The following is a 115343-nucleotide window of genomic DNA, read 5'->3' on the forward strand; positions in this document are numbered from 1 at the left end:
GCGATTCTATATCCCTATCATAACCTCACGCTCAAAATGGAAAACTTTCATATTGGCGTGGAAAAGTCATTGGGTGGCGATGAAGTTATTCGTCCTTATGGGGTGTTTGGTCTTGGTCTCACGAGCTATGCGCCGCAGGAGCAGGGTTATGAGACACGAGTGTTTTTTTCGATGGGACTTGGAGCTGGAGTGAAAATTTTTCCAACAGAGAAAATAGGTTTTAAAATGCAAGCTAGAATGTTTATGCCTTTGTTATTCGATGGAGTGGGCATCTATTGTGCTTCGGGTTCTGGTTGTGGTGGTGGTTCATCGTTTGCAGTGCCTATTGTGCATGGGGAGTTTAGTGGAGGAGTCATTTTTAGGTTAGAGAAGTAATCAGAGGAACTGTGTGAGTAGGAGGGTCATTTTTTGGAGATTGGTGGTTTTCTCTTGCTGTTTATGGAGCATGACTCCCGCTTATGCTCAAATTATAAAATCATCAGCTAGAGATGACGTAGACTCTGTAAAGATCAAAGCTGATCGCTTTTTGTTCATGGGGGATGAGGTGTTTTATATCCGTCGTGATACAATAATTCCGATTTGGGATACTACAGATTATTATATTCGAAAAAAAGATCTTGACCGTTCCAAGGTTTTCTATGATTCTATAGAGACTAAGATGTCACGATCTAAGATGTCTAGTATGGTTTATGACGCTCTTTTTGTCAACCCTAAGGATGGCAAAAGCGGACAATACGATGACGGAATGAGTGAATTTCGCTTCTTAGCCTATGAGGATAAGGTTATTTCACCTCTTAAATTCAAGCACATCAATATCTTCGGGTCGAGTTTTAACGATACCACGAGGAATAGAGTTGACAAGTACACTAATCTCATCAACAAAACACATATCCATACCCAAAAATGGGTGATTCGGAGTATGTTGACTTTTAAGGAAGGGGGTTATATCAATGCACAGGCATTGGTGGATTCGGAGCGTTTGCTTCGTTCTAGGCGTTTTATTAGAGCCTCTCGTATCATGTTGAACCCTGTCTATGGAGAGGATAGTGTGGAGGTACATGTTGTCACGCGAGATGTATTCCCATTTGCTCTGGCGATACGTCCTAACAATGGCAATGGGGCTTTGGTGGGGCTGAGCAATGTCAACATCGCTGGCTTAGGGCATAAGCTGGAGTATAATTATATATCTGATGGAGGGAGTGAAATCTACTATGATATCAACAACCTCTTTGCGACGTATATTGATATAGGCCTTGATTGGTCGTATCATTTTAGAAAGCAGGGATTTGGTGTTACGGGCTATCGAGGTTTCTTGACGCAGAACATTAGATATGCAGGAGGTATGGAGCTTAGTAAATTCATTTATGGTGATTATAGGTATGACCCTATAGCTGATTTTACCGAGACTTTTCACTTTGGTGTTAACCGTGCGATGCTGTGGCTTGGACATGCTATACCTGTAGATTTTAGATTAGGAGGGTTAGGGTTTTCTAATAGTACGAACTTTGTCGTGTCTGCTGGCTTGGATATGCAGGACTATTATGACAAGCCTTTTGTAAGTGCGGATAGCAATTATATTTTTCAAGATCGCTATAATTATCTGATGCAGGTGGGCTTGTCCTCACGGAACTACTACAAGGATAAATATGTAATTAACTACGGTCGTACGGAAGATATTCCGTCCGGAGCGGCTGTTAGTTTGGTGGTAGGGTTTCAGCGTAGAGAGTTTGTAGATAGATTTTTTGTAGGCGGTAATTACAGTCGAGGGGGTTATATTCATGGGTTTGGGTATCTGAATAGCAAGTTCTCCTTAGGAGCATTTTTGGATGGTAACCATATTGAAGACGGGGCTTTCAATGCGAACTTTGATTATTTCACTTCTCTACAGCGGGTGGGCTCGTTTCGTCTACGGCAGTTTGTGGATATTGCTTATTCACAAGCGATTAATCCCTCAGAGGATATTTATATCCGGGGACAAAATGAGTTGGGGATTAGAAACGTCTCAGGGTTTTATCTGAAAGGTACGAGTAAGTTAAATGTCAAATATGAAGCGTTGATGTTCACCCCTTTTAATGTTCTCAGTTTTCGTATAGCTGCTTTGATTTATGGAGAAGCGACCATGGTAGGCAATTCGGTCAATGATTTTTTTGATACTGACGTATATGCCGGTGTGGGTGTAGGGTTGACTTTTAGCAATGACAACCTGGCGATTTCTACAATCACTATGCGTTTGGGGTATTACCCTAATCTCCCCCTCAATGCGAATTCTAGCTGGTATGAACTCTCAACTAGCAATAGGTTGAGTTTTAGGGATTTTGATTTGGAGGGGCCAGAATTAATAGAGTTTAGGTAATGTTTGTGGTGAAGTTCAGGTTTCAACCCGTGATTGAAACCTGAACTAATTATTTAGTTATGCGAGGTAAAATTTTATTTTTTCCTTTCGTCTACTTCTACATTTTCATCTATTTTCTCCACTTTAATATCTAGACTTTCTTCTGTTGCAGGATTTCCTAATGAATACGTAATAGGCAAAATCATTCTTACGTTGACTGCTTTTCCTCTTTGCATCCCTGGTTTCCACTGGGGGCTGTTTCGAATAACTCTCAGCGCTTCTGTATCACAGCCACTTCCAATACCTTTCACAACTTTGGCTTCAGTTACATTTCCTTCAGTATCAATAACGAACTGGACGAATACTATGCCTTCTACTCCTGCTTCTCTAGCTGCGATAGGGTATTTCAGATTTATGCCGATGTATTCGTAGAATGCTTTCATTCCTCCTGATGGGGTTGGCTGGTCTTCTACGATATCGAATACATCATCAGCTACTTTTTTGTGCTCTACCAATTGTGCAAAATCATCATTGGCGACTAGTATTAGTCCTACTTTGTTTTCATTTTTATTGACATCCATCCATTGTACGGTGTTGGGGTCAATTCCTATTTGATCCATATCTATACTTTTTGAAGGCGCGTCGACTTGGATGTAATTAAATTTTTGATCTGGATATTCAGCTCTGAGTCTGTCCAGTTCCATTTGCGCGTTTTCTGGAATATCAGCGACCATTTCGGCAGAATCTACTACGTTTATTAAGTCGTCGTTACAGGCAACCATCAGACTTAGTAGCGTAAAACCTGCGATGGCAGTACTGGTTTTTAACCAATGGGTCTTTTTTAGTTTTTCATTCATCATGTTTATTCGTTTTATAGTTTGACTCTTTGCGAAGTAGTTACCACTAGCATATATGGTTCGAATGGTCATCTGAGCCAATAGTTGTTGGTAGCTTGATTTGTCTTCACGTTTTATTATTTCTTGATCCACGAGATATTCGTGGGTTTCTTGCTGGGAATTTTTGTACAGCCATATGATTGGGTTGAACCAAAACACACCTCTAGTCAGATAGAGTATCATCATGTCGAGGCTGTGCCATTGTTGGCTATGTACTTTTTCGTGCGCTATGATTTGGTGTTTGTCATTTGAATCTTCTACTTCACTTTTGTTTATGAATATCAACCGAAAGAATGAAAAGGACGGATGCAATTCGATCATGAAAACTGCTGAATTGGGGTATTCGTTTAGCCGTTTGGCATGGAATGAAAGTTGAATGATTTTAAGCAATTGATAAAGAAATGCTCCTAGCGTAATACAACTAACGATAACATAGAGTGAAAGTCCTACATCGATTGAGCTTATTGAATTTACTATGTGTTGTGATTCTCCAATCTGTATAGGAGGCAGGTGCAGAATAGGTACTGTATCAGCTAGTGTGGGTTCTGTATTATTGTCGTAGTTGAGCCGAACGAATGGTAAGCCCCATGCAGCTAAGGTGCTCATAAGAATGTATACTCGTTTCAGCTGAAAACTGTGTTCCTTGTGAAGGAAGACATAGTATATGATACCTGTGGTAATCAGTATGAAATTGGCCTCAAGCAGATAGTTAATCAGTGCTATTTTCATCTTTTGCTATGTTTTGTTTCACGTGTGTCATGAGTGCATCTAGATCATCGATATCCATGTTTTCTTCTTTGGCAAAGAATGAAACTAGGTTTTTGAAAGAACCGCCAAAGTACCCGCCTATGAAGGTCTGTAGAAATTGTTTGCTGTAATCAGTTTTTGAAATTTTGGGATAGTACTCATGTGTTTTGCCGTGAGCTGTGAAACCCACAAAATCTTTTTTGACCAAAATTCTTACAATAGTGGAGATTGTGTTGTAAGCGGGTTTTGGCTCGGGTATTTTCTCGATGATGTCGTGTACAAATCCTTGGTCTAAATCCCAAAGTATTTGCATGACCTGTTGTTCGGCCTTAGTAAGTTCTTTCATAACTAATTGTTTAGTTATATAGGGTTTAAAAAATGCCGATGTGTCTCAACGGCAGAATGAAGGTAAAACTAAAAGATTAGTTATACAACTATATAGACACAAAAAAACCTCAGCCATCCGACTGAGGTTCTGTAATCATGCTTATCTTTTGTACTTACAGTACGATACCGATAAAGGATTTGAAGGCGATACCCATGAGACCTGTGAGGATCATGGTGATCCCGAGACCTTTCAGTCCGTTTGGTACGTTGCTGTACTTCAGTTTTTCTCTAATAGCTGCTAGCGCAATGATCGCTAAGAACCACCCGAACCCAGAGCCAGAGCCATAAGCTGTAGCCTCGACAATTGTATAGTCTCTCTGAACCATAAAGAGTGATGCTCCGAGGATCGCACAGTTCACCGCGATCAGGGGCAAGAAGATACCCAGTGATCCATACAATGAAGGAGATACTTTTTCGATAATCATCTCAACCAACTGTACCATCGCAGCGATAATCGCGATGAACATGATGAAAGTCAAGAAACTCAGATCTATCGTCTCGAAGCTACTACCTAGCCAAGCTAGTGCACCTTCTTTCAATACATACTCTTGTAGTAGCCAGTTGATCGGCACGGTGATTGTCAATACGAAAATCACGGCTGCACCTAGACCCAGTGCGGTAGATACTTTCTTTGACACAGCGAGGAACGAACACATACCTAAGAAGTATGCGAAGACCATGTTGTCAATAAATGCGCTTTTTATGAATATATTAATTGCTTCCATGTCTCTTAATGTTCTACGTATCCGTTTTTAGTTCTTTGTATCCAAATGATGATACCCAACACCATAAATGCGCCGATCGAATCGACCATCAATCCATTGGTAGGGATGGCGAAACCAGTGAGGTTTTCGATGGTTCCGTATACTGGAAAGTCAAACACTGACCCTGACCCGAATAGTTCTCTAAAGAACGCTACCGTCAAGATAATCCACGCATAACCAAAACCACTACCTAGCCCGTCTAGTACAGAGTCGTAGGCTTTGTTGGCCATGGCGAATGCTTCTAGACGTCCCATGACGATACAGTTGGTAATGATCAGTCCTACGAAAGCACCCAGTACCTTGTACATATCAAAGAGATAGGCTTTGAGGAATTCACTTACCAGTGTCACGAGCGTAGCAACGATCGCTAACTGTACGATGATCCTGATTCGACCTGGAATGATGTTTCTCATCATCGAAATGATGAGGTTAGAAAATACGATTACGAACACAACCGCGATGGACATGACGAGTGTTGGCTGCATCTTGACCGTGACGGCCAGTGCAGAACAGATCCCCAATACCTGTATGGTGATCGGGTTGTCATCGTTCAGCGGGTCAGTAATGAATTTCTTTCTTCTTTTGGAAAGTAAAGGTTCCGATGGCTCCTTGACGATCGGTTGTTCCAAAGTTTCTGTACTCATTTCTTTATCTATTTTGATGGGTTAGACCCAAGTAAATATCAATTAAATATTTTGCTCTTCAGTGACTGCTGCCTCTTCTATCGGTGCTGCTACTGCCTGAGCTTTGTCTCCTGACTGCACCTTTTCGATGTAGGCAGCGTAGAAGGTCAAGTATTGTTTCAGCATGGCGTTGACACCTTTTCCTGTCAATGTCGCTCCAGACATACCGTCTACGTGGTGATCATCTAGTGGCTCACCTTTTTCACCTTTGACCATAGAGACAGAAGCGATGTTGCCCTGCTCATCAAAGATCTTCTTGCCGACATATCTGCTTTGAATGACAGATGTTGTGATTCTAGCACCTAGACCAGGTGTTTCGGACTTGTGGTCAAAAGCTACCCCTCTGACTGTGTTAAGATCACTATCCAAAGCTACAAAACCTGAAATCCAGTCCCAAAGACCTGCGCCAAACATGGGTAAAATGTAAGAATCTACCTCTTCTGTTCCTTCTTTCATGAACATGAATACAGGATATGGTCTCGTTTGAGGATCTTTTTTGTGATTCTTACCGAAATCGATTTTCTCCGCAACCAATGGATTGCCTTTGGCATCTTTTTCCATTGGTTCGCCATTGATATCAACGACGGTCGAAGTAACTCTTTCCTTGTATAGTGCTAAGATTTCTTTCGAATCCTTGATGTCAGAAATGTCCATCACGGCTCCCAAAATCTTTTTCTTTGTATCTAGTTCTACTTGCTTGTCCTGAAGTGGCTTCAAGACGACTGATGTTCCAGATAGCAAACCTCCGAGTATGATTGTCAATACTGCAGAGAAAATGATGATGTATAAATTAGACCGTTGCACGTTTCAACCTCCTTTTCTTGTTAGCTGCTACCACGTAATAATCGATTAGTGGAGCAAATACGTTCATTAATAATATAGCCAGCATAATTCCCTCTGGGTAAGCTGGGTTAAATACTCGGATGATTACTGTTAGTATCCCGATGAGGAAACCATATATCCATTTGCCTGTTTCGGTCTGTGTAGCAGTCACAGGGTCAGAAGCCATAAAGACCGCTCCGAATGCCAGACCACCAATTACGAGGTGGTACTGTGCAGGGAGTAGCATGTATTCATTAGCTCCGACTAGGTTACATACAGTTCCCATGACAAAGGCTCCTGCAAATACACTGAAGATGATTTTCCAGCTACCTACACCTGTACCGATCAATATCGCTGCACCGATCAAGCACATCAAAGTAGAGGTCTCTCCGATAGATCCTGGCATGATACCGAGGAACATATTCCAGAAATCAAATAAGCCGGTAGACCAACTATTGTTGAGCATTTCGACCATCGGTGTAGTACCTTCTACTGCCGCTGCACCTACTGCTAGTGGTGTAGCTCCCGAAAAACCTGCTACTGCAGTACCGTCTCCGATGTATGACCATACATCACCAGATATCTGTGATGGATATGCAAAGTACAAAAAGGCTCTTGCTGTCAATGCTACGTTGAGGATGTTCATCCCAGTACCGCCGAATACTTCTTTGCCAATTATCACGGCAAATGCTGTAGCCAACCCTACTTGCCATAATGGAATAGAAGCTGGCATGACCAATGGAATCAACATCCCTGTCACCAAAAAGCCTTCATTCACATCGTGTCTGTTGATCGTAGCGAAGGTAAATTCTATGCCTAGCCCTACTGCATAAGATACTGCGATGATAGGCACGACGAGTATCGCTCCTGTCAACAGCTTATCCCCTAGTGCTGCTACTTCTCCTACCGCTAGGTAGTGCTGATGACCTGCATTCCAGATACCAAAAAGTAAACAAGGTATCATGGCGATGATCACGGTCATCATCATTCTCTTCATATCGATCGCATCACGTACCTGTACCCCAGTCGCACCAGTTGTGCTATTCGGGACTAAAAACAGGGTCTCGTGTGCTTCGTATATATAGTAAAACTTCTCCCATTTGCCTCCTTTTTCGAAGTTAGGGCGAACTTTTGCAAAAATGTCTTCTATAAATTTCATCTATGCTCTTAACTATTTTTTACTAAATCTATTCCTTCTCTCAAGATCGACTGGATGTCATTCTTAGATACATCGATGAATTCACAAAGAGCCAAATCCTCTTCGATCACTTCGTATATCCCTAGGCCTTCCATGTCGTCATAGTCTTCTGCTAGTACCGCTTTGATCAGGTGTGTCGGTAAAATGTCCATTGGGAGCACTTTTTCGAAAGCACCTGTCTGTACAAAGGCTCTGTGTTGTCCTTTGGTATTGGTGTCGAGTACATATTCTTTGTTTTTTCCTCCTAGGAACGACAGAAGTCCAAAGGCTCTGTGAAAACTTAACTTCTTAGTGGTCGGTGTGATCCAACCAAAGAACTCGTAGTGGTCTCCTTCTGGTATTACCGTGACTTGATTGTCATAGAACCCGATGTACCCTGTAGAGTTGATTTGTTTTCCTGTCAGTACGTTACCAGAGATGTATCTGATGTGACCTTCTTTGGTTGTGCCATCGACTAGCTTGTTGATGGCGGCACCTGTGTAGGTTTTGTAGTACTGTGGAGCTTTTACTTCCGACCCAGTCAATGCGATGATTTTAGATGCGTCGTATTTTCCTTCGAGGAAGAGTTTTCCGATCTGTGCTACACCGTATGGCGATACGGTCCAGGCTACTTCGCCTTTGTTGATCGCATCAATGTGGTGAATCTGAACACCGACGTTTCCTGCTGGGTGTGGACCGTCAACAGTATTGATTTGCGCTTTTCCGCTTTTGAAGAAGTCCGCATTGTCTTTATTGACGTTGATGTGAACTTTTCCTTCTGTGAGCTTTGACAAGATCGCTACACCAGCCTCATAGTATTTGGCATCTTCCTGAAGTGTAAAGTTCAGGTCTGGTGCCAAGGGGTGCGTGTCAAATGCAGAGATGAAAATAGCCTTTGGTTTATCCTCCGTATTGGCTACTACGCCGTACGGTCTTTGGATAATGTTGGGCCATACGCCTCCTTTTTTCATTTGATCAATGGCAGCTTCTCGTGAGATACCGCTGACATCTGTGTGCTTTTCGAAAGATTCGAAGGCCACTTCCTTATCTGCAAGGATTCGGACTTCCAAAATTTTTCTTTTCGCTCCTCTAACGATCTCTGCTATTTCTCCGCTGACAGGCGAACAGTACATGACGTCCTCCACGAGTTTGTCGATCATGATCGGTGACCCTGCCTTGACAGTATCTCCTTCCTTGATGAGCAATTTAGCTCGGCTCATCCCAACAAAGTCTACGGGTTTGATAGCAAAAGTCTCTGGCTGAGAGAGCTCCGCGATTTTCTTTTCAGCTTTTCCAGCAAGGTTGATGTCAAAACCTTTCTTAAGCTTGATATTCTGAGACATATTTTAGTGCAATAAATCTTGTTTTGAAAACTTTGCAAAAGTAACAAAAAATTGATCAAATGCGGGAATACGTAGAATTATAGATAAAAGTAATTCACAGGGCTGGAATCGAATGGTAAAGGCTCTGATTTGAAATCAATTTTTCCTCCCTAAATTGTGCTTAAAAGTGTTGAAAATGAGGCCAAAAATATTGATCCTAGTACTTGCTTTAGTTTCTGTCATGCCTGCTTTTGGGCAGGGGGTGTCTATGTCTTTTATCATCCCTAAAGATGGATATTTTTCTGCTCCTGTTAGTCCGCTTTCGGTGCGGGGTTTGGGATACAAATGGGGAATGATTGGTTTCGCAACGGGAGCCTCACTCTATAATATGCCTGGACTACCGATGTCTGGTCTTCCCTTCGAGTCTGATAAGCCACTGGCAGGGCCATTTTGGTCGGTGCTCGTGCCACTGCAGCTCACACTGGGCATAGAGGGTGATCGTATGTCGTTTCAGTTGCTGGCAGGAGGGTTTGGCATATGGCACATCAGTCCGCGCCTCAACTATGGCAATCTGGATAGGGCGATTGCGGACTATGAGGGCTGGGATGTCGCCAATGCTAATGTGGACATGAAGAGTAAACTCGGCGCTGGATGGATGGCTGGTGTAGAACTAGCCTTTCATGTCAATCGAAAATTTTCTATCACCACAGAAGTAGAGTATCTATCTGGCCAATCTGGAATGACTCTGAAAGGTGACTATAGTGGAGGCAGCTATGGGGGCATGATAGAAACCCGCCCCGTGGACTATGCAGATGCTAATCTGATGCTGGAGGGGTTGGAGATATCTATAGGAGTGGTGATGAATGGGAGGTAGTTATTATATAGCTGCAGCACTGAATTGTGCTTCAATATAATTTTTTACCCGTTCCATGAGCCACATGGGCGTAGAGGTCGCGCCGCAGATACCGACTGAGTCTTCTGCTTTGATCCAGTCTAGGTCTAGTTCTTCTTCGCTTCCGATGAAATAACTCCTTTCGTTGAAATTTTTGCAAACACCATAAAGTGCTCGTCCGTTAGAACTTTTCTTACCACTGACGAAAATGATGACATCATGCTTTTGTGAGAACTTCTCCATGCTTGGTTCGCGATTGGAGACCTGACGGCAGATGCTGTCATTGGCTTTGAAATCGGTGACTTCTAGGCTGGTGTTTTCTATTCCTTTGGTTGCAGCGATGCGTTCTTCTATCATCGCTTTGAGGCGATAGAAGCCTTTGGTGCTTTTAGTTGTCTGACTATATAAGGTGATGGGACGAGAAAAATCAATCTGCTCCAAGTCTTCATCTTCCATCACAATGATGGCTTTTTCTTTGGTCTGGCCTGTGAGACCGATGACCTCTGCATGGCCAGGCTTGCCATAGATAACGATCTGACCTGCTACTTCTTCCATTTGGTCGAAAGATCCTTTAACTCGGTTTTGGAGTTTCAGTACGACTGGACAGGATGCGTCGATGAGCTCAATGTTGTTTTGGATGGCTAGCTTATAGGTTTCTGGTGGCTCGCCATGGGCACGGATGAGGACTTTACAATCGTGGAGATTTTTCATATCCTCTTGATCAATGATTTTGAGTCCTTTGGCGGCTAGGCGTTCGACCTCCATGTGATTGTGTACGATATCACCGAGGCAGTAGAGGGTGCCGTTCTCATTGAGCTCGTCCTCGGCCATCTCGATGGCGTACTCCACGCCAAAACAATATCCTGAATTACTATCGATTTCTATTTTCATGGTGCGACTACCTAGTGCTATTGCAAAATTAAAACAAATTTTTTTGGTGGATAATGTGAGTATTGTGATTGTCTTGTAATAACCAAAGTGATGATCAAATTCTAACTAGCATTTTCTGCATTTATTTTGATGTGGTTAAGCACGCGGGTGTGTATTTTATGGATTATCCAATCACTCCAAATTTTCCAGTATGTACTGGGTTTAATGTTGTGCCTGTACCAAGTAGTTCCTGTTAGTTCTGTTTGACCGTTCGGAAGTTTTGTGAGTTTGAACTCTCCACGCTCAGATACAAAATAATCATGCAAATGAGGTGCATTTATATCCCATAAGCTGTATTCTATCATCGGCTCTGGCTGTTCTAATACGTCAAATCGCAACCTTTTTGGCTTTGACCACTCCGTAATGGGCTCTACAAAACTACCTGTATTGAAATTACAATAACGAATAGCATTAGTTCCCTTTCCTTTAATTTCGGAATTAATGGGGTAAGAAATCCCAGTTTTGAAAATAAACTCAGAGGGTTCTTCCATTTTAGGAAATTCAATTACGTTGTGCCAAACGGATTCAATACTTGCGTTGATGATTAAACTGGTTGATACAGTATGTAGTCTGTTACTAGTATTCTCTTTTTCAGAAAATGCTGTGATAGGAATGCTGATTGTTGATATGAGAATAATAGTAAGTGAGTGATCTGGCCTTTTGTTTACAAGAGATTTTCCCGTTAGGCCACCAATCAATGTGAAAATGGCAGCTATTGGACTGGCCATACCAATGCATATTAATCCCTCAATAGCAAATAGAATTAAACCACCAGTAAACACTCCTAGAGTAATGAAGCTAATTTGTAAGGCTTCTTTGGTACTGACTGTTCGGTTGTGACCTAAGAGAATCGTAGAAACTAAACCTATGAGGAGTGGGGTAAGGATAAATAAAGCAATTCCATATTCACCAATCGCATATATTCCCCAAATCGTAAGAGGGGACGCTATAAAAATGGTTGCTAGCACAGCGACCATCTTTCGTGTTTTTATGTTTGTTGGCAAAAATTTACTTAGCAAATTCATTATTGTCTAATAATTTATCTAGTCAAACTTCACAACTTCTTAATAGCTCTACTATCTGCTAGTTGCACGATGCGGTCTACTTGCTCTTCGAAGAACATGTGTGTGGTGTCGATTTCTACGCTGTCTTCGGGACGGGTCAGTGGACTCTCGGCTCGTGTGGTATCAATGGTGTCTCTTTGTTTGAGATTGGCCTTGACGTCATCGAGATCTACCAGTTGGTCTTTGTCGAAGAGTTCTTTTTGTCTGCGCTCTGCCCGTACATCAAAGTCTGCTGTCATGAATATCTTGAGCTCTGCCTCTGGGAACACGACACTGCCGATATCTCTGCCGTCCATGACTAGACCTTTGGATCGTCCCATTTTTTGTTGTTGCTTGACTAGGTCTATTCGGACTGCTTTGATAGCACTGACTTCACTGACGTTTTGGGAGATTTCCATCTCACGAATTCTTTTTTCGACATTGAGTCCATTGAGATAGGTCTCGCTTTGACCTGTATGCTCGTTGTGGTGGAAGGTGATTTCTATTTTGTCCAGTGCCTTTTCGACTGATTTGGGATTGGTCTTGTCTATATAGTTTTCCATGAAATACAGCGTGACCGCCCGGTACATCGCCCCAGTATCTACATATCTATAGTTGAGTTTTGATGCGACTTGTTTGGCAGTGGAGCTTTTGCCGCAGGCTGAGTAGCCATCTATGGCAATGATGATTTTTTTCATGAGTGGGATTGTTTGTGTGATTTAGGCGTATCAACAGTCTTTGACTGGGCAAGGGATTGGTTTGCCTTTCTTGATTTTTCGAGCTTTTCGTTCTTGAGGGTATTGTGAGGATTTGCATGAGTTAAAGCTCAAAATAGCCAGCATCGCAACCAGTGTAAATAGACGTCCTGTAACTTTCAAATCAGTGTTTTTTTAAATGGATAAAACAAATATAGGGATTAAACGAATGTCATAAAGTTTGAGTTGGTCGAGCTTATGATTAGCTTACTATACTTGGCTATGTAATATATTGATTGTCAAATCATTTGATGTGCCATTTATTTTGAAAAAAACTAACCAATTTAAGTAGCCTTTCTAAAACAGAATTAAGCCCTTTCAACTAGCATTTTAAATAAAACTTGAAATATTTCAAGAGGTAGAAAATCTATGTAGCTACAGATAGTCGTACATAGGACAAGAGATTAATAAAAAAACTAAAACATGGAACAAACTAATCAAGTAAAGTGGCCTGAGATTTTGAGCTTGGCTGCTTTGAACGTCGCGCTGGTGATCAGCTGGATAGCCTATCACGAGTATCAACCTGTCGTATTAGAGAATTTTAATTTTACGGAACTATCCTCATTTCTTGTAGTGGCCAAGGCTTTCGTTCTGGTCATTATTCCTCCGTTGGCAGGGTTAACGGCTGATTATTTCTTGAAGAAAAACGGAAAATTCTTTGTCGTTTTTACAGTCGGTATTGGAGCTACTGCGATGATTTTTATGATCGTGGCATCTATCATCGGTGCTGGTCCAGCCAACGAGATGCGGGTGTTTCTGCCTTATATGATTTTACTCTGGTTGATATCTATGAATCTGTTTATCAGTCCTGCATATTCTATGATCGAGGCATTTGCGCCAGCTAAACAACTCCCAGTAGTAGTGGGATTCTTGTTCTTGGTGACGGAGCTGATCTATGCGCTAGAGCCTGTGGTAGTGGCGTTGGTTAGATTCTTTGGGGATACGCTGACTTTTATAGTAGGGGGTGTGCTGATCTCAGTGAGTGGTTATTTCTTCCACAAAATCTGTTCGTCCAAAGTCATCAATTACAGAAAGGATGCTGTATCCAATGTCCAAAAGCCAGTAGGCATCTCTACCTATGTAGCGATTATCGGTGTAGGTTTTATTCTTGGTGCTGGTAAGGCGGTGTTGGTAGAGTACTACCCAGAATACATCGCGCTCAACTTCCCAGATCATGAGGGCTTAGGAGCATATTTTTCATTGGGACTATTGGCTTTCGCTGCGATTATGGCATTTGCACTGAGTAAGAAAGTAGTCCAGATGGGGCTTCAGCGTGTGATTGTAATTAGTTTCGTATTGCTCGCTGTGGGGTCTATTTGTATTATGGCTACTTCTAACCTATACTTCACGTTGTTTGCAGGAGTAATCGTGGCAAGTGGTTTTGCGTTAATCAATCTTGTGGGTATTCCTTTTGCGATCGCGAATTTATCCGCCAAACATATTACTTATGGTGTGGGTATTTTTATCGGTGCGTCAGAGTTGTTAGCAGGGATATTCGAGGTGGCTTTGCATTAATTAACTAAAGGCAATAAAACCAAAAAGAGGAAATGCATCATGCATTTCCTCTTTTTGGTTTTAGCACATTCATTTTTATTTTTTTTTGGCTCCCAAAAAAGTAAGGAACATTCCTGCTACATTATTATATCAGAAGATTAACCATTAACTTTTCGTTTTTAATCTCAGAGAGATAGCCTGTTGGGTTATGTTTGTCGATTAGAAAACTAATACCTCTTATGGGCTTGTCCCGAGGATGATATTTTGTGTAAAATTGAACCACTCGAATTAATTCAGACCTGTTAACCTATGCGAAACCTTGCAATCCTACTGATAGGCATTTTGCTTTTCACTGCCTGCGCAGACCATGCCAAAAAAGAGAATGAACCTAGTTTTGATAGTCCTAAAAGTCTATTCGTAGACTATATCTCGGAGTACAGCTCAGAGGTGATTAGCACCTCTTCTCCCATCAAAATCAAACTGTCCAAAGCACTCGATAGTATCAAAGCAGGAGATGTAGGATCAGCGGGCTTATTTCAGTTCAATCCAGCCATAGAAGGAACCGTGCTCTGGGAGGATAATCGTACCGTTGTGTTTGAGCCAGAGGGTAGGCTCGAATCAGGCCAGACTTACCAAGTGTCATTCAAAATAGGAGATCTCCTAGATACACCAGCAGACAAAGAAGTTTTCCAATTTAGCTTTGTAACGCTGGTTCAGAACTATGAAGTAGAACTCAAAGAGCTCGTGCCTTATGATGTAGAAGACTTGACGCGTGTCCAGCTAAAAGGTGTGATACAGACGGCAGATATCGCCGAGAGCCAATCGGTGGAGAAAATCCTGAGCGCATCCCAAGCTGGGAAGTCTTTGGAAATCCAATGGAATCATGATGCTGCCAAGCGACACTACAGTTTTACCATACAGGATATTCGACGTGCCAATGAGGAATCTAAGGTGCAGATACTGTGGAAAGGAGAACCGATAGGTGTGGATCGTGAGGGAGACGAAGACTATACGATCCCAGCACTTAATGATTTTAAGGTGACCAATGTGTTTTTGAACCGTGGTGGAGACAAATATATCTCGGTGGTCTTTAGTGACCCACTGATGGCCAAGCAGAATTTGGATGGATTCATCACGATAGATAACAATGAGCCCCGTCATGTGATTGACAAAAATGTCCTCAAGGTTTACCCTACGGCAGAACTGTCAGGCAAGGTAGAGTTGAAGATATTTAGGAAAGTGAAAAATGTAGCAGGTTTTAGTCTCAAAGAGGATTATACTACTACATTCATTCTCACACAATCCAAGCCAGATGTCAAGATCGTAGCAAACTCAGGTGTGATCATTCCCGATTCGAAAAACCTGATACTGCCCTTTGAGGCGGTGGGCTTGAGTGCTGTAGATGTGACAGTCGTGCAGATTTTTCAAGACAACATTTTCCAGTATTTACAGGTCAATGACCTAGGGTCGAGTGGTCAAATGAATCGTGTCGGTCGGCCCGTTATCAAAAAGACGATCAATCTCAGAGGCCAAGGTGTCACGGATCTCAATGCTTGGAACCGCTATACTCTAGATCTAGCCGAGATTTTTCAGATCGATCCAGGAGCCATGTATGATGTACGCATCGGTTTTAGACCGCAGCACTCGATTTATTTTTGTGCCAATGCAGATGAGCAGAACAATCAAGTAGTCATAGAAGAAGAAACTTGGGAAGAACTCGAAGAGGGCAGCAACTGGGATTCGTATCAGAATTTTTATAGCAATGACTATGACTGGCGAAAGCGAGAAAACCCTTGTCATGTCTCCTATTATATGTACAGAGATGAGGCGAGCAAGCTTGTTTTTTCTTCGAATATAGGACTGATTGCCAAGCGTGCAGATCAGGGCGAGCTCTACGTCTATGCCAACAATATCTTAGATACTAAAGCCATGGCAGAGGTTAATTTTGCGGTGTATGATTTTCAACAGCAGCTCGTGGGGTCAGGAATCTCCAATAGCAAAGGAGAGGCGAAGATCAAACTAACAGGAAAGCCTTTTGTCCTGATGGCCAAAAAAGGAAAGCAGTACGCTTATCTCAAACTCAACGATGCATCCTCCTTATCTCTGAGTAATTTCAACGTGACGGGGCAGGACATTCGCAAAGGGATCAAAGGCTACATCTATGGCGAACGTGGAGTCTGGAGACCAGGGGATGATATTCATCTTTCATTCATCCTAGAAGATGGCCAAAAGCAATTGCCAGAGGGATACCCTGTGGTGATGGAGCTACGAAACCCACAAGGGCAGTTAGTCAAAAAACAGGTCAAAACGGAATCAGCAGAGGGTATGTTCGACTTCACCGTGAGGACGCACCCTGATGCACCCACTGGGAGGTGGAGTGCCACGGTCACGGCTAGTGGCGTGAAGTTCACCAAGGACATTCGTATCGAGACGGTCAAACCCAACCGCTTAAAAATTGATCTAGATTTTCATCAGGAAAGGCTTACAGCACTCGACGAAAATATAGCCGGTGACTTGACGGTAAAATGGCTGCATGGTGCAGTAGCCAAAGGGCTCAAGGCTGAGTTTGACATGACAGTCTATCCTATCACGACGAGCTTTGACAAATTCCCCAACTACAGTTTTGATGATCAGTCCAAGCAGTTTTATTCAGGAACCGAAGAAGTCTTTTCTGGTAACCTTAACGGTGAAGGGTATGCTCAGGTCAATGTCACCATGGGTGAGCAAGAGGATGCGCCAGGTGCGCTATTGGCTGTTTTTACTGGCAAGGTCTACGAAGAAGGTGGCAACTTTAGTATCGATAAGGTATCTATTCCTTACTACCCTTACGCTTCTTTCGTCGGGGTGAAAGCACCTGAAGGGGACAAGCGTGGCATGCTACTGACAGATGAGGATCACATCATACAAATCGCAACTGTAGATGCAGAGGGCAGGCCTGTCAGCCGTGATGATTTGGAAGTAGAACTGTACAAGCTAGAGTGGAAATGGTGGTGGGATCAGTCCGCGAACCAGGTTAGCAACTATATAGGGTCGTCCTACGAGCGACCGATCAAGTCAGCCAAAGTGGATAGTGAAAACGGACGTGCCGAGTGGAAGTTGAGAATTAATCATCCGAGCTGGGGTAGATACTATGTAAGAGTGACAGATCCAGTATCGGGTCACAGTGGCGGTAAGATTGTCTATGTAGACTGGCCCGGGTGGGCTGGAAAAGCCAAAGGTGGTGATCGAGGCGGAGCGAATATGCTCAGTTTTGATTTGGAAAAAGAAGAATATAAAGTCGGAGAGCAAGTCAAAATCAACATCCCAAGCAGCAAAGGTTCGCGGATTTTGGTGAGTCTGGAAACGGGCGACCGCATCATCCAATCGTTTTGGGTAGATAGCGAGGAGGAGTCTACGACATTGGCGTTCGAAGCGACCGCTGATATGGCGCCTAATGTCTATGCGAACGTGACTTTGATCCAGCCACATGCCCAAAGTGCCAACGACCTACCGATTAGACTCTATGGGCTCCAATCCATCAAGGTGACAGATCCTGCGACGGTTTTGCATCCAGAAATCAAAATGCCCGAAAAGCTAAGACCCGAGCAAGAGTTCACTGTCGAAGTAAAGGAAAGTAAAGGCCGAAAAATGGCCTACACCATTGCTATGGTAGAGGATGGTTTGTTGGATTTGACGAAATTTAAAACACCATCGCCATGGTCTAGTTTCTATGCCAAGGAGTCTCTTGGGATCAAAACGTGGGATGTGTATGATGAGGTGATTGGCGCTTATGGAGGCAAAATCGAAAGGTTACTTGCCGTAGGAGGAGGTGGAGGTCTGGATGATGCAGCCAAGAAAAACCTCACCGCCAACCGATTCAAACCTGTCGTAAAATACCTCGGGCCATTCGTCCTCGAAGCTGGCAAGACGGCGCAGCACAAAATCAAAATGCCGCAGTATGTGGGCAGCGTTCGGACGATGGTAGTGGCGGCCTATGACGGTGCCTATGGATCGACTGATGTGACGACTCCCGTCAAGCAGCCAGTCATGGTACTAGCGACACTGCCGAGAGTAGTCGGTCCTGATGAGGAGATCAGTATTCCAGTGACTTTGTTTGTCAACGACGCTTCGGTCAAATCGGTCAATGTTAGTTTAGAAAGCAAGCAAGGTCTACGCATGATCGGTAGCAGCAGCCAAAAGGTAACTTTTTCAGAGAATGGAGAGAAAGTCGTGTATTTCAAAGCCCAAGCGACGAGGGATTTTGGGATAGCCAAATTAGGTGTCACTGCCAAAGCAGGAAAGCATGTCGCACAGTATGACGTGGAGATGAACCTACGCGCACCGAATCCTCCGATGACAGATGTCAGTGACAAGTTCCTCAACGCGGGTGAAAAATGGCAAATGGCTTATGACCCCCTGGGTATGTTGGGTACGAATGAAGCGACCTTAGAAATCAGTACCTTGCCCCCGCTCAACTTGGAGCAGCGCATGCAGTATTTGATCCAGTATCCTCATGGCTGTATCGAGCAGACGGTATCATCCGTATTTGCACAGTTATATCTGGGAGAGCTAACGGCGATCACCGCTGAGAGTCGTACTGCGATCGAGCGAAATATCAATGCAGCTATTCAGAGATTGAGGACTTTCCAAACCACCAATGGCGGCTTTGCTTACTGGCCAGGTCAGGTACAAGAGAACGACTGGGGCACCAACTATGCCGGACACTTTATGCTGGAAGCAAAGAAAGCCGGTTATGCCGTGCCAGAGAACATGCTGACCAGTTGGGTCAAGTATCAGAAGCGACAGGCGAACCAGTGGTCATCTGGGGGTAGACGTAGGAGTGATTTGGTGCAGTCCTATCGACTCTATGGTTTAGCACTTGCCGGCGAGAAGGTCGTCGGATCAATGAACAGACTGAAGCAGACGGACCAATTGTCTACCGTATCTAAATGGAGACTAGCACTGACTTACGCAGTAGCTGGATTTCCTGATGTCGCCAATGAGTTGATCAAAGGTCTTACGACAGAGGTAGAGGACTATAGAGAGATGTCCTATACCTATGGATCTGGGATCAGGGATCGTGCGATGATTTTGGAGACGTTGGCATATCTAGGGCGCAAGGAAGAAGCTTTTCCTATCCTCGAAAAAATAGCGGAGAAAATGTCTAATAAGAATCAGTGGATGAGTACTCAGACCACTGCTTTTAGTCTGATAGGTATCCAAAGCTATACCAAAGATATGGATGCGAGTTATGTGAGTTTCGAGGTGAAAGAAGATGGAGCCAATGTGAAGTTTAACCCAGGCACCTATGTCACGACTGTGGAGCTAAAGAATGTAGACAAGCAGCAACCGCTCTATGTCAACAACAAGGGCGGTTCGCCTATCTATGTGCGCTTGATCAGAAAAGGCGTGCCACTAGAAGGCGATGAAGAAGCCAAGCAGCGAAATATTGCGTTTGATATCCAATATGTGAGCAAGGAAGGAACGCCTGTCAAAGTAAAAGATATCGCGCAGAATACTGATTTCTCAGCGATCATTTCAGTTCAGAATACGGGTCTGAGTGGGGACTATGAAGAGATCGCATTGACACAGATTTTCCCCTCAGGATGGGAAATCTTAAATGAACGTCTAAACGGTGAGTTGATCAATACTGGTTATGATTCACCAGAGTATGCGGACATTCGTGATGATAGAGTAATGCTGTATTTTGACCTGAAAGAAAAAGAAAAAAAGACCTTTGAGATCAAGCTGAACTCTGCTTACAAAGGCAAGTACTACATGCCAGCTGTCGTAGTAGAAGCGATGTACGATGACAATATCTACGCCAATACGGCTGGTGGTTGGGTCAATGTGGAATAAAATCATTCTCCATATCAGTCAGTGGAAGCGCTACCAAAAGGCACTCGCATTGTGCTTTTTGGTAGCGTTGTTTTTCTTTTGGGTCGTCCCTCTCTCTGATCCGGTCTTCGAAGATCACTATGCTACGACGCTGGAGACACGTGATGGACAGTTACTAGCAGCCATTATAGCGGATGATGGACAGTGGAGGTTTCCGCAGCGGGATACAGTACCTGATCGTTTTGCTCAGTGTATTCGGCTGTTCGAGGATGAGTATTTTGATTATCATCCAGGAATCAACCCTGTATCGATATTTCATGCGCTACTTTCGAACATACGTGCAGGCAGTATCCGCCGTGGAGGTAGTACACTGAGTATGCAGGTGATACGAATGTCTCGTCACAATCCTGCTCGGACGTTTGGGGAGAAGATTCTGGAGAGCTTCATGGCGCTGAAACTGGAGTTGCTTTATTCTAAAGAACAGATACTGGTGATGTACAGTGCACATGCTCCATTCGGTGGCAATGTCGTGGGACTGGATGCTGCGGCATGGCGCTACTACGGTCGATCGGCGGATCAGTTGTCATGGGGAGAGGCTGCCGCGCTGGCGGTGTTACCGAATAGTCCCGCCTTGATTTTCCCAGGACGAAATGATGAGTTGCTGGAAAACAAAAGAGCCTTCTTGTTGGCTAAGCTTTTAGACCGTGGGATCATTGATTCTTTGACCTACCGATTGTCTCTCGTGGAGGAGTTGCCTGGGAGACCAAAGCCTCTTCCGCAGTTGGCTCCTCACCTTCTTACTCGTGCGATCAAGGATGGGAAACTCGGCCAGCGGATTGTGGTGACGTTAGACACGAGGCTACAGCGCTATGTCTACCAAAAGACACATGAGCACATGGAGGCACTGGTAGAAAACCACATTCACAATGCTGCGGTACTAGTTGTGGAGATCGCAACGGGAGAGGCCAAAGCCTATCTTGGCAATACGGATGCGGGGCATTTACATGGAGAACATGTAGATGTGATCACGGCACAGCGTAGTACGGGTAGCTTGCTAAAACCATTTCTATATGCGGCGGCTATCGATGATGGTCAGATTGCGCCCCGCCAACTCACCAAAGATTACCCATTGATTCACAAAGGTTTTTCTCCCAAGAATTTTGACAAGAAGTATCGCGGGGCAGTGTCTGCAGATGAGGCTTTGAGGAGATCGCTCAATTTGCCTTTTGTCAACCTACTCATCGACTATGGGTATGAGCGGTTTCACCACAAGCTTCAGGAACTGGGTATGTCTAGTCTGAGATTCGGTCCAGACCACTATGGGTTGTCCATCATATTAGGTGGCTCAGAGTCTAGTCTCTGGGAGTTGACCAATATGTACACCAATATGTACAGAGTATATGATGGAGGAAAAACACGACCTGTCACACGCACCTATGATAGTCGTGACTATGGTCTTTTGAGCTACGATACAGAGGTAGATCAGAATCGCTATATGGATGTTCGTACGTCACCTTTGAGTGTCGGAGGTATCTGGTCGGCACTCACAGCAATGACTGACCTGAACCGCCCCGAGGATTTCGAAAACTGGGAGCGGTTGAATGGATCATCTGATGTGGCATGGAAGACTGGGACGAGCTATGGTTTTCGAGATGCATGGTCGATAGGGATCAATGGCCAATATGTGGTAGGCGTATGGGTAGGCAATGCTGATGGGGAAGGCCGATCTGGTTTGGTGGGTGTGCGGGCTGCTGCTCCTTTGATGTTTGATGTATTCGAAGCGTTGGACGGGACGTTGGATCTTTCTGCACCGACCCATGAGACGATCGCTGCAGAAATCTGTATTTTGAGTGGTCATCGTGCGGGGGACTATTGTGAGTCGACACGCGCTGAGAGTGTACCCTTATCAGTTGGACAATCTGAGATATGCCCTTACCATGAACAACTGCATCTAGATAGTACTGAGAGGTATCAAGTCAATAGCGCTTGCTATTCGGTACAGAATATGGTACAAAGCAATTGGTTTATTTTGCCACCAGTGCAGGCGTGGTATTATCGTAGGTATCACTCAGACTATCGGGCAGTACCTGAGTTTATGCCTGCGTGTCAAGAGACCGACGACCGAAAGCACATGTCATTTATCTATCCGAAAGACCAGTCCAAAATTTATATCCCCAATGAAATCGACGGGAAGAAAGGTCAGGCCATTTTTGAGATCGCGCATCAGGATATCCATCAGCAGGTCTATTGGCATATGGATGGAGACTATCTAGGACAGACAACTGTACCCCACCAGATGGGTATTGTCGCAGAGGCTGGAGACCATACCCTCTATGTACTCGATGAGGAAGGGCAAAGTTTAGCCTTAAAATTTGAGGTGATTAACTAATAGCGTTACAGAAAAGACAGATTATATCTACCTTCGATTCAACGTGAAAAAATCTGTAAAAGTCATATCGATAATTTTAGTCATTCTCGTCGGTGTAGTGGTTCTACAAGATTGGGTGGTTAACGTTATTTTTCACGATAGAATACTCACAGAAATAGAGTTGCTACTCAATGAGAATATCGAGTCTCAGGTTAGCTTTAAAGATGCGAGGCTTTCTACGCTTAGGAATTTTCCTACGGCGACCATCACCGTGGACTCTTTGGTGATCAGCGAGGGTAGTCATCGTATATTGAGTGCTAGTGAAATCGCCTTACAGTTGAATCTATTCGATCTTTTGGAAGAGCATTATATTTTTAATCGTGTCGAGTTGGACGGGGCGGAGTTTAATGTCTTTATAGACTCTCTCGGAGGTAAGCACATGATCAAAGGGACGGCTCATCCCGATAAGGCGAGCAGAGCGTTTATGCTCCATATACCAGAGATCAGCATTGTAAATGCTAGCATTATCGTAACGAATGCGTTCAAAAAGAACCATATGAGAATCTCTATCGATGAGGGGTTGTTCAACATGAGATCGAGTAGTGATTTGATCTCTTTTGAAGGGGATGCATTAGGCACCTTAGACACGCTCGTTAACAAGGGGAAACTGATGGTCACGGATGTGAAAGTAGCAGCAGAGAACTCGGCGTTTAGGATCGGGCAAGTAGATAGACGAAATTTCTTCGACGGGGTACTCAAGCTGGGCGAAGCACATGTAAAAGTCGACGGGGTGCTCAAGCCAGTCTCTAATGGCAACATCATGGACGTCACTCTAGAAGGTGCTGAAGCTGATCTGAACAACTATCTGGCGTTGATTCCGAACATGAAATCTTTCCATTTTAAACAGACTAATCCAGACGCGAGGCTTACATTTAGATTAAAGGTGACGGGTTATGTGGATCCTGTGTCTTATCCTAGTATGGATATGGATTTTAAACTCAACTATGCCAATTTCGCCAAAGTGGGCAGCCCCTATGTCATCCGAGATGTCTATATCAATGGAGCTTACTCTAATGGGGAGGAAAAAGGGCCTAAGACGAGTTATCTAGTGATCAAAAACGGTGAAGCGCGCATAGAAGAAAGCTTTGTGCAGTTGTTTGGGAGCTTGGTGAATTTTGAGGATCCGATGATCGACCTTGATTTGCAGACCGAACTGAACCTAAAGGAACTGAATGAAATATTTACACTACCTAAGGTAGCTCATCTGGAGGGGTTGGTTCGTGTCAAGATGGATTTGGAAGGGAAGCTATCGGATAGAGAAAATTTCACCGACATGAGTACGCGTCATTTTAATGGGCTGATTGAGTTCATTAATGTGAATGGTGCGGCAGATTCGTTGACTTTTGTGATGAATGATTTGAATGGTAAGGTCGAAGTGCTAAACGAGAACATTCGTTTCGATCACATCCGCGGAAAACTTAACGGTTCAACTTTTGGTCTGAATGGGCTGGTAGACAATTTTTTTCCGTTGATCAATGATTCGTCAGCGAATATATCGCAGGCAGATTTAGTGATTGACTTGGATGAGTTTGATATCCCTAAGACATTCAAAGAACCTGATCAAATACCAGATACGTTGGGCTTTGATTATTCTTTCTTCCCGAAAAACCTAAACCTAGGATTGAAACTGAGCTCTAAGCGAATAGGCTTTGGAGATATTAATATCGAGCGCGTCACGATGGGCGTGAAGATGAACGCTGACTCAGTGTTGCTGCGGAGGTTCCATTTTTGGTTTCGCAATGGTGAGATTCGTATGAGAGGCGCTGGACATTTCAAGAATGGCATCAATGTGAGAAACGAAGTGTCCTTTGATGCAGACTTTCGCTATCTCAATATCGACACGCTCATGACTCAGGCACTGCCCAAGTCTGCCAAGCCCAAAGAAGGATTTTCTATTCCAGAGAATCTCTATTTACTGGCTAATATCGATGTGGACAAACTCATTTACCATGGGAAAGTTTTTAATCATATTGATCTCATGGCAACCTATAAACGACATAACTTAAACATAGATCATATCAATGTGGGCTTTGATTTTGGGAGACTATCATCGGCTTGGAAGATCAGTGAGCTTGATACTAAACCGGTTTTGGACGGTCATGCTCGGCTGACACTTGACACAGTGGATATTATCACGATGAGAGCATACTATGCCGACCTGATTCCTAAGAAGGATAGCGCGAAAGAAAAAAAAGCGCGAAAATTTGAGATTAAGGATGTTGACATCCATGTGAGTTCGCCGATGATTAGACACAAAAAGATAGCTGTGACAGATTTTGTTACAGACCTAGTGTTATACAATGAAAACATGAAACTGACCCAGGCGAATTTTGGATTGTTTGGTGGTGAGTTTACGCTAACTGGCTTGCTCGAACATAGTGACACCGTACATGTCATGAGTACTGCTCGACTATCTGCGAAGAACATCCATGCGAGTCAAGTGGTGGCATCACTACCTAATACCGAAAACATGATAAGTGCAGATCATGTCAAAGGCATACTGGAGGTAGATGGTTTGCTGATTTTGAGCTATGATGAGAATCTAGTACATCAGCAAAAGGATATGATAGGTCGTATAAAACTGAAGTTAGATGATGGCGAGTTGATTGATTTTAAACCAATTACCCATTCGCTGAAATTTCTCAAAAAATCTACGCTGGATACCATTTTCATGGCGAACCAAGAGATAGATGTGCTTTTTCACAATGATGAAATCCTTGTGCCGAGCACTGTATTCTCATCTAATGTCACCAATATCGAGTTCATGGGCTATCATAACAATGAAGTCAACCTAGGGTTTAACCTGCGTGTAAGTGTCAGTGATTTGCTCAAGTCTGAGAAAAAGAAGAAAGCCAAAGTAGGTGCTCGTGCTGCAGTGAAGGGAATCAACTATTACCTCAGTGCACGTACCATAGACGATGAGCTAAAGGTAGACCCGTTGAAGCGCAAGGAGTATTTTTGGCATCAAAAATTGCTCGATACCCGATACAAACAAATCGATGTAATCCTCAATTACAAACTAGAAACCTACCGTGCCCAAGGAATTACTCTTCCTTAGGCACTTGCGAGACATCTAGCTTTTTGCCATTGGCTTCTACTGCTGAGACGCTAAAAAAACCGAGTGCTTCTTCAGTTGAGCTTTCGTCTGTATTTTGAATATTACCGTAGGTATTGCTGAGTGGCCCAGCGAATAGTGCGCCGAAACCTCCTGGGATATTGGTGTTTGAGATCAGAATCTGCAGGTATTCAAAGGCTTCATTGGAGATAGAATAGATTTCTACATACAAAGAATCCCCATCTGCATAGGGAGATTCGAATTCAGCATCGTCATCACCGAAGGAGTTGACGGCCTGCCTGATCGGCTGGATGAAAGGCGTTCCGTCTCCATTTCCTGAGCCGAACGCAGCATCATACGCAAGGTTGATTTCGGATGGTTGGCTAAGAAACTCCGTGTTTTTATAGGCTTTGATCCAATACGTGTCTCCCTCTCCTACGGGATCGGTGGACCAGAATTCGCCGAGATAAAACTCCTCTTCCTCCCCAAATCCACTGAAGGTATCATACGTGAATGTCACACTATCGATGACTGGGACACGGTTCATGCGAGAGGTCGCAGTGAAAGTCTCTCCCTCTCCGCTCACCGTGAGTACAAAATCATCACCTACCTGCCCAAAACCTGCGGGATAGGTGTAGACGCCATCTTCTGTATGAGTAAAAGTGACGGTTGTCGCAGGGCTACCATAGGACACTTGCACGATCGCATCATCTACCCCCACGATTCTGGTCTCATCAAAATAGGGTTGTGTTTTAGATATCGTGATCTGTTGCTCCGACGATTTGTTGTCTATGAAGGCATCTATGACTAGTATCGGATCTTTGTCTTCCAGTGTCGGGTAGATCTGATCATCACAGGATACCCAAGTTAAAGTGAGGAGTACGAGGCTATATTTGATTGTATGATTCATCGGGATTAAAATCTAAAGTTGTAAGAAATAGATGGGACAAAGCTGCCTACGATAGAGACCTGTCTAGCCTGCGTCTCTGCCAATGATCCGGCTTGAGGTTTAGTATCACTTTGGGTAAAGTAGATAGAGAACGGATTTCTGCGGCTATAGACGTTGTAGACTGAGATGACGAGTTCGCTATGAAATTTCTTCTGCTTGACTAGTTTTCCGAGTTCTATCGTCGCGCCCAAATCCAGTCTGTGATAATTCGGTATACGGACATTATTTCGTTCGTCGTTGTTGTTGTGTGGTACGACATAGGACCCTTGGATCACGTATTTGGAGTTCGGGTAGGTTGTCGGTGTACCTGATAGGAAAGTGAAATTGGCAGAAACTGTCACACGGCGGGTGACGTCATAGAATGCTGCTATTTTGAAATTGTGCAGTTGGTCGTAGCGTGTTGCGTACCATTCGCCACGGTTGATTCCATCCACTTGTAGCTCTGTCCTTGCTAGTGTGTAGCTAACCCATCCAGAGAGTCTGCCAGTATTCTTTTTGAGCATCAGCTCTAGTCCATAGGCACGGCCGTCACCATTCAGTAGGTCTCCTTCGATTTCTTCGTTGATGAGCAATTCTGCACCATCGATGTAGTCGATTTGATTCTTGGTTTTTCGGTAGTAACTCTCGATGGACAGTTCATAGTTGTTTTCTGGACCGAGATTTCTAAACCAGCCTATCGCTACCTGATGACCGATCTGTGGTTTGATGTTGTTGCTGCTAGGCGTCCAAACGTCGAGCGGGTTCGAGGCAGTTGTGTTTGAGATCAGATGGATGTACTGCGTGGTTTTGTTGTAGCTGGCTTTGATACTGTTTTGCGAGTTGATCAGGTATTTGGCAGAGAGCCTTGGTTCGAAGTTGTCATAGTTTTGGATGATTTCCCCTCTGTTATATTCTTTTACTTCCTCTAGTGGTTTTCGCTTGCCTGCGAGGGTGTCACCATAGAAGTACGCTTGACCTGGACCGACTAGCGAGTAGTTAGAGTACCGGATACCATATTCGACCTGGAGTGACTTTCCTATTTTTTGGTTGTTCGATAAGTAAAGTGCTGTTTCGACGGCATACTTGGGGTCTAAACTAATGTTTTGTGATTGCCCTTCGCTTACGATGGTAGCGTTTGCTGGATCGAACTGCTGTACAGCGATTTCTCCACCAAATGCCAGCTCGTTGTTGGGATTCAAGAAAAAACTGAATTCGGGCTTGAAGTCGTAAGTCCTGATTCTAGAGTTCCAGTCGAACTGATCGTCTGCATCCTCACCAAAAGACAAGAGGTAGTCATAGTCACTGAAGAAGGCGGTGAAATTGGCAAATAATCGGTCACCAAAGATATGGTTCCACCTAATGGTCGCGGTTTTATTCCCCCAGTTGAAACCCTGTTGCTCATCAAATTTGAAATTGTCTCGCCCGAGGTATCCTGAGACAAAGACACGATTGTTGTCATTGATGTTGTAGTTGGCCTTGGCAGTGAGGTCGTAGAAGTTGAGCGCGGCACCCCCATCGAACACATCGGTGAACGGCCTAGCAAGCACATCGATATAGGAGCGACGGCCTGCTATGACGAAGGAGGCTTTGTCCTTGACGATGGGGCCTTCTAGTGCCAGTCGGCTAAAAATGGTTCCGATTCCACCCTGTCCATGAAATTCTTTGTTGTTTCCCTCCTTCATCCTAATGTCCAATACCGAGGCGATACGTCCTCCGTACCTTGCAGGAATCCCCCCTTTGATCAGGTTCACGTCTTTGACTGCATCTGGATTGAACACCGAGAAGAACCCCAAAAGGTGAGAGGAATTATACACTGGAGCTTCATCTAGCAAAACCATGTTTTGACCAACACTACCCCCACGAACATTGAACCCAGAAGCACCCTCACCGACCGTACTGACACCCGGGACGAGTTGCAAACTGCGTATCACATCTGCTTCGCCTAAGAAGGAAGGGATTTTGGTGATGGTTTCTATGTCTAGCTTGTTGCTACTCATCTGCATGTCCGTGACATTGGCATCTGCAGCATCTGCGCTGACGACTACTTCTTCTAGCTCTTGACCACCACTGGATAGTTCTACGTCGATACGCTGATTGCCTTGGGTCAGGTCTACCATTTGCGTCGTGTTGTCATAGCCGATGTAGCGGACTTCCATCTGGTAGGTATCCGCTGGGAGAGTGAGCGAATAGAATCCGTAGACGTTGGTCACGACTCCTTTGGAGGTGCCTTGGATTAGGACTGTTGCTCCGATGAGCGTTTCGCCATTGCTGGCGTCTTTGATATATCCACTGATGGAATAATCTTGAGCATGGCTAACTAGCGCCCACAGCGTTAGCACGTGAGTCAATAGAAGTCTTTTCATTCTGAGATCAGATTAATGAATAGGTTATGAAATGCGAATTTAGATAGTCTTTTCAGAATCAAAGTGTAAAGACACGGAACTTTGATTCCCTATTAAGATGTAAAAAGAGAAAGAAAGGTTGCGTTACTAGAGGTTAAATTCTTGTTATTTTTTTTGACTCTGTTTAGAGAACTGGATATAGTCAGCCATGGGGAGTGCCGCGATGGCCTGGCCGACTACCTCTAGCGGGAGATTTTCTAGTTTTTTGAAACGCACACAGCACTTGCCCATGTCTAGTTTTTTATCCGTAGCGAGGTAGTCTTTCTCAAAACGTTCTTTTAATGTTTTGTCACAGTAGATACCGTTTAGGTAGACTGCCATGTGGTTTTTTTGAGAAGCTAGTGCGGCATAAAGCAGGGGCTTTTTGTTGTAGGTGTCAGGGTAGACAGAGAGCGGCACTTCGTAGGAGATCATGCCCCAGTTCATGGTTTCGATATAGCCGGCAGGTAGGTTTTCTAAGATCGTCTCTCGCACGGCACTTATTTGTTCCCTTCGATCGTCTGGTAGTTCTTCTAAGTATTCTGTGACGGTTTTTGCTTTGCTTTGCATGGATCGGTGTATCAGTGTTTCCTGCTAGTAATTTATCAGTTTATCACGTGATTTTATTTTAAAATAGCCTTAGATTGTTAGGATGTAGGTATAAGTCAACCACTTTGGGTTAATTTTACCTATCGGATAATATTGACCAGAAAAGCAAAGAATGGCAAAGGAACTAGAACATGCGGAGATGCTCTCCATGGAAGAATTTGGAATATTGTGTTTCACCAATTCTTTCTATCTGGATGACGAGCTAAACAACAAAATAGAAGTTGTGATGACTTCTAAACCAACTTATTTTTGGATCCCTGTGCTCTCTCACCTTATTAGATCTACAGACCTGTCCAATGAAGACATCAAGGTGTTTATCGAGCTGTCTCTCAATTCATTGATGACCAAAAACGAAGTGCGATGGAACAACCGAGCACTAGGGATAGAGGGGATGCTCGCAACGCTGGAGTCTGTGCTATTCTACACCTCTCGTATCAAGTTCAATAATCCAGTACTGGAGCATCAGAGTTTGGTGGGATCGTTCATCGATGAGATTTTAGAAAGACTGGAGTCTCATGGGCTGATCGAGGATCATAATATCGAAATGCTGAACGGGTCTCCTAGTGTGATGATGGGGTTGATGCCACTGGGATTCACCAAAAGGACACGTCTAGGAGAAGAAATCTATCTCAAGCTCGTCAGTAAGTTTAGGAAAATGGAGCTGCAAAATGAGATAACAGGTGCTCCTCTAGAAAATCACTATCGCCTCAACCTACTTTGGGAAATCTTCAAAAAGAGCCTCTTTACCATGGAAGAGACCTATGGTCCGACTAAGAAAAAGTCTAAAAAGTAATGAGCGCTTGTGTGACAGGAAAAAACTGCTACCATTCTCAGGCCGAGGGTGAGCAAGCCTTGATCGAAAACAGAATTCGCTACCATCATAGTGATGATGCAGGCCCGCAAAATATCTACCTATGCGATGACTGTGGTTCTTATCATTTTACTTCTCGTGGACCGATGAACGAGGTGCTCCGAGATCAACTCGATTACATCAAAAAGCAACGGGTGGCGAGAGATTGGGAGTCCCGATTGCGATAATTGCTCTCCCCTAAAACCATTATTTTTTCTGTGTAACGGAAGTTTGTCTAGCGTAAGTCCCTAAAAATTAATATTTTTAGTAATGAACGAGTTCTTGGACAAGCATGGGTACCGGATATTCGAAGGGGATTCCTTTTTTATGATTAGACATAAGTCGGGAACAGCAGGCTGTGTTCATCTCATTTTTGGGTCGATTATTTTTGCCTTAATTCTCATCTCTTTTTTCTTGTTCTATTTTATGAACATTATGGCAGTTGGCATCTTTACGGTTCTAGCTTTGATCCTTTATTTACTAGAATTAGGGCGTAGGCAGCGAGATGTCCGAAAACTGCTTATAGATATGGATAAGCGGAGATTTCAGCTTAGGCATGGCAAGAAGGAATCCAATTATAGTTTCGAGGGGGTATTTAGTGTAGTGAGTACGACCGAGCATATCGGTGGGTATGCCTCTTCGGATCGAGATACGACTGAGGAGTACAAGCGTGAAATTAATGTCTTGTTCAAAGATGGGTTTGTTTTGACGGTGTTTTCGTATATCTCAGACTACAAGTCGGACGAGTTAGAGGCCAAAGATTTGATTGATTGGTTGGAGAACCTGGTAGAGACCTGATCTATTTGTTAACCGTATGATAATACTGAAGCGCTAACTCTAGTATTGATATTACCGTTATTACATCCAGAAAACAATGGCAAGTCCATTGTCAAAGTCACAGCGGCTGTGGCCAAGTATAATGCAGACAGTCGCGAACAGGGTTTTACCAATAAGACGCCCTAAGGAAGCTGGTTTTTATACCGGCTATTTTTTTGTCCATACTTCGTTATTTTAAAACCTATCTTTGCCATTCACAAACAACAGTACAGTGGCTACATTTTTAGAATTAGGCGTATCTAAGGATCTCGTGAAGGGATTGAAAGAACTAGACATCATTACTCCATCCGAAATCCAAGAGGCAACTATTCCAGCCTTGATCTCAGCACCCATGGACTTCATTGGTCAGGCACAGACCGGTACAGGCAAGACCGCTGCTTTTGGTCTTCCCCTCCTGTCCAACATTGACCCCAAAAACGATAAGGTACAGGCACTCATCCTGTCCCCTACGCGTGAACTATGTCAGCAGATCGCCAAACAGCTGTTCAAATTCACTAAGTACACCGACAAGGTATTCATAGAATCGGTCTATGGCGGAGCTAAGATCGACGAGCAGATCAGTCGTCTACGTCGGCCGACACAGATCGTCGTAGCGACCCCTGGCCGATTGGTTGATTTGATCGGGAAAGGCGCGATCAATCTGAGTCAAGTTCAAACTGTCGTACTGGATGAGGCAGATGAGATGCTTAGTATGGGGTTCAAAAAAGAATTAAATCAGATCTTAGACGTAACTGCTGGTGAGCGAAACATTTGGTTATTTTCGGCGACCATGTCTCCTGATGTGAAAAAAATTATCTCCACCTATTTATCTCAAAAAGCGATGAAAGTGGAGTTCAAAAAGAAAAGCCTCGTCAACGAGAGCATCGAACATAACTATGTGGTCACCGAAGTACCACAGAAGCTTCAGGTTTTGCTATCCTTCCTCAACTCACAGCAGGCCAACCGTGGGCTGATATTTTGTAATACCAAAGCTGTCGCACAGACTTTGTCCAAGCAGCTACTTGCTAAGAACATTCAGACAGCGGCACTAGAAGGCGACATGAAGCAAAAAGAGAGAGACAAAGTGCTTCGTGCTTTCAAAAATGAGGCAGTGCAAGTACTGGTCGCGACGGATGTAGCGGCCCGTGGCATAGATGTCAAGGATTTGGCCTATGTGGTGCACTATCAGGTGCCACAGGATTTGGAGTATTTCATACACCGAGCGGGTCGAACAGGTCGTGCAGGTAAGAAGGGACTCTCGCTTTGTATCATTGAGGAGAAAGAGCAGAAGACCATTCGTTTCCTCGAAAAGGAACTCAAAATCAAAATGCAACGCATCAAAGATTAAATTCTTAAGCTGAGGTTTTCAACTATTTATAACAAAGACTCTCCATTGAGATCAGTGGTGAGTATCTCACTCATGTAGTCAAAGAAAGGGCGCATGTGCGTGAATTGTTCGACGATCAGTTGGTCAAAATCTGTACGCATGGCTTCTTCATCGGTAAACCTATGTTGGATAAGAAACTGTTTGTAACGTAGTAGTTCGATGGCATCATCCTCTGGGTCAAACCCTCTTGGAGAGGTCTTGAGTTGTGTGCCGAGCAGCTCACCGAACTGGCTCTGAAATGCATTGGAATTTAGTATGTCTCGGAGCGGTTCAGGGTCTTGTTGGATTTGTTTGCGGATTTGTAGTAGGTCCGCAGCACTTGGGCTCCAGAAACCGCCAATTACGAAAGTATTACCAGGTTCGAGATGGTAGTAGTATCCGCCCCGACGTTCTGCCGACGCTCTTTTGAAACTCCCACCGAAGTGTGTACTGTAGGGTGTTTTGTCCTTGGAGAACCTTACATCGCGGTAGATTCTGTGTAGACTTTTTTTACCTGTTGGAGTTTCTAGGTCGTCATGTATGGTCAGGCCTTCGAGTACTCGATCAGCCAGCTTGATGACCTGCTGATGCACCGCGAGGTATTGGTCCTTGTGGGCATTGAACCAGTCACGGTCATTGTGTTGTCGGAGTTGGGATAGAAAACCGAAGGGAGCGAGTAGTAAAGGTTCTGTCATGAATGGAAAGTTTGTATAGGGTTTGAGATTACTTATACTGTGTTTGGATCAAATGGTTTTTCATTTTCCCTCAACGAAGCTTTATCTGCAAGATGTAACTAATTGGGATTCAAAGCGTATATTTGTTGCAACAATGATGGTATGAAGATAAGCGACGAGATAAAAACAAACTTCAAGGACAACAGCCACATGGCGATTGTCAATGTGATGTACACGGCCAATTGGCTGAGAGATTTGAACAAAGAAATCTTGAAGGAGGACAAATTACTGCCTCAGCACTATAACGTCCTGCGTATCGTCAATGGTAGACATCCCGAACCTACTTGCCCCGGAGACATCAAGAAAGTCATGCTCGACAAAGGGCCAGATATCACACGACTCATCGACAAGCTGGTCAATATGGGGCTACTCGACCGATGTCTCAATGCCGAAAACCGCCGAAGTATGGATATTACTATCAGCGAACACGGGCAGACCATCCTCAAAAAATTAACCATAAAAATGGACAAAGTGCGCCAAAAGCATTTTGGTCTGACGGAGGATGAATCCCTCCAACTCAGTGAGCTACTCGACAAGGCCAGACGATAGTCAGGTAATCTGGTTATCCTAGTTCGCCTTTCTTTTAAACCCATCATAAACCGCTAGTTTTGCCACATGATAGATCACAAAAAATTGGGTAACTGGCCATTTAACCCTAACAAATGGCCATTCTATTATGGATGGATGATCATCTTCGCTGGGACGCTCGGGATTACGATGAGTATCCCAGGTCAGACGATGGGTGTATCGACATTCACCGATAGCCTGATCGATGTGATGGGTATGAGTCGCACCCAACTCAGTTTTGCCTATATGTGTGGCACGGTGCTCAGTGCATCTATGCTGACTTGGGTAGGTAGAAAATACGACAAATACGGTGCGCGACGAGTTGCACTGATCTCAACGCTTGGGCTAGGTATCGTACTGATCTATCTCAGTCAGGTAGACAATATCCAATCTTACCTAGGAGGTAATACTTCCACAGTTGTGATGAACTTTGCGATCATGGCTTTTGGTTTTTTTACCCTGCGGTTTTCAGGGCAGGGCGCGTTGACTTTGGTTTCCCGAAACATGATGATGAAATGGTTCGAAAAGCGCCGAGGGTTTGCGATGGGCTTTAGCAATGTTGCGACCTCATTGACTTTTGCCTCCGCACCAGTGTTTTTCGAGATTCTGATACAGCGATATGACTGGGATGGGGCTTGGATGATACTGGCGGTGATCACGGGAGTGGTCTTTCCATTTTTTGTGTTGGCCTTCTTTAGAGACAGCCCTGAAAACAGTGGATTAAAACCCGATGGCCATTATATTGAAAGTGCCAAAAGCAAAGCCAATCGGTTTCCAGTGGTTAAGGAATATAGCCTCCCTGAGGCGCAGCGGACAATTGCGTTTTGGGTCTTTTCGATGATGCTGGCTATGCAGGCTTTGTATTGGACGGGTGTGACTTTTAATATCGTGTCCTTGTTTGAGCACGCGAGTTATGACCGTGAGACGGCTGTGTCTATTTTTTTACCATCCTCGGTTATCGCCATCGTCGTGACCCTGTCCGTGAGTAGTTTGAGTGATTTTATCAAACTGAAATATTTATTGTACATCATGGGAACTAGTGCTTGCATTGCACTGGTCGGAATGATCTATTTGGGTCAGTGGCATGTAGACATCTGGTTACTGGGCACTATCGATGTTTCGTTGAGTACGATGATACTGGGCAATGGCATCATGATGGGTTTGTACAGCGTCATCTTGTCTGTGACCTGGCCTAGATTCTATGGTCGGACGCACTTGGGAGCGATCTCTGGACGCTCGATTACTTTTGTGGTATTGGGTAGTGCGATAGGACCGATATTGTTTAGCGAATCCTTGGCATACTTCGGCAACTATGAGGGAGCTGGATGGGTGTGTTTGGCACTGTTCTTTGGACTGACGATAGCCGCTATCTGGGCCAACAATCCACAGGAAAAATACAGAAAGGGTTAGGTATCAGTTCGCTTCGTGATGTACAACGCACGACATACGTGATAAATGATTTGGGGGTGACAGCCTAGCTGGTTGTCACCTAGGTGATTGACCAAACTAATCTATTGACTATCAAATAGACAAATACCCAAGTCATGAAAATAAAATTCGTTTTAGCCATAGGGATATTAGTTATCCTGACCTCATTTGATGGAGCAGTGAAACTATCGGTGACTGAGAAAGTCAAAGCGGTTTTTAAATCGACCCAAGAGATACGTAGTATGTCTTATGATTTCGTGAGACACGAGCGTATCAACGGCAAGATGTACGAGAATACAGCGTTCATCAAAATGCAGAAGAAGCCAACTAGGATCTATTACCGAGAGGCCTCTCCCAACAAGGGGCTAGAAGTGTTATATCCTCACCCAGAAGATGCTAGCCAAGCTTTGGTCAATCCTAACGGCTTTCCCTATGTGAATATGAAACTGGACCCTAGAGGTGATTTGATGACCAAAAATCAGCATTATTCTATTTTGGATGCGGGCTATGATGGTGTGATTTCAGTGGTGGAGTATTTGTTCTATAAATACAAGAATGAGCTCGATGAGTTAGTCGAGTACAAAGGGCTCACGCTCTATGATGGTAGAACGTGCGACCTAGTCGTGATGAAAAATCCGTCGTTTCAGTATATCAATTACCCTGTCTCGCGTGGTGAGACTGTCGCGAGCATTGCCAAAAAATACCGTCTCAGTGAGTATATGATCAAAGAGAAAAACAGAGACATGTATATGGATGAACTCCAAGAAGGCAGTGTGATCAAACTACCGACCGACTATGCTTCTAAGATGGCACTCTACATAGACGTAGATAGACGCATCCCTCTCCGTATCGATATCTACGATGAAGTAGGTCTTTTCGAGAAATACGAGTTCAAAAACGTGACGCTCAACCCTGGATTTAAAGAGGTAGAGTTTCTAGATACTTTTGAGGGGTATAGTTTTAACTAAACGGCTGCCAATTGGCGATCTGCTGCACAAACTCCATCAATACCGACGGGCGGATGAGCACACTAAAGATCAGACCGAAGACTGCCCCGAACAAGTGGGCGTTATGATTGACGTTGTCTGACATGTTTTTCCCTTTCATGTACGAATATATTAGGTACAGTGCGCCGAGTATAAACCCCGGGATACAGACGAAACCATAGAGGCAGATCGGGTTGATCGGGAAGAATAGAATACTGCTAAAGACCATGGCCGATACGCCACCAGATGCGCCGAGAGAGTTGTAGTTGATATTGCCTCGGTGCTTGATTAGTGAAGGAATATCAGAAACAATGATGGCGAGTATGTAGAATCCGATGAAGTAAAGACTCCCCGCCGAACCCTTGATGGAGACAAAAATCTGCTCCACAAACCGCCCAAAGAAGTAGAAAGTAAACATGTTGAAACCGAGGTGTACCCAGTTCGAATGGACAAAACCTGAACTAATCAGTCTATACCACTGCTTGTTCTGTTCGATGTGTACAGGGTTGAACATGAGGCGGTATTGTAGCGAAGGGTTCTGGAATCCAAAATAGCTGATACCTACCGTGATGACTATGAGAATAAGAGTGATCGACATGAATGTTTATATTTTGGTCCCCTTTACGAGAAAGGTAGATTGTATGGATGCTTCTTTGAGATGGATGTATTGTAGACGGCTATCGTCGCGGAGGTATTCGTCCAGTTTTTCTTGACTATCGAAGGATAGAAAGTGAATTTCGTAAGGTTGATTTTCCTCTCCAGAGACAAAACTCTCTACAGTGGGTCTGATACGCTGAATTATTTTGCCTGTGTATTTTTCCATCAATGGGATGACATGATTTTCAAATTCTTGCTCCTTGCCTGCTTTGATGTAGATGAGTTGCGTGATGTATATCATAGGACTAGTGATCTCTTGCGATCAGTGCTTGTGTAAAAGCCTTGAGCGGATCTAAGTTCAAGGTATCGGCATCTAGCTCGTCGAGTTGTTTAAATCCTAATTCAAAGTAATGATTCATTTTGGTCTCAGCGATCGCGTGGATGTCGAGTTGTGCATAGATTTCTTTGATGGCAGTGACTTTTTCTTGTGCATCAAAATCTTCTAGTGCTAGCCAGTACTTCAATTTTTCGGCAGTTTCTCCGTCTGCTTTTTCGATGGCCTTTAGGAGCAGAAAGGTTTTTTTATTGGCGATGATATCGCCCCCGACCTGCTTGCCAAACTTGTCTGCATCACCATAGACGTCTAGGATGTCATCCTTGAGCTGAAAGCCTATACCTATGTTGACCCCAAAGTCTCTGAGATGGATCGCTTCTTCTTTGGTCATCCCAGCGAGTAGTCCGCCTAGTTCTAGCGAATATCCGAGGAGTACAGCAGTTTTGAGCCTGATCATCTTGATATAGGCTGCCTCGGTCACTGTCGTTAATGCTTCGAAATCCATGTCAAACTGTTGTCCTTCGCAGACCTCTATCGCACACTTGTTGAAGAGACGGACGATGTATTTGAAATCCTCGTGCTCCGCCTCCAGTAGGAGGTCATACGCCATGATCATGAGCGCATCGCCGGACAGAATAGCAACATCCTTGTTCCACTTTTTGTAGACCGTTTCGCGACCTCTTCGAAGTGGCGCTTCGTCCATGATGTCATCATGGATGAGAGTAAAATTGTGAAATAACTCGATCGATAGAGCTGGCACTATGATCTTTTCCCAATCCGATTTTTTGATCAAATAGGCCATGATCGCTAGGATGGGGCGCATCCTTTTGCCTCCCAAATCTAGCGTGTAGGCAAGTGGCGCATATAGCGCTGTGGGTTGCTTATCAAAATCAATCTGGGCAATGGCCTCATTCAATTTCTTTTGATAAGCTTTTATTTCTTCAGTCATCTAATTCAACAAACTCTAAGTCAATCGTACGGCGATTTATATCTGTGGCAACTACCATTACCGTCACTTTATCGCCCAAAGTAAATACTCTTTTATTGCGTTTGCCAATCATGCAATAGTTCTTTTCGTCGAACTCGTAGAAGTCGTCCGTCATGCTGGCAGCACGTACCATGCCCTCGCACTTGGTCTCGGTGATCTCCACGAATATGCCGAACTCCGTCACGCCAGAGATTACCCCTTCGAATGGTTTGTTTTCGACAGATTGCATGAACTCTACTTGCTTGAATTTGATCGAAGCGCGCTCTGCGTCAGAGGCACGTTTTTCTCGTTCGGAGGTGTGTCTACAGATTTCTTTGTATTCCTCAGCTTTAGGAGATTTTTTCTTGGATAGATAGTGCTGAAGTAGCCGGTGAACCATCACGTCAGGGTATCTCCGTATCGGAGAGGTAAAGTGCGTATAGTGGTCGAAAGCCAGTCCGAAGTGGCCTTTGGGGTCTGTGATATAGACCGCCTTGGACATGGAGCGAATCGCGAGAGACTCTAGTACATTCTGCTCTGGTTTGCCTTGGATGTCGTCCATCAGCTTGTTGAGTGCGGAGGATACATCATGATTGATGCCTGTAACCTTATGACCGAATTTCACGGCGAATTTGGTAAAGCTTTCCAACTTGTCGGGGTTAGGGTTGTCGTGCGTTCTGTAGACGAACGTGTCCTTGCCGCCATTGAGATTGAAAACATACTCTGCTACGTGTTTGTTGGCGAGTAACATAAACTCTTCCACAAGCTTGTGTGCATCTTTTCTTTCCTTCGGGATGATGCCAAGCGGTTTGCCATTTTCATCGAGTTTGAATTTGACCTCTACCGTTTCGAAGTTGATAGCGCCTTTGTCAAAGCGTTTCTTTTTGAATTTTTTAGCTAGTCCGTTGAGGAGGTTGATTTCTTCATGGAAGTCTCCTTCGCCACTTTCTATTCGCTCTTGGGCTTCTTCGTAGGTGAACCTGCGATCAGAGTATGTGACGGTGCGTCCAAACCATTTTTTCTTGATATTGGCGTTATCATCGATTTCGAATACAGCGGAGAATGTGAGTTTCTCCTCATATGGTCTCAGTGAGCAGACGCCGTTGGATAGCTTTTCTGGGAGCATGGGTATCGTACGATCTACGAGGTAGACGGACGTGGCACGGTTGACGGCCTCCTCATCGAGAGTGCTGCCTGGCTGTACATAGTGGGAGACATCTGCGATGTGCACACCGATTTCATGGTTGCCATTTTTTAGTTTTTGGATGGAAATCGCATCATCAAAATCTTTGGCATCATCTGGATCTATCGTAAAGGTCGTAATGTCTCTAAAATCCTTTCTCTTTTGGATTTCCTCCTTGGTGATCTCTGTATCGATGGCTTCAGCAGCTTTTTCGACGTTTTTAGGAAATTCGAAAGGCAGTTCGAACTCTGCCATGATGGAGTGAATTTCTGCTTCGTTCTCTCCCGCTTTGCCCAGAACTTTGGTCACTAGGCCGACGGGATTTTTGGCTTTTCCCCCGTGCCATTCTTTGATTTTGACAAGTACTTTGTCATCAGTTTTGGCCTTACCTATTTTCTCTGGGTAGACGAATATGTCGACATAGATTTTTCTATTGTCTGGGACGACAAAGGCGTATTTGGGCAGTACTTCTATTTTTCCGACGAACTCATTTCGAGCACGTTCGATGATTTTGATGACTTTTCCTTCTGGTTTAGAACCTCTACTGGCTCCTCTTTTGAATTTGATCTCTACACGATCACCATCGATGGCGTTCATGAGGTCTTCACTTTTGACCCAGACATCATCGATTTCTTCATCGGTATCATTGTCCAGTACCACGTATGCGAAGCGTTTGTTGACATGATCTATTCTACCGACTAGGCCGCTGCTTGCTGCTGCACTAGCTGGATCGGTATTCACGAAATGTCCGTTTCGCAGTTGTTTGAGTAGGCCTTCATGCTCGAGTTCGAGGAGGAAGGTCATGGTTTCTCTTCTACTGTTCTTATCGCGGATACCCGCTTTTGCAAAGATCTGTTTGACCGAGAGACTGTTGTCTCCTTGTGCTTCAAATAGTTCTTGGATAGTTCTTCTGATTGCCGGTACGTTGGGATTTCTTCCATTAGGGGAAGATTTTCGTAGGCTTTTTTTCTTTTTTGCCATAAGGGCTGTTGTATATAATTATAGGTAAATCTAATCAGCTTGCCACACAATGCTTTAATATTTCAAGGGAATGTGGATTCCACCAAATCTTTCTATTTTTGGGCTCAAATTCCAACTATTATGAAATCACTGATCTTGACCTTCTTCTTATCATTGAGTTTGCATTTAGGTGTTCATGCACAATACATGGAGATGGAAGACCCCGAAAAGCAACATGCCGTAAGAAAAGTGGAACAATATAGTAAACTGAAACGAACGGGATTTACAATGTTGGGTGGTGGTGTATTAGCCAGTCTAATAGGTGCAGGGCTGATCGCCAGCTCAGATTGGGAAAAAGATCCCTATACTGGACAATACTATACGGATAGTTCGAACGCAGGTTACGGCATTATTGCTATAGTTTATGCTGGGATTCCTTTGATAGCAGGAGGCACGACGCTGGCCATCATTGGTAACTATAAGGAAAAGTCCTATATGCGTAAACTGGATAATCTCAGTGCTTCTTATTTCAACAAGCAAGGAGCACATGGGATGCGGTTGACTTATGCCTTTTAGGTCACTTCAGTAATCTTCTCTTCTGGAATAATTTCTAGCCCTTTCATTTTTAGAAAAACCTGAACGGTAGCGATCACATCACGGTTGCAGTAGTGTCCGATACGTTTTAGGTCATGATCTTCGTAGTAGACTCTATTGACATCACTACCGTCTATGTCGCCTTTTGGAGAGGGGATATCAAAAACTTTGGTGAGTAAATCTAGGGAAGTGTAGCTTTTCCAGTCCCCAAACTTCCACATCTGTAGTGTATCCAGATGCTGTACCTCCCAAGGTTTTTTTCCTGATAGTTCTAGATAAAGTGGCAGTTGTAACTGATGGATGAGCATGCGTCGGGAGAGATAAGGGAAGTCAAATTCTTTTCCGTTATGCGCACAGAGTTGGATTTTGCTCTGGTCCATGGATGAAAATAGTTCTATGAAAGTCTCTAATAGTTCATGTTCGTTTTCGGAGGTTAATGCCTTCACACGGAAGTTGAGTTGACCCTCTTTGTCGTGGTAGAGCATACCTACCGAGATACAAATGATTTTGCCAAACTCGGCATAGATGCCTGCACGTTCGAAGTAGAAAGCTTCCAGGTCGTAATCCTGGTTACGGTTGAGCTGATCAGCTTTCCGAACCCACAGTTCTTGGAATTTCTCGTCCAAGTTGCCAAAATTATCAGCAGCGGAGGCGGTTTCTATATCTAGGAAGATGATGTTTTGGTGGTTGGTTAGTTTCTGCATGGGTTTAGGCTTGTTGTGATTTTTTGGTCCAATATCTAACTAGTCCTGAGACACTCATCCAAGTAGGGTTAGCCGCTTCATATTGGTCGATTTCTACCTGAGAGAGACCAGCAGCTTTGAGCTGGTTAGTCGTGTAGGTCTGAAATAGAGGAATGATTTGTTCGTTGGTCAGACCTTCTTTCCATTTGTCGTGAATGAACTCCGACCAGCTCATGAGTACTTTGTGTAGGGTTCCCAGATGCTCTTCGGGATTCTCTATGTAGGAGAAGTGTGTCAGATAGAGCCGTTTGGGTTTCTGTCGACTGATAATAGCAATAGAATCGATCCAGTCCTCGATGTTGATATCTGGTGGAGGACAGGGAGGCTGTACGGGACCGTCACCGATTTTGACGCCCGCGACATCTCCTGTGAATATATTATCTCCTAGTTGCCACGCGATGTGGTGTTTGGCATGCCCAGGTGTGTGCAGGCTTTTGATTTGTGTATCTCCGAATTGAAGCATTTCGTCATGGTCTACTTCTACCAATTGTGATTTAGCGATGGGTTTCATCTCTCCCCAAAGGCTGTCCATCTGATCCTGATAGATTTGGCGTGCTGATGCCATGAGACGATTGGGATCTTCTATGTTTCTAGCGCCAAATGGATGAACATAGATTTTGGCTCCTGTTTCAGCAAATGCCCATGCTGCACCCGCATGGTCTAAATGAATATGGGTGAGTAGGACGTGTTTGATGTCTTCTAGTCGAAAGCCTTTTGCCTCAATGGCTTGTTTCAAAACAGGAAAAGTAGAATGTGGCCCAGTCTCGATTAGTATTGGCCCATCCGTGGTAGGGATTAGATAGGCTGCTATGGCGTGATCTAGATTTTTGAACTGGAGGTCTATGATGTCTATTGGGATCATTGAGATACTTGTTTATGTTAATATACAGATATGGATCAAGCCTGAAAAGGGACTGCCTAAATTTCCATTTAAGAGAAGTAGGTTTTTGGTTTTTTTTGTAACTTATAGTCACACGATTACCTACGCGTATGGCACTAGTGAAGTTTATGAATCTCTCTTTAGAAGACAAGATTCAACATTTGTATGAGAATGCTAGTTTTGTAACTGATATTCGATACTATCAGTACAAGATCAATTTGTTTTTACTAGAAGGGGTATATTATGAGGTATTTGTGTTTCACAAGGATGTTCAAATCAAAAAAATCACACCTCTGAACTACCAGAGCAGTACGATAGGTTTTTATCTCGATCAGATCAAATTACCACAATGGGTTTAGGCTCTGATATCCAACCGTCTTGCCAAGTCTTGAATTGCATTTTCTTCCTCTTCTGAGATGCCATCTGCAATGTTTGCAAAGAGATACATAGTCTCTAGTACAAACTCTTGATCTAATGGACTCTCTTTAATACTATGATGTAGAGCGTTGAGGAATTTTTTCTTCCATTTGTCTACATTATCTAGAAGATACCGAATCTCTGTGCGAAAGGATAATGCTATCATGTCCCGGTCGTCATTCGGGGATTTTACGAATTCAGCGGCAAGTCCTCTAGTTGCCATGATGATGCCGTCCCACTCTTCTCTATCTAGCACTCCATCGCTCATGCAGACGAGTAGTGCTGGGTAGAGTTTGGTAAGGTAGACGAACTGATCTTTGGGGATATTGATTCTACGATTGTGAATGTACTCTTTGTAGAGTTGGTGAATTTGCTCGTCCATGTAACTGTTGATTTGAGCATAAATTAATTAAAATCACCATTATTACGTTTGTATAGCGGGTTTATTCGACGGATGCGGTCAGGCTGTCTACCAGTGGCACCATTTGCAAGTAGCGGTCGTACCGGTAGAGAATGTCTTCTACGTATTCGACAGGCTCACTACCTCGGCAGTACCCAAAGGTGACGACTGGATCTTCGAAGTATTTTTTCTTTGATTTGAGTTTTAAATACTTCGCTACATTTCCATCCCAAAGGAGGGTGTCAGCACCATATTTTCTAGCTAGTTTGACAGCATCTCGGACATGTCCATCTCCTACGTTGAAGGAGCCTAGGACAAATTTGACACGTTCGTCAGGGTTTGGAATCTTGTACCACTTTTCCTCTAGCCATAATAGGTGATCCGTGCCTGCTTTGAGGTTTTGGTTCGGATCAAACAAATTAGATACACCGTAAGCGGCTCCAGTTCGAGGCATGATCTGTAATAGGCCGCGGGCACCTATCCATGATTTGGCACTTGGATCGAAGCGTGATTCTTTAGAAATCTGTGCTGCTAATAGTCTCCAGTCCCAGTTGATTTTATCGGCGTAGTGCTTAATCAGGCTATCGTAAGGAGATAGATTATCACTATCTGTAGAGTAGTAGGCGCTGTTGACGATGACTTTATTGACAGAGTAGTTTTTATAGTACTTGTCATAGAGTGCATAGTAGTCATTGGTTCTTTTCATTTTGACTAGCCAGTCGTTGATACTTTTTAGGAGTTCGGGAGAAGTTTTTCTCACACCCCATGCTATTTCTTGTGGGAAACTCACAGCGGTCTCCACATCGAGTATAGAATGATATCTGGCACTGACTTGGGCAATATCTTCGTCTGCTACTGTATAGGCGATTTCTCCGTTTGCTACCATCTCGATGATGGATTCTGTTTCCAAATCTTCTGTTTCTATGACGATTTTGATATCTCCTCCGATTTCATTCGATAGGTTTTTTAATCTAGGGATGTATGAAGAATTTGGCCTAACGTGTATGGTCTTGTCTTTGAGTTCAACAGGGTTTCTAATCAGCGTTTTTTCAATTTCATGTAGTTTCATGTCTCGCCAGTTGGCAGGCTTGCGCTGTACGAGCATTTGTCTAACGAGGTGCAGTGGTTCGGTGAAATCGATGTGTTTTTTTCGTCCTGAGGTGATGGTTAGGTTACGAGCGATGACGTCTCCTTCCCCTTTGTTTAGTTTTTGAAAACTTTCTGCTATGTCTCTTGTGATGTTGAATTTGAGCTCTACGCCTATGGAACTAGCGAACAATGACATGAGGTCATATTCATACCCCATGGGTTCGCCTCGGTATAGGAACATTCCGCTAGAGCTGTTCTCTACGATGGCTGTGAGATAGCCTCGCTCCTTGATTGCAGCTAGATCGAATGCTATAGCCCCATCGGGATCTATCTCTTGGATTTCCAAATCGGTGGACTGATTGTTAGGACTTTGGCAGCCCAAAAAGAACAGGAAGAATAGAGGTAGAAGGGGTATAAAGTTAAATTTCATATATCAGTGAAAGGTTGAAGTTTATGGGACAATAAACTTACAGGTAGCCTAAAGGTACTGATTTATAAAGGATTTGATAAAGTCTATACTCTCAATTTTATTTTCAAGGAATCCGTTGTGGCCAGCTTTGGGTAAAATAATGGAATCTCCTTGCGGGATCAGATCTATCATTTGTTGGGATGTTTCTAACCGTACTGCCATATCTCGTTCTCCTGCTATGACAAATACAGGCGTGTCCGATGTGGCTAGAATAGAGGTGCGGTCAGGCCGGTGTTTCATAGCCATCGCATAACCAATGACACTTTTGGCGGGAGTCTTGCAGGCTGCTTGTTTGATCTCTTCGATTTCATTGGCTAGCCGTTGGCGATTTTCAGGCGCGAATAGACCGTCCACGAATGAGTTCATAAAGCTTTCTACACCATGATCGAGAATATATTCTTTGACTTTGTCTCGGACTTTCTTTTTTTCTTCATCGTCGGCATAAGTAGAGGATGAAAACAAGCCGAACCCTAAGATGCTGTCAGCATAATTGTCTGCTAAGGATAATGCTACATATCCTCCGAGTGAGTGACCGATGACGAAGTATTCGTCGATCCCATTCATAGAGAGTTCTTCATGTACGAGATCTGCAATGTCGTCAATACTAAAATCTTCTATGGTTAGTGGGGAAGAACCATGACCTGGGAGGTCTACTAAAGCTATTTCATAGTGTTCGGATAGTGCTTCGGCATAGTCTTTCCAGATTGCATGCGTTTCACAATACCCATGAAGGAAAACGATACTCGTTCCAGAACCAGATATTTTGATATTCATGGTTTAAGCAGGGACGGTGTCTAACATTTTTTTGGCAGATAGGTAAAGCCCTTCTGGATCAAATCCGCAATCGCGCTGTAGTTCGAGTTGCGTACCGTGCTCAATGATTTCATCGGGTATTCCGAGTCTCACGACTTTGGATTGATAGCCATGGTCTACCATGAACTCTAAGATCGCCGAGCCAAATCCACCTTGCAAAGACCCATCTTCTACGGTGATGACATGGCTGTGCTTTTGGAATATTTCGTGGAGGAGTTTTTCGTCCAAAGGTTTGACGAATCGCATATCATAGTGCGCTGCAGCAATATCTTCTTGGGAGAGACGCTGAGTAGCTTCTATGGCGTAGTTGCCCACATGTCCGAAAGTTAGATAAGCTAGTTCGTCACCATCTTTTATTTTTTGACCTTTGCCGATTTCTATCTTTTCGAAAGCAGACTTCCATACTGGCATCACACCATTGCCCCTCGGGTATCTGATCGAGATAGGTCTAGCATTCTCTGGCAACTGAGAACTATACATCATGTTGCGGAGTTCTTTTTCATTCATGGGAGCGCAGATGACCATGTTAGGAATGCATCTAAAATAGGCAATATCATAGCATCCGTGGTGGGTAGGTCCGTCAGCGCCTGCAAACCCTGCTCTGTCGAGACAGAAGACCACGTGTAGGTTTTGGATGGCTACATCATGAATGACCTGATCATAGGCGCGCTGCATAAAGGTCGAGTAGATGTTACAGAATGGAACTAAACCTTGTGTTGCAAGGCCTGCAGAGAAGGTCACGGCATGTTGTTCTGCAATACCTACGTCAAAGGCACGTTCTGGCATAGCCTTCATCATGATATTGAGTGATGACCCAGAAGGCATGGCTGGAGTCACTCCCATGATTTTGTCATTGGTCTCCGCCAACTCCACGAGCGTATGCCCAAAAACCTCTTGGTATTTGGGTGGCTGTGGTGTCTCGTACACTTTTTTGTATATCTCACCAGTGAGTTTGTCGAAGGTGCCAGGTGCATGCCACTTGGTTTGGTCTTTTTCGGCGAGTGAGTAGCCTTTTCCTTTTTTGGTGAGGACATGTAGGATTTTGGGTCCTTTGATGTCTTTCAGGTCTTTTAGGACGCTGACCATGTGGTTGACATCATGACCATCGACCGGTCCAAAATATCTTAGATTGAGAGATTCAAAGAGGTTACTTTGTTTGAGTAAAAACGATTTGATACTGCTTTCAAAGTTCGCAGCGATCTCTCTGGCATTTGGGCCGAACTTACTGATTTTACCAAGGACTTTCCACGCTTCGTCCCGTAGTTTGTTGTAAGTGTGAGAGGTAGTGATGTCTGTCAGGTAGTCTCTAAGTGCACCGACATTAGGATCGATAGACATGCAGTTATCATTGAGTATGATGAGCAGGTTGGAGTTAGAAACTCCAGCGTGGTTCATCGCTTCGAATGCCATTCCTCCTGTCATTGCACCATCGCCTATGACGGCTATGTGATGCTTGTCTGTCTCGTTTTTGTAGAATGAAGCTTCGGCCATACCTAGTGCTGCTGAGATAGAGGTAGAAGAGTGCCCTACGCCAAAGGCATCATATTCGCTTTCTTTTCTTTTTGGGAATCCCGACAGACCGCCATATACGCGGTTGGTATGAAAATTTTCTTTTCGCCCTGTCAGTATTTTATGTCCATAGGCCTGATGCCCAACATCCCAGATGAGCTGATCCACCGGCGTGTTAAATACGTGGTGCAGTGCGACGGTGAGTTCTACCACGCCCAAACTTGCCCCAAAATGTCCGCCATAAACCGAAACCGTATCGATGATATACTGGCGCAATTCTGACGATAACTGCACCAATTGGACAGCATCTAGGTCTTTCATGTCGTCAGGTGTATCGATTCCTGCTAACAACTTTCCCGGCTCTACTTGCATGACTTTAAATCTAAGATGATAAAACCAAAGCGCCAAAAATGTACCTTATATTGGAGCATTTGGTTTTGGGGGAGCAAAAATAAACAGAATAAGTTATTTAATTTACAACTTCAAATTTTCAAATTATGATATACAGAATATTGTTTCTCATTATGCTTCAATTGGTTGGCTCTGTGACAATGGCACAGCAGAGTGGGACAGACAGTTTGTCCAACGAGACTGCTGTGAGTTTAGATGTGATGATTGGCCAAATGATCATGACAGGAATAGGTGATCAATCTTATTTAGAATCTGATGCTCTTATTTTGGATGAAATCAAAGAAGGAAAAGTAGGAGGGGTGATTTTCTTTGAAAAAAATATCAATAGTAAAAGTCCTGCTCGCCAGCTCAAACGTGCTATCACGATGTTGAAGGAGGAAGCAGACATCCCTCTATTCGTGAGTATCGATGAAGAAGGAGGAAGGGTCAACCGACTGAAACCCAAATATGGTTTTCCAGAAACTAAGACGGCAGAATGCCTTGGTAAGCTTGACAACCTAGATAGTACTAGGTTCTATGCTAACGCGACAGCATATACGCTGCATGAGTTAGGGTTTAACCTGAATTATGCACCAGATGTAGATGTAAACGTGAACCCAGAAAACCCCGTGATTGGTGAAATTGGTCGAAGTTATTCGGCTGACCCCTATCAGGTAGCTCGACATGCGAGTGCGGTAGTAGGCACTCACAGAGAGAATCAGGTTTTGACTGTACTCAAACACTTTCCGGGTCATGGTAGTTCGCATGCAGATTCACATTTGGGGGTAGCAGACGTGACAAAGTATTGGGAGATGAGCGAACTAATGCCGTACAAATACATGTTGGATTCGGGCATGGTGGATGCCATCATGAGCGCACATATTGTTAATAGGCACTTTGACCCGAGTGGTTATCCTGCTACGTTATCTCCAGTGATTATTCAGCAAGTATTACGCGGTTTGTTGGCTTATGACGGAGTGGTGTTTTCGGATGATATGCAGATGCATGCTATCTCGAAGAATTATGGTATAGCTGAGTCAGTTCGTTTGGCGATCGACGCAGGGGTGGATGTCGTCATGTTCGCGGGTAATGTCCCTGACAATGAAAAGAAGTCTGCAACAGACATACATGCTATCATAAAGGACTATGTCGAGCGTGGTGAAATATCTGAGGAGCGAATCAAAAAATCCTATGAGAGAATCATGCGCATGAAAAGCAATTTGTGATTTACCTTTGAACTCTAAAATTCACCAACTATTACATCATGAAATCGATAAACAAATTATTGCTCGTTCTACTGGTTCCTTTTACATTGTCTTGTGGAGATGATGATGATCATACGGCTCAAGCAGGTCTTTGGCTGGCCAAGGAAGACGGAGTGGTTAGATCTGGTTGCGACTTAGAGTCCAACGATGGCCCTGTGAGCTGTCCTCGCACAAGTAGTACAACAGCATGTGTTACCTTAAATTTGCGTCAGACAGATGTATACACGTTGAATGTGAGTTTAGACGGAGGGGCTACCATAGCAGAGGCTGGAGAGTACGAAATCTCAAGTGGAAAGATCAAACTATGTCCTTACGAACTAGAGAGTGATTGCTATGATGTACCTGTTGTTGATTCAGATTTTGATAGTATGACTATAGAACTCAATACTGAGTCTAATAGTTGCAAAGTACGTGTAGAAATGGAGAAGGTGTAATTTACCTTCTCTTTGTTCACTTAGGATTCGAGTCCTTTCTCTTTCATTTTGACAAACTCACCATAGCGTCGAGTGATCGCGATGATGAACCCAATCACCATTACGAGGGTGCCTATCCAGAGTACATTGATCATTGGTTTTTCGACCGCTTCGAGTATCACCCAGTCTTTTTGTGTTTTGTTTACCCCGATTTTGAAACTGTTGCTTTTTGGGTCGATTTCCGTGATGGTGAGCTTGACGCCTAGGTCATGGATGATATCAGAGAGCAGACCTGCTTGGTTGTTTTTGATGATGTAATAAGGCTCTGCGAGGTAGTCTCGATCACCGCCCTTCACTCGGATGTCTGCTTTGATGGCGACATCTCCTTCTCCTAGTGTCAGCCCGTCCAGTTCGGTCACCCGTTGTACCTTTTCGAGTGTGGCTACAAAATCATTGACAAAGAAGGGTTCGTCGAGTTGAGTCGTGATGATTTCTGTTTCGCTCCAGTCTGTCTCTTGATCTGGGTCTGGGAAGGTTCTCACATGCGTGTAAAGGTCAAACCCTAGTTTGCGCTTGATGTCAGGAGAAAAGACCGTCATGTTCATCTTTTCATTGATCTGCACCGTCGGGTAGAGGTCGAATGATGTTTCTCCCTTGGTATAAGCGATTTCGAAGTAGCTCGTCTCAGGTGTGATCAGGGTGAGAGTATCCCCCTGATGGAAAACAACTTCTTCATCTGAAGATAAGTCAACTGCAGCGATGGCTTGTGTTTCGTTGATTTGATTGATGTCATGGATGTTGACATAGCCAGGGAATCCCTCGATGCGTTTGCGTGTGCCTTTGTAGTTGAGAGAGTACTCTCCCATCTGGCGGTCTTCGTTCTGGAAGAGCAATAGATTCTTTTGGTTCACTTCGTCTGGAAATTCTTTGCTCCATACCAGTCCTGTTTGGTTGAGCGAGACGATTTTGGAGTAGCCTGAGGAGAACAATACTCCCAAGAGCATCATGGCGATACCGATATGACTGATGGCTCCACCTGACAAATTGATATTGGTTTTCCATCGATCCAATAAAATCTTGGCATTGGCGATGATGGAGTAGGTTCCTGCTGTCAGTATGAGGATGTAGGTGATGTTCTGGACTTTGAAAAGGATGATGATCGCTGCAGTGATGGCCAATGTGAGCACAATGGGTAGCAGTAGTGCATCTTTGAGTTTGGTTTTGTCCATTTTGTTCCACCAAAAAAACTGCCCCGTACCTGATAGAAGAGCGATCAATACGCCTCCCCAAAGCTGATACTGCGTGTAATATTCCACTTGATCTACAGGAGGAGCCATGTTGGAGTCAATCCCGACGAGCCCCACGAGGGCGTTCCACACAGGGATGGATGTAGGAATGATAACTTGGAATCCCATCAGACAGAGTACAGTTGCCCCCATGAATATCCAAAACTCACGAGAGTAGGTCGAGACTTCTTGTTCGTCGCTTTCGAGTTTTTTCCATGATCTAATGATCAAAAAGAGCGTCCCAAGGACAAAGGCCAGAAGATAAACGAGCAATTGTCCGGAGAGCCCCAAGTCTGTAAAGGAGTGAACAGACGAATCGCCCAAGATGCCGCTTCGGGTTAAGAATGTAGAATATACAATCAGCAAGAAAGCCGATACCGCAAGGATGATGGCTGATTTGAGTGCAGTGGTACTTTTCTTGAAGGCGATCATGGTGTGGATCGCTGCGATGAGAACGAGCCAAGGTACGTAGACTGCATTTTCTACAGGATCCCAGTTCCAGTAGCCGCCGAAATTGAGCGTTTCGTAAGCCCAGTAGCCGCCCATCAAGATCCCCACGCCTAGGACGACTGCTGAGAATAGCGACCAAGGCAAGGCGGGCCTGATCCATTCTTTGAATTTGCCCAACCATAGCCCAGCGATACAGTATGCAAAGGGAATCAGAGTCGTCGCAAAACCCAAGAACAAGGTCGGTGGGTGGATGACCATCCAGTAGTTTTGGAGTAGCGGGTTTAGTCCAGAGCCATCCTCTGGGATGAAGTCGGGGCTGGTTTTGAATATCGGTGCATCCATCGCATCACGTAGGAGGATGAATGGAGAACTGCCGATTTTGAGATTGAAAAGAACCACACCGAGGATCATCGATAGCAAAAATCCCTGTACGATAGCGAAGATGGCCATTACGGGGGCTTCCCAAAATTTGTTGGTACGGATGAGGACGAACCCTAGGATGACATTCCAGAAGATCCAAAGGAGGAAAGACCCCTCCTGCCCTTCCCAAAAGGCGGAGATTTGGTAGTAGACGGGGAGGACAGTCGAACTGTGGCTGTAAGCATAGTGGTACTCAAAGTAACCCCTGTTGATGATCGTGAAGAGCGTCGCGACGACCCCAAGAGCCGAGCCGCCATGTACCCAAAAAGCTATCCGGGCGAAACGCATCCAAGAGTCTTTGTCTGTAATCTCAGTAGATTGTACAGAACGAAAATAGCCGTAGGCCGACACCAAAGCACTGACGAATGCAGCGATGATCAAAAAGTGACCCAGAGAGCCAATGAAATAATGCATAGGGGAAAATTAAACGTCGTTCACTTCGATGGTTTCTTCCTGATATTTGGAAGGGCACTTCATCAATATTTTGGATGCGAGAAAATGGTCGTTTTGGAAGTTGCCAACTACCACGACCTGCTCTGATCGTAGAAAGTCCGCTGGCATGGGTTCATTGAAATACACGCGTTGCTCTTCGTTGTTGTTGTCCACGAGGACAAAAGAGAAGGCCAGTTTGTTGGGAGAATCTTGGATGCCGACGATCTCACCGTGCGCATCTTTTTTGAGCTGACCTACCACGTGGATTTTCTTGCTGTCACCATCCTCTGCCATGGCACGTGCATCGTCAAATCCGACATAAGTACTGGCGTCTCCAGCGGTAGAGATGATCACCATGATGGCTGCTGCGATCACTACGATTCCAAAAATATGAGACTTCTTCATATCAATCCTGCTTTGCTTCTGTCAATTCGTCTTCGAGTTTGGTGACTTTTTTGTCCAGGCGGACGAGGTAAATCACCATGCCTGCAAAGATGGTCATTACCACCGCAACTACTACGTAAATCTTACCGCTTTGTCGCATGATATCCGCCATTTCCACCCGTTGATTGGTGTAGTCGTCTTCGGTGACTTGGTATTTTTCATCTTGGGCTGTCGCCTGTAGGCTCAGCGTGAGGAGGAGTACAAAAAGTAATTTTTTCATGTGATCATCAAAGGTCTTGTGTGAGGCGAATGTCTTGGATACGAATCTTGATCGAGGCAAACCATACGCCCATGAGTGTCCAGCCGACGATGGCTGGGTAAAATATCATTCTTAGTTTTCCATCCAGGTCAAAATAGTTGAAACCAGGGTTGCCACCGTTGCCTGGATGCATGGAGTCGGTCAGGCGTGGTAGAATGAACAGCAGCGGGATCATCGCGAAGTACGCGAAGATGTTGTAGACCGCAGAGATTCTGCTGCGTTGTTGGGCATCTTCGAAAGAACTGCGGAGGATGAAATAGGCAAAGTAGATCAGCAGTGCGATCGCAGAAGCGTTTTGCTTTGGGTCTCCACTCCAGAACTCTCCCCAGGTGTATCGAGCCCAGACCATGCCAGTCACGATACCGAGCACGCCGAATAGACAACCTGCTTTGGCATACGCTTCGGCCCGGATGTCGAAGTACTCATTTTTGCTCGATAGGTATCGGAGCGAATAGACTAGGGATCCTGTCAGCAGGATGATCATCCCAAACCACATGGTGACGTGGTAGTACAGGTTTCGGATGGTCTCGTTGAGGATGGCGAGACGGGGAACCTCCATCAGTAACCCGCCCAAGAGTGCATAGGCGGTGAGCAGCACACCCAAGATTTTCCACCAAGATTTTTTAATTGAAAACATATTAGCTTCTCCATAGGTAGGGAAACAGCAGATAGGCCAGCGTCCCTACGATCATATCAATTGCGAGCAAAGTTAGTAACTCATCGAGACTTTCGGAGCGTGCAATCCCATCTATTGCATTTCGCGAAAGCTTGATGATCATTAATAGGATAGGTATGATGACTGGGAAGGAAAGAATGGCCATGAGCATGCCGTTGTTGTCTGCCTTGGAGGCGATTCCAGACATCAGCGAGAGTGTCGTGGCGAACCCAACCGTGCCTGCTAGAATAATAAGGAGAAAGAAACCGGGGTCTTGCACACGATTACCGAGCACGAGGCTAAACACACCGAAGGCCAAGATGGAGAGTAGGATGAGCAAGCCAGAGTTGTAGATGATTTTGGATAGGATGATGCTTTGTGGGCGAACTAGGTTGAAGTAGTAGAGCTGCCGACCTTCCTTTTCTTGGATGAAGCTTTTGGCGACTGTGCTGATGGAGGTGAACAGGATGATGATCCAGTAGAGCGCATTCCAGCTAAACTGATCGACTCTGGCATGTAGCACCTCGAAGGATAGGTAACAGATGAAGATTGTAGAAAAAGTATACAGCAGTATGCCGTTGAGGGCATATTTGTGCCTCCATTCGAGTACGATATCTTTCCACAGCAGTGCTTTGATCTCTTTGAGCATAACAGGACGCAAATTTAGAGCAAGATTTGCTATAACTTTTCACTTTGATAATTTAAAGCTTTGGATTGCGGGTCAATCCCCTTAGCATTGTATTTATTTAGTATTATAGAAAATTTAAATGGAAACTATACTCGTAACTGGCAATGCCGGATTTATCGGTTACCACCTTTCGAAACGATTGCTTGATGATGGTTACAAAGTCATCGGTATAGACAATATGAATGACTACTATGATGTCAATCTAAAAAAGGCAAGGCTTGCTCAATTAGAAGCGTACGATCAGTTTTCTTTTTATCAAATCGGTCTAGAAGACAAAACTGGTTTGGAGCAAGTTTTCACTGAAAACACAGTGGACTATGTCGTTAATTTAGCTGCTCAAGCTGGGGTTCGGTATTCGATTGAGAATCCAGCAGCCTATGTCAATGCTAACTTGGTCGGCTTTGCCAATATTATTGAAATTAGCAAGAATCATAAAGTAAAGCAGTTTCTGTTTGCCTCTTCGAGTTCGGTATATGGAGCCAATGAGAACATGCCTTTTTCGGTACGAGACAATGTGGATCATCCGATGTCTCTATATGCGGCAACAAAAAAATCCAACGAGTTGATCGCGCATTCCTATGCGTCTTTGTTTGACCTGCCAGTGACGGGACTGAGATTCTTCACAGTATATGGCCCATGGGGTCGACCAGATATGGCTCTGTTTTTATTCACCAAAGCGATATTGGCAGGAAAAGAAATCAATGTTTTCAACGAGGGAAAAATGAAAAGAGATTTCACTTATGTTGGAGATATTGTCGAGGGGGTTTATCGATTATTAAAAAAACCAGCTAAGAAGAATAGAGATTGGGATGGATCTCACCCTGACCCTTCGTCCAGTTATGCTCCATACAAAGTATATAATATTGGCAACAACGAGCCGGTAGAGTTGATGGATTTCATCAAAGCGATTGAAGCGAAACTGGGTATCAAAGCCAAAATGAATTTGATGCCGCTGCAACCTGGAGATGTACCTGATACCTACGCCAATGTGGACGCTCTTATGAAAGATGTTGGGTATAAACCTAATACCACGATCGAAGAAGGAATAGGAGCTTTCATTGATTGGTACAAAGAATATTATAAGGCCTAAAACCTAACGCTAACTATGAAAGGAATTATCCTAGCGGGGGGCTCAGGAACTAGATTACACCCTTTGACCTATTCGGTTAGCAAGCAAATACTGCCTGTATATGATAAACCAATGATTTATTATCCCTTGTCTACTTTGATGTTGGCGGGGATTCGAGAGATTCTCATCATATCTACACCACGAGACCTCCCTTTATTTAGGGACTTGCTAGGAGACGGAAAGAATTTGGGGTGTAGGTTTGAATATGCGGTGCAAGAAAAGCCTGAAGGTTTAGCACAGGCATTTATCATTGGCAAAGATTTTATTGGACAGGACAAGGTGGCTTTGGTATTAGGAGATAATATTTTTTATGCATCAGGTCTTTCTAAAAAATTACAAGCTGCAAGTGACATTACTGGTGGGCTTGTCTTTGCCTACCATGTCAATGACCCTGAGCGCTACGGAGTGGTGGAATTTGATGACAAAAAGAAGGCGATATCGATAGTCGAAAAACCAGAGCGACCTAAGTCTAATTATGCAGTACCAGGACTCTACTTCTATGATAATCAAGTCGTAGAGATCAGCCAGTCCATTAAACCAAGTTCAAGAGGAGAATTAGAGATCACATCGGTCAATAATGAATATCTGAAACAAAATCAGCTGAGTGTAGAGATACTAGACAGAGGGACGGCATGGTTGGATACAGGTACTTTTGCATCGCTGATGCAGGCGGGCTCCTTTGTACAGGTGATAGAAGAGAGACAAGGCCTGAAAATTGGATGCATAGAGGAGGTTGCATATAAAATGGGTTTTATTGATGTTCATCAGCTAGAGAAACTGGCAACTCCATTGGTCAAAAGTGGTTATGGAGAGTATTTGATGAATTTATTAAAGAGATAGAATGGAGATTAAGCCTTTACATTTACAGGGAGCGTATTCTCTACAACCGAAACTGTTTAATGACAACCGGGGATATTTCTTCGAATGGTTCAATGCTCGTAACTTTGAAAAGTTAACAGGCGTTGACTTTAAGCCTATCCAGTTTAACAGTTCTAGATCTGTGAGGGGAGTGCTAAGGGGGCTTCATTTTCAAGAAATGCCTTCTAGCCAAGCTAAACTAGTCGGCGTGACTCAGGGAGAGATTCAAGATGTGATTGTAGACTTGAGAGAAGGCTCTCCGACCTATGGTCAATATTATTCGGAGGTGATTAGTCAAGAGAAAAAGAATCAACTATTTGTGCCAAAGGGTTTTGCTCACGGTTTTTTGGTGTTATCTGAGACAGCAGAGATATTTTATGCAATTGATGACTACTATTCGCCAGAGCACGAGTGTGGGGTTATGTACAACGACGCTTCTATCGGTATCGAATGGCAGTTGCCAGAAAATGAAATTATCCTTTCGGAAAAGGATAAACTATACGAACCACTAACTAAAAGAACATTTAATTTTCAATACAATGGCTAAGAAAAGAGTACTTATTACAGGAGGAGCGGGATTCCTTGGTTCACATCTTTGTGATCGTTTTTTGAAGGAAGGGTGTCACGTGATTGCCATGGATAATCTGATTACAGGTTCTTTGGACAATATTCAACATTTGTTTCACAGAGAGGATTTCGAGTTTTACAATCACGATGTGTCGAAGTTTGTCCATGTGCCTGGAGACTTGGACTACATCATGCATTTTGCATCGCCAGCTAGTCCGATCGATTATTTGAAGATGCCTATTCAGACTTTGAAAGTAGGTTCTTTGGGTACGCATAATTTGTTAGGGTTAGCTAAGGCTAAAGGAGCAAGAATGCTCATTGCTTCTACTTCAGAGGTATATGGTGACCCTTTGGTTCACCCACAGACGGAAGATTATTGGGGTAATGTAAACCCTGTCGGGCCAAGAGGAGTATACGACGAGGCGAAGCGTTTCCAAGAGGCCATGACAATGGGGTATCATACTTTCCATGGTGTCGAGACTCGTATCGTGAGAATATTTAATACCTATGGTCCAAGAATGCGATTGGACGATGGTCGTGTATTGCCAGCATTCATCGGGCAGGCATTGAGAGGCGAAGATTTGACCGCATTTGGTGATGGTTCGCAGACGAGATCATTCTGCTACGTTGATGACTTGGTAGAGGGGATTTATCGATTGCTGTTAAGTGATTGTGCTGACCCTGTCAATATTGGCAACCCAGATGAAATCACGATCAATCAGTTTGCGGAAGAAATTTTGAAATTGACGGGTAGCAAGTCTAAGATTATCTATAAACCATTGCCTATGGATGACCCAAAGCAGCGTCAACCGAACATCACCAAAGCAAAGGAGCTTTTGGGTTGGTCACCGCAATTTTCAAGAAGTGAAGGTTTGAAGCCTACTTTGGAGTATTTTAAGGATAAAGTGAAATAAAATGGATATAAAAGTTGGCGTTATTGGCTTAGGCTATGTTGGCTTGCCGCTAGCAGTCGCAGCAGCAGAACAGTACGAGGTGATTGGTTTTGATATCAATCAAAAGCGTATCGATGAATTGGTGGCAGGTCATGATCGAACTGGTGAGGTGAGTCAGCAAGGCTTGTCTTCATCTTCAGTACGTTTTAGTGCGGAAGCACAGGATTTGGCATCTGCCAACTTTTATATAGTGACCGTTCCTACACCTATAGATGAAAACAACAATCCAGACCTTTCGTTGGTGGAGAAAGCTTCTGTTTTGGTAGGCAAGTATCTCAAAAAGGGAGATATAGTAGTCTATGAGTCCACAGTGTTTCCAGGATGTACAGATGAGATTTGTAAACCGATATTGGAGAGAGAATCTGGTTTAGTTTTCAACCAAGATTTTTATCTAGGGTATTCTCCAGAGCGCATCAATCCAGGAGACAAAGAGCGAGGTGTCAAAGAAATTTTGAAAGTCACAAGTGGCAGTACGGAGGAAATTGCCGCTCGTATCGATGCGTTTTATGCCTCTTTTATTACGGCAGGGACCTATCGAGCGTCTTCCATCAAGGTCGCTGAAGCGGCTAAGGTTATTGAAAATTCTCAGCGAGATATCAACATTGCCTTTGTCAACGAACTCGCATTAATTTTTAACCGACTGGATATCGATACTGCTGAGGTACTAGAAGCCGCAGGTACCAAGTGGAATTTCCTGCCATTCAAACCAGGGTTAGTCGGTGGGCATTGTATCGGAGTGGATCCTTACTATTTGACACACAAAGCAGAGAGTGTAGGTTATTTGCCTGAAGTGATCTTGGCAGGTCGCCGCATCAATAGCAACATGGGCAAGTTTGTCGCACAGGAGGTCATCAAGCTGATGACAAAGAATCGTGTGGAGTTGGTGGATGCTCGTGTGCTGGTATATGGCATTACCTTCAAAGAAAACTGTCCTGATGTACGCAATACTAGAGTCATTGATATCATTGAAGAGCTACAGGAGTACAACATCCAAGTAGAGGTTTTTGATCCGCTAGCCGATGCTGCAGAAGTGAAAGAAGAGTATGGAATAGCGTTGGTTTCTGATGCTTCAGGAAAATATAGTGCTCAGATATTGGCTGTAGCTCACCAAGAATTTACGGAAATAGATTGGGAGAAGCAGTCTGAAAATAGCCTTATATATGACGTGAAGGGGATATTGCCACGAGGATTGGTTTCCGGGTTTTTGTAGGAAGGGAATAGATTTTAAGAATATAATTATTGTTGCTAGCTTTGCGGCGCATTTAACCCTGCAAACACGACTATTTTGAAGAACAATTGCATTTATAAGTACCATGAGTCTACAACACTCTGTTGTTGATAACCTATTCATGCGCAATTCTTAAAATTCAATTTAATTCACAATAATATCATACGAATAATGGACAGTAGGGTCAGGCACATTGCCAAAAGTATAACATGGAGAGTCATTGCATCAACAACGACTTTTACATTGACGCTGATTTTTTTTGGTAAGGCTGAAATTGCCATGGCGTCATGGTTGACTGCAGCAGAAACCTCCATCAAAATTGCCATCTATTATGTACATGAGCGAATATGGTTCAAGTTAAGTACAAAGCTTAACAACAAAATGAGGCATATTGCTAAGGCTATTACATGGAGGGTAATCGCATCGGGAACTACATTTGCCCTTGCATTATTGCTTTTTGAAGGGCATGATGATGCCGTGGAAAAAGCGACTTATATAGCACTCATAGAATCAGCTCTTAAATTGTTGTTTTATTATGGCCATGAAGAAGCATGGTATCGCATCAATTTGGGGCTAGACAATAGAGAAAAAAACAAGGTATCATCATGACCGAAAATATTATTCCTCATAGTCATTCGATTACCCAGATGGATCGCATCAAAAAATTAGGCTACAAGCCTTTTTTGATTTGGTTTGTGGGGATGTCTGGGTCGGGAAAATCGACGCTTGCAAGCGCTCTCGAAGAAAAACTATTTGCGGATGGACGAAACACCTATATATTGGATGGGGACAATATTCGTAGTGGTCTAAACAAGGATTTGGATTTTTCGGACGAAAGCCGAAAAGAGAACATCAGAAGAATCGCCGAAGTGTCTAAATTGTTTGTCGATGCGGGGACGGTGGTTTTGACGGCATTCATCACTCCTTTTGCCGAAGAGCGAGAGAAAATCAAGCAATTGGTAGGTTCAGACAATTATTTGGAGGTGTTTGTGGATTGTCCGCTCGAAGAATGTGAAAAACGAGACGTCAAGGGACTTTATGCCAAAGCGAGAAGAGGAGAAATTAAGAACTTCACGGGCATAGATTCTCCATTCGAAAAGCCGATCAACGCTGATGTCGTGGTGGAATCGCACAAGGTATCTATTGCCGAGGGCGTAGAGGCTATTTATAAAATTGTAAAAGAAAAAATCAACATACATGAGTAACTACAATCTTACGCATATCAAAGAGCTTGAAGCGGAAGCGATTTATATATTAAGAGAAGTTTTCGCACAGTTTGAAAATCCAGCGATCCTGTTTTCAGGAGGGAAAGACTCGATCTGTGTCGCTCACTTAGCACGCAAGGCATTCTTCCCTGCCAAAATTCCTTTCCCATTTGTACATGTGGACACTGGGCACAACTTCCCAGAAACGATGGAATTTAGAAACCAGTATGTTGAGGAACTTGGTGTGAAGCTGATTGTAGGATCGGTACAAAAGTCCATCGATGACGGTGCTGCTACTGAGGAAAAAGGCAAGAATGCCAGCAGAAATGCCATTCAAACGGTCACACTACTAGATACGATCGAAGAACATCAGTTTGATGCTTGTATTGGCGGTGCACGTAGGGATGAAGAAAAGGCCCGAGCGAAAGAGCGATTCTTCTCCCACCGAGACGAATTTGGTCAGTGGGACCCTAAAAACCAGAGACCAGAGCTATGGAACATCTTCAACGGCAGATGCCATCAAGGAGAAAACTTCCGAGTTTTCCCATTGAGCAACTGGACAGAAATGGATGTATGGCAGTACATTTTGTCGGAAAACATCGCCTTGCCATCGCTTTACTTCGCGCACGAGCGACAAGTCATCCGCAGAAGCAACACGTGGTTGCCGGTATCTGACTTTATCACGATAGCGGATGACGAGGAAGTAGTTACTAAGAAAATTCGATTCAGAACCTTGGGAGATATTACCATCACCGGAGGAGATGAATCAGATGCCGATACATTGGAGAAAATCGTAGACGAGGTAGCTTCTGCCAGACAAACCGAAAGAGGTAACAGAGAGGATGACAAACGCTCAGAAACCTCCATGGAGGACAGAAAGAAGCAGGGGTATTTTTAACCAACGCTAACTTTTAACCACTAACTAACCTGAATTTAGGATGAGAGATTATTCGCAATATCAAGTCTGGAATGAAGCTGTAGACTTTGCTGTTTCAGTGTATCAAAACACCCAAAAATTTCCGTCAGAAGAAAAATTCGGATTGGTGTCACAGATGAGGAGGGCAGCTATATCAATTCCTTCAAACATTACCGAAGGGTCAAGTAGATCTTCAGAAAAAGAATTCTCTAGGTTCTTAGAATTTTCACTAGGATCCTCTTTTGAATTGAAAACACAAATGATAATTGCCAACAAATTAGACCTTCTTGAAAAAGAAGCTTTCAGTAACAGCATTTTAGCACTAGACTCGATTGGCAAACAATTAAATGGTTTAAGAAATTCCTTGAAATAATAGTTAAAGTTAACAGTCAATAGTTAACGGTGAATAGAATATTATGACACAAGAAAAAACAACACCTCACGATAACAAAGGTTACCTCAACATGGAACTTCTCCGATTCACTACTGCAGGTAGTGTCGATGACGGAAAGAGTACCCTGATTGGTAGATTGCTATATGATTCAAAATCGATATTTGCTGATCAACTAGAGCAAGTAGCCAAATCAAGTGAGCGAAAAGGGCTCGATCATACAGATTTAGCCCTTTTGACAGATGGGTTGAAAGACGAAAGAGAGCAAGGCATCACCATTGATGTGGCCTATAGATACTTCGCTACACCGAAAAGAAAATTTATCATTGCTGATACCCCGGGTCATATTCAGTACACTCGGAATATGGTGACAGGAGCTTCTACTGCCAACTGTGCACTGCTATTGGTAGATGCCCGAAAAGGAGTAATTGAGCAAACCAGAAGGCATTCTATCATTGCTTCTTTATTGAAAATACCGCACGTCATCGTGTGTGTCAACAAAATGGATTTGGTCGACTACAGTGAAGAAGTATTCGAAAAAATAAAAGAGGATTACGAAGCATTCGCATCGAAACTTGAGGTGAAAGACGTTCGTTTCATTCCGATCTCTGCGCTCAACGGCGACAATGTAGTGAATCGCAGTGAAGAAATGACTTGGTATGAAGGGTCTACGTTGCTATACACCTTAGAAAACATTCACATTGGTAGTGATCACAACCACATCGATTGTCGCTTTCCGGTGCAGAATGTCATCCGACCAAAAACCGACAAATACCACGACTATAGAGGCTATGCTGGACGTATCGCTAGTGGTGTGTTCAAAGCTGGGGATGAAGTCACAGTGATGCCTTCTGGTTTTAGTTCCAAGATCAAATCCATCGATACTTATGATGGAGCAATTGATGAAGCATTTGCTCCTATGTCAGTAACGATACAGTTGGAAGACGAGATCGATATTGGACGTGGCGACATGATCGTTCGTACCAACAACAAACCAGAGGCAATACAAGACATCGAAGTGATGGTTTGCTGGCTCAATGGTAAAGGGCCGAAACCTCGTGCAAAGTATATCCTGAGACATACGACTTCAGAGGTGAAAGCGATGATCAAGGACATCACCTACAAATTGGATATCAGTACACTCCATAGAAATGAGGAGGACAAAGAAATCGGTGCAAACGACATTTGTAAAATGCAGTTGAGAACCACCAAGCCTTTGTTGGCAGATTCTTATTCCAAAAACAGAATTACGGGGAGTTTAATTCTAGTAGACGAAGGGACGAATGAGACTGTCGCTGCAGGGATGATTGTTTAATCGAATTGAAAATACTTAACGAACCATTGACTACTTGAGTCAATGGTTTTTCTATTCTTATGGATTTGAACCAACTTTTAGAAGTCGCCAAAGTAGCTGCCAAAGATGCCGCTGTTGAGATTTTAAAAATATACGAAACAGGGGACTTCTCCGTAGAAGCTAAGTCTGACGACTCTCCTTTGACGAAAGCAGACAAAGCCTCACACCTTGCCATCGTAGCACATCTGGAGAAGACCGGTTTGCCAATCTTAAGCGAGGAAGGCAGAGCCATTCCATACAGTGAACGAAAGGACTGGGATTATTTCTGGATGATCGATCCATTGGATGGAACCAAGGAATTTATCAAGCGCAATGGGGAGTTCACAGTTAACATTGCTTTAATTCACCAAGGACAATCTATTCTTGGCGTAGTACAAGTGCCTGTAAAGGGCGAATTGTATTTTGCAATTCAAGGTAAAGGGGCTTTCAAAGAACTAAACAATGAAACAACCGAACTGCAAGTAAATAGAATCAACTTGCAGGACCCAGGCTTGAAAGTAGTTGCTTCGCGTTCGCATCTTTCGGACGAGACACAGGTCTTTATGGATGGACTAAACAATCCAGAGATCGTGAGTATGGGGAGCTCTCTCAAGTTACTGGCTGTGGCAGAAGGAGCAGCCGACCTATACCCACGATTCGCCCCTACCATGGAGTGGGACACTGCCGCAGCACAGGCCATTGTTGAAGAGGCAGGAGGTGTAGTGACTATTAAGTCAATCTCACAATCAGTTCTTTACAATAAAGAAGATTTGCTGAACCCACACTTCTTGGTTTCTTGTACAATAAAAAGGTGATGTAAGAGCTGAGGCGGTAGAGAGGAGCTTTAACATTAATTTCAAATTAAAAGACGAATCCCTTCGATAGAATTTTTTACCTTGCGCAAAATTTAAATTAACTATGAGGCATCTTGTGTGCATGCTGTTGATTGCGACAGTGTTTTTTTTAAGTAATGATACGCTAGCTCAGAGTCCTAGTTTACAAAACATTAGTAGTGTCAATGTAGATGATTTATCAGATGAACAAATAAAGCAGTTCATAGGGAAGGCAGAGTCCAGTGGATATTCTGAGGATCAACTGATGATGATGGCCAAGACTCGTGGTATGAGTGAGTTACAAATACAGAAACTCAGAAAAAGAGTAAGCGATTTGAAGTCAGGGTCAAATAATTCTCAAACTGCAAATATTGATCGCTTGAGAGATACAAACCAAAGTCAAGGATCTCAAGAAAATGGAGGAGCATTTGATCCTTTTGATGCAGTTAAAGATGAAAAACCAGATTCTATCGATGGCTTGAGCATTTTTGGTCAAAGTTTTTTTGAAAACAGCTCTTTATCTTTTGAAACGGGACTCAATATGCCAACTCCTGCTAACTATGTAATAGGACCAGGAGATGAGGTGATTATTGATATATGGGGAGCGTCAGAAAAAACCTATCAAATTGTCGTTTCGCCCGAAGGAGCGATTCGCATACCTAATTTAGGTCCTATTTATATTACGGGCTTAACCATGGATAAGGCGAAGGCCAAGATTGTTTCCAGACTGAAAAGGATATATAGTACAATAGGAAGAAGTTCCAATGCTGATGTGACTTTAGGACAAACGCGCTCTATCAATGTACATGTCATTGGTCAAGTTAAAAAGCCAGGGACATTCACCTTATCCTCTTTTGGGACAGCATTTAATGCATTGTACAGTGCAGGTGGCCCCTCTAAAGATGGCTCTTTGCGTCAGGTTGAAGTTTATCGAGCAAAGGAACTTATCTCAACGTTGGATGCATATGAATTTATGATTCGTGGTACAGGAGAGAACATTACTTTACAAGATCAGGATGTAATAATAGTAAGACCTTATATCAGCCGTGTAAAATTTACTGGTGAAGTCAAGAACCCAGCGGTTTATGAATTAACGAAAGGAGAAACATTTGAGGATTTATTGTTTTATTCTGGAGGCTTGACCAATATGGCATATCAGGGTGTAGTTAGTTTGCGCAGAATTGATAAAAATTTTAAAACAGTGCGTTCTCTTGAAATTGATAAAGCAGGAGAATTCGAATTGTACAATGGGGATGAAATAGAAGTTGGTAAAATCACGAATGAGTTTATCAATAGGGTCACAATAGAAGGGCCTGTAATGAACCCAGGTGAATATCAGTTAGAAGAAGGGATGACTTTGCTTACACTGATTGAGTTAGCGGACGGTGTTCGTGGTGATACTTTTATGGAGAGGGGGGTAATTATCCGTCAAAACGAGGACTTTTCATTAGCTAATATTTCATTTAATCCTAGAAAGTTATTGAGGGGAGAAGAGAGTGTGGTTCTACAAAGTAATGATGTGATAAAGTTACAGTCCATTTATGATTTGCGAGAACGATATAATTTGATTATTGAGGGAGAAGTACAAAAGCCAGGAGAGTTTGCATATATAGATGGGATGAAGGTTAAAGATTTAATCTTTCTTGCAGGAGGATTCAAAGAATCTGCCGCCAAGTCTTTTGTGGAAGTAGCCAGAAGGATAAACCCAGACAGTACAACAGATAAAAACAGCTCGGCTGAAATTTTCAATTTCCCAATAAGTGAAAATCTAGATATTTCCGAAAAGGATTCTAAGTTTGAGTTAGAGCCGTTTGATCTGGTTGTTATTCGTAAGAGTCCTTTTTATATCAAACAGGAAACTGTTGAGATAGAAGGAGAAGTTGAGTTTCCAGGTAAGTATGTGATCGAGAGAAAGGATGAACGAATATCCTCTATTTTAAAAAGAGCAGGTGGAGTATCTGATTACTCCTATGTTAAAGGAGCTACGCTTATTCGAAAGTCAGAATATTATAAGAAAAATGCTAGTGATCTAGGCTATGCTAATGATGCGATACGTGTGAGAAAGCAGGATTTGATAGAAATATTTAAAAGAGATACCCTGTTTTCAAATGAATCAGCAGTATTTAAACAAGAAGAAGCAATTGGAATAGAGCTTGATAAGATTATGTCTAATCCAGGTTCTAAATATGATTTGATTTTGAAGAAAGGTGATATCATTAGTATACCGAGACAACTTCAGACTGTACGAGTTCGGGGTAGTGTTTTGTACCCTTCAAATATTCGATATAATAAAGGTTCAGGGTTTAAAAAATATGTTGGTGCCGCTGGTGGATTTGACCAACAAGCCAAAAAATCTAAATCCTACGTGATCTATGCAAACGGATCAGCGGATCGAACTAGTAGTTTCCTTTGGATCAAGAATTACCCCAAGGTAGAACCAGGTTCGGAGATAGTCATCCCGCAAAAGCCAGAGAAACACCCCTTGTCAGCTCAAGCTTGGGTGGCACTGGCTTCTAGTGTGGCGACTTTAGCATTGGTAGTCACCCAAATTATTAAATAGATGTCTGAAGAAAAGAGGATGGTTCAGGATGACGAAATCGACTTGGTAGAATTGGCCAAAGCGATTTGGGTAGGACGTAAGTTTATTGCCAAAGTAACGGGTGTATTCATCGTATTGGGCTTGGTGATTGCCTTTACCAGTCCAGTAGAGTACGAAGCATCGACCAAGCTGTTGCCTGAGGCAACCGAAGGAGCCGCTCCTAGTCTAGGTGGCTTGGGAGGCTTGGCAGGGTTGGCTGGGATTGATATCAGCAGCATGTCCGGAGGTGGAGGGGTTTTGTCTCCTCAGTTGTACCCGGAGATTGTCAACAGCTTACCCTTCATTCTCGATGTGATGAACGATACGATCTATTTTGAAAGTTTAGACCTAAGAACTACTTCATTTGACTACTTTGAGAATGTAGCCAAACCTTCCATGTTGGGCTATTTGATGAAGTACACCATTGGCTTGCCTGGTTTGATCAAGTCTCTTTTTACAGAAGAAGAAATACTTAAAACAGATGTCAACCAGGGGTTTTACAGATTGACCAAGAGGCAATGGAAGTTGGTGGACAAATTTAAAGAGAGAATATCTTTGAGTATAGATGACGAAACAGGTCTAATATCAATTAAAGTAGAAATGCCTGATGCTTATGCAGGAGCTCAGATCACTAAAAAAATAGAAACTGAGGTAACAAAAGCAGTCATTAAATATAAGACGGATAAGGCAAAAGATAATTTAGCTTTTGTCGTTGAGACTTTTGAAGAAGCGAAAAAGGAATTTGAATCCGTGCAAGTAACATTGGCAAGAGCAACTGATAGGAACATGAATGTTTCATCTGCAACTGCTCAGATTGAGTTACGGAGAATAGAGAATGAGTATAATGTAGCCTTTGAAGTTTATAAGGGCTTAGCTTCTCAGGTGGAACAGGCAAAGATAAAATTGAAGGAAGAGACTCCAGTTTTTACTGTGCTAGAACCAGTAAGGATTCCAGAAGAAAAGAGTAAACCAAAAAGGGGAGTTATAATGATTTTGTTTACTTTCATTGGTTTATTTATTGGTGTTTCAACTGTATTTTTTAGAGAATTACTGAATAATGGATAAGATTAAATTTGCAATAATTGGCTGTGGGAGAATAGGATCACGTCATGCGGAACACATTGTTAATCAGGGAAGTATTGATTCAATTTGTGATATAGATCAAATGAAAGTTTTAGAATTTTCAGAGAGATATTCGTGCAATGGCTTCATAAGTATTGAAGAGATGCTGAGTAATACTAATGCTGATGTTGTTAGTATATGCACGCCTAATGGTTTGCACTTTGAACATACTATTGCTGCTTTAAGGGCGGGTAAACATGTTTTGTGTGAGAAGCCAATGGCTTTGAGTGTGGATGATTGTGGTAAAATGATAAGCGAATCTTTAAAAGCTAACAAAAGATTGTTTATTGTAAAGCAGAACAGATATAATCCCCCAGTAGCAGCTGTTAAGGATGCAATTGATAAGGGAAAACTTGGAAAGATCCTAAGTGTTCAATTGAATTGCTTTTGGAATAGAAATGAACAGTATTATGAAAATTCTTGGAAAGGCACTAAAAAACTTGATGGTGGTTCGCTGTTTACCCAGTTTAGCCACTTTGTGGATTTACTTTTTTGGATTGTTGGTGACGTAAAGGCTGTTCGTGGGTTTAATGGTAATTACATTCATGAAGGAATCGTTGAATTCGAAGATCATGGCGTAGCAATATTAGAATTTTATAATGGAGCACTTGGTACCATAAATTATACCACCAATAGTCATGGCGGTAACATGGAGGGCTCATTAACCATTTTTGGAGAAAAAGGCTCTGTAAAAATTGGTGGACAATACTTAAATGAGTTGGATTATCAAAATATTGAAGACTTTACAATTGAAGGTTTACCTCCTGGGAATCCTCCGAATAACTATGGTCAATATCAGGGTTCTATGTCTAATCATGGTGAGGTTTATCAAAATGTCGTTAGTGTATTGTCTGGTGAAGGGGAGATAGCAACTAATGGGTTTGAGGGTATGAAAACGGTTGAAATCATTGATAAAATATATTCGGCATCCAAATGGAAGGAGTTAAGCAAATAGAAATAGGCATTAAGGATGTAGATTTTGGTCAAAATGTTATTTTAGTCAAACCTGTTAATATCTATGGATGCAAAATTGGTTCAAATTCATTTGTTGGACCATTTGTGGAAATTCAGAAAGAGGTAATTATTGGAGATGGAACCAAAATACAATCCCATACTTTTATTTGTGAATTGGTTACGATTGGAGATAATTGTTTTATAGGACATGGAGTAATGTTTATTAATGACCTGTTTCAGGAAGGTGGCCCGGCTAGAGGAGACAAAACTAAATGGAAATCAACCAGTGTAGGTAATATGGTTTCTATTGGCTCGAATGCAACTATACTTCCTGTCTCCATATGCGATAATGTAGTAATAGGCGCAGGGGCAGTTGTGACCAAGGATATTGAAGAACAAGGGGTTTATGTAGGAAACCCTGCAAGAAAAATTAAATAATATGAAAGTTCCTTTTGTCGATTTACACGCGCAGTATTTATCTATCAAAGATGATATTGATAGCGCAATAGCCAATGTAATTTCAGAAACCGCATTTATTGGAGGCGAGCCTGTCAAGTCATTTGAGAAAAACTATGCTGAATTATATGGAGTGAAGCACTGTATTGGTGTAGCGAATGGCACAGATTCTTTATACATCGCCATGAAGATGCTAGGAATTGGTACCGGAGACGAAGTGATTACAGTTGCTAATAGCTGGATATCAACTTCGGAAACGATAGGACAAACTGGAGCCAAGCCAGTTTTTGTAGATATTGAACTCAATTATTTCACCATTGATGTAAATAAGATAGAGGAAAAAATCACGTCAAAAACCAAAGCCATAATTCCTGTTCATCTATATGGTCATCCAGCGGACATGGATCCTATTTTAGCGCTTTGCAAAAAACATAATTTAAAGTTAATAGAAGATTGTGCTCAAGCCCATTTTGCTGAATACAAAGGAAAGCGTGTGGGTCTTTTTGGAGATATTGCATCGTTTAGTTTTTATCCTGGGAAAAACTTAGGTGCTTATGGTGATGCGGGTTGTTTAATTACGAATAATGATGAGTTAGCGTTGAAATGTAGAAGGTATGCCAATCATGGTGCTCTTGTCAAGCATGAACACGACATTGAAGGGGTGAATAGCAGACTGGATGGTTTGCAAGCGGCTATCTTAAATGCGAAGTTGCCTTTTATCCTTAAATGGACTGATGCCAGACGTGGGCTTGCAAATAGATACTACGACATATTATCTGACATAGCTGGAATAGAATTGCCTTCAGAAGCCAGTTATGCCAAGCATGTATATCATCTTTTTGTAATTCGGTGCTCATCCCGTGATAAAGTACAGAAGTATTTAAGTGAAGCTGGTATTGGTACGGCTATTCATTATCCGACACCTTTACCTCTCATGAAAGCATATACTCATTTGGGATATAACGCTAGTACAATAAATATAACAGACAAGTATAGTAGAGAAATATTATCGATCCCCATGTACCCAGAATTGACTGAGGATATGCAGCTACACGTAAAGAATACGTTAGAATTGATATCAAAGTATTAGTCATTTGAAAGTCGAGATAAATAGACTTATCAATAAGTACTTTCGATCAGAGTTTTCTAAAAATGTACTGACGTTAGTAACTGGGACATCTGTGGCTCAGTTGATACCGTTACTTGTAGCACCCATATTGTCAAGGATATATACTCCAGATGATTTCGGTTTATTAGCACTTTACCTTTCGCTTGCTCAAATTTTAGGAGCAATTGCCAATGGAAGATATGAATTGGCTATAATTCTGCCTAAAAAAGACGAAGATGGCGTACGACTCACAGTATTGGCTATTCTTATTAGTGTATGTCTATCTATAGTCGTATTAATTGGTGTCTTTTTTGCAGGGGACTATGTAGCTCAATTATTAGGGGACGATCGATTGACCTCTTGGCTTTATTTTTTGCCTGTAAGTGTTTTGATGATTGGTTTGTTTAATGCACTATCGTATTATCATATCAGAACCAAGAAGTTTGGAAGTGTGGCAATGTCCAATGCATATAAGTCGTTAGGTGGTTCTGGAGTACAATTGCTTTTGGGTCTATTTCAGATTCTTAAATCAGGTGGATTAATAATAGGACAAGTAGGATCACATTTATTTGGGAATTTTAAACTGGTTAAAAAATTGTGGGAGAAAAGCAATGTGATACAAACAACAACAATAGATCAATTGCTGGCTTTGGGAAAGCGATACAAAGATTTTCCTAAATTTTCAGTGCTTGGAATTTTGGTCAATACTGTTTCACAGAACGTATCAAATATTTTTATTGCTAGGGTATTTGCTTTGTCCGATGTGGGATTTTATTCTCATGCTTACAAATATTTGGGGTTACCCCTTAATTTGATAGGAAATTCCATTTCGCAGGTTTTTATGCAGAAGTTAACTGAAAACAAAAACAGTATAAAAGAATCTAGACGGATATATTTAACTACTCTTAAAAGGTTATTTATTATTGGGGTAATCATTTTCATACCTGCCTATTTTTTATTAGAGCAATTGTATGTAGTGATATTTGGTGAAGATTGGAAAATGGCTGGTACATATGCAAAAATTCTTTTGCCAGTCTTTTTTTTGAGATTTTTGACTAATCCATTGAGTTATACTACCACGGCATTTGAAAGACAAAAAACGGCTTTGGCAATTCACTTTTTCTTGTTAATTGTTGTTATTCTAGTATTCGCTCTAACGTTTTTGTTGAGTTTGCCAATAATTTTATTTCTAAAAGCATTAAGTTTTTCATTAATAACCGTATACGCGCTGGCATTATTTATATACTATAAATTAATTGCACTATAATGATTTATAAAAATTTATTTAAAACAGTAAAAATATTAGGTGTTACAAGACTATTGCAGTATTTCTTTTTTCAAAAAATATTGAGAATAAATGGTTCAGTGCCTTGGCCAGTTCATTGGTCATCTATCGTAGTAGACCATAATAACATTCATATGAAATATTGGAGACCATTGTTGGGTTTTATGCCAGGCCAATATATTCAGGCTAAAAATGGAATTACGATAGGAGAAAATGTTAGGATTGGACCAGGGGTTAAAATTATCTCTGCAAGTCATGATATATATGATTATGATAAGCACGATAGTTCGGACCCAATAATCATTGGAAATCATTGTTGGTTGGCTGCAAACTGCGTTATTTTACCAGGAGTTAAAATAGCTGAACATACGATTGTGGCTGCGGGAGCTGTAGTAACAAAGAGTTTCTTAGAAGGAAATTGTGTATTGGGCGGAGTTCCTGCGAAAATCGTAAAAGTATTACATGATTATCAAGGAAAAATCACGTATTAAATGATAGCAATCATAATCGGAGGCTATGTAAACGGTTATTCCATGATTCAGGAATTAGCTGAAATGGGCGTGAAAGATATAGGTCTTTTGTATTATAAAGGGCAGCCTAGTAGATTAAGTAATAAACTCTCATATAAGCACGAGATAAGTAGGGAAACAAAGGACTTATACGAAACTTTGGACGCATTACGTAAACAATATCATAAGTTGGTTTTGTTCCCTTGCGATGAATATCAAATCGAACAACTTTATAGCATTAAAGATAAATTACAATCGTTTTGTTGTCTTCCATTTAATTCAAAGAACATCTTGGATGCAATGGACAAGGAATATCAATACAGTATTTGTAAGAAACTCAATATTCCATATCCCAAAACGCTTATTATTGATCAATCATTTAATTCAAGTGAAATGAATGATTTTCTGTTTCCTGTTATTGTTAAGCCTAGAAAAAGGTATGAGGAAAAAGGTATTTTTAGAATTAAACGTTTAAATACACGAAATGACTTTGAAGACTTTTACTTGACCAAGCTTGGTGATTTAGTATATAATAAATGTGAATTTTTGGTTTCGGAGTTGGTTCCAGGAGATACAAATCAGGGGTTGATATTCGCTTACACGTGTTATAGAAGTCCAAGAACAGGTCAAATATTGAATGAATGGGTTGGGCGAAAAGAATCCCAGTTTCCTGATGACTATGGTATATTTTCAACTGCTTCTCCCCAAATAAACGATGTTGTTCTGCAACAGGGCAGGCAATTGGTCAATGCATTAGATGCTTTTGGAATAGTCGAGCCTGAATTTAAGTACGACAACAGAGACGGTAAGTATAAGTTGATGGAAGTGAATTTCCGATCAATGATGTGGCATAGAGTGGGTAATTTGTCTGGGGTAAAACTTCAATATTCACAATGGATGGATGGTGTAGGTATGGAAGTTCCTAGATATGAACAGAAAGTGATGGCAGATCGTCGGTTTTCATATCTAATTCATGAGATATATAATTTAATAGCTCGACGAGGTTACTTGATAACTTTTAAGAAAAATGTGCTTAATAAAAACACTCATTTAGCCTTATGGGATTCGAGTGACATGTGGCCTTTTTTTATTGATTTGTTTAAACTATTTAGGTTAGTGCCAAAAGCCATTCTAAAACGATTTAGAGATGCCTAAAAATTTAAAAAACAGAGTTCGGATTTTTTTGAAGCGACTATCTTTGAAGAAAAGGGGTGTTTTAATCCACAACAACACTGTTTTTGGAAATGTAAATTTCAAAGGAAAAGCAGAAATAGAACCATACTGTCGATTAAGCGGGATACCATTGATTGAAATTGGGGATAACTTTTATATGAATGCAGGTTGTCATGTGCTAGGGGAAGTATATTTCGGATCAGATGTTATGATTGGGCCTAAGACAGTTATTTGGGGAAGAGACCACGGTTTGACAAAGGGTCAACTAATGCGTGAGCAAAAGCATAATTCAGCTCCTATTTATATAGGTAATGATGTATGGATAGGCGCAAGTTGTACTATTTTAAAAGGGATTACTATAGGTAATGGGGCGGTTGTAGGGGCAGGGTCTATCGTAACTAGAGATGTTCCAGAATATGCAATTTGTGTTGGTAATCCAGCGAGAGTAATTAAGTATAGGGAATAAATGGAATCTGAAAGAAATTATATCTATTCGCTGGTTTTTGAAGACTTCTTGGGACTAAGTCTTGAAGATTTTCAGTTTGAGTATGAAAATAAAAAAATTAAAATATCAAGAGATAGTAAGGAGTTTGTTCTAAGTGACTGTTTTTTCAGTATGCCGCCTAATCGGTATTTGAGTATTGAATCTTTACCCAGTCAGCCTCTTTCTAAGTTAGATTTGTCTACAGGTTCACTATTTCAAGATTTATTGGAAAACGAATTACCAATTATTTATGGAGCTTCGAAAACTATTATTGAAGTAGACCATATTGAGTTAGGGTTGGATATTTTTGGATCAAGTTTCTTTATGCTTACAAGGTATGAAGAGGTTATAAAAACGGATCGTGATCATCATAACCGATTTCCAGCTTGGGCTTCTCTTGCTTATCAAGAAGGTTTTTTGGAGCGACCAATAGTTGACGAGTATGTAGAGGTCTTGTGGTGCTGTATGTCATACTTGTGGCCTAATCTTGACAGAAAAGCACACCACCACAAAATAAATGTAAGTTGTGACGTTGACTGGCCATTCACTCCTGCATTTTCATCTTTTGCTGGAATGGTTAAAAGGCTAGGGAAAAATATTTTTTTCAACCAAAACTCAATTATTGCTGATATTCGCAATTTTAATCAACATAGATTGGGATCTTATACTAATGATCCATTCTACACTTTTGATTTTCTTCTAGATGAGTATGAAAAAAACTCCTTGACCGGAACCTTTTACTTTATTGCTGGGCATTCAGCAGGCAAAATGGATGGTGTATATTCAGTCTTTGATAAAAACATTCATAGGCTAATCGAAAAAATTTATTCCAGAGGTCATGAAATAGGATTACACCCAAGTTATAACTCCTACAATAATTTGAGGGTATTAAGTACAGAATTAGAAAACTTATCTCAGGCAGTTAAAACAGTAGACTCATCAATAAATATAAAAAAATCAAGACAGCATTTTTTAAGACAAGACATTAATGAAACATTTTTTTTGCTGTCTGAAATTGGAATTAAACAAGATTCATCCTTGGGGTATGCCGACCATATTGGCTTTAGGTCAGGGACTTCCAAAAAGTATAGTTTATTCGATATAAATAAAAGAAAGGAGTTGAATCTTATTGAATCTCCATTACATGTCATGGAAGTTACTATGTTGGACAAACAATATATGAACATGAACTATGAGACGGCGCTTGCAAAGGCTAAAAGCGTAAAAGAATATTGTGAGAAATATAATGGGACCTTCAGTTTTTTATGGCACAATAATAATTTTTATAATGAAGATGATTTCAAATTGTTTAGTCAGATCTTAGAAGCATAATTTTTGTATGAAGGTATTATTGATTTCAAAACATATTGCAAATTCTAAAAGGAAGGCTGGTTTTCACCATCTAGCTGATGCTTTTTATAGATTAGGCCATGATGTAACTTTTGTAACTTCACCATTGAGTTTATTGGACTTTGTCAAGCGTGATTATCGATTTAGGACTCTTGAAATTGGCACTTTAAGAAAAATCTTATATTGTGAAAATTCCTATAGTTCTTATGTATATTTCACACTTTTCCATCCTTTCAATTCGTCGTTTTGGTTGGTAAATTTGGCTCTTAAATTCATAGTGAACCAGTATAGGTTAATTCGTTCCTCGTCATTTATATCACTCATTAGAGTAGCCGAAGTAGTCGTTGTAGAAAGCACCGCTGCTATTCTCTTAGTAAAAGAAATTAAGCGATTGAACCCATTGTGTAAGGTGATATATAAGGCTTCAGACGATATTGTTTTTCATGATTTACACCCTTCAATATTAAAAGCTGAGACAGAATTAGGAAATTATATTTCATTTGCCAGTGTGCCAACAGGTTCGATGTACAAAAGGTTTACAAGTTTCTTAAATAAGGGAAGTCTATATTTTGACAAACATGCGATAAATAAAGACCTTTATACCAAAGAATATAGCTCGCCGTACATTGGAAATAATAATGCGATTTTCATTGGTACATGGTTGTTTGATAAAGATTGTATAGAAATTTTGGCAAAGCACTCTCCTGATTGGCGTTTTTATTTGATCGGACCCTTAGAACAATGTATAAGTTTACCTAATGTAATTTTTATAGGAGAGCTAAAATTCGAGGAAACGATTGCCTATATAAAATATGCTAACATTGGCTTACATACAATCCCATATATGGGCAAAGGTGTGGAATCATTGAAAGATAGTTTAAAATCGATGCAATATTCATATTTTCAGATACCTACCTTAGCACCTGACTTTTTGGCTACGGACAGGTTAAATATCAAATATTACACTCCAAATGATGAGTCCAGTATTACAAGTTCTTTTGAGATGTTAATAAGTATGAATAAAAAGGATTTGCCAAAAATTGAGATGAAGGATTGGGTTGAAGTTGCGAAAGAATTCTTGGATAGATGAAGTTAATTTTATCCTTACAATCTGTCTCTGGTTTATTTGCGGAAAAGGCACTTGGTATTGTTCTTGTTTTAGGCGTATTTCAAGCAATATTGTATAATTTTTTTAGTATATCTATCCCTATTGTCACCTTATTTGTTTTTTTGAGTATTTTCTTAAACTACATATCAGAGGGCTCTGTAATTGTTAATCGTACATTTCTATTTTATTCCACTCTATTTGTTTTAGTTACTTTTTATGGAGTTATTATATCAATGGAGAGCTTTAAGGATTTGTTTTACTTGCTCAATTTTCCAATTCTCTTGATATGGGTAACAAGTTTAAAAAACAGACCGGTTAAGGGCTTGAAATCATTCTATAAGCTACTCATTATTTATAGTCTGATTTCTGTTTTGATTTACTTCTTTTTTTGGGACATTTTCGCGAATATCTATCAATTGAATAAGGGGCATCAACTTGGAATTCGAACCTCGGGAATTCCAAGATCTTATGGGCTAGTTTTTAACCCTTTGTCTAATGCATATGTATTGTTAATTGGGATAGCAATTTATCTTTTTTTTGAAAGAAGACATTCAATAGTATTAGTCATTTTTATTGCTGCATTAATCCTTGCATTAGTAAGATTATCGATGATTTCTTTAGTCCTAATATTAGTTTCATACCTAGTGTATATGAAGAAATTCTTTTCAATAGCCTTGGCGATAATTTTATTGGTTTGCTTTTATTTTTTCATTCCATCGGTTAATACTATTGTCAATGGTGTCTTAACATTAAGCGACTCACAAGGGTCAACTCAACTTCATGTCGAACATTTTTTATATGGGCTCCTTTACTTAAAGGATGATCTAATTGGTCAAGGTATTGTAAATGATCCAATAGAAAGCTGGTATTTTAAATATACTGTGTTATTTGGTGTACTAGGTTTTATTGTTTTTACATTTTGGCTTTTGACATATGGCTATTTACTGGGAGCACGGAAAAACATTTTTGGGGCAATGCTCTTCTTTTCTTTTCTTCCTGTTTTTATCGGAATTCCATTCAATGAGTTCAATTTACCGATGACATTGTTTTCAATTATGTTAGCTTTGTTTTGGAATAATAATAGAAATGAATTCAAAGAAAGTCTTAATTGATTGTACGCTCTGTTGCGGTAGAATCAGTGGTGTTGAAAGGTATACAATTGAAGTGGTTAATAGACTGATACAATTGAATAGTGAAAAATATATTATTGTTTTACCAAAGCGGTACATTGGAATTAAGGTTGATGAAAACCGAAGAAAAAATGTTTTTATTAGTTGGTCTAACAACCGCCTAATTAACGAATGGATTTTTTTACCATTGGTATATTTAATTTCTAGAACTAAAATTGTTTTCTTTCCTGGTTTTCCGCCAAGTGCATTTTTTCTTTTTGTCAAGGCAAAACTAGTCAGAACAGTCTATGATGTTGTGGTATGGAAGTTTGCAAATACGATTTCATTCAAAACGAAATATTATACTAAACTCCTTGAAACTCTTTTTGTGAAGCGGCATGATTTAATATTTACGATTAGTGAGAACGCGAAAAAGCTCATAAACAAGGAGTTCCCAGAGATAAGTTCGCCAATCATCAACACTTATTTAGGAGTAAGTTTTGATTCTGTTAGAATCGATTGTTCTATTGACAATTTTACAAAAAAATCGAGATTTATTTTGTCCGTTGGCACGTTAGAGCCAAGAAAAAATTTTCCGTTTTTAATTAAAGCATTTAGTCAAGTTATAACACTCTTGCCTGATGTTAGATTGGTGATAGCAGGCAGAAATGGTTGGGGATCTGATGAAGTAGATCAAACAATCGAAAAATATGGGGTTAAGGAATCTGTAATATTAGCTGGAGCTGTGACAGATGCAGAGTTGAACAAACTATATAACGATTGTGAATTTTTTGTTTACCCTTCAATTTATGAAGGATTTGGTTTGCCAGTTATTGAGGCATTTTCAAAAAATAAATTTGTAATTTCATCTAATAGAGCTTCTCTTCCAGAAGTTGTAGGTGAAGCAGGTGTATTATTAGATATTGAGAATGCTGAAAATTGGACATCTACAATTGTTGATTACCTGAATAATCCGTCGTTAAAGGATGATTATTTAATGAACATTGATGACCAATTAAAAAAGTTTAATTGGTCATGTGTTTCTCAACAAATTCATAAAGAATTAAATCGGCTGTAAGACAAATGAGTTATTAATCATAAATTGATTTTTTAGAAGGATGAGTATTGTTTCACGAGAAAAAAAGGTTAACCTATTTGATTTTAATTTTGATTTAATTAATTCAGAAAATGAAGCAATTGAATATTCTTTATCTAAAAAAAAAAGAAGTAGTAACTTATTGCCGATCATTTTCACACCAAATATTGATTATTTAGTAAATCTAAATAGACCAAAATATTTCTCGCTGAAAAAAAATCTACAAAAGTGTAATTACATTTTTGTAGATGGACAGCCGATAATTTGGTTAAGTAAATTATTATCGAAAAATTATTTAAAAAAACGTCTATCAGGCACTGACTTGTTTTCTTTACTGTCTGAAAAAATAAAAAAGAGAAAATTAAGCACTCTTGTTCTATGTCCAAATGAAGAAGTAGAAAAAAAAGTGTTGCTTGATTTTGAGAATATCCAAACTTACATACCAAATTTTTTCAATTTGGATTCGAAAACTGAGTTGGATGCTATCGTTAAAGAGGTTAATAAAGTAGTTACCTTATATGACGTTCAAGTTGTTGTAGTTGGTATTGGTTTTCCAAGAAGAGAGCTCATTACAACCAGATACTTTGACCAAATAAAAGGAGATACGCACCCTCTTTTTTGCATGCTTGGGGCAGCATTAGAATTTCATTATGGGCTCAAAAAAAGAGCTCCAATCTTTATGCAAAAAAATGGGATGGAATGGCTTCATAGGTTTTTAAGTGAGCCAATAAGGTTATTTGAAAGGTATTTTATTAAAAGTTGGTTAATATTGCCGCTAATTATTAAAGAAATGCGAAAGTAGTAGGAAAGATGAAAAAAGCACTAATAACAGGGATTACAGGGCAAGATGGAGCTTATCTTGCTGAGCACCTATTAAAAAATAATTATAAAGTATTCGGTTCTTATAGACGGACGAGTTCGGAAAATTTTTGGAGAATTCAAGATTTGGGTATCCAAGAGGACTCAAATTTGGAATTAATCGAAATGGATCTAACTGATATGGGGAATATCGTTCGATTAGTATCCAAATATGAACCTGACGAAATTTATAACTTGGCAGCTCAAAGTTTTGTAGGTGTTTCGTTCGAAAAACCCACCATGACTGGTTTAATTACTGGACTAGGAGTAACGAATATTCTAGAAGCGATTAGAATTGTTAATCCAAAAATTAAATTCTATCAAGCATCAACATCGGAGATGTTTGGAGATGTTCAAGAAATACCGCAAAAAGAAACCACACCTTTCTATCCTAGAAGCCCGTATGGAGTAGCCAAATTGTATGGACATTGGATCACTATTAATTATAGAGAGTCATTCGATATTTTCGGTTCAAGTGGGATTCTTTTTAATCATGAATCACCTTTAAGAGGGAAAGAATTTGTGACCAGAAAGATTACGGATTCAGTGGCTAAAATTCATTTAGGACAGCAATCACATATTGAATTAGGCAATATGGATGCAAAAAGAGATTGGGGTTTTGCAAAAGAGTATGTCGTAGGAATGCACAAAATTTTGCAGGTTGAAAAACCCGACACTTTTGTATTGTCTACGGGGAGAACTGAAACAGTTCGAGATTTTGTAGAAATGTCTTTTAAATGTGTTGGTATTAATATTGAATGGAAAGGAAAAGCTGAAAAAGAAATTGGAATCGACACCGCCTCTGGCAAAACTGTGGTAAAAATCAATCCGAAATTTTATAGACCAGCTGAAGTTGAGTTATTAATTGGGGACTGCTCTAAAGCCCAAGAAATATTGGGTTGGAAACCAGAGACTACTTTAGAAGATTTGTCAAGAATTATGGTTGAAAAGGATATCGAAAGAAATAAGAATGGTAGATCCTTCTAAAATACTAATCATAGGTATTGATAGTTTTACTGGAGGGCATCTTAGGGTCTTTTTTGGTGAAAGAGGATATCAAGTATTTGGTACATCAATTCATAATACAGATACTAAAAATACCTTTAAAGTTAATATCCTCAATTCAACGGAGATTCATGATGTTCTTGTCAAAGTAATGCCAGATTACATCATTAATCTAGCCGCTATTTCATTTGTTGGAGAACCTAAAACGGAGCTATTCTATAATATTAATGTTCTTGGAACTGAAATTTTATTAGAAACGATATATCAATCTGGAGCCCAAATAAAAAAAATACTAATTCCGAGTAGTGCAGTTGTTTATGGGACACAAGAGTCCCATATATTAACGGAGGATATGTGTCCTAACCCTCAAAATCACTATGGTTATTCTAAATATATATCTGAACAGATATGCAAATCATACTTTGATAAACTGCCCATAGTTGTAACCAGACCTTTTAATTATACAGGGATAGGACAAGGTCAGGAGTTTCTTATTCCAAAAGTGGTAAATGCCTTTAAAGAAAAACAAAAAGAAATTGAACTGGGAAACCTTTATACTTTCAGAGAATACAATGATATCCGATTCATTTGTAATACCTATCACAGTTTATTGGGCAGCTCGAATAATTCAGAAATAATAAACGTCTGTACTGGCCAAAGTCATTCAATTGATGAGATCATCGAAATACTTAACACTATTGCAGGATATGAAATCGTTGTTTCGGTTAATCAGCATTTTGTACGTAAAAATGAAATAGTTGAATTAAAAGGCGACACAAAGAAACTAGTAAACGCAATCGGAGATTTAAATTTGGAACACTCTTTACAAGACACGTTACAATTTATGTATTTAAATTAAAATATATTACATAAGCTTATTTTCCCTATCTTAGCAAATTAAAACTACACCTAGCATTCCCCCAATATGCAGAAAAGGAGATTCTCTAAATATTTTCCAGCCATATTCCTTTTCATAGACCTTTTGTTCTTGAATGTTGGGTTTGTGGTGGCAAATTATATTCGTTTTGATACCTTTTGGTTTCATGGCGATCGGTATCCATTTTTATTTGCTTTTTTGAATGTCGCTTGGGTAGTCATTTTTTTCGTTACTAAGCTGGAGAAGGTTGAGCGAGAAAAAAGTATTGTCGACTATATTTCTCAGATCCTTTTAGGGCTTACGATTAATCTCGCGGTTGTCTTTGCGATGTGGGCTTCTACACGAGCCTATTTTTATTCTCGAGAACACCTCTTCTATACGTACCTTATTTTCTCAGTATTCGTCATTGGATGGAGAGTTGGATTTATCAATCTTTTAAGGTTTTACCGTACGAAAGGTTACAACCTGCGAAACGTAGCTATAGTTGGCTATGGGCCGATTGGCCGAAGCTTGAAGAGGCATTTTCTTCAAAACCCAGAGATGGGGTATGTTTTCAAAGGTTTTTTTGATCATAAGGTAGAGCACCCATCTGTTGCAGGATCTATAGAGGATGTAGAGAGGTTTTCAAAAGAAAATAGTATTGATGTGATTTTCTGTTGTTTGCCTAAGCTGTATGATGATGATGTAAAACGATTGGTGGATTTTGCAGAGAACAATTTAATTAAGATCAAACTGCTTTCTGATTTTAGCAAGGTATCCAACAAAAATCTACAAGTTCAGCGATATGGGAATATTCCAGTTTTAGACGTTAGTAATATCCCATTGGATAGGATTTATAACAGAGTATTGAAACGAGCATTCGATATTGCTTTTTCTTCTCTAGTCATGATCTTTATTCTTTCTTGGTTGGTGCCTATTATAGGTTTGTTGATCAAGTTGGAATCTCCAGGCCCTGTGTTTTTTATTCAGAATAGACATGGGCGTGGCAATAAGTATTTTCCATGTTGGAAGTTTAGGACGATGGTCGTCAACAATGAAGCGGATTCTAAGCAAGCAACGAAGAATGACGCACGTATCACTAAGATTGGAGGGATTCTTAGAAAAACCAGTTTGGATGAATTGCCACAATTCATCAATGTATTTTTGGGCAACATGTCCGTAGTAGGTCCACGACCTCACCCGATCAAACTGAACAATGAGTTCTCCCCAAAAATTGATCGTTTTATCCAGCGTCATGCAGTGAAACCAGGTGTGACTGGACTCGCACAAGCGAAGGGTTATCGTGGAGAAACGGCGCGCTTTAGTGAAATGTATGGACGTGTAAAACTCGATCGGTTTTATGTCAAGAACTGGAGTCTTTGGTTTGATATCAAGATTATCTTCTTGACGATTTATTCTATCATTTTCGAGACAGAAAACGTCTATTAGCGGTTATTTAGCAACTCATCTTTCATTACGTCTTCCATGTTGGCGTAGCTGCTGCGGGTCATGGTGATGATTTCTAGTGTGAGGAAATCGAATTCTTCTACTACTTTCCCTGTCAATTCATAAATACCTTGACCCCTGAAGCTGTATTGCTTGGCTACTGGTGGGAAATGAACCGTATCGATGAACTGTCCTTTTTCGTCAAGGAATGTTCCGAAGTACATGCGTGTACCAGATTTGGTGGTGGTGCGTTTGGCTGTGACCAAGTAGCCCAACATGGTGACGATTTTTCCTTTGTACTGTGCTATTTCATGTGCGTAGATGATGAGGTCAATAGGTCGTTGATTGACCAAATCAAATGGACTTTCTAGTGAAAAATGTAAGATTTCTAATTCATCGTAGATGTCTTCTCGCTTGTCGTAGAAGAGTGCAGGCAATTGTACTTTTTTGTTTTGGGGAGGAAACATAGGGTACAACTGGTTGGGTTTTTTATGCTGGTTGGTGAGGAAGAGAAACTTCCAAAGGAGCTTTTTTTTGTTGGGCTCGATGCTACGGAATGCGCCGATACGAATTAGGGTTTTGGTGTGCTCGATACCTATGGGGACGGTTTCTAGAAACTGTTCCAGACTGTCAAAGGCTGTCAAAGCTGTGCGGTGGGAGATGATTCGTGCTGCATTTTTCAAACTGAGTTGTTGGATGACATGGAAGCCGAGGTATATTGTGTCTCCGATGATGTGTGTGTGTTGATGGGAAGTATTGATACAGGGAGGCTGGATGATGGCACCTTGTTGTCGTGCTTCGTGGATGTAGGTTTCACGGCTGTAAAAACCTCCCCCGTTGTTGATGACGGCTACCATGTATTCGAGTGGGTAGTGTGCCTTGAGGTATAGACTTTGGTAACTCTCGATGGCGTAGGAGGCTGAGTGGCCTTTGGCGAATGCATAGCCAGCGAAACTTTCAATTTGCTTCCAGACTTCATGGGTGAGCTTTTCTCCACGACCCATTTGGATGCAGTTGTGAAAGAACTTCTGCTTGACCTGATGAAATTCTGTTCTTGACCGAAACTTGCCAGACATGCCGCGACGAAGGATGTCTGCTTCACCAAGATCGAGCCCTGCAAAGTAGTGAGCGACTTTGATGACGTCCTCTTGGTATACCATGACTCCAAAGGTCTCCGGCATGAGTTGGGCGAGTATGGGGTGTGCTTCGCTTCGTTTTTCGGGCATACGAAACCGTAGGATGTATTCACGCATCATGCCTGATTTGGCGACTCCAGGACGAATGACGGAACTTGCTGCTACGAGACCTAGGTAGGTGTCTGCTTTGAGCTTTTTGAGGAGCATTCGCATGGCAGGAGATTCGACATAGAAACAGCCAATGGCTTGTCCGTTGCGTAAAAGGTGTTTGATTTTCTCGTCTTCAAAAAATCGTTTGGTGTCGTGGATATCTATGGTTGGGGCATTAGGGCGATTGACTCGGACGATGGCAATCGCATCTTTGATTTTTTCCAGCCCCCTTTGGCTGAGGATGTCAAACTTGTAGAGACCGATGTCTTCTGCTACCACCATGTCAAAGTGCGTGATAGGGAAGCCTTTGGGAGGCAAGCTGGTGGCAGTGTAGCTGTGTATGGGTTTTTCGGAGATGATGATCCCTCCTGCATGGACACTCAAGTGACTGGGGATCTCATCCATGTGGGTGGCGTACTTGAGTATCAGTTGGGTGATATGGTCGGAAGGTTGGGCTGGACTGTCGCTGATCTTGTCGATTTCGTGGGGGGGTAGGCCGAAGACTTTGCCAAGCTCACGAACGATGGCTTTGAATTTGAAGGTGCTGTATGTGGCGATCAGACAGACTCTTTCTGCCCCAAAACGTTCGAAAATGTAGCGGATCACGTCTTCTCGATCTCGCCAAGAAAAATCAATATCAAAATCGGGGGGATTGGTACGGTAGAGATTGATGAAGCGCTCAAAGTATAGATCCAACTCGATGGGATCTACGTCGGTGATGCGTAGCAAATATGCGACGACACTGTTGGCACCACTCCCACGCCCGACATAGAAGTAGCCCTTGCTGCGTGCATATTTGAGTATGTCCCAGTTGACAAGGAAGTAGGAGACAAAACCTTTTTTTTGGATGATGTCTAGTTCTAGTGCTAGCCTTCGGTAGATCTTGATGCTGGGTTGAGCAAACCTGTAAGGCATGCCTTGGAGGCAAAGCCTGCGGAGATGCTGGATGTCTTGTGTAGGGCTGGCGTTGTAGGACTGGATGTTTTTGTGGGGATGCTCGGTACCGAACTCGAAATTGACGGAGCAGCTGTCGAGGATGTTCTGGGTGTTTTGGATCAGTTGTGGGTAGTCCTTGAAACATGCGGTGAGTTGTTCTTCGGAGAGTAGTTGGTCGTCTACGGACGCTTGTTCGCTCTTGGGTAGTTTGCTTAGTAGTGTGTTGTTGTCGATAGCTCGGAGTAGCCGGTGGATGTTGAAGTCGAGTTGATGACGAAAGGATCCGCTTTGCATCACGACCATATTATGGATTTGGTCTTTGGATTTTGAAAATGGGATTTTCAAAACATCTCGAGGATTGACGCCTATGTATTCATTTTCCCGTAAGGAATAAGCCCTCTGGGAAGAGAAAGGGTAGATGACAAATACGTGTTGGAAGGCTGGGGCAACAGCGGGCACCTTTGTTTTGGCATGGAGGAGCGGTGAGAGGTAGTTGTTTATTTCACGGAAGCCTTCGTTGTTTTGTGCTATAGCGACAAATTGCTGTTGGATACCATTCCTGAAGTCCACGCCGATCAGTGGACGAATACCATAGTCAGGCGTTAGTCGCAGAAAGTTCATGCATCCGGAGGTGTTGTTGATGTCTGTCAGGGCGAGGCTTGTCAACCCGAGTCGCTGGGCTTCTTGTAGGAGGGACTTTGGGTGCATGACGCCATAGCGAAAACTGAAAAAGGAGTGTGTATTGAGAAACATCGTGAATGAGTCTAAAGGGAAAATCAGCTGCGTCGGTTGGGCAACAGAGGTGGCGGTTCTCCAGAGAAGGGATTGAAGCGGCTGATGGTTTTGGCCTCTATGCCTGCTGCACGTAGGATTTTTCGGTCGCCGTGTTTGTCACGAATGGTGTCGAGTGCTTGGTAGAGACGGATCATCTCTTCGGTATCTTCGAAGAGGTGGATTTGGTAATTGCCCTCGGCCAGTTGACTAAATCGTACACCTATGAGCCGAATGAGTAGTCGTTTGTTGTAGAGGCGGTCAAAGAGCTCCATGATTTTGGGGATCAATATATGATCTGCCGAAGTGAAGGAGATTTTGGACTGTAGCGAGTGAGTATTGAAGTCAGAATAGCGAATCTTGACCGTGACACAAGAGGTGAGCTTCTGCCCTCTTCTGAGTTGAAAGGCGAGGTTTTCTGCCATGGCGAGCATGATACTTTTGAGTTTGGAGATATCGGTGGTGTCTTTGTCGAAAGTCCGCTCGGTGGAGATAGATTTTCGCTCTTGGTAGGGGACGACTGGAGAAGGGTCTATGCCTTGTGCTTTTTGCCACATCTTGGTGCCATGCCGGCCGAAGGCACTTTCTACCAAGTCGAGAGGCATCTGTTGTAAATGGCTGATGTAGCGGATGCCTAGTTGCTGTAGTGTGTGGTAGGTTTTTTCGCCGACCATGGGGATCTTCTTGACCGATAGAGGAGCTAGAAAATGCTTCTCCTGACCATAATTGATCTGCATTTGGTTGTTAGGTTTGGCTTCACCAGTAGCGATTTTGGAGACGGTTTTATTTTCGGATAGACCAAAAGATATCGGGAGTTTGGTTTCCTTGATGATGCGTTGGCGCAGTTCGCTGGCGATTTGCATGCAGCCAAAGAAGCGATCCATACCTGTCAGATCCATATAGAACTCATCGATCGAGGATTTCTCAAAGAGCGGGACGGACTCTCGGATGATCTCGGTGACCTCTTTGGACTTTTGACTGTAGGTAGCGGCATTGCCTTTGATGATGATGGACTCAGGGCAGAGTTGTCGGGCTAGTTTCATGGGCATGGCAGAGTGTACGCCAAAAGTACGTGCCTCGTAGCTACATGACGCCACCACTCCCCGATCCGAAGTACCGCCAATGAGTACGGGTTTGTTGTGCAGGCGCTTGTCATGCAAGCGCTCACAAGAGACAAAAAACGTATCTAAGTCCATGTGGACAATTGATTTTTCGTGTGCCATAAAAGTAAATTGAGGAAACAAAAATACTACAATAATTAGTATAAACTATAATAATTAGTTTTTAGAATGTATCGATCCATCAAAACAGGTTTGAAAAGCTCGTTTAGTTAGGGCTTCTCCATTTCCGACTCAAAAGTTCCATTTTAATTTAGCCCGTGGTAAATTCGCATCTTCAAGTCCAAGAGATATGTTTGAGAAAGTAGAAGAGTACAAAGCCATGATTCAATCTGCTGAAGCGAAAGCTGCAGAGGAACTGGAGCAATTCAGAATGAAATTTATCAGCAAGAAAAGTGTCGTCACTGAGCTGTTCAATGATTTCAGAAATGTTCCTAACGAACAAAAGAAGGCTTTTGGTCAGGCACTCAACGAACTCAAGGATCTTGCTCAAGAGAAGTTTCAGGCGCTCGCAGACGGGCTGTCGGATCAGTCAGGCAGCACAGCGGATATTGGCTTGGACATGACCCTGCCCAATGTGCCCAACGAGACGGGTTCGATCCATCCACTGACGATCACCACCAACAAGATCATAGAGATCTTCGAGCGTATGGGGTTCAATGTGGCCAATGGACCCGAGATCGAGGAAGATTTTTACAATTTCACTGCGTTGAACTTTCCAGAAAATCATCCAGCACGTGAGATGCAGGATACTTTTTTTATCGAAAAAGATCCAGACAAGGTTCTCCGTACGCACACTTCCAATGTGCAGATTCGATTGATGGAAGGACAAAAGCCTCCTTTCCGATCGATCATGCCAGGGCGTGTGTTTAGAAATGAAGCGATCTCTGCCAGAGCACACTGTTTCTTTCATCAGGTAGAAGGTCTATATGTCAACAAAAACGTCGGGTTCAAAGACCTCAAGGAGACGGTGTATCACTTTGTGAAGCAGCTTTTTGGTGAGAACACGAAGATTCGTTTCCGTCCGTCTTATTTTCCTTTCACCGAGCCGAGTGCGGAGATAGACATCAGCTGTTTCATTTGTAATGGCAAGGGCTGCAACGTCTGCAAATATACCAACTGGGTGGAAATCGGCGGTTGTGGGATGGTCGATCCGAACGTCCTCAAAAACTGTGGAATCGATCCTGAAGAATACACAGGGTTCGCATTCGGAATGGGAATTGAGCGCATCACGATGCTCAAGTACCAAATCAATGATCTGCGTCTCTTCTCTGAGAATGACGTGCGATTCCTCAATCAGTTCAAGGGGACTTTCTAAGCCCCCTTTGATTCCCGATTAATAGTTTTCTGTCTAATTAAATTAGCAAGCCTACTTCGCTCCAGAGAATCTGCGGAGCTGATAAGTGAAGGTCATCATGAAATACTGCTGGAGTACTTCGGTACGTACTTCCTCCACATAGGCAGGGTTGACACTCTGAGAGAAACTTTGGTTCTGGCCCAACAAATCAAACACTGACAGCTCCAATTCTCCCACGTCATTTTTCAAGAATTTACGTGCGACGCTCATATTCCAGAGGACATACTCGCTATCGAAGGAGTCTTCGATCCCGTTGTACTTCTGATAATAGATATCGTTTCGGAAGACAAACCCTCCACCAAATATCCAGTTGAGTTTGGCACCCGTTGTCTGGGTCGTGTAGTTGGTATTGGCAATCGATTCGATGGAGTTGTTGACCAAGTTGCTACTCACATCGTAGTAGATATTGAAATCGAAGTTCTCACTAAAGTTGCTGGCAAGGGCAAACTTGATATTCCCCGAATAGGTACTGGAGATATTGGTTTGCTCATTGGTCCTGCCGGGCAGCCTGCGGTAGTTGAACCCCAACGAGGTGTTGAAATTAGACTTTAGCTTTTCGATCAAGATGCTATGCGTAGTATTGTTGTTTACATTCCAGTAGCCGTTCATATTGATCGGTTTGGACACCTGTGCCCCTTGCTGCACGATGATTCCCCCCGCATAGACCGAGTCCTGTGGTGCGTAAGTGGTTTCGTTGGTGATGTAGTTTTGGGTGGTCTCTACACGAGTGAAGTTGGCTATCGATCGGTTCTTGTCTGGGTTTGGTTTGTTGAACCGAATCATCAACGAATGTGAATAACTCTGATCTAGTTCAGGGTTACCTGTGGAGATAAACAGGGGATTGCTATTGTCGATCACGTTTTGGAGTTGATTGATAGATGGAGTAGAGGTGCTCGTACGATACCTAATAAACACGTCTGCTTCGCTACCTAGCTCGATGCGTCCCATGGCAAAGGGCAAGATGCTGTTGAATCTATTGACAAAATTTCCCGTCTCAGGTTGAATCTGCTTATTTGCCAATTCGGCATATTGATACGCTAGTCCAAAACGATAGAATGTTCCCATTGAACGGTTGCTTAGTGAGACCTCTGTTTTATGCTGGGTATACCCGCTTACGAAATGATTGGATAACTGTGTGTTGAAATTTTTCGCTCCAGAATCAGGGTTGATATTGTATGTGTTTTTATCCGAATTTCTCTCTCTATAGCTGAGTTCGTATGTTGCAGATAGCTGTGCGGTGTTTCCAATAGGCTCGGTATAGCCTAGCGTACTTTCTATAGTATAGTCAGTCTCATCAGTCAGGTACTGTGTGATAGAGTCCTGTGCGATGTCTTCATAGTAGTTTTCACGATCAGTCTCTTTATAGTTGGTCTCTAATTCTAGAGACCAAGTACGACCGATTTTGTCAAACTTATGCATGTAGCTGATATAGTTGTCGATATTGAACGCCTCATTGCTACTGCGGTAGTTGTTTTCCGTACGGTTTATTTCCGTTCCTGCCCCGTTAACTGTCGCTCCGTCGGTGAAGGTCAGGCTCTCATTGTTTTGGTAGCTGATTCTTGGGCGGATCGTTAGCTTGTTGTCATCATTGATGTCATAGGTAATCCTCGCATCGAGACGATGGTTGAGGTTGTCGGTATCGGCATTTTTGATTTCATCATAGTACTGAATGCTGTCTCCGTTGTAGATCTCACGGTTGGTCGTTTCGTCTCGGCTGTTGTTGGTTTGATTAAAGAAATAACTCCCCTCGAACTTGGCCTTTGTGCCCCACTCATCAGTAAAATTTAATCCTAGAGAATTGGTTTGGGTGATCCCGCTTTGCGTACCTGTCATGAGACTGTTGTTGCCGCGACGAAACCCACCGCCTCCACCACTGATACCTGCCAAATCCTCACCGCTGAAGTTCTGCTGGTTAATGTTATTGGTCATTCCGATCACGGTCAAGCGTTGATCATCCTTGAAGGAATTTACGTTTGCACCTATTTTGTATCGGTCATCAGTGCCATAGCCTGCGTAGGCTTTTCCGAATTGTCCGTTGCGTTTGCCTTCTTTGGTGACGACATTCATGGTTTTGGTCGTGTTGCCATCGTCATAGCCTGTGAACTGCGATCTTTCACTCTTCTGATCAAATACTTCTACTTTTTGTACTACCTCGGCTGGGATCGTATTGAGGGAGAGTAAAGGATCTTGTCCAAAGAACCGTTTTCCATCCAGTAATACTTGCTCGATCGTCTCGCCGTTGGCACTGACACCGTTTTCATCGATGACGATTCCTGGCATCTTTTTGACGAGATCTGCGGTGCTCGCATCCGGGTTTACTTTGTAGGCATCTGCGTTGTATTGTACTGTATCGCCTTTAACCTCCATCGCCACGACCGCTCCTTGAACCTCTATGCCTTCTAGGACTTTCTCATCCTGCTCCATGAATATGTTTCCAAAATTCATCTCCTCTATCGAGATCCGCACGGTACGTGAGTATGGTTTGTATCCGAGGCTTTTGATATTCATTTTGTAAAAGGCACTCTCGACATCTTTTATCAAAAAGATGCCTTCCACATCTGTGACGGCATAGCGAGATTTTGTTGAATCCTTAATATTAAAGAGCTGCACAGTCGCGCCGATCAGCATTGACCCGTCTGTTTTGTCTACTAGACGTCCATATACTTTGCTCTTGATGACTTCCTGACCATAAGTGGCCCAGCCGATGGTCATACTGATGATGACTAATGCGATTCTTTTCATTATTGCGCTCCCTCTCCTGGCTTTCTGTTTCCTTGTCTCTCTTTCATACGCTCACGTTGAGCGGTCGTCATCTCTTCGTAGATGACGTATTGCTCTTGACTGAGAATGTCAAACATCAACCCGTCTTTCTCTTCGTTGAGTGCTTCCATTTTGGCCCGCATTTCCTCCCAATTCCTATTCTTTCGAATCTCTTCAAAACTCTCTTTGATCGACTGAGCGTACTCGTCGTAGATCCCGTCGATGATCATGGTTTGATCATCAGATAGATCATCAATTTTACTGTATAGGTTTTGCTTTTCACGCATGACCCTATCTTCAGGACTCATGCGTCCCCCAGGCTGGGCTTGGGATTCAACGTAAAACAAACTCATCGTCATGATGAGAAATAGGTATATTTTCTTATTCATAATTCTTTACTTTTTCTGTTAGATGAATATCTATACCCAAAACTTGCACTATCTGTGATCTTTTTTTTGAAAAAAGCCAACCCGATCAAAAAGTCATGGATAAATACCCACTAGCACGGATATTCCATTTGAGATATAAAGTTGAATTTTGATTCTGTATAAAATCTAAAGTGATGAAAAAAACCATACTATTCCTATGCATGGCATTTGTGCTAAGTACTTCCTACGGTCAGTTATTGAAGAAAGACAGTGGGGAGGGCAAAGAGAAAAAAAAGAAATTTAACCTGATGGAAAAAATCGGGGACGTCACAGGCAATCTCATGACAGGCAAAACCGAAACCCTAGAAGGGGTAGTCGTCAAGGCCAACTACATCAATGGTCTCTACTCTACGGATATCGAGACAACCGAAGCGAAGTATTTTCCTCCCGGAGCGAGAGAAGGGGATTATGTGGTATTCATCTCATTTTTCAAAAACGAAGGGGTAGGCATGTACGAACTCGTAGATGGAGAAGTACTCGCCGACGGTGAACCGATGGAATACTATGGTCTTGGTTCCTACGGGAGATTCTACAACTATCCACCCGCTGGTCCGATCAAGATCGACATCACTGCCAAGAATGGAGACAAAGCCCACTACACCTTTCAGCCTATCCCAGATGTAGAGATACTCAGTGTCAATGGCGAAACAGCACTACCCATACTAGACCTATCTGAGGACATCACACTAGAGTACTATAACCCACCAGGGTCAGAGGGTACAACTATCAAAGTTTCCATGCTGACCAAGGTTATGGGGGTAAGAGCCTTCAATCATTTTGCAGATTTTAAAGTCACCAAACCTGGTAAGGTCAAAGTCACGATTCCCAAAGAAGCACTCGCCAACCCGGAGATAGCTGGCGATCTCAACATGGGCAACTTTGACAAAGGTGACAACTACCTGATCCTTGAGCGGGAAGTCAAAAAAGTAAAAGAGGACTTTGGTACAGATCAAAGCCCTGGAAAAGTGATAGCTACAGAACTGTACACACGCAACTATGCCTCATTTCCCGTGATCGTCAAAGGCAAACAGGACGAAGGAGTGATGACGGTACTACGCGTGAGAGCAGAGACTCCGGACAAAACCCTAGGGTACGCCTTCTACAAGCCCAATGCAACCTACGGTATTCCACTATCCAAAGCATCCAAATTTGGTCTCGTCTCTTTCACCATGGAGGCCAGTACATACAAGCGTGAGGTAGAGACTGACTCCAAGTCATGGACAGTAGGCAATACCAAATATACCCAGACCACCACCACGACGACCACTTATGAGTTCCCGCAACTATCCGATGAGACGTGGAACACGGCCCTCGATCAGATCTACCAAGAGGTCGTGGCATTCTTCAAATCAGAGTATAACGTGGAGTTTGTCCCAGTGGCAGCTGTCACTGGGACACCCCAGTACAACGACCTATTCGCGGCGGCAGATAAAAACAACGCCAAGAGAGTCATGAAATCTTACAATGGCACCAAACGATCTACGCCAGGTACGATAGGTGAAATCCTAGGATCAACCAGTTCTAACATCACTACAGACAATCCACGTGTCAACATGATGAAGGCAGCCGGAGATATAGACGGACTCCTATCCATGCACATCAATCTGATGGTCGGAGGCAACAAGGATGGAAACGTGGTGTTGTACCCCAGCTTTACCATCTCCATCAGTGGTATAGACGAAACAAGGGACGATAGAGAAGGGAAGTATTTTGATGGGCAGATCACCCGCAAAACAGGCGAATCATTCAACGAATCCAAACTTAAATCCGACCCCAACGAACTCGCCAGAGTATGTAGTATGCCAGTCATCCTAGACGCACTCAAAGCCGGTATCACCACCATGCGTGCCAAAGAAATAGAAATGGGATACGACAAAATATGGAATATTTCGGAGGAGTAAACCAAGTACAAGAAAATAACGAATCAAGAACCAAGCGTACTGTGCGCTTGGTTCTTTCTTTTTAGAACATGAGGAGCAAATAGACAAATCTTAATGCTGGCCAATCCGCTGAACCAACTACCGCATCGTTTGAATCCTAGATAGTTCGTCGTAGATTCGGGACAAAGAAACGATTTACATTACTACTATTCGCCGTATGGGCGATGTGCTGTACCACTATGGCGCAGACTTTCACCGACAGCAACCTCCCCATCGTACTTGTCGATACCGACAATGACCAGACGATCCCCGACGAACCCAAAGTCTGGGCAGACATGAAAATCATCTATCGAGGCGAGGGAGAAAGAAACTACCTCAACGATCAGAACACGGATGATTACCTAGACTTTGATAGTCGAATCAAAATAGAAATCCGAGGCTCTAGCTCGCAAGAGCTCCCCAAAAAGCAATACGGATTCACCACCTATACTATAGATGGCTCAGACAAAGACAATGTTAGCCTCCTCGATATGCCCAAAGAAAACGACTGGATCCTGAGTGGGATTGCCTATGACAGTTCGCTCATCCGAGACTACCTCTGCTACGAGCTTTCTCGTCAGCTGGGCAACTACGCCCCCCGCACGCGATACTGCGAGCTTATCCTCAACGGATCCTACAACGGCCTATACATCCTGATGGAAAAAATCAAAGCAGATGACAACCGGGTAGACATAGACCAAATAGAGGAATCCGCTGCGACACAACCTGACCTCAGTGGTGGCTATATCACCCAAGCAGACAGAGCAGATGACGACCCCCTCGCATGGAGTATGTCTACCAACACGGGTCAAAACGTAGACTATGTCCATGTTGTACCCAAACCCGAAGAGGCCACCAATACCCAGACCTCCTACATCGAATCAGTATTCATCCAACTGGCGAGTACCTCTCGCAATCAAAATAGCGATAAGGCCGACGGTTACCCCTCTCTCATCGACATACCTTCATTCATCGACTTTATGCTGATCAATGAGCTGTCGTCCAATTCGGATGCCTACCAGTACAGCACTTACTTTCACAAGGACAAGATGGGGAAATTACGTGCAGGACCGATCTGGGATTTGAATTTGACCTTCGACAATGATCTCCGTTTTTGGGGACTGGACAGAAGCAAACCAGATATATGGCAGCTTGACAATGGCGACAATGTCGGTTCCAAGTTTTGGCTCGACCTCTACGAGGACGACACTTACCGCTGCTACCTATCCAAACGCTGGAACGAACTCACTACTCCCGACCAGCCACTCAACGAGACTCGCCTCAATACCCGTATCGATGAAATCGTAGCAAAAATCAGCGAGGCTACCATTCGCGAAGAGGCACGCTGGGGCACCATAGTCGATCATGACCAGCATATCACACAGATCAAAGATTTTCTCTCCGAGAGAATCACCTGGATGACCACAGAATTGAGCGACTACAGTGCCTGTGCAGCAGTCACCACTCCTCCACTCGTCATCACCAAAATCCACTACAATCCCGAAGACCAAGACCCGGTGGAAAGCAAAGAACTAGAGTTCATCGAAATCCTCAACAACGGCAGCACAACAGTCGATCTGACGGGCGTCTACTTTGGAGGGACGGGGTTCGTCTATCAGTTTGCAGAGAGTACACTCGCAGCAGGAGCTACCACCACACTCGCTAGCAACGCCAGCATCTACGAGCAAAAATATGGCTCGGCAGCTGACGATCAGTATTACAGAAGCCTATCCAACGGCGGTCAACGTATCCAGCTCCTAGATGCCTACGGCAATACCATCGACGAAGTGATCTACAGCGATGAAGGTGACTGGCCTGATGCAGATGGCAGTGGCTATTACCTAGAGCTCAGTGATCCCAACAGTGACAACAATGTCGCGAGTAATTGGATACGTACCAAGGACGTGGACTTTGTGCCGCTATCGACGGGTGAAAAAAAAAGCAGTGACAAGGTGCTGCTCTACCCCAATCCAAGCACAGGATCAATCCACGTCCAAGCCCAAGAAGACATCTCGGAACTCCACATCACCAACCTCAACGGCCAGGTAGTCTTCATGATGCAGCCCCATAGTCCCTCGGCCACCTTGACACTCACTGCTCTTCAACCGGGGGTCTATTTTGTACACGTCCGTACGGCGACAAATCAGTCAGTTACGAAAATGTTAACAAATTAGATTATCCATCATAATTTGTTAACATTGTGAATGGTGGGTAGAGATATACCTACCAAAAAATAATTACTAAGGGCATGTTTGATGTATTGACTGACGGGGACTTCTATGAATTCCCCTCCTTTGAGGTAGCACTCTTTTCTATCTTGCTATCCTTTGTGCTGAGTAGCGCGATTAGTTTCACGTATCACTTGACCAGCCAAGGGACTGCGCTTTCGCGCAATTTTATCCAAGCCATGATCTTGAGTTCTATCGTGACCTGTATGGTCATCATGGCTGTGGGCAACAACGTCGCAGCTGGATTCGGTATCATGGGAGCGATCGCCATTGTGCGTTTTCGTCTCAGGATAGAAAACCCACGAAACATCATATTCATCTTCGCAGCACTCTCCGTCGGGATCGCTTCTGGGGTCTATGGCTATTCGATTGCCATAGCGGGGACTTTGGTCTACTGTATGATCGCTGGCATTCTCTATTTCTCCCCCTATGGCAGCAAACAACTCAATCAGGAGTTCAGCCTTGGTTTTCTCCTCCTGACGGAAACAACTGAGAAAACCATGCATGATTTCTTGAAAGAAAAATGCCAAGACTACCGCATGCTCTCCGTCTCTAGCAGAAGCCGTGGCGACCGCTACGAATTCTTCTTGACCCTGAGCACTGGACACAGCAAGGACACCTTCTACACCGAGCTCAAAGCCAAAGAGGGATTCGAAAGCATCAAGTTGGAAAGAAGTGATAACCTGACACAGCTATGAGTTTGATCAAAAAAAATCTCCTATACGTCCTTTGGGTTGTCATCGGTGGACTGTTGGCTTTGGTTTCGTTTCAATCCTACAACTCTACGACATCCATCCTCGCACAGGTCGAGCCCCAAAAACATGCCATCAGTTACCACAAAGCGGTGCGCGTCAAAGAAATTTTTGTCCTTCCCGGCCAGGAAGTCAAAAAAGGTGACCCCCTACTCAAAGTCGAGCGCCAAGACCTCCTCCTCGAAGTGGATAACATGAAAAATAATTTGGAACGCCTCCAATCACAGATTTCCATCTATCAGATCGAAAAACAACATGAGATGGACCTGGCACAGATGGACGTAGACCTCATCACCAGTGACAATCAGGCCGAAATCGAGCGCCTCAAACTCCTCCTGCAGCAGCAAGCGGAGATCGCCCAAAGCATCGAAAGCCTTAACATCAGCCCAAGTGGCAATACCTCCACAGATCGCTCCTATGTCCAACTCCGTATCGAAGTGCTCCGCGAAGAAATCAGCCATGCCAAACAGCAATACCAGCTGAAAAAGAAAAAACTCAACACGCTCTACGAGCTCAAAATCAAAGAATCCGAAAATGAAATGAAGCAATACGACGATCAACTGGTGCTGCTCCAGCAAGAAGAAAGCGAACTCTACCAAGTCGCCAAAGAAGACGGTACGGTCGGTAATATCCTCATCGAGCAGGACGAACTCGCCTCGCCTTTCACCACGCTGATGACCATCTATGCACACGACCCCTCTGTGATCCGCGCCTTGATCAACGAGCACCAAAATGCAGAACTAAACACCGGTCAATCCGTCATTGTCGAGTCAACCAACCGAGCCTACCACGTATCAGGTACCATCTCCGAGATCGGATCACGCATCATCGAATATCCCTCACGGCTCAAAATCAACCAAGAACTACCGATGTACGGTCGAGAGATTTTCATCAAAATCCCCGACCAAAGTAATTTCCTCCATGGAGAAAAAGTCTACGTAAAACTGAAATGATGCGCTACTTGATTCTTTTGTTGATAGGTATGTACGCCATCACTTATCAGGCACACGGCCAAATGACCTTCTCCATAGAAGGCTACCTAGCCACGGCGCTAGAAGATCAGGCATTGGAGCGATACCGAGCGCAGAAGCAGTTCCTCAGCGACAACAACTACAACTCACCCTGGCTCAACCGTGTCGAACTCCGCGTCGGTAGTGAAGACGCCAACGCTTCACTCAACGAGTACCGTCTACGCCTATCACCCACCAATCCCGCTGAGATCAAAGCCAACAAAATCTACTACAACCAACATCTAGAGAGCCTCACCACCAAACACCAGATCGTCCTCAACGAAGCGCTCAAAAATCGCTACCTCATGGTCATCGACCTGATAGACTTGACCCAGCAAGAAAAATACCTGAGCAAACGCATCCAGCTGGAAGAAAAAATCCTCCAAAACAACGCACAACAAGGGATGGAGCTCAAAGACATCATCGTCTTCCAATCCAACCAAACCAAGCATCTCCTTCAGCACCAGGAAATCAAAACACAAAGCCTCGTCACACGCTACTACATCGGGCTAGACTATGGTATCTCCGACACCCTCACGATAGATACAGATCATCTCATCACAGTAGCTCAGATCAAACACTACCTCACGAGTACTGCGCTAGCCGACCATCAAAATCTAGCCATCATCGAAGCAGAACAAGAGCTTGCTCTCAACCAGCAAATGCTCAAAATCGACAAAGCAGAAGCCCGCAGCAACATTGGCTACATCCAAGGCAACATCGATACCGAACGTGGCGCTGACATCAACGACCACTTGGGCTTTCAGGTGGGGATACGCCTACCCATCGTCAACCCGGACAAACCAAAGCTCAACCGCGACCGGGTCAAGCTCATCGATGAAGCGGCCAAAGTAGAGGCTACCAAAAGCCTCGTACAAAACGAATCCAAACTCAACACCCTCCAACTAGACGCTTGGATAGCACAATACGAAATGTTGCGCCAGCGCCAAGCCCTCGCACAAAAGATTCAGGTCAATGCCAACATAGCAGTAGACTGGGCCGAATTGTCTAAATTGAAGAACTACCACCTGGATTTGGACATGGAGCTGGCCCAGCTGGAAAAGAAAATCAGGATCGCCTTCATCGAATACCTCGACCAAAAAGGCCTACTTGCCAACAGCCCTCTGATCAACTACCTTTCCCGAGACTTCCAACCTATAATCAACCGCAATTGATTCGACTAAAAAGAACATGATAGCTATGACTAAATTTTGGATAGTAACAGGATTCGCTCTACTCACGACACAGACCCTCTCTGCCCAAGGGCTACAGTTCAACGAAGCGATGGCCTCCAACATCGAGACCATCTACGACGAAGATGGCGAAAGCTCAGACTGGTTCGAGATCTACAACCCGACCGATGCTGCTATTGACCTCTCGGGCTACGGAGTCTCAGATAGCTCCGCCCCTGATAGCTTTTGGGCCTTCCCCGAGTTTGAACTCGCAGCTGGGGGCTACTTGGTGGTATTTGCCTCAGACAAAGACCGCAAAACCCCTCCGACCTACTGGCGCACCGTGATCGATCAGGGAGACATCTGGCAATACTTCGTCCCGACTGCAGAACCGAGTAGCGAATGGACCAGCGATAGCTTCGATGCATCGGGGTGGTTAGAAGGCCCAACAAGTATCGGCTATGGAGACGATGACGACCAGACGATCATCGAGGCGACTAACGCTGTTTACCTCCGCAAGACCTTTGCAGTAGATGGGGCTGCATCCATAGACCGTCTACTCCTTGATATTGACTATGACGATGGTTTTGTTGCCTATCTCAATGGGACAGAGATCGCTCGCTCAGGACTGACAGGTACTCCGCCAGGCTTTGACGAAAGTTCAGCGTTGCGCGAAGCGACCATGTACCACGGTGGAGCACCCGAACGCTACGATGTATCCGATCACAGCGATCTGTTGGTGGAGGGAGAGAATCTCCTGGCCATCCAACTGCACAACGCTGGCTCGGGATCTTCTGACCTGACGATCATTCCTATCTTAACGCTGGGCAGTACAGCCGCTGCACATGCCGGAGTGATCTCCGACGACATCTCCCTTTACCAAAACAGTTTTCATACGGACTTCAAAATTTCTTCGTCGGGCGATTCTTTGTTTCTACGCAACAGTGTACAGGAAATCATCGATACGCTCTACACCGGTTCGCTCCGCGCTGGGATCTCTATCGGTCGCTTATCAGGATCTGACGAATTACACTATTTTGCAGAAGCTACACCTGGAACAGAAAACAACACGACCGCCTATGATGCCATCGCGGGCGAGGTGATACTCGCCCAACCAAGTGGCCTCTACCAAGGCAATGTCACCGTAGAGATGAACACCGAGGACGTGGCAGGCACGATCTACTACACCACAGACGGTAGCGAACCGACGGATACCGATGCTATCTACAGCACCGCGATCACCGTATCGAATAGTACCGTCATCCGTGCCAGAGTACTGGCTCCTAACACCTTGGCGGGTCCGATCTCGTCGGCTTCCTATATGATCAACATCAGCCATGAGATACCCGTACTGTCCCTGATCGTGGATCATGACGACTTCTTTGATCCCACGACGGGCATGTATGTCAAAGGCCCCAACGCAGAGAACGACTTTCCCTATTTTGGATCGAATTTTTGGCAGGACTGGGAAAAACCCGTACACCTCACTATGATCGATACCGACGGAGACATTGCGTTTTCTGCGCATGCAGGGGCCAAAATATTCGGCGCATATAGCCGGGGCAATGACCAAAAGTCCCTCGCCATACATTTCAGAAAATCCTACGGAGATGGACCTATCGAGTACGAGCTCTTCGATCAAAAAGACCTGGACGAATTTTCAAGTATCGTCCTACGCAACTCCGGTAACGACTGGAACAACACCATGCTAAGAGATGGATTCAACACGTCACTTTTTCACGAAAGTGTAGACAAACAAGGATACCAACCCGCAGTGCTCTATATCAACGGTGAGTACTGGGGCATCCACAACATGCGTGAGAAAGTCAACGAACATTTCCTCGCCGACAACCACGATGTAGACAGTGACGAGATCGAAATGCTCGAAACCTCAGGGATACCCGTTCATGGGGACGAAGCGCACTACCTTGCACTTGTCCAATACCTCGAAAACCACAGCACCATCACAGATGAAGACCTAGCCTATATCGCTACTCAGATGGATATCCAAAATTTCATCTACTATCAGAGTGCCAACATATTCATCAACAATACGGATTGGCCCGGCAACAACATCAAATACTGGCGAGAAGCCAATGATACAGCCAAATGGCGATGGATTGCCTATGATACTGATTTTGGTTTTGGCATTTGGGAAGAAAATGATCACAGCAACAATACGCTGAGTTTTGCACTGGCATCCAACGGACCAGACTGGCCCAATCCCCCCTGGTCTACACTCATCCTCCGCAGGCTGATGACCAACGACAGCTTTAAGCATCAGTTCGTCAATACCATCGCTGATCAACTCAACACAACTTGGCTCCCTGCCAATATCAGTGAAAATCTGGAAGCGAAAATCGCCACTATCGAAAACGAAATCCAAGCCCACATGAACCGGTGGTATGGAGACTACAATTACTGGAAGGAGCGTGCGGATGTCATGCGTGACTTTGCTCAGAAGCGACCTGCTGTGATGAAAAATATCGTCAGTTCTACACTCTCGGTCGGTCAATCCGTTTCGGTCACTGTTGAGATCAACAACAATAGCTATGGATCTGTCCAGCTCAGCACGCTGACCATCGATCAAGCCAACTGGACAGGAGAGTATTTCAGAAATGTACCCGTTCCTCTGACGGCTATTGCCAAACCTGGTCATCGTTTTGTCAGATGGGAGGGGATAGATGAGACCGACGAGCAAACCCACATTACTCTGACCGAGAGCACAACAATTACTGCGGTATTCGAAGAGGTAGACAATCCGCTCAATGACCTGATCGTGAATGAAATATTCTACAAATCCGCAGACGATCCAGACATAGAGGACTGGGTAGAACTGTACAACAAGGGTGACCAAACCCTAGACCTCAGTGACTGGATGATGAAGGATGGAGAGGACGATCACATCTTTACGATTCCAGATCAAACAACACTAGCCCCGGGAGGCTTCTTGATACTCTGCCGCAGTGTAGAAAACTTCTCAGCCCACTACGAGGGCAATATCCCTACAGTGGGGGATTTTGATTTCGGATTGGGCAATGAAGCCGAGTGTGTCCGAATCTTCGATGCAGACGGCAACCTCGCCGAAGAGGTATGCTACGAATCGGTAGCCCCATGGCCCTCCTCACCCGATGGCAAAGGCGCTTCACTGGCACTCCAAAACCCCAACTACGACAACACCAAAGCAAGCAGCTGGTATCCTCTTGGAAACAATGGCAACCCCGGAGAGGATAATAGTGTCACGTTAGCTGTGGGAGACCCTATGGACTTTCATGTCCTCGCTTATCCGAATCCATTTACTCACGAAGTGACCGTCTCGGTAGAGATGACATCAAATGGCCCACTTCAAGTTCAGGTTATAGACCTATACGGCAGGCCGCTCGATACACTATGTGATGAACAAAAATCTGTGGGTACCCACGAGTTTATTTGGTCACCCACGGGTCAGTTAAGCTCAGGAATCTACCTAGTAGAGGTCACGACCAAGACACACCGAATTCTACAGCGAGTCGTTTGGAATCAGTAAGGTTATAAGTAGTGAGATAGTTCGTGCTATCCGTGCTGGTGGGTATGTCCAAATACACTTTTGCCCCGATAGTATCTGTTGGGGTTAATAGGTTGTTTTGTTTATCTAAACATTCAATCTATGAAACTGCAGCTCAAATCATTATCTATCCTCCTGTTCATCCTATTTCTTGTGTCTTTTTCGGTACGGTCTCAAGACTGTTTCGATACGAACGATTGCATACTCAAAGCCATCCAGCACGGCAGTACGTTAGAGGCGATTGCCTTCTATGACAAAGCCGAGGCACTCATGACTGCTGAGACTAATGTTCATAGTCACTATGATATTCTGTCTGGTAGAGGCAACATCTATCATGAGTTGAAAGACTACACCAAAGCCCTCCAAAACTACAACAAGCTCATACAGCTCAGGCCTGATGACAAGCAGGCATTGTCCGTAGGTTATTCCAACCGTGGCAATGTAATGAGTAGTAATGGCAACACGCAGGGAGCCATCGCTTCCTACACCAAGGCCATCGAGGTGTTTCCTCCAAATGTCGCCAACCTATATCGCCGTGCGAGTGCCTACCTCAAAATTGACGAAAGAGACAAGGCACTAGCTGACCTAAAACTAATGGCCGAGCTGGGTGCAAGCAGTGCCATCTATTATCTACAGTCTGAGTTCGACATAGACTACCGCGAACAACAAAAAGCAGCACTAGCCAAAGACGTACAGTGGCAAGGTATACAAGCCAAAACAGCCGAAGCAGAGCAATATATTAAAGAAGAAAAATATCAAGAAGCTAATGATCTCTACATCGAGATAGGCGATCTATATCGAGACCGAAACGACAATGAAAACAAAGCAACGGCATGGGTCAACGTAGCGCATGTCAAGAACCTCAAAAAAGATCACAGGGGCGCCATGACCTTTGCCTCCATGGCAATCGGAACAGGCTATCCTACAGGGTGGATGTATACCGAACTCGCACTCGCCAACTACTACGAATATGGTATGTCATCAGCTCTAGGTGTATGTCAGGAGGGACTAGGCAAATTCCCCAAAAGCAGCCAGCTTATAGGCTTCTACACCTACCTCTGTCGAACCGCAGGAGGAGAAGCCTACTCTGCCAAAAAATACGAAGAAGCCTATGGTTTCTATTATGAAGCATTCGCCTTTGATGACCAAGACATCGTCTCTATCAAATATGCAGGCCACTCTGCATATAGTGCAGGGTACTATACCAACGCACTCGAATGCTATGATAAAGCACTAGCCATCAACCCTTCATTGAGCACCGAGCTTAAGCCATTTGTAGACTATTGTAGATCACGAAGTAACTAATTTATGAACACGCGACGATTGTTTGGTCTTTGTGGCTTTTTCTGGATTGGAATCTGTTCTTTGGTAGCACAAGCTCAAGAGCCCGGCCATGAGCTACGCTTTGTGCTCAAACCAAAAGGGCATAAAGGTCTCATTCAGGATCTGAGTATAACGCCCGATGGTACACAGATTATCACCTGTGGTCGTGACAAAACCGTCAAAATTTGGGACGTAAATAGCTACGAACAGCGAGGGGAGATACTAGGGCATATCGGTGTAGAAGCACACGGTAGTGTCTACACGGCGCGTGTCTCTCCGAATGGAAGATACATCGCCACTGCTGGATACTTTGGGGATAGTGAAGACTACAAAACACTCGCAGATATTAGAGTCTACGATTTCCAGACTCAACAAATTGTACATACATTTTATGGTCACAATAAATCTATCAACAACCTTCGGTGGAGTCGGGATAGTCGGTATTTGATTTCTGCATCTAGTGATCAGAAGGTTGGAGTCTGGGATGTGAAAAATTTTGAATTAGATAAAATGCTCACTGGACAGGGAGATGCCATCTGGTGTGCAGACATCTTTGGAGACAAAATCGTAAGTGCCTCTCAGGACAATATGCTCTACCTGTATGATAAACGGACAGGTCAAATACTAAACACTTCCTACGACCATGTCGGGGCTATCATCCGGGTTGCTTTTGACCCTACAGGACAGTTCATTGTCTCTGGTGCCGACGATATGCAAGTCAATGTCTACGATGCTGACCTCCAGTTTTTGAGCGCACTGTATTTGGATGAGGTACCCTCCGCGCTGTCCTTTGACCCCAGTGGAAAATTCGTTTTCGTAGGATTCAACAACGGGAGTATCACCGTGTACCGATTCGATCAAGGACAACTCTCCCAACTCACGAGCTACCAGCCGCATCAAAAGGCGTTTGTAGCAGGTATCGCCATCACAGCAGATCAGCGAATCTTTAGTGCAGGTGGGACAGAGAGCAACATAGCCGTCTACCAACTCCATGAAGGAGGTGTTGATAGCTTGACCAATATCGCTGGTAGTACCCAAAAAGTCTGGGGTGCGGGGCTTAACGGTGACATGTTGGCCTTCTCGACGGGGAGTCAACCTGGCGGGTATATTGCGGGGCTCAAGGATGTCGATTTTTCTCATGGGTTCAATATGGTTAGCCGAGAATATGGTCAGATGGAAAAAGCCAATAACATCTTCAAAGCGACTATGGGAGGAGTCTTCACCGAACGAACGTCTATTTTCAAGGGGCGAAAATATGATTACAAAGTGCCTGTAGAAACGCTGGGTGGCTTACGAGCCTCCAAAAACGGCAACTCCTTTTTTGTCAAATACCTACCTGATCCATCCTTGGATCGGATAGAACCCAAAGGTAGATTCAAAGACTTACAGTTCGGAGAGATTCCTGTCTCTATCACAGATCACGCCACCAAATATGCACTTGCTTTCACACCTGACTCGCTACTTTTAGTCGGAGGGACAGGCGGTTACTTGCGCGCCTATGATCTCAGTGGACAGGTCGTTACTAGACTAGAAGGACACGAAGACGCTGTATTCACCGTCAACCTATCTACAGATAGTCTATGGGTCATCTCAGGTTCTCACGACCAGAGTATTAGACTTTGGGATGCCAAAAAATTAGGGAAACAAGAAAAGCTAGAACCTACGGCAACTTGCTTCTTTAGCAAAGAAGGCGAATGGATCGTCGTGACCAAACAGGGCTATTACATGTCATCTACCAGAGGAGGGCAGTATGTTGGGTTTCATCAGAATCAAGGTTTCCGATCAGAGGCCAAATTCTACCCTTTCGAAAATTTTGATCTCAAATACAACCGTCCCGATCAAGTCCTACAAATCCTCGGTATGGGTACCGATCAACTTCATAACTTGCTCTACAAAGCCTATCAAAAACGAGTCAAAAAGATGGGACTGAAAGAAGAGGATATGTCGGGAGAACTCAACTTGCCGACGGTAGAAATCTCTGGTGCGAGTCAGACTGTTTCAGACAAGTTTTATGACCTGACACTCTTCGCACATGATGAAAAACTTATGCTCGACCGTATCAATATCTATGTCAATGACATACCCATCTACGGTATTCACGGGCTCTCGGTACAAAACGAAAAAAACCGTCAGCAGATCACCAAAGCCCTATCCATAGAACTAACAGAGGGGAGAAACAAAATTCAAGTATCCGCTATGAATGTCTCGGGTATCGAATCCCTGAAAGAGACCGTACAGATATTCTACGACGGGAAGAGCCCCAAGCCTGATCTACATGTGGTCACCATCGGCGTATCCAACTACAAAGACAGCCAGTATGACCTGACCTATGCGAGCAAGGATGCGACAGATATTGCCAACCTATTTTTTGGTCATCACCAGCAATACAACCAGATTCATATCCACCGTTTCACCGATGCACTTGCACAGCGGGAACAAATATTGGCAGTCAAAGACAAACTGCTACAAACTAAGGTGGAGGATGAAGTGATTCTTTTCATGGCTGGGCATGGGTTGTTGGATGACAAACTGGATTACTATTTTGCGACACAGGATATAGACTTCAACAACCCCGCAGCACGTGGATTAAAATATGAAGAACTCGAGGGTCTGTTAGACGCCATTCCTGCTCGCAAAAAACTGATGCTTATCGATGCATGTCACTCCGGAGAAGTAGACAAGGAGGACACCAAACTCATCGCCTCTACCGTCTCGTCTTCCAATGTTTCGACCCGAGGATTTACCAAAAAGCCACAGCCCATCGGGATCAACAATACCTTCGAACTCATGCAAGAATTATTTGCTGACCTGCGACGCGGCACAGGTGCCATGGTCATCTCCTCTGCCTCTGGAGTAGAGTTCGCCTACGAGAGTCCCGAATGGAACAACGGCGTATTCACCTATGCACTACTCGAAGGGCTAAAGTCTGGCAAGTCAGACGCTGATGGCAATGGGGAGGTACAGGTCTCTGAGATCAAAGACTATGTATTTGACCGAGTGACCGAACTCACCCATGGCAAACAGCACCCCACCAGTAGAAGAGAAAATTTAGAATTTGACTTTGTGGTTTGGTAGCCCATATAGTCTTCCAAAACGATAGGTTATGAAAGGATTTGGTATATTGTTTATACTCATAGGGCTCGGGCTGGGCTACAATTTTACGGTACACATGCTCGATTATTTTGAAATGAAAAGCAAAAGTGTGGTCGTGGAAGGTCGTGTGACTGAAGTGAGTGATAACCGGTCAGAAGTGAAAGCATGGAAGGCCTACGAGGTGCAGATGGATATAGAATTTAATAGATCAGGAGTCCTGAATGTGACGACAGTATGCTGCTGGTGTCATAGTAAATATGAACGAGAAGAAACCTCCTGTGCACAAATCGGGGATACCAAAATGGTGCGCTATGTACCTACTGCACTCCAAGGAGAAGTTTCGAAACCTCATCTCCTACAAGTCACCGACACAGGGGATTACTATGATTTTTCATTTAGTTTTTTTCTGTTTTTTATTCCTTTCGTTTTTCTCCTTCTTGGTTTAGCCTTTGTTTGGATTGGCAGTATGTAGACGATATGCTAACTCTTGCGGTTTAGCGATGATAGGCCAGCACTCAGCGATAGAATGGTGAATATCGAATGGCTTTCATTAGTTTAGCATCCAGCTAAAACTAATACTATGAAACTACAGTTACTATCACTACTAGTAGGGTGCAGTCTACTTGCTTGTACCAGCCAATCGGAAGAAAAAACCGTTGATTCCACCACAGAAAATACTACAGAAATGCTCACACTTTTAGTCGGAACCTACACAGGTCAAGGAAGTGATGGTATCTACAGTGTGCAGTTCGATCCGAGTACAGGAGTGCTGTCCAAAAGTCAACTGCTCGTAGAGACGACTAGTCCGTCATTTTTGGCGTATAGCCAGGACAAACAAAAAGTATATGCAGTCAATGAAACCGAAAATGGAGGTGTGAGTTCATTTGCTTGGGACGAAAATAAATCCAAACTAAAGCTGGTCAGCCGCAGAGCCAGTGAAGGAGACTACCCCTGTTACGTATCGATCAACCCATCAGAAACCTTAGTCTCTGTCGCGAACTATGGCACAGGCAACGTCATCAGTTACCCGATAGATAAGTCAGGGGTCATCGCTACAGCTGGTGATATTCAGCAGCACGAGGGAACAGGGACTAATCCTGATAGACAAGAAGGACCACACGCACACTTTGCTCAATATTCCAAAGACGGAACCCAACTCTATGCGATAGACTTGGGCATAGATCAGGTGATTAAATATCCTGTAACAGGAGGTAAAATCGGAGCGGGCGAAACGGCACTCAATTTGGAACCTGGAGACGGGCCGAGACATTTGGTTTTTCATCCTACCAAAGCACTAGTCTACGTGATCAGTGAACTGAGTAGCACGGTGACCACTGCACAGGTCAACGAAGATGGTACATTCGAAACCGTCGCTCAAATCAGTACATTACCAGAAAATATCGAAGGAGACAGCTACTGTGCCGACATTCATATATCGGATGATGGTAGATACCTCTATGCATCTAACCGCGGACACAATAGCATTGCCATATTCTCAGTCGATGAAGAAACAGGAGCTTTGGCACGTATCGCCAATGAGCCCGTGCAAGGTGATTGGCCGAGGAACTTTTGCCTGACTCCAGACAATAAGCATATCCTGGTCGCCAACCAAAAATCTGATAACATCACGGTGTTTGAGCGAGATGATGCGACGGGAATGATGCACTTCACAGGCAATGAGATCAAAATATCACAACCCGTTTGTGTGATATTTTGATCAGAGGAATACTGATGAACTGAAACCAATAGAATGAATGAAAAATCCCTCCTTCTATAAATTTGAAGGAGGGATTTTTGATTCTAGACGTTCTTAGTTTACTAGTAAGCCATCTCGATAATTTTCTTGGCAACTTCTGGCGTGATGTCTCCATGCTCACCGAGTTTAGCCAGACCGTGATCTTTTAGACTTTGAGCCGCTTTACCAGCAAAGCCCTCATAATCTTCGGTATAATCTCTCAACCGAGTTTTGATGTTCATAGATTGATAAAACTGTTCCGTTTTTTCGATGGCTAATTTGGCCTTTTCTTCTACGGTACCTTCGGTCACATTCCATACGCGTTCGGCGTATTGTGCCAGCTTTTCCTTTTTCTTATCAAACTGATGATGATAGGCACTTGGCAAAATAATAGCCAATGTCCTAGCGTGATCTACTCCGTAGTGTGCTGTGATCTCGTGGGCGATCATGTGTACGGACCAGTCCGTCGGTACACCTTTTTGGATCAGGCCATTGAGTGCCATCGTACAACACCACATGAAGTTGGCTGCTACATCGTAGTTCGACGGATCAGCAATCACTTTAGGCGCTACCTCGACCAAGGTCTGCATGATAGATTCTGATATTCTGTCCTGAAGGTGAGCATTCGTCGGGTAAGTCATATACTGCTCTAGTACATGTGTAAAAGCATCTGCTACACCATTGGCCAACTGTCGCTGAGGAATGGTACGCACGACCTCTGGATCACAGATCGAAAATTGAGGGAACAACCCCGGCCCACCCATCGCTAGCTTTTCATGGGTTTCTTTGCGACTGACTACCGCGCCACTATTCATTTCGCTACCTGTCGCTGGCAGTGTCAATACCGTTCCGAAAGGCATGCCCTTGACCGTGCGGATTCTGTTCGCTAAGATATCCCATGGCGAATCTCCCTCATACAGTGCCGCAGACGAGAGGAATTTCGTCCCGTCGATCACCGAACCACCACCTACTGCGAGCAGAAAATCAATTTTTTCTTCCTTGATTACTGCCAATGCCTTGAGCAAAGTCTGGTATTCGGGGTTTGCTTCTATCCCTGCGAACTCTACTACCTCATGACCTTCTAATGCTGCTAGCGTCTGTTCGTATAAGCCGTTCTTTTTGATACTGCCTCCCCCATAGAGCATGAGTACTTTGCTATCTGCTGGGATGAGGGTTTTTATTTTTGCGATTTGGCCTTTGCCAAAAACTAGATTGGTTGGATTGTATAGTTCGAAATTCTTCATGGGTTATTCTTATTTGTTAAGGAGTTCAACTGATCTAAAGCAAAAATGTTTGGAGATGTCTGGCAAAATTGAACATCAAAAAACCCTGACTCTTGGTGAATCAGGGTCTTCACTTTCTTACACTACACTGCGTATCAGTACGCTTGCTTAGAAAGTTCTTTGCCTAGTGTTTTTCCAGTTTTGGCAAATGACTCAGAGATTCTATAGGCTGCATCGAAATCGTATCCTCCAGCTCCCTGACCAGGCGCTTTGCTCAAGTCTACTACTGCGATTTCTTGGCCATCTGCTACGAATGTAGCGGTCATACTGACGTAGGCTGGTTTAGACGAAATTCCAATGTGGTATCCTGGGTCTAAAAAATAGACTTCTAGTTTCAGGGTACAGTCTGCTCCCTCATTGTCTCTGCTGGCAGTGACTCCATCACCAGATAATACATCGTTGAACAAAGTCTCGAATTTTTCAAAGAATTTTCCGCCTTCTTTGTTTTCATGCCATGCAGCTACCCAAGCATCCCCTGATCCAGCTTCCTTCTCATTTTTGTCCGTTTGTTTTTCTGATAGATATTCTTCTTCGGACTTCTTTCCGATTTTCAAATCCTCATGGTAAGTGTACTCCATGTTGTAAGATTTGTAAGCAGACAATGCCTTGAGCTTACCAGAGGTTACTTTCAGCTTTTGAGAATACCCTGCAAATGCGAAAAGCACAAAAAAGGCCACTATAGTGGTTTTCATTAAATTGTTCATGTTAGATTATTTTGTTACAAAATCGTATGAAAATACGAAAGTAGAACCAATAATTTGAATCTGTTAAGGATAAATTTTGTGTCTCACCGTATAATCTCTCATGGCCTGCTACAATGGTTTCAGTTGGCCAACTATCTTTGCATCACGATCATAATTTAAAAGTAACCATGGCGATATCATCCACATTAGTCTACAGAGCAGACAAAGAATTCGAAGCAACCAATCAGGCAGGTAATACCATCCAAATGGACATGTATCCACAGGAAGAGAAAAAAAATCAATCCCCGATGGATTTAGTACTTTCTGGCCTGGCAGGGTGTGCTGCTGTGGATATCGTATCGATGATCAAAAAAAGAAGAAAAACTTTCGTAGACCTCAAAGTGGAGTCTGTCGCTGAACGTGCCGAAGGCCACCCAGCCAAGTTTACCAAGATTCACAAAAAATTCATTATCACCTCTCCGGATCTCACGGATAAAGAGGCCGAACGCATCATCAACCTAGCAGTTGAAAGCTACTGTAGTGTGGCCTCTTCGCTCTCCCCAGAGATCGAAATGACACATAGTTTCGAGATTATTCAGGGATAGTAAACCATAAGAATTTCCTGTGTTTCCTCTCAAATTAGAATATTTCACTAGAACTAGCGATACGAATCACTAGCTGTAGTGATTGACAGGGAGCATTTCTCATCCCACATTTGCATTATTTAGAACTAATCTAAATAATGCAAGCAAAACTCATTTACATATTTGCACTAGCATGTGCACTGTTGACCCTACTCTTCGGGGAGACTTTTGGGCAAGAAAAGTCTTTGCGTTTCCTCTCTAGTGATAACGAACCCATCGTAGGTGTTGCGGTACTACTCTATCCTCATGGTGAGTCAAAAGCCATTCAACGTGTCTCTGATTTAGACGGTCATGTCAGGCTCGGTTCGGTCGCCTATCCGCTGACGATAGAGACACAGCACATTAGTTTTGACCCGCTCAGCCAGCGTCTGGATCAATCTGACAATCACACGCTCTACCTCACCGAACGTAGCGACCTGCTAGAAGATGTGACTATCACCTCCGCTACCGAACAAAGTAGTTCGCTCAATACCACACTGTTCGTCGTGGATCAGATGGATAGTCAATCTATCCAGCGGTTAGGAGGCAATGACCTGAGCGATGTGCTCAACTTCAATAACAATATCAACGTGATGCCTGATCCGAGTACTGGACGATCAACAGTCAACATGTTTGGTCTAGGAGGGGAGTATGTCAAGATCCTCATAGACAATGTCCCCATGGTCAGTGACAATGGAGCTGGCAACAACATAGATATTACACAGATCAATGTGGATCAGGTAGAGCGCATCGAGATATCCGAAGGAGCTATGGGAGTGCTCTATGGTTCGAATGCAGTCGCAGGAGTGATTAACATTGTCACCAAAAAAGGTGGTGATACGCGGTTCAGTATACAAGCAGCCATCCAAGAAGAAACGGTAGGTGGTGAATACAACTGGTCTGACGAAGGCAGGCACATCCAGCGTTTAACGGTCAAGAGCCATCTCGGTAGCAAGCTTCATGTCACTGCTAATGCCAACCACAATGATTTCAAAGGCTTCAAAAATGATCATCAAGGAGTCAACTACTATGGCTCTGATGGAGTCAGAGGTTATGAATGGAATCCAAAAGAACAGATCCATCTAGGTGGGCAACTGCACTATAGCCTCTCTGCCAAAACTATCCTAACCTATGGGTATGACTACTATCATGAAGAATTATTCATTCATGATACGATTCTAATTGGCGGAGTAGGCATAGATGGTCTGCCAGAGTACAAAGCGCAAGACAATCGATACGTCACCGATAGACAAGCCCACCGCTTGAGTATTAACCACCGCTTTGATTCCATGCCCATGAATTTGTTCTTTTCCTATCAAGCGCAATCTCGGTCCAAAGAAGAATATGTCTATGATCTAGAAAGACAATCCAAAACCTCGTCAGGAGGACTAAACCTAGAACAATCAAGTGACTACCTGTATAGTAAAGGGACACTCAAAAACATACTGAATCAACTGTCGTGGTTGTCGATCACTGCGGGCTATGAAGCCGACTATCAGACAGGGTACGATGCAGTCGCTAGTGGAGCCTATTCCAGCGATATCGCCGAACAAAGCCTGAGTAACCTAGATGCTTTCGCCTTAGTAACTTGGACGCCTACTGCTGCTATCAGTATCACGCCAGGTCTCCGGCTCAATCATAACTCTGCCTATAATCAACACATGATCTGGTCCGTATCGACGCTATGGCGTGCACCGAAACAGTTTAGCGCCCAGCTGGTAGTAGGGTCGGCCTATAAGACGCCTACCTATACACAGCTTTTCCGATACTTTGTAGATGCGAACCATGACGTGACTGGCAATCAGGATTTGAACCCAGAGGACGGGATATCTGTCGTGCTCAATCTGAGCAAGTCCAGTAGTCTCGGTGAGCTACTGCTCAAAAATGAAATCAAAGGATCATACTTTGACATTCATGGCAAAATTGGTATGGCTATCATCACTGAAGAAAACCCTGATGCACCGAGCAGTATCCAGCGATCTACCTATCTCAATATCGACGAATACCAAACTATAGGTATCTCTACAAACCACCAATTGATCTACCGTGCTTTGTCCGCCCAAATCGGCGTATCCTACATCGGTGCTCGCCAGTTCGAACAAAACGAAAACCAAAATGAAGACTATGTATACACGCTATCGGGTACAGCTAGCCTCAGCTATTTACTCAGACCGCTGGAAACACAGTTTTCGGTCAATTTCAAATACAATGGATCGAGCGAACGGTATTACCAAGATGACGAAGGAGCTTATAAAGTCCTCATGGATCCGTATTCACTGATGGACATGAGCATCCAAAAGAGCTTTTTTGATGAAGCCTTTAGAATCAAATTAGGCGCACGAAACTTACTCAATGTGGTGCAAGTCAATGCTTCTGGTCTACCCTCTGCCTCGGTACATGGGGGTAGCTCACCATCTAGCATGGTCTTCGCCTACGGACGATCTTATTTCATCAACCTTTCCTACACTTTCAAAAAATAACACATAACAAAAATCATTTATCATAAAACGATGAAACATTATATCAACAAATTAACGGGTCTTCTACTGCTCACCATTGTCGTGGGATTCTCTGCCTGCGATGAGAACGAAGTTGAACGAATATTCGAGGCTTCTTTTCAGACGAGTACGGTAGGACTGGCTCAGCTGGACGAAACAGCGATATTGCAAGTCAATTTTTCTATCCCTACAGTGACTGAAACAACTGTAACGATAGACCTCAGTGAAAATGGTGTAGTCTACGGGACAGACTACAGTACCTCTCCGACTGCTACGGATGGCGTAGTGACGGTTACCGTTCCTGCAGGCTCAGAAAGTGCCAGCTTCAGCATCACGAGGTTGGTAGAGTTCATCGCCTCAGGCAATGACCTCACAGCTACACTCGCAGCGATTGATGGAGAAGAAAGTCCCGAATTCGTAGGTACGACTACAGTGTCTGTCCTATTCGAGGAGGTGATTGCCCAAGGAGGCACAATAGATCTGTTGACGGGAGGCTCAAATATGCCCAACCAATGCTACATAGACCTCAGCAACTTTGCACAAACGGCGGTTCGTAGGGACCAATGGGAATTAGCTTTTTACTCTGGTGCTGAAAATAGAGTCTTCCTCAACGCAGCATTATTGGTAACAGCGGTAGAAATTTCTGAGCACAATGATCTAGCTATCGTCAGCTCCGAAACAGTATTTGATACGCCACTTCAATTATCTTCTTTCGGCCAGCCCGTGACAGTATCTAATGTCGAAGAATTATTAGGAGGCTTAGAGCTTGGTTATAGTATGTATGGCCCATACACAGATATCAAAGAAGGTACGTTAGAGGGTACTGCTATTTCTGAAATCTCGGCAACTGATGAAGACAACAAAGTATATATAGTCTCTCTAGGTAGCGAAATCCCAGAAGAGCACAACCTAGAAGGTGGACTAACAACTACAGGAGACCACAGAGGCTTCTATAAGATCAGAGTACTATTAGATGGTGACCAGTACAAACTACAGTATGCACCACTTGACGAAACAAATATTTCGGAAGCTACCTTCAGTAAGAATACCAGCGCTAACCATACCTACTTCAGTATAGTAGACCAAAAAGAAGTAGCGGTGGAGCCTAGTGCCAGTCAATGGGACATCAACTTTAGCGGTGTATACTCTTATTATGGTTTTGATTTTGGGTTTGGTGCTGGACTGACCTATTCGGACTATGCTTTGCATAACACTCTCGGCGGTACTGCGCTCTATCAGGTGACGACTTATACCACGGATTCTGAAGGGATCACGACTACTCATGACGTCCCATCATACGATTCTTTCTCATTAAGTGATGTGGACGAAGCAAGTCTGATCAGTGACAACAGAGCTGTCATCGGTAGTGAGTGGAGGGACAGTAGTGCAGGGATAGCCAAAGATGATCGATATTTCGTCATACGTGATGCCGAAAACAACTACTTCAAGCTCAAGTTCACCAAACTCCTCAGTGACGAGGGAGAAAGAGGACATTCTCAGTTTGTTTACGAGCTACTCTAAATCGAAGGACATGAAGTCTATAATCATTTTTGTTGTTCGGATCGCACTGGGTGTGCTGTTGGTCTACGGTGGCGTGACCAAGTTCGTCCCTAAAGCCCCAAAAGCTGAATCCAGTGTGGTCAAACAAGATTTGCCGGATCATGTAGTCAAGATCAAAGCCCTCATCGGAGGAATGAAACAGAGTGGATACTTCTGGCCATTTCTCGGTGTGAGTGAGATTCTATGTGGTCTCTTCTTAATCAGCCAAGTGTTTTCCTTAATGGGTGCCGTCATGTCGGTACCCATTACACTCAACATCTTTCTCTTTCATGCATTTCTCGAACCACATGAAGTGGGCGAACTGATGATGACCGGTCTCTATCTAGGTGCCAATCTTTGTCTACTCGCCTATGATTACCCGAAACTGAAATTGATCTTTTTATCCAAATAACAATTTAAATCATGAAGCAATTAATCGCTGCTGTACTCATCCTCGTGACCAGTACGGCTATCGCACAAAACAAAAAGAAACAAGACATAGATGCCATCACTGCCATGTGTGGTTGCTACAAAGTCTCGTTCAACTTCGCTGAGACTTTCTCTCCCAATACGGACTATGCCTACTATGACAACTATAGATCTGGTGCACTAGAATATGTGATCCCTGTGGAAGAAGAGAAAGACAAAATCGTCCTTCAACATCTCCTTGTCATCGGTGACACCATGATCATCAAGCACTGGAGACAGGACTGGCTCTACGAAAACACAGACCTCTATACCTATGACAAAAACAGCCAGTGGACCTATACTAGTCTACCTGCCAAAGAGGTCAAAGGGCAATGGACACAAAAAGTGTATCAAGTAGATGACAGCCCCAGATACGAAGGCTCTGCTACTTGGGTGCACTACGATGGTCGTCACTACTGGGAAAATACTGCCGATGCTCCTTTGCCACGTAGAGACCGTACCAAACGAAAGGACTATAACGTCATGACCAGAACCAACCGCCAAGAGATCACTTCCTACGGCTGGTTGCATGAGCAGGACAATGACAAAGTCCTGCGCGAGGAGGATAGCGAAACACTGATCGCAGAGGAAAAAGGATGGAATACCTATACCAAAGTAGACGACAGCCAATGCCAAGTGGCTCAAGAATGGTGGACAGCCAATGCCAGCTATTGGAACGATGTACGCATCGTCTGGGACGAATTATTTGCCACCAAAAAGGACATAGCCATCAACATGAAAGTAGAGGATAAAATTCTCTACCAGCGTTTATTTGGATTAGAAAAAGAGATGATGGATGTGAGCCCATACAACTCCGAACTGGCACAATCCAAAATCAAGGAAGTCATCCAAAAACACTTAAAGAGCGATCAATTGCTTAGTGCTTTAAATTGAGTCAAAAGCGGGTGCCAGACGGGCATCCGCTTTACTTTTTTCATCTACCCAAAACCCTACCAATCATGAGTAAGTGCGAACCCAATGCCCTCATAGAAGGCCCCAACTATCACATCAGCCAATGCAAAAACTGCGATCGATTTGGCC

The 115343-nt window shown here is 43.2% G+C and carries 98 protein-coding genes (2 of these 98 only partly in view); 63 read left to right on the top strand and 35 right to left on the bottom strand.

All coding sequences use genetic code 11. From position 1 onward, the window contains the following. Together BGP76_RS14610 and BGP76_RS14615 are read left to right on the top strand one after the other, a co-directional pair. Positions 1-375: the 3' portion of an outer membrane beta-barrel protein gene (locus tag BGP76_RS14610; RefSeq protein ID WP_119845232.1), read on the top strand. It extends 249 nt beyond the left edge of the window; 375 of the gene's 624 nt are visible here — the last part of the coding sequence; its start codon lies beyond the left edge, outside the window; the stop codon is at positions 373-375. Positions 376-658: 283 nt separating this feature from the next. Beyond that, on the top strand, positions 659-2353 hold the full coding sequence (locus BGP76_RS14615) for a hypothetical protein (RefSeq protein WP_147407481.1): 1695 nt from the start codon (positions 659-661) through the stop codon (positions 2351-2353). Between the two features lie 74 nt (positions 2354-2427). Here BGP76_RS14615 and BGP76_RS14620 read toward each other — a convergent pair whose 3' ends face one another. The 7 genes from BGP76_RS14620 to BGP76_RS14650 all read right to left on the bottom strand — a co-directional run bounded on the left by BGP76_RS14620 (position 2428) and on the right by BGP76_RS14650 (position 9151). After that, entirely contained in the window at positions 2428-3957 is a 1530-nt protein-coding gene (locus BGP76_RS14620) for a TonB family protein (RefSeq protein ID WP_119845234.1), read from the bottom strand. Continuing rightward, positions 3938-4321, bottom strand: coding sequence for a BlaI/MecI/CopY family transcriptional regulator (locus BGP76_RS14625; protein ID WP_073121521.1), 384 nt, complete (start codon positions 4319-4321; stop codon positions 3938-3940). Before BGP76_RS14625 ends, BGP76_RS14620 begins: the two co-directional genes overlap by 20 nt. Before the next feature lie 154 nt (positions 4322-4475). Continuing rightward, on the bottom strand, positions 4476-5087 hold the full coding sequence (nqrE, locus tag BGP76_RS14630; RefSeq protein WP_073121519.1) for an NADH:ubiquinone reductase (Na(+)-transporting) subunit E: 612 nt from the start codon (positions 5085-5087) through the stop codon (positions 4476-4478). Positions 5088-5092: 5 nt separating this feature from the next. Next, the gene (locus BGP76_RS14635; protein ID WP_073121517.1) at positions 5093-5770 is read right to left on the bottom strand and encodes an NADH:ubiquinone reductase (Na(+)-transporting) subunit D; all 678 of its coding nucleotides are present in this window, start codon (positions 5768-5770) and stop codon (positions 5093-5095) included. 42 nt (positions 5771-5812) lie between these two features. Continuing rightward, a complete protein-coding gene (gene nqrC, locus BGP76_RS14640) occupies positions 5813-6613 on the bottom strand; it encodes an NADH:ubiquinone reductase (Na(+)-transporting) subunit C (RefSeq protein ID WP_119845235.1) in 801 nt (266 codons plus the stop codon). Further along, positions 6600-7790 (bottom strand): NADH:ubiquinone reductase (Na(+)-transporting) subunit B, encoded by a 1191-nt coding sequence (locus tag BGP76_RS14645; protein ID WP_073121512.1) that lies wholly within the window; start codon positions 7788-7790, stop codon positions 6600-6602. Before BGP76_RS14645 ends, nqrC begins: the two co-directional genes overlap by 14 nt. Before the next feature lie 8 nt (positions 7791-7798). Then, the gene (locus BGP76_RS14650) at positions 7799-9151 is read right to left on the bottom strand and encodes a Na(+)-translocating NADH-quinone reductase subunit A (RefSeq protein WP_119845236.1); all 1353 of its coding nucleotides are present in this window, start codon (positions 9149-9151) and stop codon (positions 7799-7801) included. 175 nt (positions 9152-9326) lie between these two features. On the opposite strand from BGP76_RS14650, the gene BGP76_RS14655 reads away from it, so the two are divergent. Beyond that, positions 9327-10004, top strand: a complete 678-nt coding sequence (locus BGP76_RS14655) for a hypothetical protein (RefSeq protein WP_147407482.1) — start codon at positions 9327-9329, stop codon at positions 10002-10004. Positions 10005-10007: 3 nt separating this feature from the next. Here the strand turns inward: BGP76_RS14655 and BGP76_RS14660 are convergent, their stop codons facing one another. From BGP76_RS14660 to cmk, 3 genes are all read right to left on the bottom strand, one after another. Further along, positions 10008-10913, bottom strand: coding sequence for a 4-hydroxy-3-methylbut-2-enyl diphosphate reductase (locus BGP76_RS14660; RefSeq protein WP_119845238.1), 906 nt, complete (start codon positions 10911-10913; stop codon positions 10008-10010). A 101-nt stretch (positions 10914-11014) separates the two neighbouring features. After that, complete coding sequence (locus tag BGP76_RS14665) at positions 11015-11977, bottom strand: hypothetical protein (RefSeq protein ID WP_119845239.1); 963 nt, start codon at positions 11975-11977, stop codon at positions 11015-11017. Positions 11978-12006: 29 nt separating this feature from the next. Then, positions 12007-12693, bottom strand: a complete 687-nt coding sequence (cmk, locus tag BGP76_RS14670) for a (d)CMP kinase (protein ID WP_073121501.1) — start codon at positions 12691-12693, stop codon at positions 12007-12009. Positions 12694-13173: 480 nt separating this feature from the next. Between cmk and BGP76_RS14675 the strand changes: the two genes are divergently transcribed. From BGP76_RS14675 to BGP76_RS14690, 4 genes are all read left to right on the top strand, one after another. Further along, positions 13174-14265 carry a hypothetical protein gene (locus BGP76_RS14675; protein WP_119845240.1) on the top strand — a complete coding sequence of 364 codons (1092 nt, stop codon included), beginning with the start codon at positions 13174-13176 and terminating at the stop codon, positions 14263-14265. Between the two features lie 288 nt (positions 14266-14553). Then, the gene (locus BGP76_RS14680; RefSeq protein ID WP_119845241.1) at positions 14554-20082 is read left to right on the top strand and encodes an Ig-like domain-containing alpha-2-macroglobulin family protein; all 5529 of its coding nucleotides are present in this window, start codon (positions 14554-14556) and stop codon (positions 20080-20082) included. Next, on the top strand, positions 20033-22450 hold the full coding sequence (gene pbpC, locus BGP76_RS14685; RefSeq protein ID WP_119845242.1) for a penicillin-binding protein 1C: 2418 nt from the start codon (positions 20033-20035) through the stop codon (positions 22448-22450). Before BGP76_RS14680 ends, pbpC begins: the two co-directional genes overlap by 50 nt. A gap of 43 nt (positions 22451-22493) precedes the next feature. Beyond that, the gene (locus tag BGP76_RS14690) at positions 22494-25547 is read left to right on the top strand and encodes a hypothetical protein (protein WP_119845243.1); all 3054 of its coding nucleotides are present in this window, start codon (positions 22494-22496) and stop codon (positions 25545-25547) included. On the opposite strand, the gene BGP76_RS14695 is transcribed toward BGP76_RS14690, so the two are convergent. From BGP76_RS14695 to BGP76_RS14705, 3 genes are all read right to left on the bottom strand, one after another. Further along, entirely contained in the window at positions 25534-26454 is a 921-nt protein-coding gene (locus BGP76_RS14695) for a DUF4249 domain-containing protein (protein ID WP_119845244.1), read from the bottom strand. The two genes, BGP76_RS14690 and BGP76_RS14695, sit on opposite strands and share 14 nt — an antisense overlap. 5 nt (positions 26455-26459) lie before the next feature. Beyond that, positions 26460-28835: a TonB-dependent receptor gene (locus BGP76_RS14700; RefSeq protein ID WP_119845245.1), complete on the bottom strand. Its 2376-nt coding sequence runs from the start codon at positions 28833-28835 to the stop codon at positions 26460-26462. Between the two features lie 144 nt (positions 28836-28979). Then, on the bottom strand, positions 28980-29423 hold the full coding sequence (locus BGP76_RS14705; RefSeq protein WP_119845246.1) for a DUF1801 domain-containing protein: 444 nt from the start codon (positions 29421-29423) through the stop codon (positions 28980-28982). 151 nt (positions 29424-29574) lie between these two features. Here BGP76_RS14705 and BGP76_RS14710 point away from each other — a divergent pair, with 151 nt between their 5' ends. The 4 genes from BGP76_RS14710 (at position 29575) to BGP76_RS14725 (ending at position 32476) form a co-directional block, all read left to right on the top strand. Then, positions 29575-30255, top strand: a complete 681-nt coding sequence (locus BGP76_RS14710; protein ID WP_073121480.1) for a hypothetical protein — start codon at positions 29575-29577, stop codon at positions 30253-30255. Then, positions 30255-30500, top strand: coding sequence for a hypothetical protein (locus BGP76_RS14715; protein WP_073121478.1), 246 nt, complete (start codon positions 30255-30257; stop codon positions 30498-30500). Before BGP76_RS14710 ends, BGP76_RS14715 begins: the two co-directional genes overlap by 1 nt. An 82-nt stretch (positions 30501-30582) precedes the next feature. Next, positions 30583-31110: a hypothetical protein gene (locus tag BGP76_RS14720; RefSeq protein WP_073121476.1), complete on the top strand. Its 528-nt coding sequence runs from the start codon at positions 30583-30585 to the stop codon at positions 31108-31110. A gap of 250 nt (positions 31111-31360) precedes the next feature. After that, positions 31361-32476: a DEAD/DEAH box helicase gene (locus BGP76_RS14725; protein WP_119845566.1), complete on the top strand. Its 1116-nt coding sequence runs from the start codon at positions 31361-31363 to the stop codon at positions 32474-32476. Positions 32477-32502: 26 nt separating this feature from the next. Here BGP76_RS14725 and BGP76_RS14730 read toward each other — a convergent pair whose 3' ends face one another. Further along, positions 32503-33189, bottom strand: coding sequence for a DUF2461 domain-containing protein (locus tag BGP76_RS14730; protein ID WP_119845247.1), 687 nt, complete (start codon positions 33187-33189; stop codon positions 32503-32505). A 141-nt stretch (positions 33190-33330) separates the two neighbouring features. Between BGP76_RS14730 and BGP76_RS14735 the strand changes: the two genes are divergently transcribed. From BGP76_RS14735 to BGP76_RS14745, 3 genes are all read left to right on the top strand, one after another. Continuing rightward, positions 33331-33777 (top strand): MarR family winged helix-turn-helix transcriptional regulator, encoded by a 447-nt coding sequence (locus BGP76_RS14735; protein ID WP_119845248.1) that lies wholly within the window; start codon positions 33331-33333, stop codon positions 33775-33777. Between the two features lie 66 nt (positions 33778-33843). Continuing rightward, positions 33844-35205 (top strand): MFS transporter, encoded by a 1362-nt coding sequence (locus BGP76_RS14740; RefSeq protein ID WP_119845249.1) that lies wholly within the window; start codon positions 33844-33846, stop codon positions 35203-35205. Between the two features lie 134 nt (positions 35206-35339). Then, on the top strand, positions 35340-36191 hold the full coding sequence (locus BGP76_RS14745; protein ID WP_119845250.1) for a DUF1571 domain-containing protein: 852 nt from the start codon (positions 35340-35342) through the stop codon (positions 36189-36191). On the opposite strand, the gene BGP76_RS14750 is transcribed toward BGP76_RS14745, so the two are convergent. The 4 genes from BGP76_RS14750 to rnr are packed head-to-tail and all read right to left on the bottom strand — an operon-like array spanning position 36184 to position 40271. Next, positions 36184-36807 (bottom strand): rhomboid family intramembrane serine protease, encoded by a 624-nt coding sequence (locus BGP76_RS14750; protein ID WP_119845251.1) that lies wholly within the window; start codon positions 36805-36807, stop codon positions 36184-36186. The genes BGP76_RS14745 and BGP76_RS14750 overlap by 8 nt on opposite strands. A gap of 6 nt (positions 36808-36813) precedes the next feature. Further along, positions 36814-37107, bottom strand: a complete 294-nt coding sequence (locus BGP76_RS14755; protein WP_119845252.1) for a DUF1330 domain-containing protein — start codon at positions 37105-37107, stop codon at positions 36814-36816. Positions 37108-37111: 4 nt separating this feature from the next. Further along, the gene (locus BGP76_RS14760) at positions 37112-38089 is read right to left on the bottom strand and encodes a polyprenyl synthetase family protein (protein WP_119845253.1); all 978 of its coding nucleotides are present in this window, start codon (positions 38087-38089) and stop codon (positions 37112-37114) included. Further along, positions 38082-40271: a ribonuclease R gene (rnr, locus tag BGP76_RS14765; RefSeq protein WP_119845254.1), complete on the bottom strand. Its 2190-nt coding sequence runs from the start codon at positions 40269-40271 to the stop codon at positions 38082-38084. Before rnr ends, BGP76_RS14760 begins: the two co-directional genes overlap by 8 nt. 120 nt (positions 40272-40391) lie before the next feature. Between rnr and BGP76_RS14770 the strand changes: the two genes are divergently transcribed. Continuing rightward, positions 40392-40826, top strand: coding sequence for a hypothetical protein (locus BGP76_RS14770; protein ID WP_073121459.1), 435 nt, complete (start codon positions 40392-40394; stop codon positions 40824-40826). Here BGP76_RS14770 and BGP76_RS14775 read toward each other — a convergent pair. After that, entirely contained in the window at positions 40823-41548 is a 726-nt protein-coding gene (locus BGP76_RS14775) for a 3'-5' exonuclease (RefSeq protein WP_119845255.1), read from the bottom strand. The two genes, BGP76_RS14770 and BGP76_RS14775, sit on opposite strands and share 4 nt — an antisense overlap. A gap of 4 nt (positions 41549-41552) precedes the next feature. After that, entirely contained in the window at positions 41553-42449 is an 897-nt protein-coding gene (locus BGP76_RS14780) for an MBL fold metallo-hydrolase (protein WP_119845256.1), read from the bottom strand. 128 nt (positions 42450-42577) lie between these two features. On the opposite strand from BGP76_RS14780, the gene BGP76_RS14785 reads away from it, so the two are divergent. Continuing rightward, positions 42578-42826, top strand: coding sequence for a hypothetical protein (locus BGP76_RS14785; RefSeq protein WP_073121453.1), 249 nt, complete (start codon positions 42578-42580; stop codon positions 42824-42826). Here the strand turns inward: BGP76_RS14785 and BGP76_RS14790 are convergent. From BGP76_RS14790 to dxs, 4 genes are all read right to left on the bottom strand, one after another. Further along, positions 42823-43266, bottom strand: a complete 444-nt coding sequence (locus BGP76_RS14790; RefSeq protein WP_073121451.1) for a hypothetical protein — start codon at positions 43264-43266, stop codon at positions 42823-42825. The genes BGP76_RS14785 and BGP76_RS14790 overlap by 4 nt on opposite strands. A gap of 61 nt (positions 43267-43327) precedes the next feature. Continuing rightward, on the bottom strand, positions 43328-44803 hold the full coding sequence (locus tag BGP76_RS14795; RefSeq protein WP_119845257.1) for a transporter substrate-binding domain-containing protein: 1476 nt from the start codon (positions 44801-44803) through the stop codon (positions 43328-43330). Positions 44804-44851: 48 nt separating this feature from the next. Beyond that, complete coding sequence (locus BGP76_RS14800; protein ID WP_119845258.1) at positions 44852-45616, bottom strand: alpha/beta fold hydrolase; 765 nt, start codon at positions 45614-45616, stop codon at positions 44852-44854. A gap of 3 nt (positions 45617-45619) precedes the next feature. After that, positions 45620-47536, bottom strand: a complete 1917-nt coding sequence (gene dxs, locus BGP76_RS14805) for a 1-deoxy-D-xylulose-5-phosphate synthase (RefSeq protein WP_073121446.1) — start codon at positions 47534-47536, stop codon at positions 45620-45622. Between the two features lie 125 nt (positions 47537-47661). Here dxs and BGP76_RS14810 point away from each other — a divergent pair, with 125 nt between their 5' ends. After that, positions 47662-48780, top strand: a complete 1119-nt coding sequence (locus BGP76_RS14810; RefSeq protein WP_119845259.1) for a glycoside hydrolase family 3 protein — start codon at positions 47662-47664, stop codon at positions 48778-48780. A 38-nt stretch (positions 48781-48818) separates the two neighbouring features. Further along, positions 48819-49253, top strand: a complete 435-nt coding sequence (locus BGP76_RS14815; protein ID WP_073121443.1) for a hypothetical protein — start codon at positions 48819-48821, stop codon at positions 49251-49253. Positions 49254-49273: 20 nt separating this feature from the next. On the opposite strand, the gene BGP76_RS14820 is transcribed toward BGP76_RS14815, so the two are convergent. The 5 genes from BGP76_RS14820 to BGP76_RS14840 are packed head-to-tail and all read right to left on the bottom strand — an operon-like array spanning position 49274 to position 53827. After that, positions 49274-51802 carry a heme lyase CcmF/NrfE family subunit gene (locus BGP76_RS14820; protein ID WP_119845260.1) on the bottom strand — a complete coding sequence of 843 codons (2529 nt, stop codon included), beginning with the start codon at positions 51800-51802 and terminating at the stop codon, positions 49274-49276. Positions 51803-51811: 9 nt separating this feature from the next. After that, positions 51812-52225, bottom strand: coding sequence for a cytochrome c maturation protein CcmE (locus BGP76_RS14825; RefSeq protein WP_073121439.1), 414 nt, complete (start codon positions 52223-52225; stop codon positions 51812-51814). A 1-nt stretch (position 52226) separates the two neighbouring features. Continuing rightward, positions 52227-52484, bottom strand: coding sequence for a CcmD family protein (locus BGP76_RS14830; protein ID WP_119845261.1), 258 nt, complete (start codon positions 52482-52484; stop codon positions 52227-52229). A 7-nt stretch (positions 52485-52491) separates the two neighbouring features. Next, positions 52492-53151, bottom strand: coding sequence for a cytochrome c biogenesis protein CcsA (gene ccsA / locus BGP76_RS14835; RefSeq protein ID WP_119845567.1), 660 nt, complete (start codon positions 53149-53151; stop codon positions 52492-52494). A gap of 10 nt (positions 53152-53161) precedes the next feature. After that, positions 53162-53827: a heme exporter protein CcmB gene (locus BGP76_RS14840; RefSeq protein WP_119845262.1), complete on the bottom strand. Its 666-nt coding sequence runs from the start codon at positions 53825-53827 to the stop codon at positions 53162-53164. A gap of 118 nt (positions 53828-53945) precedes the next feature. On the opposite strand from BGP76_RS14840, the gene BGP76_RS14845 reads away from it, so the two are divergent. The 28 genes from BGP76_RS14845 (at position 53946) to BGP76_RS14980 (ending at position 81779) form a co-directional block, all read left to right on the top strand. Continuing rightward, the gene (locus BGP76_RS14845; protein WP_119845263.1) at positions 53946-54956 is read left to right on the top strand and encodes an NAD-dependent epimerase; all 1011 of its coding nucleotides are present in this window, start codon (positions 53946-53948) and stop codon (positions 54954-54956) included. A 15-nt stretch (positions 54957-54971) separates the two neighbouring features. Continuing rightward, entirely contained in the window at positions 54972-55835 is an 864-nt protein-coding gene (rfbA, locus tag BGP76_RS14850; protein ID WP_119845264.1) for a glucose-1-phosphate thymidylyltransferase RfbA, read from the top strand. Position 55836: 1 nt separating this feature from the next. Continuing rightward, entirely contained in the window at positions 55837-56400 is a 564-nt protein-coding gene (gene rfbC / locus BGP76_RS14855) for a dTDP-4-dehydrorhamnose 3,5-epimerase (protein ID WP_119845265.1), read from the top strand. Next, entirely contained in the window at positions 56393-57334 is a 942-nt protein-coding gene (locus BGP76_RS14860; RefSeq protein WP_119845266.1) for a UDP-glucuronic acid decarboxylase family protein, read from the top strand. The genes rfbC and BGP76_RS14860 overlap by 8 nt, the downstream gene beginning before the upstream one ends. A 1-nt stretch (position 57335) precedes the next feature. Then, positions 57336-58583 carry a nucleotide sugar dehydrogenase gene (locus tag BGP76_RS14865; RefSeq protein ID WP_185146853.1) on the top strand — a complete coding sequence of 416 codons (1248 nt, stop codon included), beginning with the start codon at positions 57336-57338 and terminating at the stop codon, positions 58581-58583. Positions 58584-58772: 189 nt separating this feature from the next. Further along, positions 58773-59210 (top strand): DUF2061 domain-containing protein, encoded by a 438-nt coding sequence (locus BGP76_RS14870; RefSeq protein ID WP_119845267.1) that lies wholly within the window; start codon positions 58773-58775, stop codon positions 59208-59210. Beyond that, positions 59207-59806: an adenylyl-sulfate kinase gene (gene cysC, locus BGP76_RS14875; protein WP_119845268.1), complete on the top strand. Its 600-nt coding sequence runs from the start codon at positions 59207-59209 to the stop codon at positions 59804-59806. Before BGP76_RS14870 ends, cysC begins: the two co-directional genes overlap by 4 nt. Continuing rightward, positions 59799-60704 (top strand): sulfate adenylyltransferase subunit CysD, encoded by a 906-nt coding sequence (gene cysD, locus BGP76_RS14880; protein WP_073121422.1) that lies wholly within the window; start codon positions 59799-59801, stop codon positions 60702-60704. Before cysC ends, cysD begins: the two co-directional genes overlap by 8 nt. A gap of 40 nt (positions 60705-60744) precedes the next feature. Further along, a complete protein-coding gene (locus BGP76_RS14885; protein ID WP_119845269.1) occupies positions 60745-61095 on the top strand; it encodes a four helix bundle protein in 351 nt (116 codons plus the stop codon). 43 nt (positions 61096-61138) lie between these two features. Then, a complete protein-coding gene (locus BGP76_RS14890; RefSeq protein ID WP_119845270.1) occupies positions 61139-62428 on the top strand; it encodes a sulfate adenylyltransferase subunit 1 in 1290 nt (429 codons plus the stop codon). Positions 62429-62487: 59 nt separating this feature from the next. Further along, positions 62488-63261, top strand: a complete 774-nt coding sequence (gene cysQ / locus BGP76_RS14895) for a 3'(2'),5'-bisphosphate nucleotidase CysQ (protein ID WP_119845271.1) — start codon at positions 62488-62490, stop codon at positions 63259-63261. A 103-nt stretch (positions 63262-63364) separates the two neighbouring features. After that, positions 63365-65839: an SLBB domain-containing protein gene (locus BGP76_RS14900; RefSeq protein WP_119845272.1), complete on the top strand. Its 2475-nt coding sequence runs from the start codon at positions 63365-63367 to the stop codon at positions 65837-65839. After that, on the top strand, positions 65840-66922 hold the full coding sequence (locus BGP76_RS14905; RefSeq protein WP_119845273.1) for a Wzz/FepE/Etk N-terminal domain-containing protein: 1083 nt from the start codon (positions 65840-65842) through the stop codon (positions 66920-66922). Continuing rightward, entirely contained in the window at positions 66915-67934 is a 1020-nt protein-coding gene (locus BGP76_RS14910) for a Gfo/Idh/MocA family protein (protein WP_119845274.1), read from the top strand. Before BGP76_RS14905 ends, BGP76_RS14910 begins: the two co-directional genes overlap by 8 nt. Then, entirely contained in the window at positions 67913-68371 is a 459-nt protein-coding gene (locus BGP76_RS14915; protein ID WP_119845275.1) for an acyltransferase, read from the top strand. The genes BGP76_RS14910 and BGP76_RS14915 overlap by 22 nt, the downstream gene beginning before the upstream one ends. A 1-nt stretch (position 68372) precedes the next feature. Then, positions 68373-69479, top strand: coding sequence for a DegT/DnrJ/EryC1/StrS aminotransferase family protein (locus BGP76_RS14920; RefSeq protein WP_119845276.1), 1107 nt, complete (start codon positions 68373-68375; stop codon positions 69477-69479). A gap of 4 nt (positions 69480-69483) precedes the next feature. Next, entirely contained in the window at positions 69484-70764 is a 1281-nt protein-coding gene (locus BGP76_RS14925) for a lipopolysaccharide biosynthesis protein (protein WP_255416143.1), read from the top strand. Beyond that, positions 70764-71273 (top strand): acyltransferase, encoded by a 510-nt coding sequence (locus BGP76_RS14930; RefSeq protein WP_119845278.1) that lies wholly within the window; start codon positions 70764-70766, stop codon positions 71271-71273. The genes BGP76_RS14925 and BGP76_RS14930 overlap by 1 nt, the downstream gene beginning before the upstream one ends. Next, positions 71274-72446: a hypothetical protein gene (locus BGP76_RS14935; RefSeq protein WP_119845279.1), complete on the top strand. Its 1173-nt coding sequence runs from the start codon at positions 71274-71276 to the stop codon at positions 72444-72446. Continuing rightward, positions 72439-72930, top strand: a complete 492-nt coding sequence (locus BGP76_RS14940) for a DapH/DapD/GlmU-related protein (protein WP_119845280.1) — start codon at positions 72439-72441, stop codon at positions 72928-72930. Before BGP76_RS14935 ends, BGP76_RS14940 begins: the two co-directional genes overlap by 8 nt. Beyond that, complete coding sequence (locus BGP76_RS14945) at positions 72931-74280, top strand: polysaccharide deacetylase family protein (protein ID WP_119845281.1); 1350 nt, start codon at positions 72931-72933, stop codon at positions 74278-74280. Positions 74281-74287: 7 nt separating this feature from the next. Beyond that, the gene (locus BGP76_RS14950; RefSeq protein WP_119845282.1) at positions 74288-75388 is read left to right on the top strand and encodes a hypothetical protein; all 1101 of its coding nucleotides are present in this window, start codon (positions 74288-74290) and stop codon (positions 75386-75388) included. Then, positions 75385-76518, top strand: coding sequence for a hypothetical protein (locus BGP76_RS14955; protein WP_119845283.1), 1134 nt, complete (start codon positions 75385-75387; stop codon positions 76516-76518). The genes BGP76_RS14950 and BGP76_RS14955 overlap by 4 nt, the downstream gene beginning before the upstream one ends. Next, positions 76493-77593, top strand: coding sequence for a glycosyltransferase family 1 protein (locus tag BGP76_RS14960; RefSeq protein WP_119845284.1), 1101 nt, complete (start codon positions 76493-76495; stop codon positions 77591-77593). The genes BGP76_RS14955 and BGP76_RS14960 overlap by 26 nt, the downstream gene beginning before the upstream one ends. 40 nt (positions 77594-77633) lie before the next feature. Next, the gene (locus BGP76_RS14965) at positions 77634-78413 is read left to right on the top strand and encodes a WecB/TagA/CpsF family glycosyltransferase (RefSeq protein ID WP_119845285.1); all 780 of its coding nucleotides are present in this window, start codon (positions 77634-77636) and stop codon (positions 78411-78413) included. An 8-nt stretch (positions 78414-78421) separates the two neighbouring features. Beyond that, positions 78422-79456, top strand: coding sequence for a GDP-mannose 4,6-dehydratase (gmd, locus tag BGP76_RS14970; RefSeq protein ID WP_119845286.1), 1035 nt, complete (start codon positions 78422-78424; stop codon positions 79454-79456). Further along, positions 79440-80333 (top strand): GDP-mannose 4,6-dehydratase, encoded by an 894-nt coding sequence (locus tag BGP76_RS14975; RefSeq protein WP_119845287.1) that lies wholly within the window; start codon positions 79440-79442, stop codon positions 80331-80333. Before gmd ends, BGP76_RS14975 begins: the two co-directional genes overlap by 17 nt. A gap of 66 nt (positions 80334-80399) precedes the next feature. Then, positions 80400-81779 carry an undecaprenyl-phosphate glucose phosphotransferase gene (locus BGP76_RS14980; protein ID WP_119845288.1) on the top strand — a complete coding sequence of 460 codons (1380 nt, stop codon included), beginning with the start codon at positions 80400-80402 and terminating at the stop codon, positions 81777-81779. Here BGP76_RS14980 and BGP76_RS14985 read toward each other — a convergent pair. Further along, a complete protein-coding gene (locus BGP76_RS14985) occupies positions 81776-84751 on the bottom strand; it encodes a DNA polymerase III subunit alpha (RefSeq protein ID WP_119845289.1) in 2976 nt (991 codons plus the stop codon). The two genes, BGP76_RS14980 and BGP76_RS14985, sit on opposite strands and share 4 nt — an antisense overlap. Positions 84752-84774: 23 nt before the next feature. Beyond that, complete coding sequence (gene dinB / locus BGP76_RS14990; RefSeq protein ID WP_119845290.1) at positions 84775-85992, bottom strand: DNA polymerase IV; 1218 nt, start codon at positions 85990-85992, stop codon at positions 84775-84777. 187 nt (positions 85993-86179) lie between these two features. Between dinB and pheS the strand changes: the two genes are divergently transcribed. After that, entirely contained in the window at positions 86180-87205 is a 1026-nt protein-coding gene (gene pheS / locus BGP76_RS14995; protein ID WP_073121373.1) for a phenylalanine--tRNA ligase subunit alpha, read from the top strand. Between the two features lie 51 nt (positions 87206-87256). Here the strand turns inward: pheS and BGP76_RS15000 are convergent, their stop codons facing one another. Further along, on the bottom strand, positions 87257-89986 hold the full coding sequence (locus tag BGP76_RS15000) for an outer membrane beta-barrel protein (protein ID WP_119845291.1): 2730 nt from the start codon (positions 89984-89986) through the stop codon (positions 87257-87259). Continuing rightward, complete coding sequence (locus BGP76_RS15005; protein ID WP_073121369.1) at positions 89986-90393, bottom strand: hypothetical protein; 408 nt, start codon at positions 90391-90393, stop codon at positions 89986-89988. Before BGP76_RS15005 ends, BGP76_RS15000 begins: the two co-directional genes overlap by 1 nt. Before the next feature lie 173 nt (positions 90394-90566). On the opposite strand from BGP76_RS15005, the gene BGP76_RS15010 reads away from it, so the two are divergent. From BGP76_RS15010 to BGP76_RS15055, 10 genes are all read left to right on the top strand, one after another. Further along, positions 90567-92333 carry a hypothetical protein gene (locus BGP76_RS15010; RefSeq protein WP_119845292.1) on the top strand — a complete coding sequence of 589 codons (1767 nt, stop codon included), beginning with the start codon at positions 90567-90569 and terminating at the stop codon, positions 92331-92333. A 218-nt stretch (positions 92334-92551) separates the two neighbouring features. Continuing rightward, the gene (locus BGP76_RS15015; RefSeq protein WP_158584288.1) at positions 92552-94525 is read left to right on the top strand and encodes a CotH kinase family protein; all 1974 of its coding nucleotides are present in this window, start codon (positions 92552-92554) and stop codon (positions 94523-94525) included. Positions 94526-94599: 74 nt separating this feature from the next. Next, complete coding sequence (locus BGP76_RS15020) at positions 94600-95277, top strand: DUF4956 domain-containing protein (RefSeq protein ID WP_119845294.1); 678 nt, start codon at positions 94600-94602, stop codon at positions 95275-95277. Then, the gene (locus tag BGP76_RS15025; protein WP_119845295.1) at positions 95274-96284 is read left to right on the top strand and encodes an HlyD family secretion protein; all 1011 of its coding nucleotides are present in this window, start codon (positions 95274-95276) and stop codon (positions 96282-96284) included. The genes BGP76_RS15020 and BGP76_RS15025 overlap by 4 nt, the downstream gene beginning before the upstream one ends. After that, the gene (locus tag BGP76_RS15030) at positions 96281-97516 is read left to right on the top strand and encodes a hypothetical protein (protein ID WP_119845296.1); all 1236 of its coding nucleotides are present in this window, start codon (positions 96281-96283) and stop codon (positions 97514-97516) included. The genes BGP76_RS15025 and BGP76_RS15030 overlap by 4 nt, the downstream gene beginning before the upstream one ends. A gap of 25 nt (positions 97517-97541) precedes the next feature. Beyond that, positions 97542-101039 (top strand): CotH kinase family protein, encoded by a 3498-nt coding sequence (locus BGP76_RS15035; protein ID WP_158584289.1) that lies wholly within the window; start codon positions 97542-97544, stop codon positions 101037-101039. Between the two features lie 120 nt (positions 101040-101159). After that, a complete protein-coding gene (locus BGP76_RS15040; protein ID WP_073121355.1) occupies positions 101160-102362 on the top strand; it encodes a tetratricopeptide repeat protein in 1203 nt (400 codons plus the stop codon). 3 nt (positions 102363-102365) lie between these two features. Then, positions 102366-105455: a caspase family protein gene (locus tag BGP76_RS15045; protein WP_119845298.1), complete on the top strand. Its 3090-nt coding sequence runs from the start codon at positions 102366-102368 to the stop codon at positions 105453-105455. 28 nt (positions 105456-105483) lie between these two features. Continuing rightward, entirely contained in the window at positions 105484-105945 is a 462-nt protein-coding gene (locus tag BGP76_RS15050; protein WP_073121351.1) for a DUF3592 domain-containing protein, read from the top strand. Between the two features lie 108 nt (positions 105946-106053). Next, positions 106054-107190, top strand: coding sequence for a lactonase family protein (locus tag BGP76_RS15055; protein ID WP_119845299.1), 1137 nt, complete (start codon positions 106054-106056; stop codon positions 107188-107190). A 101-nt stretch (positions 107191-107291) separates the two neighbouring features. Here the strand turns inward: BGP76_RS15055 and BGP76_RS15060 are convergent, their stop codons facing one another. Both BGP76_RS15060 and BGP76_RS15065 read right to left on the bottom strand, forming a co-directional pair. Then, on the bottom strand, positions 107292-108452 hold the full coding sequence (locus tag BGP76_RS15060) for an iron-containing alcohol dehydrogenase (RefSeq protein WP_073121349.1): 1161 nt from the start codon (positions 108450-108452) through the stop codon (positions 107292-107294). Positions 108453-108586: 134 nt separating this feature from the next. Continuing rightward, entirely contained in the window at positions 108587-109195 is a 609-nt protein-coding gene (locus BGP76_RS15065; protein ID WP_139280946.1) for a hypothetical protein, read from the bottom strand. 167 nt (positions 109196-109362) lie between these two features. Here BGP76_RS15065 and BGP76_RS15070 point away from each other — a divergent pair, with 167 nt between their 5' ends. The 6 genes from BGP76_RS15070 to BGP76_RS15095 form a co-directional block, all read left to right on the top strand. Further along, positions 109363-109779 (top strand): OsmC family protein, encoded by a 417-nt coding sequence (locus BGP76_RS15070; protein WP_073121345.1) that lies wholly within the window; start codon positions 109363-109365, stop codon positions 109777-109779. Between the two features lie 137 nt (positions 109780-109916). After that, entirely contained in the window at positions 109917-112277 is a 2361-nt protein-coding gene (locus BGP76_RS15075) for a TonB-dependent siderophore receptor (RefSeq protein ID WP_119845300.1), read from the top strand. A 30-nt stretch (positions 112278-112307) separates the two neighbouring features. After that, a complete protein-coding gene (locus BGP76_RS15080) occupies positions 112308-113816 on the top strand; it encodes an HmuY family protein (RefSeq protein WP_119845301.1) in 1509 nt (502 codons plus the stop codon). Between the two features lie 10 nt (positions 113817-113826). Continuing rightward, positions 113827-114246 carry a DoxX family membrane protein gene (locus BGP76_RS15085; protein ID WP_073121338.1) on the top strand — a complete coding sequence of 140 codons (420 nt, stop codon included), beginning with the start codon at positions 113827-113829 and terminating at the stop codon, positions 114244-114246. An 11-nt stretch (positions 114247-114257) separates the two neighbouring features. Beyond that, a complete protein-coding gene (locus tag BGP76_RS15090; RefSeq protein WP_119845303.1) occupies positions 114258-115196 on the top strand; it encodes a DUF6607 family protein in 939 nt (312 codons plus the stop codon). A 65-nt stretch (positions 115197-115261) separates the two neighbouring features. Continuing rightward, a protein-coding gene (locus BGP76_RS15095; RefSeq protein ID WP_073121334.1) for a DUF6686 family protein crosses the window boundary here: on the top strand, positions 115262-115343 show its beginning. The gene runs 245 nt beyond the window's last position; 82 of the gene's 327 nt are visible here — the first part of the coding sequence; the start codon lies at positions 115262-115264; its stop codon lies off the right edge, out of view.

It is taken from the genome of Reichenbachiella sp. MSK19-1 (genome assembly GCF_003590315.1).
Lineage (GTDB): Bacteria > Bacteroidota > Bacteroidia > Cytophagales > Cyclobacteriaceae > Reichenbachiella > Reichenbachiella agariperforans.

Bases quoted from the DNA above. Each gene is read 5' to 3' on its own strand.
- BGP76_RS14985 (WP_119845289.1), bottom strand. From the start codon at position 84,751: ATGTTTCTCAATACACACTCCTTTTTCAGTTTTCGCTATGGCGTCATG.
- BGP76_RS14870 (WP_119845267.1), top strand. From the start codon at position 58,773: ATGGACAGTAGGGTCAGGCACATTGCCAAAAGTATAACATGGAGAGTC.
- BGP76_RS15065 (WP_139280946.1), bottom strand. From the start codon at position 109,195: ATGAACAATTTAATGAAAACCACTATAGTGGCCTTTTTTGTGCTTTTC.
- BGP76_RS14980 (WP_119845288.1), top strand. From the start codon at position 80,400: ATGCAGAAAAGGAGATTCTCTAAATATTTTCCAGCCATATTCCTTTTC.
- BGP76_RS14825 (WP_073121439.1), bottom strand. From the start codon at position 52,225: ATGAAGAAGTCTCATATTTTTGGAATCGTAGTGATCGCAGCAGCCATC.
- BGP76_RS14840 (WP_119845262.1), bottom strand. From the start codon at position 53,827: ATGCTCAAAGAGATCAAAGCACTGCTGTGGAAAGATATCGTACTCGAA.
- BGP76_RS14815 (WP_073121443.1), top strand. From the start codon at position 48,819: ATGAAATCGATAAACAAATTATTGCTCGTTCTACTGGTTCCTTTTACA.
- BGP76_RS14950 (WP_119845282.1), top strand. From the start codon at position 74,288: ATGAAGGTATTATTGATTTCAAAACATATTGCAAATTCTAAAAGGAAG.
- rfbA (WP_119845264.1), top strand. From the start codon at position 54,972: ATGAAAGGAATTATCCTAGCGGGGGGCTCAGGAACTAGATTACACCCT.
- BGP76_RS14935 (WP_119845279.1), top strand. From the start codon at position 71,274: ATGATAGCAATCATAATCGGAGGCTATGTAAACGGTTATTCCATGATT.
- BGP76_RS14735 (WP_119845248.1), top strand. From the start codon at position 33,331: ATGAAGATAAGCGACGAGATAAAAACAAACTTCAAGGACAACAGCCAC.
- BGP76_RS14890 (WP_119845270.1), top strand. From the start codon at position 61,139: ATGACACAAGAAAAAACAACACCTCACGATAACAAAGGTTACCTCAAC.
- BGP76_RS14760 (WP_119845253.1), bottom strand. From the start codon at position 38,089: ATGACTGAAGAAATAAAAGCTTATCAAAAGAAATTGAATGAGGCCATT.
- BGP76_RS14660 (WP_119845238.1), bottom strand. From the start codon at position 10,913: ATGAAAATAGAAATCGATAGTAATTCAGGATATTGTTTTGGCGTGGAG.
- BGP76_RS15060 (WP_073121349.1), bottom strand. From the start codon at position 108,452: ATGAAGAATTTCGAACTATACAATCCAACCAATCTAGTTTTTGGCAAA.
- BGP76_RS14710 (WP_073121480.1), top strand. From the start codon at position 29,575: ATGGCAAAGGAACTAGAACATGCGGAGATGCTCTCCATGGAAGAATTT.
- cmk (WP_073121501.1), bottom strand. From the start codon at position 12,693: ATGAAAAAAATCATCATTGCCATAGATGGCTACTCAGCCTGCGGCAAA.
- cysD (WP_073121422.1), top strand. From the start codon at position 59,799: ATGAGTAACTACAATCTTACGCATATCAAAGAGCTTGAAGCGGAAGCG.
- BGP76_RS14900 (WP_119845272.1), top strand. From the start codon at position 63,365: ATGAGGCATCTTGTGTGCATGCTGTTGATTGCGACAGTGTTTTTTTTA.
- dxs (WP_073121446.1), bottom strand. From the start codon at position 47,536: ATGCAAGTAGAGCCGGGAAAGTTGTTAGCAGGAATCGATACACCTGAC.
- BGP76_RS15025 (WP_119845295.1), top strand. From the start codon at position 95,274: ATGAGTTTGATCAAAAAAAATCTCCTATACGTCCTTTGGGTTGTCATC.
- BGP76_RS14905 (WP_119845273.1), top strand. From the start codon at position 65,840: ATGTCTGAAGAAAAGAGGATGGTTCAGGATGACGAAATCGACTTGGTA.
- BGP76_RS14920 (WP_119845276.1), top strand. From the start codon at position 68,373: ATGAAAGTTCCTTTTGTCGATTTACACGCGCAGTATTTATCTATCAAA.
- BGP76_RS14940 (WP_119845280.1), top strand. From the start codon at position 72,439: ATGCCTAAAAATTTAAAAAACAGAGTTCGGATTTTTTTGAAGCGACTA.
- BGP76_RS14635 (WP_073121517.1), bottom strand. From the start codon at position 5,770: ATGAGTACAGAAACTTTGGAACAACCGATCGTCAAGGAGCCATCGGAA.
- BGP76_RS14860 (WP_119845266.1), top strand. From the start codon at position 56,393: ATGGCTAAGAAAAGAGTACTTATTACAGGAGGAGCGGGATTCCTTGGT.
- BGP76_RS15055 (WP_119845299.1), top strand. From the start codon at position 106,054: ATGAAACTACAGTTACTATCACTACTAGTAGGGTGCAGTCTACTTGCT.
- BGP76_RS15090 (WP_119845303.1), top strand. From the start codon at position 114,258: ATGAAGCAATTAATCGCTGCTGTACTCATCCTCGTGACCAGTACGGCT.
- BGP76_RS14965 (WP_119845285.1), top strand. From the start codon at position 77,634: ATGAGTATTGTTTCACGAGAAAAAAAGGTTAACCTATTTGATTTTAAT.
- BGP76_RS15085 (WP_073121338.1), top strand. From the start codon at position 113,827: ATGAAGTCTATAATCATTTTTGTTGTTCGGATCGCACTGGGTGTGCTG.
- BGP76_RS14785 (WP_073121453.1), top strand. From the start codon at position 42,578: ATGGCACTAGTGAAGTTTATGAATCTCTCTTTAGAAGACAAGATTCAA.
- rfbC (WP_119845265.1), top strand. From the start codon at position 55,837: ATGGAGATTAAGCCTTTACATTTACAGGGAGCGTATTCTCTACAACCG.
- BGP76_RS15075 (WP_119845300.1), top strand. From the start codon at position 109,917: ATGCAAGCAAAACTCATTTACATATTTGCACTAGCATGTGCACTGTTG.
- BGP76_RS14755 (WP_119845252.1), bottom strand. From the start codon at position 37,107: ATGATATACATCACGCAACTCATCTACATCAAAGCAGGCAAGGAGCAA.
- cysC (WP_119845268.1), top strand. From the start codon at position 59,207: ATGACCGAAAATATTATTCCTCATAGTCATTCGATTACCCAGATGGAT.
- BGP76_RS14620 (WP_119845234.1), bottom strand. From the start codon at position 3,957: ATGAAAATAGCACTGATTAACTATCTGCTTGAGGCCAATTTCATACTG.
- BGP76_RS14775 (WP_119845255.1), bottom strand. From the start codon at position 41,548: ATGCAGAAACTAACCAACCACCAAAACATCATCTTCCTAGATATAGAA.
- BGP76_RS14790 (WP_073121451.1), bottom strand. From the start codon at position 43,266: ATGGACGAGCAAATTCACCAACTCTACAAAGAGTACATTCACAATCGT.
- dinB (WP_119845290.1), bottom strand. From the start codon at position 85,992: ATGGCACACGAAAAATCAATTGTCCACATGGACTTAGATACGTTTTTT.
- BGP76_RS15035 (WP_158584289.1), top strand. From the start codon at position 97,542: ATGACTAAATTTTGGATAGTAACAGGATTCGCTCTACTCACGACACAG.
- BGP76_RS14705 (WP_119845246.1), bottom strand. From the start codon at position 29,423: ATGCAAAGCAAAGCAAAAACCGTCACAGAATACTTAGAAGAACTACCA.
- BGP76_RS15045 (WP_119845298.1), top strand. From the start codon at position 102,366: ATGAACACGCGACGATTGTTTGGTCTTTGTGGCTTTTTCTGGATTGGA.
- nqrE (WP_073121519.1), bottom strand. From the start codon at position 5,087: ATGGAAGCAATTAATATATTCATAAAAAGCGCATTTATTGACAACATG.
- BGP76_RS14730 (WP_119845247.1), bottom strand. From the start codon at position 33,189: ATGACAGAACCTTTACTACTCGCTCCCTTCGGTTTTCTATCCCAACTC.
- BGP76_RS14955 (WP_119845283.1), top strand. From the start codon at position 75,385: ATGAAGTTAATTTTATCCTTACAATCTGTCTCTGGTTTATTTGCGGAA.
- BGP76_RS14865 (WP_185146853.1), top strand. From the start codon at position 57,336: ATGGATATAAAAGTTGGCGTTATTGGCTTAGGCTATGTTGGCTTGCCG.
- BGP76_RS14720 (WP_073121476.1), top strand. From the start codon at position 30,583: ATGAACGAGTTCTTGGACAAGCATGGGTACCGGATATTCGAAGGGGAT.
- BGP76_RS14750 (WP_119845251.1), bottom strand. From the start codon at position 36,807: ATGTCGATCACTCTTATTCTCATAGTCATCACGGTAGGTATCAGCTAT.
- BGP76_RS14740 (WP_119845249.1), top strand. From the start codon at position 33,844: ATGATAGATCACAAAAAATTGGGTAACTGGCCATTTAACCCTAACAAA.
- BGP76_RS15015 (WP_158584288.1), top strand. From the start codon at position 92,552: ATGGCGCAGACTTTCACCGACAGCAACCTCCCCATCGTACTTGTCGAT.
- BGP76_RS14915 (WP_119845275.1), top strand. From the start codon at position 67,913: ATGGAAGGAGTTAAGCAAATAGAAATAGGCATTAAGGATGTAGATTTT.
- BGP76_RS14945 (WP_119845281.1), top strand. From the start codon at position 72,931: ATGGAATCTGAAAGAAATTATATCTATTCGCTGGTTTTTGAAGACTTC.
- BGP76_RS15010 (WP_119845292.1), top strand. From the start codon at position 90,567: ATGAAAAAAACCATACTATTCCTATGCATGGCATTTGTGCTAAGTACT.
- BGP76_RS14715 (WP_073121478.1), top strand. From the start codon at position 30,255: ATGAGCGCTTGTGTGACAGGAAAAAACTGCTACCATTCTCAGGCCGAG.
- BGP76_RS14680 (WP_119845241.1), top strand. From the start codon at position 14,554: ATGCGAAACCTTGCAATCCTACTGATAGGCATTTTGCTTTTCACTGCC.
- BGP76_RS14675 (WP_119845240.1), top strand. From the start codon at position 13,174: ATGGAACAAACTAATCAAGTAAAGTGGCCTGAGATTTTGAGCTTGGCT.
- BGP76_RS14625 (WP_073121521.1), bottom strand. From the start codon at position 4,321: ATGAAAGAACTTACTAAGGCCGAACAACAGGTCATGCAAATACTTTGG.
- BGP76_RS14960 (WP_119845284.1), top strand. From the start codon at position 76,493: ATGAATTCAAAGAAAGTCTTAATTGATTGTACGCTCTGTTGCGGTAGA.
- BGP76_RS14820 (WP_119845260.1), bottom strand. From the start codon at position 51,802: ATGCATTATTTCATTGGCTCTCTGGGTCACTTTTTGATCATCGCTGCA.
- BGP76_RS15000 (WP_119845291.1), bottom strand. From the start codon at position 89,986: ATGAAAAGAATCGCATTAGTCATCATCAGTATGACCATCGGCTGGGCC.
- BGP76_RS14770 (WP_073121459.1), top strand. From the start codon at position 40,392: ATGAAATCACTGATCTTGACCTTCTTCTTATCATTGAGTTTGCATTTA.
- BGP76_RS14615 (WP_147407481.1), top strand. From the start codon at position 659: ATGTCACGATCTAAGATGTCTAGTATGGTTTATGACGCTCTTTTTGTC.
- BGP76_RS14645 (WP_073121512.1), bottom strand. From the start codon at position 7,790: ATGAAATTTATAGAAGACATTTTTGCAAAAGTTCGCCCTAACTTCGAA.
- BGP76_RS14885 (WP_119845269.1), top strand. From the start codon at position 60,745: ATGAGAGATTATTCGCAATATCAAGTCTGGAATGAAGCTGTAGACTTT.
- BGP76_RS15020 (WP_119845294.1), top strand. From the start codon at position 94,600: ATGTTTGATGTATTGACTGACGGGGACTTCTATGAATTCCCCTCCTTT.
- BGP76_RS14800 (WP_119845258.1), bottom strand. From the start codon at position 45,616: ATGAATATCAAAATATCTGGTTCTGGAACGAGTATCGTTTTCCTTCAT.
- BGP76_RS14795 (WP_119845257.1), bottom strand. From the start codon at position 44,803: ATGAAATTTAACTTTATACCCCTTCTACCTCTATTCTTCCTGTTCTTT.
- pheS (WP_073121373.1), top strand. From the start codon at position 86,180: ATGTTTGAGAAAGTAGAAGAGTACAAAGCCATGATTCAATCTGCTGAA.
- cysQ (WP_119845271.1), top strand. From the start codon at position 62,488: ATGGATTTGAACCAACTTTTAGAAGTCGCCAAAGTAGCTGCCAAAGAT.
- BGP76_RS15030 (WP_119845296.1), top strand. From the start codon at position 96,281: ATGATGCGCTACTTGATTCTTTTGTTGATAGGTATGTACGCCATCACT.
- BGP76_RS14655 (WP_147407482.1), top strand. From the start codon at position 9,327: ATGAGGCCAAAAATATTGATCCTAGTACTTGCTTTAGTTTCTGTCATG.
- BGP76_RS14810 (WP_119845259.1), top strand. From the start codon at position 47,662: ATGATATACAGAATATTGTTTCTCATTATGCTTCAATTGGTTGGCTCT.
- BGP76_RS14930 (WP_119845278.1), top strand. From the start codon at position 70,764: ATGATTTATAAAAATTTATTTAAAACAGTAAAAATATTAGGTGTTACA.
- BGP76_RS14665 (WP_119845239.1), bottom strand. From the start codon at position 11,977: ATGAATTTGCTAAGTAAATTTTTGCCAACAAACATAAAAACACGAAAG.
- BGP76_RS14910 (WP_119845274.1), top strand. From the start codon at position 66,915: ATGGATAAGATTAAATTTGCAATAATTGGCTGTGGGAGAATAGGATCA.
- BGP76_RS14780 (WP_119845256.1), bottom strand. From the start codon at position 42,449: ATGATCCCAATAGACATCATAGACCTCCAGTTCAAAAATCTAGATCAC.
- rnr (WP_119845254.1), bottom strand. From the start codon at position 40,271: ATGGCAAAAAAGAAAAAAAGCCTACGAAAATCTTCCCCTAATGGAAGA.
- BGP76_RS14830 (WP_119845261.1), bottom strand. From the start codon at position 52,484: ATGAAAAAATTACTTTTTGTACTCCTCCTCACGCTGAGCCTACAGGCG.
- BGP76_RS15050 (WP_073121351.1), top strand. From the start codon at position 105,484: ATGAAAGGATTTGGTATATTGTTTATACTCATAGGGCTCGGGCTGGGC.
- BGP76_RS15040 (WP_073121355.1), top strand. From the start codon at position 101,160: ATGAAACTGCAGCTCAAATCATTATCTATCCTCCTGTTCATCCTATTT.
- BGP76_RS14845 (WP_119845263.1), top strand. From the start codon at position 53,946: ATGGAAACTATACTCGTAACTGGCAATGCCGGATTTATCGGTTACCAC.
- gmd (WP_119845286.1), top strand. From the start codon at position 78,422: ATGAAAAAAGCACTAATAACAGGGATTACAGGGCAAGATGGAGCTTAT.
- BGP76_RS14695 (WP_119845244.1), bottom strand. From the start codon at position 26,454: ATGAATCATACAATCAAATATAGCCTCGTACTCCTCACTTTAACTTGG.
- BGP76_RS14700 (WP_119845245.1), bottom strand. From the start codon at position 28,835: ATGAAAAGACTTCTATTGACTCACGTGCTAACGCTGTGGGCGCTAGTT.
- BGP76_RS15080 (WP_119845301.1), top strand. From the start codon at position 112,308: ATGAAACATTATATCAACAAATTAACGGGTCTTCTACTGCTCACCATT.
- BGP76_RS14745 (WP_119845250.1), top strand. From the start codon at position 35,340: ATGAAAATAAAATTCGTTTTAGCCATAGGGATATTAGTTATCCTGACC.
- pbpC (WP_119845242.1), top strand. From the start codon at position 20,033: ATGACAATATCTACGCCAATACGGCTGGTGGTTGGGTCAATGTGGAAT.
- BGP76_RS15070 (WP_073121345.1), top strand. From the start codon at position 109,363: ATGGCGATATCATCCACATTAGTCTACAGAGCAGACAAAGAATTCGAA.
- BGP76_RS15005 (WP_073121369.1), bottom strand. From the start codon at position 90,393: ATGAATAAGAAAATATACCTATTTCTCATCATGACGATGAGTTTGTTT.
- BGP76_RS14975 (WP_119845287.1), top strand. From the start codon at position 79,440: ATGGTAGATCCTTCTAAAATACTAATCATAGGTATTGATAGTTTTACT.
- BGP76_RS14650 (WP_119845236.1), bottom strand. From the start codon at position 9,151: ATGTCTCAGAATATCAAGCTTAAGAAAGGTTTTGACATCAACCTTGCT.